Origin of the sequence: Marinobacterium aestuariivivens (assembly GCF_042661465.1) — a bacterium.
GTDB lineage: Bacteria > Pseudomonadota > Gammaproteobacteria > Pseudomonadales > Balneatricaceae > Marinobacterium_A > Marinobacterium_A aestuariivivens.
On sequence record NZ_JBHSWE010000002.1, the window covers coordinates 229,760 to 341,312 of the forward strand.

Genomic DNA, 111,553 nt, shown 5'->3' on the forward strand with positions numbered 1-111,553 from the left:
TTGCGCTGGGGGTGGATGCGGGATCGCGCAAAAGTGAGGGAGCAGGTGATCAGGGGCTGATGTTCGGCTATGCCTGCGACGAAACATCGGAGTACATGCCGGCGCCGATCCATTACGCCCATCGGATCCTGGAGTCCCTGGCCGTTCAGCGAAAGGCTGGGGAGCTGCCCGGATTGAGGCCGGATTCGAAAAGCCAGGTTACGTTGCGCTACGAGAACGGCAAGCCGGTGAGCGCGAAGTCGATCGTCGTTTCTACACATCATGAAGAATCGGTCACCACTGCAGACCTTAGGGATATGATCATTCCAAGTGTCGAACAGGTGTTGCCGGCAGGGTGGATACGCAATGACACCGAATTCCTGATTAACCCGACGGGGCGCTTCGTTATTGGTGGTCCGGAAAGCGATACCGGCCTGACTGGTCGCAAGATCATCGTTGACACTTACGGCGGTGCCGCCTTCCATGGTGGTGGTGCCTTTTCCGGCAAAGATCCCACTAAAGTGGACCGCTCGGCAGCTTATGTCGCCCGTTACTTGGCAAAGAACGTTGTTGCAGCGGGGCTGGCACGAAAATGTACTATCCAGCTTGCATATGCCATTGGCGTCCCGGAGCCAGTTTCGCTCTATCTGGACATGGCAGGTACCGCCGAAATCGATAGCGCAGAGCTGACGAGGGTGTTGACGCAACTGGTTGATTTGACCCCGCGAGGCATCATCCGGCACCTCGGTCTCGATCGCCCAATATACGGAAAAACGGCCAGTTACGGCCACTTTGGACGTCGGGCCGGGAAGGATGGCACCTTCTCCTGGGAGCGACTGGATCTCGTCGAACAACTGCGCGAGACCTTTGCCTGACGATCACTCGCCGGCAGGAGGCCGGCGATATTAACCCGGCGGGTTAATACATGAAGCAGGGATGCTTCATCATTGGCCGCAGGCCATTGCGAGCGACACGGAAACCAGCATGTCCGCGCACCTGCGCCCGTTTCCGTGGCGTGATGTGCAAATAGGTAGGGAACCTATTTGCACGCCAGGTTAATATCAACCCGGGCTAAAAAATTATGAAGCAGCGACGCTTCAACAATGGCCGCAGGCTATTGCGAACGCCACAGACACCTTCATCTCGGCGTACCAGCGCCAGTTTACGCGGCGTGGCCACTCATACGTATCCATTCGTAAGCGGCATACCGTTCCTCCTGTACATAATGTGCAAATAGGTAGGGCGGGAAACCTATTTGCACGCCAGGTTAATAACGGCTAGATCAGGTCTGTGGCCGCTGTTTCCTGTTCCTGTGGCGACGTATCAGGGAAAACAGTGGTGGAGCGCAGACCAGAACGAGAAATATTCTGATCAGATGATGTACCGCCACGTAAGCGACGTTCACCCCCGTTGCCGCCGCGACCAGGCTCATCTCCGCTTGCCCGCCGGGCGCGAACGCGAGCAGGGCGGATACGAAGGATACGCCTGCCACTATTTCAATGGTCCATGCGAAGGCATAGGTCACCGCTACCACCATCACCAGGAAAGCCAAAGTGTGGGAGATGGTTTCGGTGAACTCTTTCAGGGTGATGCCGAGAAAGGCACAGCCGATCGTCACGCCCAGCACCCACTGCGCCGCCTGCAGAAATTCGCCTGGGGGACGGATTGCACGATGCCGCTCAGGTGAGCGGCGGCACTCAGCAGCATCGGGCCGACCAGGCTGGCGCCGCTCATGTGCAGTTTCTTGGCAATCAGCCAGCCGAACATACCCAAGATCAGCAGTATTGCCTGTTCCGTCCAGTCCATGGTCATCAAAGACGGGCCTATCGCGCGGGGCGTACTGAGATCGACTTTGATTAGGGTCTCTACCAGAAAAGGCAGCGTGAACAGCAGTATCAACAGCCGGGTACTGTGTACTAGCGCCAATTTCCGTGTGTCCGCTCCCACATCAGAGCCGAGTACCGTGATCTCGGCCAAGCCACCGGGCATGGCAGCGAAAAAGGCGGTCGGAAAGTTGAAGCGCGGCAGTAACCTGTAGTAGGGCACGCCGATCAATGCCAGGATGGCGATATAGGGAAATACGAAAACCAGACTGATCAGGAACTGGTCGATCTGGTGAAGCAGCTGCGGCGTGAATGCGCTGCCGATCATCAAGCCAAGTACAGCACGCATCGGAGACAGTAAAATCCTAGGCGCCTGAAGGGGCATTTTGATGACCGCGCCTGACAGAACAGCGAACATTGCCCCCAGCATCCAGGGCAGGGGGAGCTGAAGATAGATGAAACCCTGCACGCCGGCAAACCCGATAGTCAAAGTGAGCAGGACACAGAGGAGCGAACCGACGCGGCGCCTTAACATATCCCGCCGGGAACCGGTTTCCTGTGCAGGGTTTGTCATGATGGTTTAAAGGATAATCGTCGAGAGTTTAGGAGGAAGAGGCCAATATCTCGATATGTGGCCCCTCGTGTTTGGAAGCAAGGGGCCACCTTCAAGAATCAGGAGCCCAGCAGCTCCGCCTGGTGAGTATCGATAAAGCCAGTGAATACTCGACCTTCGCGGAAGGATTCGTGAGCCAGGCAGCGCTTCAGGAACTCAATATTGGTTTTTACCCCCTCTACATGAATAAGATCAAGTGCCGTCAGCATCTTGTCAATTGCGTTCTCGCGGTTAGTCGCATGGCAAATGATCTTGGCAATCATGGGGTCGTAATAAAAACTGATCTGATCGCCTTGGCGAAAGCCGCAATCAATTCGGAGGCCGTGGCCCTGTTCCGGCAGCTCGAATACTTCAAGGGTGCCCGGAGACGGCATGAAGTTCTTGTCGGGATTCTCGGCATAAAGACGACACTCGATCGAATGCCCTTGATGACGCACGTCACGCTGGTCAAAGGAGGAGAGGCTGCCGCGGATGAGGTCGACCTGCATGGCCACCAGATCCAGATCCGTATTCATCTCTGTGACGGGATGCTCGACCTGGATGCGCGTGTTCATTTCGAGGAAGTAGAACTCGAAGGTATCGGCATCGACGATAAACTCGACCGTTCCTGCGCCCAGGTAACGCTGATGATGGCACAGGGCGGACGCCGCCGTCACCATCTTCTGCCGTACCGCATCCGGCAATGCGGGAGCGGGGCTTTCCTCTATCACCTTCTGATAGCGCCGTTGCAGTGAACAATCCCGCTCATAAAGGTGAACGGCATGACCTTCGCCGAAGCCGAATACCTGGACCTCGACGTGGCGTGCTCGCGGAATGTAGCGTTCCAGATAAATGGTGCCGTCACCGAAGGATTTTTCGGACATGGACTGGGTTGCTTCCGCCACGGATCGCAGCTTTTCCGCGCTCTCCACGAGGCGCATGCCGATACCGCCGCCACCAGCGGACGCCTTAACCAGCAGGGGGTAGCCGACCTCTTCGGCGGCGCTTTCTAGACCGGCCAGGTCGCCGGGGGTAAACCTCGGGCTGCCCGGCAGCACCGGCAGACCGGAGGCCTTGGCGATGTCGCGGGCCCGTTCTTTGTCCCCCATGTCTTCGATGCTATGAGGGCGGGGACCGATCCAGCTCAAGCCAGCCTTGGCGACAGCCTCGGCAAAGCGACTATTTTCAGCCAGAAAGCCGTAGCCTGGATGGATGGCGTTGGCACTGCATTCGAGCGCAATTTGAAGCACCTTGTCAGCGTTCAGGTAACTCTCTTTGGCCATTGCAGGACCAAGCAGATAGGCTTCGTCAGCCATCTCGACATGCAGCGCGTCTTTATCAGCTTCGGAATAAACGGCGACGGTAGCGAGCCCGAGCTTTTTGCAGCTACTGATTATTCTGCAGGCGATTTCACCTCTATTGGCGATCAGGACTTTTTGCATCATTGTTCTCCCCCGGCAATAAGGCTGGATGACAGCAAGGCTGGATGATAGCGCTATTACTGTCGCTATGGATCAAGCTTCGATAATGGCGACGACACTGTTTTCAGTGACGGTATCGGCCTCTTTTACATTGAGCCCCTTGATGATGCCGTCTTCCGGAGAGAGTACCGGAATCTCCATTTTCATGGATTCGAGAATCATGAGGGTGTCTCCCTCGGATACCGTGTCATTTTCCTTGACCAGAAGCTTCCAGACGTTTCCGGTAATTTCGGTTTTCACATCTATCTGGGCCATGTGGCGTTCTCCCCATCTGCGGCTCGTTATTTTGGGATTTACTCCAGGAACCCGACACCTGGGAACGGATCGAGCAGACTGGATATCTTAAGAATGCAGTATAGTAGCAGCTATTGCAACTACTCTTTAATCAAAATACACTGCGGTCATGGTGGTCAGCTGTATACCGCCTGTAACCTTGGGCAATTTGACGCCCGCAGAAAGCAGAACCGGGTCACATCAACCTTATTGCCTGGCTGTGATGAGGACGAGGTGCACCGATTAGAGCTGCGTAATCGCAGGAAGGGGAGAATGCCGTATGAGCGTAGATCTGGAGCATTTGCAACAATGGATCGGCAAGACGGAAGCAGCCGAAGAGGAGCTGGAGCGATGGCCTGTGGCGGCTTTGCTGGCGGCTCTTGATGTTCAACCGGAAGACTGGCCAAAAAAGGTGATCCAATACCCCCTGGCGCGCACTGGAACTATTTTGTTCCGCGCGTACCGCAGTCGAAGCTAGGGATCGACGGACACCCCCAGCGGGGGACTTTTTGCCACCGGTGTCCCTGCCTCGCCGGATGTGGGCGGGTAGCCGCATCCGTTATCATCAGCCGCTGCGGCTTGGAGAAACTGTACACCGCCTCTCTACGGTAGCAGACGTCAGCGCCAAGGAGGGCAAGAGCGGATCTCTGGTTTTCCTCACGCTTCGGCACGAGTATGAAGGTTCCAACGGCTTGGCGCTTACCGAAGAACAGGATCTGGTGTACCGCGACAATCCACCGCCGGGAGCGCCGGTGCCCGCACCCAAGCAGGCACCGGATAACGCCGACTGGTCGCGCCGTATCCTGCCGGATCCAACCCTGCTATTCCGCTACTCGGCGGTGACCCTCAACGCCCACCGAATACATTATGACTTCCCATACGTCACCGAGACTGAAGGCTATCCTGGGCTGATTGTGCATGGACAGCTGATCGCGACGTTGCTGCTGCACTTGGCGCAGAGCAACCGGCCGAATGGCGAGATAGAAGAATTCGAATTCCGCGCGATGAGCCCGCTGTTCTGCAACCAGCCATTTTTCGTAGAAGGTGTGCCGCAGGCAAGTGGTCGGGAAGGTGACCTCTGGGCTCGTACCGAGGCCGGCGGGCTGGCCATGAAAGCTGATATCCGCTGGCGCTAGAAGGGTGTCGTCGGTACCCCGGCGAGACGGTATATCGCATTATCTCAGGGGATTGGAACGCGCAGCCACAGCGCCCGGCGTCGGTGCCATCAGGCATGAAGCCGTACCCTGTGGAAGGTGTTTCAAGCCCCTGCCTGCTCCCCGCTATGCTTCAGATAGTGGAAAGAGCCTTTCTTTAATTTCTAATCACGGAGAGTCGATGATGACAGTCACCTTGAGGCCCCGCCGCAGCGTGTTATATATGCCGGGTTCAAACGCGAGAGCGCTTGAGAAAGGACGGACGCTGCCGGCTGACGGACTTATTCTGGATTTGGAGGACGCCGTTGCGCCAGATGCCAAGGACAACGCTAGACGTCAAGTGCTGGCGGCCGTTAAGGAAGGGGGCTACGACAAACGCGAAATCGTCGTGCGCGTCAATGGACTAGATACACCCTGGGGCTATCAGGACCTGGTGATGGCCGCGACGTCCGGGGCGGATGCGGTGTTGCTGCCCAAAGTGGAAAGTGCTATCGACGTTCGTCGGGCCGAAGCGATACTCGAGGTGGCGGGGGCGCCGGCATCGCTAGCAATCTGGTGCATGATGGAAACTCCCCGTGGCATCCTGCATGCTGAGGAGATCGCCGACTCCAGTCGCCGACTGGGGGCCTTCGTAATGGGGACCTCGGATCTGGCCAAGGATCTTCACTGTGCCCACACGGCTATGCGCCTGCCTGTGATGGCAAGTCTGTCGCTCTGCATTCTGGCCGCACGGGCGGGGGCTGGCGATCATCGATGGCGTACACCTCGATCTGGCCGATGACGAAGGATTCCAGAATGCCTGCAGGCAGGGCGTCGAGTTGGGTTTCGACGGCAAGTCCCTGATTCATCCGAAAAGCATCGAAACCGCCAACCGGCTGTTTGCGCCCAGTGCGGAGGAACTGGTCTGGTCGCGCAGGATCATAGCTGCCCATGCAGAGGCCGAGCGGGACGGGAAAGGGGTGGTCGTGGTGGACGGCAAGTTGATTGAAAACCTTCATGTCGTCAGTGCTAAGCGCCTGGTCACATTGGCCGATATGATCGCGGACCGCTGATTCCCGCCACCCAGTCATCATGTTCGGCAGCGAATGTTATTATTAACCTGGCGTGCAAATAGGTTCCCCGCCTTACCTATTTGCACTGCACTGCACTGCACGCCACGAAAACGAGCGCAGATACGCGGACATGCCGGTTCCGTGGCGCTCGGATTGGCCTGCGGCCAATGATGAAGCGCTCCTGCTTCATGTATCAACCCGCCGGGTTAATACTAACCGGGATTCACTCATGTCCACGAAATTCAAGTGCCTTTGTGCTCGGTTCAAACCGGATAAGACTTCTCCGGGCTAGGGCCGGGAGTCGTGGTGACTACTTCATTTCTCGTTGTTCGTCTCGCTCCTTTCTTAAAAGTCTTCCGCTTTTTTCGTATCCATCGGTTCGAGCCTTCGATATGACTGGGACTGTCGACAACGACGGCTAGGGGATGCCGGTCAGATGCTTCGGCTGTTACGACATCTACATCGCTGTAACGGCTGAATTCGGGAGGAATCGTCAATTCCATGGGACTCTGTAGAGCCGGCTGATCTTTCCGGCCGGCTCGTCATTGGAGAGCCCATTTCAGGTACGGACATCGCCATGGTAGAGACGGACCACATGTCGTGCCTCGGCAAAGAACAGCCAGCGCTCGACCAGCAGCCCCGCCATGCACAGCAGCGCCGCCAGCAGCACAGCGATGCCCATGCCCTGCCACAGCAGCACCAAGGGTAGCAGAAAGGCCAGTCCCAGCATCGCAAACCGCAGCCGCAGCAGCTTGTTGGCGGCGACGGTATAGCCGAATTCGTCGGTCAGGAAGGTGCCGGCGCTGTGGCCGGCGTCCAGCAGGCGCACACTTGCCTGGGTGAAGCCGGTGGCGGTACGGATGGTGGCGCCGGCCGGCTTGCCGATCCAGAACAGGTAGATCAGCTTGGCGACGGCGCCGAGCACGACCAGCCCCAGGGCGGTGCCCTGCAGAGCCGGCGACAGGCGATCCTGCAGCAGCGCCTGCAGCGCCGACAGCCAGAGCGCGCCGGACATCAGCCCCAGCACCAGGTAGTTGAGCGGCGTCAACGCGGTGCACCACTGACGGATGGTCTTGAGACTGGCGTAGATCATGCTGGTGCTGAACAGCGTCACCATCGCCAGCACCGCCGCCAGTACGGCGCAGAAAACAAAGAAGCCGTTGAGGTCGGCGCCCTGAGTGTAGACGCCGAACAGATAGAGCAGCGCCACCGGATAGAAGAGCACCGCGAATACCGCCTCGCGCGACAGCCAGGAGGTGCGAAAGCGCGCGAAGGCGCGCCAGGCGTTCTTCGGATTGGCCAGGTGCAGCGTCGACGACAGCAGGCCGACGGTGATCATCAATAGCGCCAGGCCGCCACCTGCCAGCAGCAGGGTGCGGTCCTGCAGCGCCGGCAGGCCGGCCAACTGGGCCAGCACCAGCAAAGTGATGAGGCCATAGCCCGCCCCCGAGGTGACGGTAAAGATCAGTACGGAAAATGCCGGATGCATTCGTTTAACTCCTCCACCTCAACGGGCGATAACCTTGTTGACCCATTTCTTCATCGTCTTGCCTAACGACGGTTTGACCTCGTAAGTCTCGACTACCTTCTTGTTGCGCGGCGGCAGGTAGGTGTTGACCGGGTTGTAGCCCAGCTCCGGCATCAGTTGCTGGCCGCCTCGCTCGCGCACCAGCCGGCTGACCTCGGAGTCCGGGTCGTCGAAGTCGCCGAACACCCGCGACTGGGTCGGGCAGGTGATGACGCAGGCCGGCTTGCGCTCCTCCTCCGGTAGCCGTTCGTCATAGATGCGGTCGACGCAAAGCGTGCACTTCTTCATCGTGCCCTGCTGCGGATCCAGTTCGCGGGCGCCGTAGGGGCAGGCCCAGGAACAGAGGTTGCAGCCCATGCACTTGTCCTGGTCCACCAGCACGATGCCGTCCTCCTTGCGCTTGTAGGAGGCGCCGGTCGGGCAGACGGTGACGCAGGCCGCGTCCTCGCAGTGCATGCAGGACATCGGCATGTTGACGGTCTTGCTGTTGGGGGTGTCCCCCACCTCGTAGGTGCGGATGCGGTTGAGCCAGGCGCCCGAGGGATCGCGGCCATAGGGGTCCTTGTCCGACAGCGGGCCGATGGTGCCGGAGGTGTTCCACTGCTTGCAGGCTGTAGCGCAGCCGTGGCAACCGACACAGGTATCCAGATCGACGACGAGTCCGAGTTTTGCCATTTTGCTCTCCTCCTACTTCTCGCCGCGCGTCAGCGAAATGTCGAGCATCGGGCGCTCGTGGTTGACGTTTTTGTAGGCCGTCGCACTGTCAACACTGACGTGACAACCAACGCAGGTATCCAGATCGACGACGAGTCCGAGTTTTGCCATGGTGCTTTCCTCCTACTTCTCGCCGCGCGTCAGCGAAATGTCGAGCATCGGGCGCTCGTGGTTGACGTTTTTGCAGGCCGTCGCACTGTCAACACTGACGTGACAACCGACGCAGGTATCCAGATCGACGACGAGTCCGAGTTTTGCCATTTTGCTCTCCTCCTACTTCTCGCCGCGTGTCAGGACATCTGCCATTGCACGCTTGAGGTTGACGTTCCTGTGAGTCGCATAGCTGAGCATCTGCGGCGATTCCGTGGCGCCCGGCAGCGGCTTGACCGCGCCGAAGGTCGGCCAGGCGCCGGTTTCGCCCGGCGCCGCCCTGGTGATCTTCACCCGCAGGTCGTACCAGGCCGCCTGGCCGGTCACGGGGTCCGAGTTGGTGACGCGATCCAGCACATCGCCCTTGCGCGGAAGCAGTTCGGAGATCAGGTGGTTCATCAGGAAGCCGTCGGTGGCTTCGTTGGCATCCTTCGACAACCCCCAGGCACCGCCCTTCTTGGCGATGGCGTTCCAGGTCCAGACCGTCTGTTCGTTGCAGCCCTCCATCAGCTTGACCTGCACCCGGATACGCCCGTTGTGGGACTCGACCCAGACCCAGGACAGGTCCTCGATGCCGGCCTTCTCGCCCGCCACGCGGTTCATGAACAGATAGTTCTGCGACATGATCTGGCGCAGCCAGGCGTTCTGGCTATCCCAGCTGTGGTACATGAACATCGGCCGCTGGTTCACGGCATGGAACGGATACTCGTCCCGGTCGATGCGCTGTTCCTCCAGCGGCATGTAGTAGAACGGCAACGGATCGAAGTACTTCTGCAGCCGCTCCCTGTGATGCGCTTCGGTCGGCATCGGGCCGTCGTAGAGGCCCTGGCCGGCGAGGCGGAAGGTCTGCAACTTTTCCGAATAGAGCTCGATCACGATCTGGTCGGTCGAGCCGACCCAGCCGGCCTCTTTCGCCAGGGTCAGATAGTCGCGGTTGGCGTGGCGCAGATAGCGCTGGTTCGGCTCCAGCTCGAATTCGAAGAAGCCCTCGTTCTCCTCGTAGGCTTCCCACTGCTCCGGGTTGGGCTCGCCGCGCAGCGACCGGGTACCGTCCTTGCCGCGGTAGCCGGCGAGGAAGCCGATGCCGGGTTCCTTCTCGAAATTGACGATGAAGTCCTTGTAGCCGTCGTATTTGCGGCCGCCGTCCTCGCGGGTGAAGGCCGGGAAGCCGAGTCGGCCCGCCATCTCGATCATCACCTCCTGCCACGACAGCACATCGCGATCCGGCAGGATCACCGGAATGCGTACCGAATCGCAGGCCGCATGGGGCTCGGATATCGGCCGGTCCAGCATCGAGATGGTGTCGTAGCGCTCCAGGTAGGTGGTGTCGGGCAGCACCAGGTCGGAATAGCTGACCATCTCCGAATGGAAGGCGTCGGAGCAGACGATGAACGGAATCTTGTACTCGCCGTCGTCTTCCTGGCGCACAGCATCTCCAGGGTCTGGGCGGTGTTCATGCTGGAGTTCCAGGCCATGTTGGCCATGAACAGCATCAGCGTATCGATCTTGTACGGATCGCCCTTGACGGCGTTGCTGATCACCATGTGCATCAGCCCATGGCAGGAGATCGGCGCATCCCAGCTGTAGGCCTTGTCGATGCGCAGCGGATTGCCGTCGGCATCGATCACCAGGTCCTCCGGGCAGGTCGGGAAGCCCAGCGGCGGCGACTTGAGTGGCGTGTTCGGTGCCGAGGCTTTCGCCGGCTTGATGCCCGGCGTCACATGCTTGGGAAAGGGCGGCTTGGCCAGATGGCCGCCGGGGCAGTCGACCGTGCCAAGCAGCACCTGCAGCAGGTGAATGGCACGGCAGGTCTGGAAGCCGTTCGAGTGAGCCGAGATGCCGCGCATCGCATGCATCGACACCGGCCGGCCGATAAACTGCGTCTGCCTGCGTCCGGCCCAGTCGGTCCACTCGATATCGAGGGTAATGCTCTCCTTGAAGGCGACATGCGCCATCTCCAGCGCCAGCCGCTCGATGGTCTCGGCCGGGACACCGCACTCCTGGCGGCGTTTTCGGGGGCATACTCGTCGTCGAGGTATTTCTCGACCAGGATACTCATCGAGGTACGCAGCGGCGTACCGTCAGGCGCCGTGAAGTCGCCGAACAGCGCCGGCGCGATATCGGCACGGCTGGCATCGGCGAAGGCGCCGGTATTCAGGTCCCAGACCTGTATACGCCCCTCCTCGCTGCGATAAAAAAGGCCGTCGCCCTTCTGCCCCGGCGTGTTCACCACCAGCTGAGGCGCGTTGGTATAGCGAATGAGGAACTCATCGTCGATCAACTGATGCTGCAGCAGCACATGCACCATCGACAGCGCCAGCATACCGTCGGTGCCGGGGCGGATAGCGATCCACTCGTCGGCGATCGCCTGGTAGCCGGTGCGCACCGGGTTCACCGCGACGAACTTGGCGCCGCGCTCCTTGAGCTTTTTCAGCCCCAGCTTGATCGGATTGGAGCTGTGATCCTCGGCCACGCCCCAGAGCATGAAGTATTTGGTGTTGTCCCAGTCCGGGTCGCCGAACTCCCAGAACGCATGCCCCATCGTATAGAGGCCGCCGGCGGCCATATTGACCGAGCAGAAGCCGCCGTGGGCGGCCCAGTTGAGGGTGCCGAACTGGCTCGCCCACATGCCGGTCAGCGCCTGCATCTGGTCGCGACCGGTGAAGTAGGCCAGCTTGTTGGGATCGGTGGCACGGATATGCGCCAGGCGCTGCTCGAGGATATCGAGCGCCCGCTCCCAGGAGATCTCCTCGAATTCGCCGGCGCCGCGTTCGGTGCCGGGCCTGCGCAGCAGCGGGGCACGCAGCTTGGCCGGCGACATCTGCTTCATGATGCCGGAGTTACCCTTGGCGCAGAGCACCCCCTTGTTGATCGGATGGTTCGGGTTGCCCTGGATGAAGCGAACCTGGTTGTCCTCGACCGTGACCTTGATACCGCAGCGGCAGGCGCACATGTAGCAGGTCGTGTACTTGGTCTGCTGGCGGTCGTGGGCCTCGAACTCGGGCAGCAGTGGCTTAATCTGGAGTTCGTCGTTTTCGAACCTGGGCAGCGGGGGGCAATTGTTGTCATTCATGGGTCTCCCGGCAGTGCGCTTTACCTTTGCATCGGTATAAATCCGATCGGTAGGGTTTTCTGGCCGCCTTATCCAGCTAAAAGGCGTTTGAGTTCTATCTGCTGTCACCGGAGAACCCTGACCCGCCTTTTTAGACCGGTCAGGGTTCATACCGCGATTGATTCATGACTCCGGTAATGGTCATCCAATGTCATCGTCTGGCATTGATGACGGATGCCCGGATGATCCATCACCGCATTCGAACTGATTAAAGTCTATTGATTTTTTAGAGTGGTTGCAAACACTACCACTATGAATATATTCTTTGCGACAGATGCTTTGGCGGAGCCGCAATTCGGCCGTTTCTGCCATTGGTGAATGGATTGAAGGAGTCGATACTCTTTACAACATCACCCGGGAGGCTAGGCGGCAACGGCATCGCTCTGGGGCACGGGCTGTCGGAACGCCTTCCTGCCGGCTCTTGGTCGACAAAAGTTGGTGGCTTTGAAACAATGTCTTATCAATGGTGGTGAATCCCAAGCGCCGTGCTCGGCGTTTCGGATTCCCGATACCTTCAAGCGGAGGATGAAACAGTGGCGAATCGACTGCGTTTTGACGCCGATGTTCCGGACGGTCTGTCCAGCGAGATGCAGAAACTTGGCTTTACCGATTACGAGGCCCGAATCTATATTCAGCTCATGCGCAGCAGTCCCGCCACTGCTTACGAACTCAGCAAGGTCACTGGCGTCCCGCGGGCCAACGCCTACAATGCACTTGAAAGCCTGTCTCGCAAGGAAGTTGTGCAGCCTGTGAGTGAGGATCCCGTCCGCTATGTGGCGGTGCCACCGCAGGTGATGTTGGAGCGGATCGCCAGCTCGACACAAAAGCTTTGTGGCCGGCTGGCGACGAGCTTGGCCGACCTTGCCAAGCCGGAAGACAGCCATTACGTCTGGACCCTTTCGGGCGAGGATGCGGTTGATGAGCGGATCAAGCAGATGATCCTCGAAGCCCGCCACAGTGTCTGGATCAAGGCCGAAGCCTCGGTTCTGCGCAAGCACGACGAAGAGCTCAGGCAGGTGGCTGAACGGAATGTCGATATCCTCATCATCCTGTTCGGCGAGGATCCCGCGGAGTTCCGCTATTCGGATCGGTCGCAGGTTTATCTGCATGAGGCGAATGGAATGCGAATCGGCACTGCCGACAACCTTTTTACACTTACGGTCGACCATGAGCAGATGCTGACCGCCAATGTTGAGGGGGAGGTATTCGCGTCCTACACCCGCAATCAGCCTATTGTCACAACCGCCGAGTCCTTGATCCGGCATGACCTGTACTTGGCCGAAATCGTCAGGCGTTTTGGGACCGAGATAGAGGGCGCTTTCGGCCCCCATCTCAAGTGGCTGCGCGAATCCTGTTTTACCGCCCAGCAACTGGAAGCCTTCAAGGCCAAGATCGGTGCGAATTGATGCCGACCTTCGTGGCCGTCGCCGCGATGGTTTTCCGGGGCACGAACCAAGTGGGCTGGTATTCGTACTTGAACTCCATCGTGCGCACACTCAGCCAGGACTGAATAGCGGCCGCTACCGGCAGTGCCCAGCCCCCAGCATCAGCCCGTGTCTGGCTTTGGGCACGACAAAATACTCGGCGCCATAAAACTCCGAAAATTTCGGACCGAAACGGTTACGGTCCAGCTCTGCATCTACGGCCAGAACGGGCGCGATGATCCGCGATGCCCGGATCGACACCTTGCCGCGTCCTGTCCGGTTCATCACGCCTGGTGATTCCGGCACCAGACGATCGTAAATATCGCGATAGACCTCCTCGGTAATGTCCCCAAACATATGGATGCGGAATTGATCGTAGTGCGGCTGGTGCGGACTGTTTTCCGGCACGTCCCTGGGGCGGCTGGCGCCCAGACCTTGAGGGGGACCGGAGGCGAGCAGCACCAACGCTGCCAAGGCGCGAAGTCGTTCGGCTGCTTTCTGTGCGACAACCCCACCCATGCTGTGGCCAACCAGCACCACCCGCCTGCCGATCCAACGGGTGACTTTCAGCACGTCTTCGACATAGTCTTCGGGCCTTAGCTGAACGAATTCCCGATCACTGAGTTGTATCGAGCCAGGGTGATTGCGCAATGACATTGCATAAGTGCGCCAGCCGGAAAGCGCGAAGAATTCCTGCCAGCGCTCGTACACCCAGCTGCCCATATAGGCTCCATGTACAAACAGAATCGACGGGGCGCTCTGGGATGCGAAATGTCCCGAGACCTCATTGACTAGAATCCCGTCAACCAGGGTCTGGCGGTCGATGAGTACCTCACTATGATTAGATTTCATCCGAAAAGGCCCTTAATTGAATATCGCCCTATATCCAGTCGGTGAGTCCGGCACCAGCGGCTGGAATGCTCATTCAGACCGAGTGCCGCGGTTCCGTATATCCGGAACCGCGGCTTGCCATTAGCTGGCCCCGGTGGTTGCGTCGGCGAAGCGCTCTTCCATCTGCCGTACGACGGACAACGCCTGGGCGACGTTGGTCAGTTCGTCATATACCGGAATTCCGACGGCGAGCGCCCGCGTACGGTATTTACGCTTGACCTCGTCCAGCTCCGGCGAGCCGTCCGATCGCAATGCCAGCAGGAAGTGGGCGCGACCGGCGTGCTTGGCCTGTACCTTTTCGGCGACCTGGATCAGGTTGTCGATCGGGTCGACTTCGCCACGCCCAACAAAGGAGGCGAGGTTGAGATGCATCACGATGGCATCTGGTTGAGAGGTTTCATATACCCGGTCCAGAATCTTGCCGGCGATCCAGCCATCCTCTTCTTGCAGAGTGCGGACCGGCGCGTCGATCGGGTTGGCCACACTGGTACCGGGCGGCAGTTGCAATGCTTCTAGCGACTGGCGTGTGCCCTCGGCGAACGGCGATATATCAAGTCCCATGCTGGCAAAGAAGTCGGTCGCCAGCACGCTGGTGCCGCCACCATTGCCGAAGAGCACCACCTGGCGTGTCGGACGTTGCGGTCGGAGTTCCAGATTCTGGAAGGCCAGCAGGGCGTCGATGAACTCGTCGATCGACGATACCAGGGTGCAAGGCGTCTGCCGCGTAAGCGCCTCCCATGCGCGCTGGTCGCCGGCGAGGGCACCGGTATGGGAGGCGGCAGCGGCACGACCCTGCTGAGAGCGGCCGCCTTTCAGAATAATCACGGGCTTGGTGGCCTTCTCAGAGTTCAGTAGTTCGAAGAACCGCCGCCCGTCCTTGACGTCTTCCAGATAGAGTCCCACGACTTTCGTCTGCGGGTCCTCGAAGTAGAACTCGAGCAAGTCGGACGGGCCCAGGTCGGCGCTGTTGCCTGCCGTCACCAGGCCGCTGAATCGCAGACCACGCCACTGGCCGCGCTTGATGATATCGGTGCCGAGGCCACCGCTTTGGGAAATCACGCCCACGGTGCCCGGCTCCCGGGGAGCCCCGACGGGGAAGGTTATGCCGCCGCGTGGCGAATACAATCCCAGGCAGTTGGGCCCCAGAATCCGGCAGCCGCCCTGCCAGGCACTTTCGACCAGTTGCTGTTGCAGTTGCTTGCCTTCCTCCGTTTCGCCGAAACCGCTGGAAAGGACTTGGGCGAAGCGTACCCGGTTGTTCGCGCCCGCCAGCGCTTCTGGGATTCGGTTCGCGCCGATGGCGACATAGGCATAATCGATCACCTCGGGTGCTTCCGCCAAGCTGGGGTAGGCACGCAACCCCTCAACCTCCGACGCCTTGGGGTGTATCGGATAGATATTGCCCTTGTAGCCGAAGTCCTTGAGGCGTCGGATAAACGTATTGGCCATGGTGACGTTGTTGTTCGATGCGCCCAGAACGGCTACCGAATTGGGCGCAAACAGCGGTGCGAAACGCTCGAGTACCGGCAGATGTGCCTGTGGCAGGTCCACAGTGCCAGGTTTCGGAGCGTCGCTGTCGTCGGTGCCCAGGATAAAGCGTGCATCGGCGGCGACTGCACGGGTATCGGATACGATCAGCGGATTGATGTCCACCTCTGACCACTGGGTCCCCAGACTCAACAGCAGGCCGTCGGTACCGCCTATCCGCATCAGGACGTCGACGATCGCCTCAGGGTCGGCCGGCTTTTCCCCACGGGCACCCGCCAGAACAGCTGCGCCACGCAGCTCTCCCAGCATCTGTCGGGCATCGGATTCGGTGATCGGGCACAGGCGGAAGGATACGTCCTTGAGCACCTCGACGAAGATGCCGCCCAGACCGACCATGATCATCGGACCGAACTGCGGATCGCGAACCGCACCGACGACGATCTCGCGTCCGGGCGGCAGCATCTCCTCTATCAGGTAACCTTCTACCCGGGCTTCCCGGATCCGAGGTTGCCGAGTCATGGTGGTGATGGCATCACGCACGGCATCGGCATCCGCCAGATTTAGCTTGACGCCCCCAGCATCGCTCTTGTGTAAGATGTCGGGGGAGACCACTTTGACGACAAAGGGAGCCTGCAGGTCCCTGATAACATTGGAGACGTCGTCGGGTCCGGCAACGACAACCGAGCGGGGCACCGAAACGCCGAAGTGAGCCAGTAGCTGCTTGCCGGCGTCCTCGCTCAGTGAACCCCGGCCCGCTCGTCGGGCCTCGGCGATAATGGCAGTCACATTGTTCATCTCGGGCTCCTCAGTAGCTGGTAGGCCAGTTCTTCATCAGGTGCTGTCCGATACCGTTGGTTTTACGGCGACGGTGCACATCCAGCATCCGGATCAGGTAGTCACGCGTCTCCTGGGGCTTGATGACATCATGTGCCGAGAATGACGAGGCCATGTCCCAGACCTCGATATCCTTCTGGATATGGGCCAGGGCTTCCTCGAAGCCTTCGTCGCCGGGCGAAAGGCCGTGGACAATCTTGGTCGCGAACACCGGATCCATGAAGCTGACTTCGGCCATCGGCCAGGCCACCATCTCGTCGTTGTGCTCGCCACCGCCCATGGCGACGTAGGCCCGGCCGTAGGCTTTGCGGACCAGCACCGTGATCGAGGGCACCGTTACCAGACAGGTGGCATTCATGAAGTTCATGATATGGCCCGGTGCACCTTTGCGCTCGGCCTCGGTACCCACCACGAATCCGGGCGTGTCCATGAAGCGCACGATCGGAATGTTGAAGGAGTCGCACATCACCGTGAAGTCCACCAGCTTTCGGATGGCGTCTGCTGAGAGCGCGCCGCCGCCCACCAGGGGTTATTGGCGATGATGCCAACGGACTTGCCGTCCAGTCGCGCCAGGGCAGCAATGGCCGGTTTGCCGAAGCGAGGCTTGAGCTCAAACAGGCTGTCCTGATCGACGATCAGCTCGAGGATTTTACGCATATCGTAAACCTGAGTGCGCTTCTCCGGCAGGATTTTCAGGATGTCTTCCTGGCCCGCACCTGAACCGGGCGGCACCGGGTATTCTGGTGGCAGCTCCTGGTTGTGACTCGGCATATAACTCAAGAAGCGGCGGATTTCCTGCATCGCCTCCTCGTCGGTATTGACGAAACGGTCGACCAGACCTGTCAGGTCGGCATGGACCCGCCAGCCGCCAAGGTCTTCGGGATCTACTTTCTCTCCGATCGCCATGGATACGAGACCCGGGCTGGAGACGGACAAGACCGATCCTTTGCGCATCACTGAAAAGTCGGAACAGCACACCAGCCAGGCCGAAGACCCGAAGGAGAAGTCGAGCGCCGCGGCTGCCCAGGGATTCTCCCGCGTACGGCGGAACTGAGTGGTATCGTTGCCCAGCATTGCGCCCATGCCCTTGGAGCCCATGGCGTCCGGCAATCGGGCGCCGGTGGACTCCCCGATGTGCACAAAGGGCATGCCTCTTTCGGTCGTGGTACGCCGGATATGTCCCAGCTTCTTGGAGTTTGTGGCGCTGGTCGAGGCGCCCTTGACCGTAAAATCGTTGACGCAGACGCCGACATCGCGGCCCTCGATCTTGGCGAAGCCGGTTATCTTTCCGTCACGCGGTGTTTGCTCGCGATCCTCGGAAAAAACGCTCGATGCGCCCAGCAAACCTGTTTCGATAAAGCTGCCGTCGTCCACCAGACACTGCAAGCGCTCTTCTGCATTAAGATTTCCGCGCTCCCTGCGTTTTGCGAGCTTTTCCGGTCCCCCCATGGTGCGGGCTTCTTTACGTCGTTTTTCCAAGTTTTCCAGCAATGTTTCATGTGGCATATTATTTTTCCTCCGGTTATATCAGTGCACGGAAATCCTGATCTTTTCGATAGTGCAGGATTCCAGAATCGAACGGTCCAGTGTGGGCTTATATCCGCGATGCAACGCAATCGCCCCCTTGTCAAATCGTAAGGGCTCATTGAATAATCGAATTTTGGGTTTTAAAAAGCCGTTGAATTCGCCGGCATTACGAATCGTACGCAAGGCCACGCACGCCTCCATCCAGCTGGAAACCTCACTGCCCAGGCCGTCGCCGAGAACGGGCTCCATGCCGTATTGCCGCACCTGATCGAGCCCCTGTTTCAGGCCCTCGAGGCTTCCGAACCGTTTCAGTTTCAATTTGCAGTACTGAACGCCGTCTATCTGTGCTGCTCGCTCGATGTCGGCCAAGCTGCAGATGGGCTCATCCAGCATCAATGGAACAGATGAAACGCTGGCAACGGCCGCGTTGGCGTCCCAGTCGGCAGCGTTGCAGGGCTGCTCGAATAGCTCAATGCCGGTCGGGTCGAGAGCCGCGGCGAATTGGCTGCCCTGTTCCCTGTCATAGGCGCGATTGGCGTCGATTCGGAAAGTCGCGCGACCGCCGGCGGCCTTTTGAATAGCGGCGACCCGTCGCAGGTCGGCATCGACGTTCTTGCCAACCTTAATCTTGAAAGTACAAAAGCCTTGCTCGAGCAGTTGCTCGACTTCTTTTGGAATTTCAGCGAGGTCTGTGCTGTTTATCGGTACCAGCAACGGAAGTCTTGCATCCTCCGTAACTGTAAAAAGTGGGTTGTCATCAACCATTTCGATTGCGGTTGCCAGCGCGCTCGCCGCCACTTTGCTTTCCTGGCTGCGGCTGGCGATCAGGATCTTTGCCTGCTCAATCGTTTGACCAAGAAGCGATCTTGCGACCTCCTGGCAGAAGTTCCATCCTCCTTCACGCGTTTCGGCACTGGAGCCCGGTGAAATATGTCCATCGCCAAAGCCGGTGTTGCCGGTCTCCGTTTCCAGTTCGACGAAAATCGGCTCGAATTCGTTGAAGGTGCGGTAGGAAAGCCTATAGGGGACGACAAGGGGCAAGCAAAGCCGACGCAATGTTATTGAAGTTATGGGCATCTGTTATCTCCCTGAACTAGCGGGCCCATAAAGCGCCCGCAGATTTTTGTAGGCCGTACCGGGGAACCTGAAGCGGCGCTCGACCTGTGCGGCTGTATTTAAGTTGCCATAATTGGTGTTGCATTTCAAATATAGCAATCCTAATATGGGGGCACAACCGTTTTTGAAGAAAGCAAGAAGCGCCCGGCGAACACTGGCTGCCAGGGCTTCGAATCATCGGAAAGGGCGGTTGGAGGGCCTTGCAACGGACGGGGTCGATGAATACCGGTCTCGATCTGGGCGGGAAGGTAGAAGGTCCAGGTGCAATGCATCACAGCTGCGGCGCACCGCCTATCAATGAGTAGAAAAATAAACCAGGCAAGAGGAAAAGTTCGATGCAAAATCGCAACAACAATAAGCTGCTATCGACAAGGTTGTTCTTGGCACTCCTTCTCAGCATGGTCATGGCTTGGCCGGCTGCCGCGGAATATCCTGACGAGGACATCCGCTATGTGTTGCATGTATCGCCGGGAGGCTCCACGGACGTATTGGCCCGTAAGCTGGCTGCGGGACTGCAGGAGAGGCTCGGTGTCAACGTGATCGTGGAAAACCGTCCAGGCGGTAAGAGCGCCATGCAGATGGCGGCGCTGACCAAGTCCGAGCCAGATGGTTATACAATCGGGTCGGTCACGGCCTCCCATATCAGTGACTTCAAGCAATCATCCGGTCGCTACGATATCGACAGCGTGGATTGGATAGCACGTATTGTTGTCGACCCCTACGTGATCGCCATCAATTCCGACAGCCCGATCGGCAGCCTTAAAGAATTGGTAGCCTATACCAAGCAGAACCCGGGACAGCTGAAAGTGGCCGGCTTCTCGAACGGTTCCGGTGGCCACGTGGCTTGGGAAATCTTCGCCCGCGAAGCAGGCATCGAAGCCGGGGACATCAAGTGGATTCCATACGACAGTGTTAAGGGAGCAGTTACCGCTGTGCTCGGCGCCCATGCCGACGTGACGGTTTCTAACATCGGCCTGGTGCGGGCGCATGTTCTTTCGAACGATATCCGGGTGCTTGGTATTATGGCCGATGAGCGTGCCGAACTGCTTCCCGATGTGCCCACATTCGCAGAAGCGGGATATGACGTCGATACCTCTTGGCAACAGTTCCGTGGTCTTATTGCGCCAAAAGGCATGCCGCAGGAACTGCAGCAGAAGCTGGCGGCCGATGTCAAGCAGGTTATGGAGACGCCAGAGTTCAAGAGTTACCTCACCAGCGCCCAGATGAACTACGGCTTCATGACGCCCGATCAGTTTACTCTTTTCGCTCAGAAGCAAGGAAAGGCGACAAACCAGTGGCTTGAAGAGCTCGGCCTGAAAAAGTAAGTCCGGTCGTCACCGGGTCGGGTGCCGGCATTTAGCGTTGCAAGCAGATCCATTTGAGGATCTGCTTGCAACGCTGACCTCGGCCTGGTGGTACTCGATGCCGGATATGCTCGAAGATTAACAATAATTAGATCGAGGAGCCGACAATATGTACCTGCAATATCAGACAGAAACAGAAGACTGTGAATCCGTTGAGTCTCCATCAGCCTGCCGCTTGATGCAGTTCTCTTCCTCTTGGGGTGAGATTGTAAGTGCCCTGGCCTTGATGGCACTGGCGATCTGGTTCCTGGTCGGCGCGCAATCGCTCAGCGGCAGTATTGGCGCGATCGGTCCAGCTACCTTTCCGACGGGGATCGGCGCACTGCTGCTGCTGGCAGCGCTGGCGTGGTTCGGCACTGTGCTGAGACAGCTGCTGGGCCGGCGCCCGACCGAACGCATCGAAGTGCGCCGGCCGGTTGCCATCGTCGCCGCCATTGTTCTGATCGGTGTCTTCCCGTTCGCCATGCCCGCGTTTGGCTATTACCCGACGATGGCCGTCTGGCTCGTGCCCTTTGCCTGGGCCGCCAACGTGCGCCGGCCGTTGCCGCTGATCGGGGTGGTCGGTGGCTTCCTGCTGTTTTCGAAGCTGGTCTTCGAGATGCTGCTCGGCACACCGCTTCCCCATTAACCTCCCACACAGGCGGATATAGCTATGATTGAAGGCCTTCTCGCTGCTTTCGCGGCGGTGTCATCCCTGGATGTGCTCTGGGCGTTGGCCGTCGGGGTGCTGCTCGGGTATTTCGTCGGTGCGCTGCCGGGGCTGACCTCGAGTATCGGCATGGCGCTGCTGATTCCCTTTACCTTCGGCATGGATCCGATTCCGGCCATCGTCATGCTGGTGGCCATCTATATGGCGGCGGACTATGCCGGCGGCATTCCCGCGATCCTGGTCAATGCCCCGGGGCAGCCGGCTGCGGCGGTCACCGCCTTCGACGGCCACCCGATGCGACAGCGGGGCGAGGCCGGCAAGGCTCTGGCACTGTCGATCCTGAGTTCCGGTGCGGGGGCCCTGATCAGCGTGCTGCTGCTGATCCTGACGGCTCAACTGATGGCCGATGTGGCGCTGGCTTTTGGCCCGGCCGAATATTTCGCGCTGGCCGTGCTGGGGTTGAGCCTGGTGAGCGTCCTGAGTTCCGGACCGGTGCTCAAGGCGCTGGTGGGGCTGCTGTTCGGCCTGCTGGTGGTGACCATCGGCATCGATCCGGTCAGCGGTGAAGGGCGCTTCGTGTTCCACGAGGGGTTGCTGGAAGGGATTCCGTTTCTGGCGGCGCTGATCGGACTGTTCGCGTTGTCGGAAGTGTTTTATATGCTGGAAGAGAGCGAGGACCGGCCGGTCCCGATCAAGTCGGTGCCGCGGCTGGAAGGTGCACTCAGAACGCTGGGGGGCTATGGTCGCACGCTGCTGCGCAGCTCCTGCATCGGCTATGTCGTGGGGGTGATACCAGGGGCCGGCTCCTCGGTGGCCTCGCTGGTGAGCTATGGCATGGCGAAACGTTCGTCCCGGACGCCGGAGAGCTTCGGTCAGGGTAACCCCGAAGGTGTGGTGGCCTCGGAAGCGGCAAACAACGCCTCGGTATCGGGCGCACTGGCGCCGCTGCTGGCGCTGGGGATTCCGGGGTCGGCGAGTGCCGCGGTGCTGATCGGCGGTCTCTCGATCCAGGGGCTGGAACCGGGGCCGTTGCTGTTCCAGAACCATCCGGAAATTCCCTATTCGATCTTCGTCTCGCTGCTGCTGGGGCTGCCGATCATGCTGGCACTGGGACTGATGGGGGTGCGGGTCTGGGTGCGGGTGACGCTGGTGCCCAAGGGCATCGTGGCCTCGGTGGTGGCGGGCATCTGTCTGCTGGGGGCCTATGCTTCGACCAACGATGTGTTCACGGTGGCGGTCACGGCGTTCTTCGGCGTGGCAGGGTATTTGCTGCGCAAGGTCGGGGTACATCCGGCGCCGGTGGTGCTGGCGCTGGTGCTGGGTTACCTGATGGAGTCGAACTTTCGCCGGGCGATGCTGATGTCGGGGGACGACTGGAGCTTTTTGTCAGCAAGCCGATTGCTGCGGGTCTGCTGGGTTGCGCGCTGCTGGTGCTGGTCGCGCCGCTGATTAAACGGTGGCGCAGCAGCCGGTCACTTCAGCTGTCCAGCTAATGGACGCCTCCGGAGTCTAGTTGCTCCTCCAGTGGGTGAAAACTTCGAGCCCCATACTGCCGGTACAGGAGTGTGCTGGCAGGTTAGTGGCCCGTGATTTGGTGTTACAGGGGCTATGTCACGACTAGCTATAAACTATCTGGGGCTGCCCGCCTTGATCTTCCCCTGTGGCTTTTGGGCACTTCAGTATCTGGGCCCATTTGTGGAGCGCACGTGCGGAGTGATGTTAAGTACCGGATTCATGTCGAGCTCCATGGCCACAACCACCTCTCTCGGTGGACCGCCGAGAAGGTGACATGGATGCTCACTTGCCTCGTCAGTCCGTCGTAGTTGTGCCCTGGCGTAGCTCGTCCTGGGAGGTATCGCCGGCTTTGTCAGCGTAGTGAGAGGCCCGCAGTACTTCCTTGCCGCTGTATGAGCCTAGGCATCTACAGGTTTCCCGGTGTCAATGCCAGGCAAACGCGAAACAACCAAATAGCCGCGCGAACACTATCGAAGCTCGGTGGCGATTGGATCGGTATGGGAGTAATACTTGATGACAGAACATTGCGGCAGTCTTGATGGTGCGGTGGCCATCGTTACCGGCAGCGCTCGGAACATCGGTCGGAGCATCGCCATCCGTCTCGCTTGCGCTGGCGTCGCTGTCGTCATTAACGCACGCCGATCGCAGGCTCAAGCGGAGGCGGTGGCCGCCGCGATCCGAGATAGCGGCGGGAGGGCACTGGCCTACCTTGCCGATGTTACCAGAGAGGATGAGGTGGAGGAGATGGTGGCTTTTACGCTCGAGAACTTCGGGCGGCTTGACATTCTGGTCAACAACGCTGCGGTACGTGGCGACGCACCCATCGGGGAGATCAGTTTCGACGCCTGGCGGAAGGTAACGGCCAGCATTCTCGACGGTGCGTTCTTGTGCTCGCGAGCCTGCGAGCCTCACCTGGACCGTCACGGCCAGGGGACGATCGTCAACATCACGGGCGTGGCAGCCTATGCAGGCATCGCGCAACGCGCGCACGTGGCTGCAGCCAAGGCTGGCCTGGGCGGCCTGACGCGCAGCTTGGCCGCAGAACTGGCGCCGCGGGGCATAACCGTCAACAGCGTTTCGCCGGGAAATATCGGGACCGAACGGGACTATATCCCGTCCCATTTCCTGGCGCGCCCAACCCCATTGGGCAGGGCCGGCACGCCGGAAGAGGTGGCTGAGGCTGTGGCCCTTCTTTGCGGCCCCCAGGGCCGCTATACGACCGGGCAGACGATTCACGTCAACGGGGGCTGGTGGATGGGATAGCGGAAATCATCAAGCAAAGGTTGGTCGCCCGGCATTCGCTGCTACGCGGAGCGGGCAATCGGCGCCGGCCAGACCTACCACTCGACGCCGCTGTAAATGTTGCGGTATTGGTCGACCCGGAGGTCGCGAAAGGCCGGGAGACGCTTGCCGGCTTCCGTGGTCTCCGAGAGATCAAGTCGCTCGATCAGCAATTCGCCTCCGCCATGGTCTCCTGTTTTCGCTAAGATCTCACCCTCCAGAGGGCTCGCGATATAGCTTCACTCAAAATAATCATGACCGTACTTAAGGCTTACCTTGTTGACGCTGACGACGTAAATGCCGTACTCAAAGGTTCGGGCCCTGAACAGCAGTTCCCAGGAGTCGGACCGCCACAGCTTGTCATATGCGCCTGCGGCCGTCACGTTGAACATCGCCGCGTCGAAGAACGCGAGGCAACGGCAGGCCTAGGGAAATTGCCGGTCGTAGGGGATCTGGACGCCTACCTCGCCTCGCTTGATCGTAAAGGTTGGGAAGCCAAGATTGCCGGGAGAGAAGTAGAGCTTCTCGAAGTTCTTTATTTCTTCCTTCACGAAGGCGCCGGAGATGTGTGTTTGGCGGCAATTGCCAAGGACCTCGCACACAGTGGCCTGTACAGCAGTTTATCCCGCTTCCTAAATTGCGGCACGCCATTGATGTGTCGTTCCGGCGGCCGCTCAGTGCTTTCCGTAGGGGCTCGGAAGCCAAAGTCCGGATGTCCTGTGGAATGTATTTCGCTTGTACTTGTGGGGCAGGTGAGCATTTGGAGGTTCAGATACGACAGCAACCGAACGGCCATTTGCGGTCATCCGTCCGAATGGCCAACTTGCTGTTTCGGTCGCCAAAATCCACGGTAAAGTGACGAAGGCTGACAGAAAGGCGGTCCTTCGGGCGCGCGCGACCGCTTACCAGCCGGCTTAGCATCGATGGACATCTACCACACGCTCAATACTCAGGCAAAGCCAGTGGCACGAGAGTTGCTGCCTCGGCTTAGGCCACAACTCTTCAGATGCAGAAAGTGAGCCCCCTCATAGTCACCAGCGCCGACCTGATCGTGCCATGGCCATGCCGCCGGGACGACAGCTGACAGCTGTCGTCCCGGCGGTACCTTTCACAACAGTTTCGGGCTGCCCAGCAGGCTTCGCCGGCCGAATATCCTGATACAGAGCGCGATCAGGATCAGCAGACCGGTCGCGCGCGCGCCCAGCACCAGCGGCGAGGTATTCGATACCGTTTCCGGCCAGGCGATCAGGACTGCGGCGATCACGAACAGCAACCGGGTGACGGCGGAGAGGTTGTCCCGCAGCCAACCGGCGAAGCCGATACTCATCGATATGGTTGCCAGCGTCGCCAGCACGATCGCCAGGACGATGTTCAGGGCGCTACCGATCAACAGGATGCCGGGCATGGTGACGAACAGGAAGGGCACCAGCAGCTTCACGAAACCGAGCCGCATCGACTCTACGGCCGTTTCGTTCGGCCGTGCGCCGGATATCGTCGCCGCCGCATAGGCGGCCAGCGCGACCGGCGGCGTGATCGCCGACACCAGGCCGAAGTAGAATATGAACATGTGGGCGGAGATCGGCGCCATGCCCAGCTGTGTCATCGCCGGTGCCACCAGGACGGCCAGCAGCAGGTAAGCGGCGGAGGTCGGCAGTCCCATGCCCAGGATGAAGGAGGCCAGGGCGGTGAGCAGCAGTATCGCCCAGAGGTTGCCGCCCCCGACTTCGATGATCAGGCCGGAGACCATCAGCCCCATGCCGGTCAGGTTCAGGACGCCGATGATCACGCCGGCGGATGCCACGGCCGCGACGATGGGCATCGTCGCCGTAAGGGTGTCCTTGCACGCCGCGACGAGGTCGACGAGATTGATCCGGGTCGCCGCCTTCCAGGGACTGATCAGCAGGCCGGCGACGAGCCCGACCACTGCGGCCTGGGTCGGCGAGTGACCGGCCATCATCAGGCCGATCAGCACGACCAGGGGCAGCAGCAGATAGCCCCGCGTGCGCAAGGTCGCGGCCAGCAGCTTCAGGCCGGCCTCGCTATCCCGCTCGAGTCCCAGCCGGCCGGCTTCGAGCCGCACCGAGATCATCAGTGCCAGCACGTACAGCAGCGCCGGCACCAGCGCGGCGAGTGCGACCTCAGCATAGGGAATGCCGATGATCTCCGCCATCAGGAAGGCGGCGGCGCCCATCACCGGTGGCATGATCTGGCCCGCGGACGAGGCCGCGGCTTCGATCGCGCCGGCGAGTTTGGCGCTGTAGCCGACTTTTTTCATCAGCGGGATGGTGAAGGTGCCGGTGGTCACCACATTGGCTACGGCGCTGCCGTTCAGCGACCCGAGCAGGGCGCTGGAAAGTGCGGCTGAGAGGCCGGGCCCGCCCTGGACGCGGCCGGTGAGACCCCGTGCTATGTCGACGAACACCTCGCCGGTGCCGATTCGGGTCAGCAGCGCGCCGAAAAGTCCGAACAGAAAGATGTACGATACCGCAACGCCCATCGGCGTGCCGTAGACGCCCTCCGTCGAGAGCAGCAGTGTCGAGGTCAGGCGGGAGAAGTCATAGCCGCCGTGGCCATACTCGCCGGGGATAAGGTAGCCGTAGTAGGCGTACAGCAGCGCAAGCGACATCATCACGATGAGTGCCCTGCCGACTGCGAGCCAGACGAAGACGAAGGCGATCACCATCAGGGCGGCAAAGACCCAGATATCCGTCGGAACGGACATCGCTCCGCGCATCAGGATATCGAGATAGGAGTGCCAGAGATAGGGACCCGGAACGAGCGCGATAATCGACAGGCAGTAGAGGACGGTCCTTGTCACGATGCTTTTCCGGGCGATCGCGAAGTAGGCCAGGGCGGCGCCAGACACCAGCGAAAAGAACAGCGATCTGAGTATCAGCGCCGTTATTCCACCGTAGTAAGCGCCATAGAGTACCAGTGCCGCAATAGCGACAGCGGCACAGGCATAGATGCCCGATACGATTATCTGCTCCTTAGGTCCCGTCTGGGGGACGTAAGAAGCAGACTTTTCAAGGTCGTCTGCTTCATGCTGGCTCCTACTGACCTTTCGCTTCAGCGAAGTACTTGTCAGCACCGGGGTGCAGCGGGACGGGCGTCGACGGTGCGGCTTCGAGCGAGATCTTGGCGGCCTGGGGTGTACCGCGCCCAGCTCGTCGAGGTGCTCGAAGATGGACTTGGTGATGTTGTAGATTTTGGTCTGATCTTCTTTGCCACTGGTGAACAGGATCGCCGGGTCGTTGACGACCAGTACGGGTTCGGTCACGTCCGGGTAGGTGCCCGCCGGCAGCGAATAGGATTGATAGAACGGGTATTTTTCGGTGAGTGCCTCCAGCTTCCCGGGATCGGCCGACAGCAGCTTCATGTCCTTCTGGGAATCCAGATCGATCAGTGCGGCGGTGGGGGCCCCAGCCAGTACCACAGTGGCGTCGACCTGCCCGCTCACCAGTGCCTGTACGCCCTCGGTATAGGAGAGGAAACGCGGCGTGATGTCGGCGAAGACGCCGTGCTCCTCGAACAGGCGGGTCGCCAGAACCGCGGCGTTGCTCCCCGGAGGCCCCATGCTGACGCGCTTGCCCTTGAGGTCGTCGAAGGAATCGATGCCTTCGCCGTCGATGGTCGCGACCTGCAGCACGGCCGGGTAGAGATAGGCGATCGCGGCCACATCCAGGACGCCGCTGACGTTGAACGGCCCCTCGCCATGCTTGGCTTCGTACAGCGTCGACGACGAGGACAGGCCGAGGGTCATCTGTCCCGAGGCGACACGGTGGTTGTTTTCCACCGATGCCCCCGTCACTTCGGCCCGGGCGGTGGTGTCGGGCATGTGCTTGTTGAGGACCTCGGAAATGCCGGCGCCGATGACATAGAAGAGGCCACCGGTGCCGCCGGTCCCGATCGACACGCGCTCGGCGGCCAGGGCCGAGCCGGCCAGCATCGAGGTGGTCAGTGCGGTGATACAGAGTAGACGCTTATACATCTTGTTCTCCTGGATATCGCTTTTGGCTTTTATGGTTGTATTTGACTCGGGGGCCAGTATAGGGCGCCAACCTTTCATGAACCTGTCATGGGTCTGCGATATCGGAGGGGGCGGGGTTTACTTTGCCAGATGGGGCATGGCGCTGCGCCACTCGTCGAACAGCAGCTGCCGTTTGGCGGCATCGGTTTGCAGCAACAGTTCGAGGCCCAGGGGGATCGGCTTCAACAGGCTGTGGGCCGATTGCAGAATAGTGTCCTCGCCGTCGAGGCCGGTGCCGATGGGGATCAGGCTGGAGCGCTCGGCAAGGGCCTGCTGCCCCGCCTCGGACAGCAGGAAATCGAGAAACGCCTGGGCGGCGGCAGGGTTGCGGGTCGATTTGGGAATGAAGGCCGTGCGGACGACGACGGTGGTGTAATCCATTGGCAGTACCGGCACGATCCAGGGATGCCGTTGCGACCATGCCCGGGTATAGGAGCCCAGCGCATTGTAGGCGATGAAAATCTCGCCTTTGGTCAGTGCTCTCAGCATCGACGCGGTGTTCGGGTAGAGCCTCGAATGGTGAATGCCGAAGGCTTCGAGCAGTCGTTCGTAGGTGCGCGACAGCTGGCTGTCGTACGACCAGGCCAGATACCCGAGCCCGGTGGATTCGATATCCGACAGGCCGATCTTCTCGTCCAGCAGATGATCTTTCCTGCGGATGAGCTCCAGCAGCTGATCCCGGCTCTGCGGCAGAGGATCGCCCGCCAGCAGATCCGTATTGATGGCGATGACGATGGGGTCGAGCGCATAACCGAACAGCTCGTCCCGCCACTTGGCCCTTTTCGATAGGCGATCGGTTTGCGCCGAGCGGTAGCGCAGCGCGTAGCCATCGTTGACGAGTTTGAGCTGCAGGTGCATCGCCGGGCTCAGCATCAGATCCGGGCGGTCATCGGGCTGCTCGAGAAAATGGCGATACAGCGCCAGGCTGTTGAACTCCCGGTAGCGGACGGCAATCCGGGGGCGGTGATGCCCGAACGCCTCAAGCAACGGCCGGATCGCGCTTTCGTCGACGGCGCCATGAATGATGATGTCGGACCGGTTTTCGGGGTCATCATCGGCCAAAAGGACTGCAGGCCCGACAACGGCAATGGCCAGACTCAGAACCAGACCGGCTGGCAGCCACCTCATGACCGCTTTCCTCTGTCGCACGGAAATACAACCTCCACGATCAGACCCCGGGGTTCGTTGTCCTTCAACCTGAAGATGGCATGATGGTGTTCTGCGACCTCTTTCGCAATCGCCAGTCCCATCCCCGTGCCGGGGTGAACATTGTCGGAGCTTCGGTAAAAGCGCTCGAAGATATGCTTCTTCTCTTCGTCGCTGACGCCGACACCCTGGTCGCGGACCTGCAGGACGATTTCAGCCGCCGGCTTGCTGCGCTCGACGTCGAGCGATACCTCCACGACCGAGTGCGGGCGGCTGTACTTGACGGCATTTTCGATGATGTTCCGGATCATCTGTTTGAGGGCGAAGTCGTCGCCTTTGGTCTCGAACTCGGCCTTGCCCAGGTACTCGATTTCCACACCCTTTTGCAGAGCCGGTACCACGACCTCACGGCATACCTCCTTCGTCAGGCGGTCCAGCGATACGGTTTTCGGCGGCTGGCTCTGGAAACGGTGCGTCAGCGTCGCCTGGCTCAGGATATGGTTGACCGTTTCCGTCAGCAGACGACTGCTCGCCACTATGTGCCCGAGCTGTTGCCGTCTCAGGGCTTCGTCGTTCTCCTCGAGTGCGTTTTGCGCCTGGGAGCTCAAGCCGGCCAGGGGGTACGGATCTGATGCGCCGCTTCGGCGCTGAACCGTTTCAGGCGCTCAAGGGTATCGCTCTGCCGGGCCATCGACTGGTTGATGGTGGCGACCAACGGGGTGATCTCTTTCGGCACGGGAAGGGTCAGGGGCTTCAGGTCCAGCGGCGAGCGCTCGTCGAGCGCCTGCTTCAGCCACTGCAGCGGCCGCAGGACCCGCCAGATGCCGAATATCATCAGCAGCAGCGTGACGGCGAAAAACAACATCAGGAACTGAAGCACGAACCAGTTCGTCTCCCTCGCCAGCTCATTGCGGGCCAGCAGGGTCTGGCCCACGACGATATAAACATCGACAGACCGCTCGGCGTCGATCAGCTGCTTTTTCATGCCCAGGAAACGAACCGCTTCGCCGCCATAGCGTTCGTCATAGAAAAAGGGCATGAACTGGCCCTCCTGGTCCCGCGTCTGGTCCAGTTCGCCGAACGGGATTGCCGGTAAATCCGCATAGCCCGTCAATACATCCTGGCTCGGCCCCAGGATCGCATAGAAGGCCCGGTCGAGTGGTGCCATTGCGAGGGTTTCGAAGGCGGATCGCGGCAGGTCGATGACGACCTCGCCGTCGAGGATATTGATGTTTTCCGCGATCTGCAGCGCCGATCCCAGCAACAGCCGGTCGTAGGAGAGACGGGCGGCGCGGTTGGCGTAAAGATTGGCCGTCCAGACCACGATACCGTTGATGACGATCAGCACCAAGAGCGTCATCAGCAGCAACTGGCGGCGGATGGAGGAGCTGGCCTTAGCCATTTTCCTTGTCCAGCAGATAGCCGAGGCCCCTGATCGTTCGAATCTTCAGATCGCTGCCCTCCAGGGATTTGCGCAACCGGGCGACGTATATCTCGATCACGTTCGGGCTGGGGAACTCGTCGACACTGTAAAGGTGCTCCATCAGCGCCTCCTTGCTCAGCACCTGCCCGGTATGTCCCATGAAGACTTCGAGCAGCCGGTATTCCCGCTGCTTCAGGTCGATGGCCCGACCCTCGACGGTCAGGGTGCAGGCCTTCCTGTCGAGGCAGGCATTGCCGTACTCTATCAGGTCCTGCGCCTGCCCCTGGCTGCGCCGCAGCAGCGCCCGGCAGCGGGCCAACAACTCGCCGAAGTCGAACGGCTTGGTCATGTAGTCGTCGGCGCCGAGATCCAGCAGCGCTATCCGGTCTTCCACCTGGTCGCGTGCGGTCAGGATCATTACGGGTGTATTGATCTGCCGCTTGCGCAGACTGTCGAGAACTGTATCTCCGGTCGTGTCCGGCAGGTTCAGGTCGAGAATCATCAGGTCGTAGTCGTACATGCCGATGAATTGCTGTGCGGCCGCCCCCGTCTGGGCGAGGTCCACCCCATGACCGATGCGGCGAATACGCTGGGTAATGGCTTCGCCAAGCACCTTATCGTCTTCAACTACCAGTATGCGCATGTGGCGGGATCCAGATTCTCGTTATTGGCCGTCCAGAGCGGGTCAGCTCAATGGTATCACCATATTTGCTCGCTGCAGCTGCACTGGTCGAAGAGGTCCGCGTATTCAGCCCCTTCCTGGGATAGCCGAGTGCTTCGACGACGAACTCGGTTTCGAGTGTGTCGTTGCGGCCGCGAGATCGATGGCTGTTTCGTCCAAGCGGCCCGAGGGTTGACCGGGATTAATCGCAGCGACAAGAACAGCTTCAGCACTGGACCTCGGAAGTCGTCACTTGATTCCATACGGGAGAGAGGTTCAAAGGAAATGGACACCCGGCTACTGTTAACGGCCATCTGCGGTCACCTGGCCCATTGGTCAACTTGCCATTTATGGCGTTGACATCTGCCGCACCAAGTCATGCCGCTCCAACTGGTGACGGAGGTTGATGATCATTGGTGCACAGCCGTTCTTGCAGACCTTAGCCCTGATGAGCCTGACGCCTTGAAGGCGATGATCCACAGAGGCTAAGCCGTTCTGAGGACGGCGGCGTAGAGGCGACTTGTCGATTCGGTCGTAACTGAGTCCATCAAAGCCCTGCAAGAAATGCGTTAGTCTGTGTTCAAGGGGCCGGGAGTCCCGACAATCGAACAAGAGGGCATAACGATGTCGCAAGTGATTGGTTTTGATGTCTACGGAACCCTGGTAGACCCTGTAGATATGGGCAGGCATCTCGAGGCCCTGGCGGGGGACCGGGCCAAACAGTTCGGCCAGCTGTGGCACGAGAAGAAAGTCGAGTATGCGTTTCGTCGGGGGCTGATGGAACAGTACCAGGACTTCGGCGTCTGCACCCGCCAGGCGCTGCGCTATTGTTTGCAGCAGTTCGGGATCGAGCTCTCCGAGGAGGATCAGCAAAAATTGTTGGCGGAGTTCAACAACCTGGATGCGTTCGAGGATGCGGTCCCCGGGCTGAAGGCGTTGAAAGCGCAGGGGCACAGGCTGGCCGCCTTTTCCAACGGCCCCGAAGCGGCTGTGCGCACGTTGCTGGGCCGCAACGGCGTCCTCCCGCAGCTCGATGACGTGATCAGCGTCGATGATGTGCGTACCTTCAAACCCAGTCCCCGGGTCTACCGGTATCTGCTGGAGCGAACCGGCTCTGCGCCGTCGTACTGCTGGATGGTTTCCGGAAACCCTGGGATGTTATCGGGGCGAAGTGCGCGGGCTTGAAAGCTGTATGGGTTCAGCGGGAGCCGGCCAGGATCTTCGATCCCTGGGAGGTGGAACCCGATCTGATAGTTCGCGACCTGGTCGAGTTGAGTCAGCAAGTCCTCTGAGGCCTCATTAGCACCGCCGTTCTTGCGCTGAAGATTATAAGTACAGCGCCAAGCGACATGGATTACGGCTTCGAAAAATACCAGCGGGTGATCTGGCGATACCGCTGTCCCGGTTCCAGCGGGATCGACGGAAAGCCTGGGTATTGCATGGCATCCGACACTTTTGAGCTTCCAGCGCGATGTCGGCAAAGCCGCCATAGGCGAAGCCACTGTTCGTGAGTTTCGCGGGGACGCAAATATGAAACCGGCATCCGAGTACTCCCAGATCGTCTATCCCAAGCCGGATGGTACGCTCAGCTTCATGCGGGGCTTCGCAGGAACTTTATGAGGTAGCCGGAGAGGCTTGTGCATGAGGACAGCAACCGCCGTTCGACTAATCTTCAGGTACCGGCCCGGAGGATTGAACGATGACGACGGCAAGCAGCTACGGTGCCTACCAGATCTGTTTCGAACCCTGTGACGCACGCATCAGCGTCGAATTCAATGGTCGGCTCGTCGCCGACAGCAGCCGGGTGATGGTGCTGCGGGAAACCGGCCTGCCTGCGACCTACTATTTCCCGCGCGAAGATGTCCGTATGGACTGGCTGCGGCCGTCGGAGCACCATACTCACTGCCCGTTCAAGGGCAACGCCAGTTACTGGACCCTCGAGGTCGCCGGAAAGTGCGCCGAAAACGCTGTATGGAGCTATGAGGACCCTTATGACGAAGCGGCGCAGGTCAGGAACTACGTCGCCTTTTACTGGGGACGCATGGATGCCTGGTACCGGAATGGCCAGCGCCAGGCCGAACCGGCCGTTTCGGACCGTACGGCCAATCCCTACCTGGGCTGGCTGCTGCGCGATGCCTGGCAGGCGTACGAAGCGGGCCAGCTCGTCGAGTCCTTCGCCGGCCGGCTGGTCGACGGGAAGTTGCCGCTGCAGCGGTTCGGCCTGCTGATCAGGACACTGCATCCGCAGCTGTTCGCGGTCAGCTACCAGTGGCAGCGGGATCGGGCAGGCGTCCGCGAGATCCAGCAGTCCCACGATCTGCTGCTGCGGTCGGAGTATCTGGATAGCCCCTACGCCCCGATACTGCAGGGCGTGGGCGGCGTGAGGCGCCGGCTCGAGGGCGAGGATTGTCAGCTCGACTTTCCAGTGCTGCGGGAATTGCGCGACTCCGGTGCCACGGATTATGTGGCAATGCCGCTGCTGTTCTCCGACGGTCAGATCAATATCATTACCCTGGTGTCGGACCGTCGTGGCGGTTTCACCACCAGCGAACTCGGCCATATCCATGAGATCCTGCCGCTGCTGTCGAGGCTGTTCGAGGTTCAGGCGCTCAAGCGCACCGCCCAGGTGTTGCTGGAGACCTACCTCGGCGGCTACACCGGTCCGCGCGTGCTCGGGGGCTGATCAGGCGTGGCGACAGCGAAGACATCCATGCCGTGGTCTGGTTTTCCGATCTGCGGGACTCGACCTCGATCAGCGAATCGATGCCCCGGGTACGTTATCTGGAGCTGTTGAACGCCTTCTTCGACTGCATGGCCGGCGCGGTCATGGAGCAGGGGGCGAAGTACTGAAATTCGTCGGGGACGCGGTGGTTGCGATATTCCCGATCGAAGACCCGAACGAGCCTTGCCCCGCCGCCGCCGAGCGGGCGCTGACCGCGGTCAGTGATGCCCGAACCCGGATGGCGGCGCTCAATCGGCAGCGGCGGGCCATGGGCGACCCCGCGGTTGGCTACGGCATCGCGCTGCACCGGGGCGAATTCACCTACGGCAATATCGGCACCGCGCGACGCCTGGACTTCACCGTTATCGGCGCGGCGGCCAACGAGGCTTCGCGCCTGGAGGGGATGTGCCGGCAACTGGGGCAGCGCATCCTGCTGTCGCAGGCGTTCGCGGGTAGCTGCCGGCAGCCGCTGCGGTCGCTGGGGCGTCACAGGCTTCGCGGTGTGGAGGGCTCACAGGAGCTTTTCACCCTCGCGGACGCCGGGCCGGGATGAGGCGGGCCATCCGAACACGCCTTCGGGGCCTAACTGCCCGGCGTCCCGGGTTCGTCCTCAGCGAGGCGGTTCAGGACTCGGGATACCATTGCGTCGCAGCGCCGGCCGGCGAACTCGTGCAGATGCAGGCCGGCCCCCTCTATATGGACGTCGACCAGGGTCCGCAGCAGGCGTTTTCCCCTGAGGTATCGGGTCTTGACCAGCTGTTCGTCTATGCCGAGCATGCGGGCCGTATCCCGGGTATCCAACTGCTGGACAGCCCGCATCATGAACACTTCCCTGTAGATCAACGGCAGCTGATCGACGGCCCGTTCGAGCAGAGCGCGCAGTTGCAGCTGCGAAGCCTGGTCGAGGGGCTGCAAAAAACCTGGTAGTGGTTGGGCTGCTCGCCCATGTCGATATACTCCTGTGTCGCGACGGGCTGGGTCTTGCGCAGACGCGCCAGCGCTTCGTTCCTGGCGATACTGCAGAGCCAGGCACCGAGGCCGTCGGGCCCCTTGAATTGATCCAGCCGGCGAAAGCCCTTGATGTAGGCGTCCTGCATCGTGTCCAGCACGTCCTGTTCCTGGCGCAGAATGCTGCGTACCAGGCGGTAGATGCGCTGGTTGTAGCGGCGCATGATCCCTTCGAACGCGCCGCGCTCGCCATCGAGCACGCGCGCTACCAGTACCCAATCCGGGACGGGTGGTGCGATATTCGCGTCGGTCGGTGTCGTTCCGTTCATTTTGACTCCTGTCCGGCTCACTGATTCGGGCACAGGGTTGCCGAGGTCGAGGCCCATTCGAGATATCCGATCAGCAAGGTCCGTTGCGAAGGCTCGGCGATGCCGGCGTATCCCATGGTCGTGCCGGGAATCATCTCGAGCGGGCCAGCGAGAAAGCGGTCCAGCGTCTGGCGGCTCCAGACGATGTTCGCATCGCGCATGGCCAGCGAGTACCCGTACCCCTCGAGGCTGCCGGCGCGTCTACCGAACAGCCCGCAGTGCCGAGGGCCTGTGCGATCGTAAGCGAGGGCGTGGCAGCCCTGACAGCGCTGATACAGCTTGGCGCCCGCCTGCCGTTCGGACGGCGTCAGCCCGCCGGCCCAGAGCGGGCCGGCGAATATGACCAGAGGCAGCACGGCCTGCCGAAGCAAAAGCATCATGGCCGCCCCTCAGGAAAAGAAGGCGCCGGGCACCGGGTCCAGTCCGAGGCTATGTCGCAGCACCGCCCAGTGCATGGCCTCATCCGCCAGGATGCTGGCCGCGGCGCCCGCCAGGTCCGAATTCGCAAACAGCGGGATGGCCCCGGCATAGGCGCTCACGGCGCCGCGTTCGAGTCCGGCGGCGAAGGTCAGCACGTCTTGCTCGCTATCGAGCGTTTCGACCGGGAATCGGTACTGCGCCTGCGGTTCGGCCGCCTCGCCGCCGAGTGTGCGGATGGTCTGGCTCAGCAGTTCGGCATGTTCACGGTGGTGGCCCTGGAACTGCACCGCGACCGGCAGCATGGCCCGGGTCAGCAAGCCACTGTCGGCCCCGAGCTGGTAGGCGGCCACCGCCTCGAATTCGGCCCTGAGAGCGGTATTCAGGATGTTGAGGTCCTGCGTCCTGCTGCCATCACTATAGTCGCCGGTACCGGCGCGGGCCCGGCTCGGGCTGCACCCGGCCAACATGGCGACGGCTGCCGCCGACAAAGTCAGGCCGGCGCCCCGGACAAGAAGGCCGCGACGTTGCGTGTTGAGGTTGGTCTCGACTGTTTTCATGGTTCCTCTCCTGCTGGGTGTAACGCTTCGTTCAACCCCTAGATGCAGGCAGGCGGCAAAAGGTGACAAGCGCCAAGAAGATTTTCGACGGTGGCGAGATCGGCTTTGCTGTCGGCCCCTGACTGTTTCGCATGCTTGTGCGCGAAATAGTCATTTGCCAGCCGTCTGCGGTTGCGCTCTGATAAGCCGGAGTTCTTGGGCGTATCCAGCGCGATGCCGGCAAAGGCGCCATAGGCGAGGCCACTGTTCCTGCGTTTCGAGGGGACGCAAATATGCTGCCCGTCGTATAAGTGCAGTCCCGGCTCGGTCGTATACACCTGCATACGGATCCCCGTGCGGGGACCGTCCAGCGTAGCAGCCGGGTCGGATAGACCGGCCACAGGTGCCATTGTGGCCCGTGTTGTAGAGAGGATTAGACTTGCTACTGCGGAGCCGTTGTGTGCCGTCCGCTGCCGCTGAAGGCTACGCTATAAGGACACGACTTACCCTGTTTCTGATACTTCCATACGTGTCCGCAATACTCTGCTCGGTACCGATTTTCGTCTGGCTTCTGGGCGATGCTGGTCAGTAGGGGCCGACCAGAATGCCGGGTAGTCACTGAGCCAGTCGAGAATGTTCCGATCGAGTAGCTGGTGGTAGAGCAGGCCGGTGGTTGCATTGTGCAGGCGGTATATCCGGTCATCGCGCTAGCGGAATCGATAGGGTTGTTGCAGCAGACCGTGCCAGGGGGCCAGCGGGTAACGTCGGCATATTCGACGTGCAGGTCGACAGCGAGCTTGCCCATATCGTGTAGCAAGGCGGCGTAGGCGGTGGCGGCCTTCCAAGCTTTGGCCTGCGCCGCCTGATCCTCGGGCGTGGCGGTTTCCTGATAGGCGCGGATGATGTCCTACAGGTCTTCGGGGTCGAGCAGAGTCGAGAGTTCGGTTGAGCCGACCAAGTCGCAGATGCAGAACATTACTGTCAAGTGGAGTCGCTAGGCGTCGGATAGTGGGCCGGTTTGCAACTTGAGCTGCCCCCCGGAGCGGCCTGTTCGGCCGCCGCCGCATTGACCGCTCGACCACCGGCACCGAGGCGGCGTCGGGTCCACCTATCCGCAGCAGTGCCTGGCCAAGTACCGGCGGGCGGCTCTCGGTCATAGCGACTGTCGTCGAGCCGTCATCCGACAAGGCCAGAAAGTGGCCATCCAAATCGGCTGCTAGCCGTTCTACTTCTATGAGTTCTATCCGCAGCGCTTCGAGCCCAGCCTCATCGAGGCCGTACGCCTGTCGTAGCGTCTCATAGGAGACGACTTTCCTGTGTCGAAGCAGCCAACTGACCTCCGCCAGCATTCTGAAGAATTTCGTTCCGCCGTTCACAACGCATTCAACTTTGATTTTAGACGGCAATACCGGAGGCGGTTCGATGAAATCAGTGGCGCAATGACAGAACGAAAACAGGCACCGTACCCCTTCACCATGCTCACGCCAGGCTGGTCGGCAGAGGGGTTCGATCGACGTGCTCGATTTCGGCCCGTGCCAGGCGCTCGATCAGGCGGTGTTTCTCCTTCACTGCGGCTGGGTCGTTCCAACGGTTGACGAACTCGCCCGGATCCGCTTCCAGATCGTACAGTTCGCCCCACTCGACGCCATGGAACAGGCTGAGGCGCCAGCGGCCATCGAAGATCGAATGCACGCGCGGTGGGCCGGACAGCCCCGGGTGGGTACGCTGGTGATCGTACTGTATGAAGACGATATCACGTTCGTTGGTGTTGTCGTCGGCTATCACCGGCAGCATCGAGCGGCCCTGCATACCGGCGAAGGGGCTGATGCGGGCGCGGTCGAGGATGGTGGCCGGAATGTCGAGGGTCGAGCCCAGCGTCCTGAGACGCTGGCCGCGCGCGCTGCTGGCCGGGTCGCACCAGATGAAGGGCACCCGGGTGATGTCGCGGTACTGTTCGGCACCCTTGAGTAGTAGCCGGTGATCGCCGAGGTGGTCGCCGTGGTCCGAGGTGAACAGCAACACCGTGTTGTCACGCTCGCCGGAGGCGTCGAGCGCGGCTAGGACCCGGCCGACGGCGTCATCGATCAGGCTGATCATGCCGCAGGTCAGTGCCCGGGCTTCGAGCGCTTCGTCGAGACTGATGCCGATGCTGTTCATGCCGTGCAGCGCCGCGCGACCGTTCTGACGTGCCTCGTAGAGTGCCTGAACGTGGGGCGGGACCTCCCAGTCGTCACGTCGGAAGGCCTCCGGTACCGGCATTTCCTCGGGGCTGTACATATCCCAGTACTTGCCCGGCGGGTTGAACGGATGATGCGGATCCGGGAAGGACACCATCAGGAAGAAGGGGTCTTCACTGTCCTTCCGGTTCTGTAGCCAAGCCTCGGCCCGCTCCGCGATAAAGGTCGTGGAATAGAGCTCCTCCGGCAATGCAGTTCGCACCGCTTGGGGGCACTGGTAGTCGTGCGGCAACTGATTGTCCGCGCCGAGCAGGCGGGCGGCGTCAGGCTCGCGCTGCAGCAGCCAGCGCTTGAAATCGCCGCCGAGGGCGTCGCCGTGCCCGGTAACCAGGTCCACATGCTCGAAACCATAGAAGGGCGTCTGCACGCGGGCATCGGCGCGGGACCAGAAATCCGGCTCCTCATTGCGGTAGCAGGGTGCTTTCAGGTGGTCCCGCACCGCCTGGGACAGCGGTTCCGGAGGCTGGTGATAATCGGCAGGCGGCGCCTGTTGCTCGAGTACCGACGGGGTACCCATAAAGTTTTGCAGGTGACTCTTGCCGACCAGCGCCGTCGCGTAGCCGGCTTCGCGCAGCAGCTCGACGAAGGTGACGTTGTCGGTCGGCAGCGGCGTGCCGTTGGCACGAACGCCGTGCACCGACGGCATGCGACCGGTCATCAGGCTGGCACGGTTCGGCATGCACACAGGGCTGGCGACGTGGAACTCCTCGAACAGGGTACCGGCCGCCGCCAGGCTGTCGATATGCGGCGTACGCAACACCGGATGGCCGTAGCAGCCCAGGTAGTCGGCGCGGTGCTGGTCGGTCATGAAGAGGATGAAGTTGGTGCGTTTCTCGGTCATCACAGCGCTACCTGTTTTTTATTCAGTACTAAGTGTTCGGCGGCCAGTACAGCGGCACCCAGCGCCAGCGTGAACAGCGCGCTGGTGAGCGCAATCGACTCGGGATAGGCGGCCTTGGGCAGCAGCAGCAGGGCGCCGAGCAGCAGATAGGCGAGACGGCGTGTCAGGCCAAGCGGCTTGCCGAGGTAACCGACGATGCACGCCGTGACCAGCCAGACGCCGATGGTGGCCCGCACCACGGCAAGGGCGATATCGGCGGCACTGCCGTTGAATATCAGCGCCGGGTTGACGACGAAGACGAACGGGATCACGTAGGCGGACCAGGCCAGCCGGGTCGCCTCGAAACCGGTGCGCATCGCCGGCGTCTGGGCCAGGCTCGCGGCGGCGAAGGAGGCGATGGCCACCGGTGGCGTAATCAGCGACATCATGCCGAAGTAGAGCACGAACAGGTGCGCGGCCATCTTGTCGATGCCCAGTTCGACCAGCGGCGCCGCGACCAGCGTCGATAGCAGCGCGTATACGCCGACGGTTGGCATGCCCATGCCCAGCACGATGCAGATCATGGCGGCCAGCAACAGCAGCAGGATCAGGTTGCCGTCGCCGATATCGATGATGGCCTCGGTGATCTTGAACAGAATGCCGGAGGTATTGAGGGCGCCGATGACGATGCCGGCACCGGCGGCAATCAGGATGATGCCGACGGCGGCAGCGCCGGTATCGCGGATGGCCTCGAACCAGGTTTTCAACCCGGGGCGCTTGCCTTTGACGCCGAACACATAGAGCGCGACGATCAGCGCGCCGGTCGAGACCAGGGCGGCGTATTCCGGACGCCAGGCAAAGACGAACAGGCCGGCAATCAGGACCACGAACGGCATGATGAAGAGCCAACCGTAGCGCAGTTCCTCGCGGCCGTTGGGACGCTCCTCCGGGGGCAGGCCGCGGATACCGTCGCGGCCGGCGATCAGGTCAATCTGCAGGAACAGCGCCAGGTAGTACAGGAAGGCCGGGACCAGGGCCGCGATCACCACCGCCGAGTATTCGACCTGGACGGTCACGGCCATCAGGAAGGCCGCCGCACCCATAACCGGCGGCACCAGCTGGCCACCGGTGGAGGCCACGGCTTCGAGCCCGGCGGCCGTCTCGCCCTTGTAGCCGGCCTTGCGCATCATCGGGATAGTAATCATGCCGGTGGAGATGACGTTCGCCACCGCCGAACCGGAGATCGAACCGAACAGCCCCGAAGCGGTGACGGCGATCTTGGCCGAACCGCCGCGAGCGCCGCCGAACAGCGCGGCAGAGATATTGGAGAAGAACTGGCCGCCGCCGGTCGCCAACAGCACCGACCCCATCAACACGAAGGTAATGACGACGCTGCCGACGGTCGCCAGCGGCGCACCGAGAATGTTGCCGTCCAGATAGGCCATCTTGTAGAGGAAGGAGTCCAGCCGGAAGGAGCGTCCGGCCAGCGCTTCCGGCAGTTCGGCGGAGAACACCGCCAGCGCGATGGACACGGCAATGATGATGGCCAGCGACAGGCCGGCGGCGCGCCTCACGCCTTCGATCAGCGCACCGATGACGATCACCGACAACACCTGGCCGGAGAGGTGGAAGTCGTAGAGATTGGCCTGGTCGAGCAGGGTCTCGAAATCAAAGGCGATATAGAGCGCGGCCAGGCAGCCCAGGGCCGCCAGGGGCAGGTCGACTAGGAGTGACAACCGTGGCTGGCTGCGTATCAGCGGTTGGCTGATGAAGACCATCAGCGTGGCCAGGGCGATCAGCACATATAGATACTGGCCCTTGTAGAGGTTGAATCCAAATAGGCGCTGGACGTTGAACGCCCAGAGGATGGCGAGCACGACGAGTATCAACCCGAGTGCGTTGATAGTGATCTTTTTCATAGGGATGACTCCGACGCGGGCGGATCGGGGAGGCCGTCTTCAGACGAAGACCGGACTCCCGGAGAACGGCGAGGACCGCCTTATTGCCAGACGCCCTGTTCCTGGTAGTAGCGGATGGCGCCGGGATGGTAGGGCACCGGCAGGCTGCTCTGGCCCATGGTCTTGGGGTCGAGCGCTTCGAAATCGCTGGCGGAGGCTGCCAGCTTGTCCTTGTTCTCGGCTAACGCCTTGACGACCTGGTAGACGGTGTCCTCATCGACCGAGCTGTCGGTCAGGACGACGAAGGGCGCTTCGATCACCCGGGTGGGGGCCGCGACGCCCGGCACGGAACCGGCCGCAACCTCGGCGACAACGGCGCCCGGCGAGCGCTCGGCCAGTGTCGCGCGGGCCGCATCCGAATCCGGCACTGACAGGATGCGAATGCCGACCACGGCGTCGGCCTTCTGCACCACGCCCGACTTGGTGCTGAAAATGGTCGCGTCCAGGCCATCCTCGATCAGTTCGTCGATCGCCTGAACCCCGTTTTGCACCGGGACCTCGGTGAGGTCTTCATAGCTCATCCCGGCCATCGCCAACGCCGAGGTCATGAAGCCCGCCAGGTTGGCCTGCGATTTGAACGCCGAGGCGACCCGCTTGCCACGTAGGTCGTCGAACGACTGGATGGGGGCGTCCTTCTTGACGTACACGCCCAGATGCAGCGGATAGACCACCGCCGCGACCCGCAGCGATTCGAACTTGCGTCCCTTGAAGGGACCGTCGCCTTTCATGGCGGTCGCGGCGGCGACGATATTGGCGAAGGCGAAATCGAACTCGCCGGCGCTCATGGCTGGAATGATCGCGGTGGGGCCGCCCTGGGGGACGACGGTGAAAGAGGTATCCAGGGCGTCACCGACGACGTCGGCGATGGCGGAACCAGAGGCGTAGGCCTGGGAGCCTTGAGGGTTGGTGCCGATACTGAGGGTACGGGCCTGGGCGGCGAACGGCGAGAGCAGCAGGGCCGAGGCCAGCAGAGTGGTCATCGTCAGTCGAGCGAAATGCATTTTCATTGACTCCTCCAGATTATTGTTTTTACAGAACCTGACCGGAACAAATGTTCTCGTATCTTGATGAAGATCATTGTTTCATGGAGTTTAATGCATGCTAAAGCGAAACTTTGGGTGTTTATATGACTTTTATTCCTGCTAGGTTGGGCGGGGAAGTGACTTGCTCGCCCGGCGTACCTCTTCCATGAGCTTTTCGCTGAGGCGTGTCAGTCCGGCTTCGGCGCGGGTGGAAATGCCGACGGCGCTTTCGGTCGCGGTCAGATCGACGGCCACTTCCTGCAGCAGGCCCGTATCGAGATCCGGCTTGAGGATGCCGGCCGGAGATATCCAGAGCGCATCCGTTTGCAGCGTGTAATGGCGGCCAAACTCCACCGACAGGGTCTCAATGATATTCGGCAGCTCGATCAGGCCGCGACTGAGAAAGAAGCGGTCGATCTCCGGGCGGATAACGGTGCCGGGTGGCGGTAGGATCAGCGGGTAGCGGGTGATTTCCTTCAGCGCCAGCGGTTGCGTCGACAGGATGGGGTGACCGACACGGGAAGCGAGTGCCAGGGATTCGTAGTAGAGGCGTTCGAAATGCAGTCCCATCATATCGGCAGGCTCCGCGAAGCGACCGACGACGAAGTCCACTTCGGCAGTTCGTAGCAGTGTCAGCAGATGCCGGTTGGTGCCGGTAAGAATCTTGACCGGCACATCGGGGTGCTTGTCTTTGAACACCGCCACCGCCGCCGGCAGTATTTCGCTGGCGGCATTCGGCAGGGCTCCGAGCAGCACCGCATGCCGCGCATCCTTGCGGCTCTGGGCGATCAGCTCCATACCCTGGCGCACAGCGGTAAGGCTGGCGCTGGCATAGCGGTGGAAGATCTCGCCGGCAGGGGTAAGCAGAATCCCCGCACGGTTGCGTTCGAGCAGCCGTTCACCGACCACCTGCTCGAGCTGGCCCAGGCTCTTGGAGGCGGCAGACTGGGTGATCGACAGCGCATTCGCCGCCTTGGCGACGCTGCCCTGCCGGACGATTTCTACAAACAGCAGCAACTGCCGCTGGGTGATTCGCTCGTACATCGATTCCTCTGCAATGTAGGCCTCTATTGAAAGCCTAGTGTACTGTTTCGATCTAATAGGTATTTATAGAGCTCGCCTCATGTCCGGCACGGCGCAGTTATTGGCAATAGTGGCGCTCTTGCCAAGATTGGCAATGCGGCCAATGGGGATCGTTTTTCGATCCGTGAGCGCTCCCCATGTCTCTGTCCGATATCTTCACTGATTTCACCCGTTACCTTCATTTCGATGAGTTCCGCCATTTGTCACGACATCCTGCGCATCCCAACGCCTTCACCCGCCAGCGTAAGCTGCCGCTGCCGTCCACTGATCGCCGTCATGCTTACCGGCCTGTGCAAGAGCGTACATCCAGCGCATGTGACAGATGGTGATAAGGCTCGGCCTTGAGATATTTGACTTGCCTGTGCACGGTCTTCGGCGGACATTTTCACGACCTCGTCAACTCGGTGATGGCGACACTATAGGCTGGGACCTTATCGGCATTGGTCACGGTCGGCTTCTCCCAATCCTTGAATCCGCTCAGTGCCTTGCCTGGAAACCGCTCGACGGCCTTATCGTCGCCGGGGGCCGTTTCTCCGGCTAGCCGGGGCCGCCTGGACAACACAGCCAAGTTGAGGCGGAGAGAGTTATGTGTTCTCGCCGGTGTTCCTGCTTTCCAGCCTTCCGTCCCGCAGGTGGAAGATGTGATCGAAGCGGTCGAAGATCTTCTCGTCATGGGTGACAGCGAGGATAGCGGCCTGTTGCTCTGTTGCGACCTTGCGCAACAAATCCATGACGATTCCCGCCCGTTGTGAATCGAGCGCCGCCGTGGGTTCGTCGGCGAGGATGATCCGCGGTTGGTTGGCGAGCGCGCGGGCAATCGCGACCCGCTGGGCCTCGCCGCCCGACAGCTTGGCGGGCATGGCGTTCTTGCGGTGTCCGACTTCCAGATAGTCCAGTAGCTCGACAGCGCGGCGTTTCCCTTCCGTTGTATCGTATCCTGCCAGGTTGAGCACAAGGGCGACGTTGTCGGTGCTGTTGAGGAAGGGCAGAAGGTTGTGGAACTGGAAGATGAAGCCGATCTTTTCCAGCCGCAGCTTGCGCAGATCGGAGCGCAGCCACCGCCCGTCATAGACAACTTCGTTGTCCAGCTTAACCCAGCCGCTACTCGGTTCCAGAATGCAGCCGATGACGTTCAGAAGCGTGGTCTTGCCCGATCCGCTGGGGCCGAGCAGCGCTACGACCTGACCCGGATAGACCTCCAGGTTCACATCGCCCAGGGCATCGACGCGGGTTTCGCCTTCGCCGAAATACTTCGAGACGTTGCGCACTTGAACAAGAGGGGCTTGCCGGTCGGAATCGTTCATGCTCAGCCTCCCAGCGCCGTTGCCGGATCGATCTTGAGGGCAAGTCTCACCCCGAGGCCGCTGGAGATGACGCAGACGAGGATCACCGCTGCTGCGAGCGCCAGCCCGTCTTCCGGCTGAAGGACGACCCGGCGCGGGAAATAGTTCTTGATCGTGGTTATCAGGAGCGCGCCAAAACCGAAACCGATCACGCCCATGGCAAGCGCCTGTTGCAGGATCAGGCCGATGATCGTGCGATCCGGCGCACCAATGAGCTTGAGGGTCGCGATCTCGCGAATTTTGTCCATGGTCATGGTGTAGAGGATCAGCGCGATGATCACGGCGGAAACCACCAACAGAATGGCCGTGAACAGGCCGATCTGCTTGCGCGCCCGCTCAACGACAGAGCGGGTCAGGATGGTTTCCTGCCCCGCTTGTGTCATGGCCGCGAGATGCTTCCACCGGCGCGCCGCGTCCGCCACGTTCTCGGGCGCGCTATTCGGCGAGACGCGGGCGACGACAGCATTGATCGTATCGGTAGTGCCGGGGCCATTGCCCCGCGCGATCTCCCGCCGCGCGGCGGGTGGCGCGAGCTCGAATTGCAGCGCCGGGAGTCCTTCAAGGTGAGGTAAACGACAGGATCGCCCCCGGAAGAAACCTGTCCGTCGGTCAGCCCGACGACGGTGAAGGTGTTTCGTCCCAGCTCCACGCGATCGCCCAGGGCCAGCCCCGTGCGCGTGTCGGCGACCATTTCATAGTGGCTCCGGCCAATGGTCCGGCCGGAAATGACCCGGTCAGGACCGCCCGGACGGCCCGGCTCGTAACCGACCACGTAGAGCCGCAGCTTTTCGCCGCCGTAGTGGGTCTCCACGGATTGATAGGTCACGCTGCCCGCCGAGCTCACGCCCTGGAGGCGGGCAATCGCTTCCCGCATATCGCCCGGAATCCGTGAGGATTCGGCGAACGGTCCCCGCGTGCCGGATTCCACCACCCAGACATCGACTGCGGGGGTGCGGACCAGCGTCAGGGCGTCCTCGACCAGCCCCCGGTAAATGCCGATCATCGACAGGACCACGCCCAGCAGCAGGCTGAGGCCGAAACAGGTCAGCAGGAAACGCCCGAGATTTTGCCTGATATCGCGATAGGCCAGGTTCATGACGCGCCATCCTCCGCAACCTTTGCCGCACGGCCTACCCGCAGCCCCGGCCGCAGCGCGCTCACAACCCGCGCCCCATTCGGCAGGCTCCCGACGATTTCAAGGCGGGAATCGAGCGTTCGTTGACCGAACGTGACCGCACGCCGGTGCAGCGCGCCGTTCTCGACGGTCCAGACCGTGCCGTGTGTCCCGTCGAATCCCTCGACCGCCGTTTCGGGCACCAGCAGCGCCTCATCGAGCACCGCTGTCGTGATGAAGACCTCTGCCTGTTCGCCAAGATGGAAACGTTCCGGGCACTGGTCGCAGGCGATATAGACCCGGCGTTCCTCGCTCACCCGGTCGCTTTCGATGTCGATGCGGGTCACATGGCCTCGGAACATCTGCCGGGGCAGAGAGCGCAGGCGGACTTCGGCGCGCTGGCCGAGTCGAATGCCGCCCGCGCGCGCCTCATCGACATAGGCGAGCGCCCAGACGGTTTCCGGGGCCACCAGCGTGAACAGCGGCTCGCCGGGGACGAGCACCGCGCCCAGTTCCTTGTGACGCGCCACGACAATGGCGTCATAGGGCGCGTTCAGGACGTGATGATCGAGAAGAACCTGCTCCAGTTCATACTGCGCCCTGGCGTCTTCGAGAGCGGCCCTGGCGATCTCGACATCGCTGATCGCCACGGCCAGCTCGGCGGCGGCGACATCTTCTTCCATCTGCGATTCCTCGGCGACCTCGACGGACACCGTTTGCCGTTGCAAAAGCGCCTGTTTGCGCTTGTTCGTTTGCTGCTTCTGCGCGAGGACCACACGGGCCTTGCCGATGGCAGCCTCCTCCATTTTCACTGCCGCTTCCGCGTTGAGGACCCCGGCCTTTGCCTTGGCGACACGCGCCTCCTGTTCGGCGCTGTGCAGGCGTGCGAGCACGTCGCCTTTTTTCACCAAGGCGCCATGATCCGCATTCATCTCGACAAGCGCCGCACCGACCTCGAAGCCGATCTTCGAGAGGATACGGGCCTCGACTGTACCGAGGCCGAAGACCTTTACCGGCACATTTTCGGCAAGCTGGGCAACCTCGACCGACAGGGGGCGCATGAATATGAACAGCAACACCACAACCCCGGCGGCGCCAAACCCCAGCAGTGCCAAGAGATACCGGACAGTCCGCTTTTTCATGACATCGCCCCCTCATGTCCGGCTCCACCGCCGGAGGCAAAACCACTCAATTGAAGCTCCAAAAGCCGTTTTCCTTCCGATGGTAATTCGAAGTTCCGGCCACTGACCGACCATCTCACGGCAAGGCCCTGAACCAGCCCAATGATGAGATATGCCGCATCGTCGGCATCGAGATCGCCATGCAGTTCGCCGCTTTCGCAGGCGCGCGTCACCTGATCGGCAATCAGCCGGTGGAAGCGGCTCATGAGGCCGAAAAAGGCCGTGCGTAACGCCTTGTTTTGGGTGTGCAACTCGCGTGAAAACAGGATTGCCGGGATCGCCGGTGTGGACTGAATCAGTCGCAATTGCACGACGATTAGTGCACGGATCTGGTCAGTCGGCGCGGCGTCCGGGCTCTGCGCCGTCGTCCAGCCCGCCTCCATCATCGCACCGACACGCGCCGCGACGGCCTCCCACAAATCCTGCTTCTTCGGGAAATGCCGGAATATGCCCGGCTGGGTCAGGCCCACGGCGCTGGCTACAGCCTCGGTCGTCAGCCGCTCAGGGCCGAGCTTGTCGGCAAGGCGCAGCGTGGCGTCGATGATTTCGGCCTTGCGGGCTTCGGCGGTTTTGCGGACACGCATCGGAATTCTCTAGTTAGTGATTAATAACAAACTAGATGCAGATACACCTGTTTGTCAACTGATGCGTGATCGATGCCCGCTTACTTTCCGGCCTTGAGGCGTGTCAGAGAGGCTGCCAGGAGCGGTATTCCAGTTCCATGTTCGGTTACAGGCCGTTACGTGGACGCCTTGTCGCCGGCAATGGTGGAGCCGGGTTGGCGGCGCAGACGTTCCAGACCGGCAACCTCGAGTGTTGTGTCCAGCAGCTGTCGAACAAATTCCGGCTTCTCCAGCTTCAGGGCTTCCGTGGCAAGCGATTTCAAGTGCTGGGAGTCGACACTGCGTACCGCCCATTTGACGCGCGGAAGGGCGGCCGCATTGACACTCAGACTGTCGATACCCAGCCCCACCAACAGCAAGGCGCAAGCCGGGTTACTGGCCATTTCCCCGCACACCGAGACCGGTTTTCCGGTGCGACCAGCGGCTTCCACCACCTGGCGCAGCGCACGAAGCACGGCGGGGTGGAGCGGGTCCAGTCGATTCGAGACCTGGGGGTTGCCGCGATCGATCGCCAGCAGATATTGGCTAAGGTCGTTGGTGCCAATGGAGAGGAAGTCCACCCGCCTTGCCAGCTCTTCCGCCTGGTATACGGCAGAAGGGACCTCTATCATGAGCCCGGTCGGAGGTCGGGAAGAGGCGATGCCCTCCTCCAGCAGTTGCCGGTGGGCGCGAGCGATCAAATCCAGTGCCTGTTCCAATTCGGTGACGCCATTGACCATGGGCAGGAGCAGCCGCAGATTCTCCAAGCCAACGTTCGCCCGCAGTGCTGCCCTGAGCTGAGTGAGAAAGATTTCGGGACGGTCCAGCATGAGACGGATGCCACGCCAGCCCAGCATCGGGTTCGATTCTGCGATGGGCAGGTAAGGCAGGGGTTTGTCGCCGCCCACGTCCAGGGTTCGCAGATTGACCGGCAGGGGCGCGACCGCCTCCAGCACCTGTCGATAGATCTTCACCTGCTCCTGCTCACTGGGAAATCGATCAAGAAGCATGAACGGCAGCTCGGTGCGAAACAAGCCGATGCCACCTGAACCTGAGGATGCGACCAAAGCCACCTCCTCGATGAGACCGACGTTGGTGTAAAGGGGCACGTTCACACCGTCTTGGGTCCGCGACGGAAGGTCCTGCAGTCGTTCCAGCTCTTGCTCGAGAGTTCGCTCCTCGCGATTGATACGCTCGATCTCTGCGCGCAGCCGCGGCGAAGGTCGCAAATAGACCCGTCCCTGGTTGCCGTCAGCGACCACCTCCTGACCGTCCAGATGTTCCAGCGGGACCTGTTCAATACCCACCACTGCGGGAATGCCGAGCGCACGGGCAAGAATAATGACATGGGACAGAGGTGAGCCTTCGGTGGAAATAATGCCTCGCACGCGCTCGCGCGGTACGAGTCCCAGGTCGATAGCGCCGAGCTGACGCCCAATCAGGATGGTATTTGCGGGATAGTCATGTTTGGTCAGCAACGTGCCCTGCAGATGCACCAGGATGCGGTTGCCCAGATCTCGAATGTCCGCACTTCGTTCACGCAGATAAGGATCGTCCATTTCACTGAAAGCCTGGCTGTATGCCTCAATGGTCTTACGTAGTGCACCCGGTGCCCAGTTTCCCCGGCGGATGTGCTGCACCGCGGTGTCCAAGATTTCCGGGCTATTCAGCATCAACGCATAGGCATCGAACAGCGCTCGGTCCGCTGGAGAGAGCGGCCCCGCCAGATCTTCACCCAGGCGGCTGAGCTCATCCTGGACATGCGCTATGGCTGCACGCAGGTTCCGCTCTTCCAGATCGGGATCTTGCGCCCGGCGGTGGGGTACCGTATAAAGGTCAGACGCCGGAAAGATCACCAGGCCAACCCCTGAGGCGATCCCGGGAGCGCCAGCTACGCCATCAAGCTGATTCAGCTCGATCTCATCCGGAGCACAGAAGCTGCAGAGCTCACCGCTCACCCGGGCATAGGCGATAGTGCCGCCCAACTGGGCAGCCAGAGTGGTCAGTAACGCGATATCGGCGTCGTTAAAGCGGCGCGCCACCCGCTGCCGCACAACCAGGACGCCCAGCACCCGGCTGCGGTGGGTGATCGGCGCGCCGAGAAAACCCTGATACCGTCCTGCGTCGGACTGCGCAACGAAGTCCTGATTCAAGGATGTGGGGACAGAGTCCAGATTGATGGGCTTGGCGCTTTCCGCTACCCTGCCGATGAGGCCTTTACCGAAGCCAAATTGAACCTTTCCGATCACGCTAGGCGCCAGGCCACTGGTGGCCACCATCACATGCCGTCGTTTCTCCTGCTCGGTGAAATAAACGCTGCAGACATCCGCTGACATCAGCTCACGCGTGCGCTCCACTAGGATGCGTAGCGCCGTCTCCATGTCCGGCGCCCCGTCCATCTGTTGAATCACCCGGCTGAGAGACGCCAGCTTGGAGCGATCGTTGCCTTTTGTCTGCTTTTTCATATCATCACTTAGAGCCGCTCCCCGCTGGAAGACCCTTGCTGTCACGAGACGACGGGGCTGGACAAGCCGTATCTCGGAAGGGCGACAAGTGAAGGTAGTATAGGGAACTGAAGACAACCCGTGACCTGATACTGCTGAATGGCCTGAAACTTGCCATTCGCCAGAACCGGCCGCTGAAGCACGCTCGTGAAGGCCGCCTTTTATGTGTCATCATCTATTTGTCCAACCGAAAGCTGATGCCGCAGAAGAACCGCTCGATCGTAGACGTTGTCGTCGAGCCGTTGCGCATCCAACGGCTGTCCGAACCGCTGTCGGCCGTCTGGAATATTGCGCCCGCTATTGTGAACCCGATAGAACCGGTTTCAGCGTCTCACTGGATACGCAGCGGTACCGCCGAATATCCACCGGTCGGGTAGTGAGCCCGGACCGACTGACGTCCCGGGATCGTTTCCAGGCGCCGACGTCGCAGGAGTTCGGTCATGACGGTGGTCAGTTCCAGCCGCGCCAGCGGCGCACCGGGGCAGACATGGATTCCTGCACCGTACAGCAGATTATCGGCGGGGTCGCGATCCAGCCGAAAGGTGTCAGGGTCTTCGAATACCGCTTCGTCCCGATTGGCCGAAGCCCAGAGTAACGTGAGCCGTTCGCCAGCGGCGAGCTTTCGACCACCGATTTCGACCGGTCGGGTGGTGACCCGGCGGTTCGCGATCAAAGGTGCGTCGATGCGCAGGATCTCGTCGATCGCGGCGGGCAGTAGTTCCGGCTGCTGGCGCAGTTGCTGCTGCAACGCCGGATGTGCCGCGAGGTAACGACAAAGGATGCCCACACTGGCCGCGATGGTCGCCAGTTCCCCGACAGTCCAGTTGCGTATGATACTGACGATTTCCTCATCGGTCAGCGGCCTGCCAGATACTTCCTCGCGCAGCAGGCGGGTGGTGGGGTCGTCGGGCGCGTCGCTGCCGGCTTCGCGCCGCACCGTGAGCAGCTGGCGGATATAGCTGTCGAACTCCAGCGCCACCGCCGCTGTCGCCGCACGATCGCCTGCCAAGGTGGCCTCCTGGTTCCGGGCTGTCCAGCGGCGTAGCGGCTCATGGTATTCGGACGGCCAGCCCATAAAGGCGCACTGGATCCGCAGGGCAAAATCGTGGGCGAAACCGGACATGATGTCGGCTTCGCCGGTGGAGGGGAGGTTTTCGATCAGGTCGACGGCGATCTGCCGGCACACTGGCGTGAACGCCTCGATCCGTTCAGCGCTGAAATAGGGTTCGATAATACGCCGGTAATGCCCGTGCTCGGGGGATCCAGGCCGTTGGGTATCGACAGGTGACTGGAAACCGCATTGCTGAATGTCTGGTCGTCGGCGAGCACCCGCATCAGGTCCCGGTGACGAAACAGCGTCCAGTTCAGGAACTCGCTGTGTGCCATCGGGCAGCGCCGGCGCATCTCATCGTAGGCCTCGATTTGATCATCGAGCACGGTCGGGGACCTTGGATCCCAGTCTGCTGTACGCCTGTCGTTCATGATGCCTCCATCGCGGTAGTATCGGGCTGTAGCCTCTCAGGTTTTCGGCGTTGTGTTCTCCCGTTCGCGGATCAGCCGGTCAAGATCGAGCCGGCGCATCTCGCCGACCGCTGCTTCCCAGCGTCCCTCGTGGCACAGGCCGCTGATACCGGCATTCTCGTATCCCTCCAGGGCAGCACGGATGCAGGCATCGCGAACCACGGCGACCAACCGGTAATCCCGTTCATCCGACATGTCAGTCATTGATATATCCCTTGGATGGACCCTCAGTGTCATGGTGATTATATTTCAACATGTGTAAAAATTACATGTTATTAAAAGCGTTCTATGCTGTATAGGTTCTTTGTGCAGCGGATGGCGCTGCCTTCGTTGCACAATCTTCCATACTGTCGTTGGAGACAAACGCAGCGTCTGGCAGCCATCCAGCAGGGTGAGGAGGTGGACAATGACTGTGTCGGATATTTCCCGGATGTTCGTTTCGCCGCACGGCGGTTGGGACGAGCTCGCCCGTATTCATCCCTCGGTGATCAAGCTGTTTATGTTTCTGGTGTTGCCGTTCTCGCTGGTGCCGCCGGCGATGATCGAATATGCCGGGCTGCACTATGGTAGCCGTTTGCTGCCCGGTGCCGACGCCGGTAGCTGGGCGGTCAGCGCCGCCGTCTTCTTCGTCGCGGAGTTGTTCACCGTGCCGCTGATGGCTTGGGCGATTCGCAGCAACGCCACGACGCAGAAAATCAATGTCGGCTACCCGGAAGCCTTTCTGGTGGCAGCCGTCGCCGCCATTCAGATGTGGCTCTCGGCGTTCGGGCTCTTCGTGCCGAATCCTGGATTTATCATCCTGGTGGCCCTGGCCGGGCTGATCGGTTCCATCGCGCTGGTCTATCACGGGATAGAGGCCATGCTGAAACTGCGCGAGGAGGTCGAGATCGCCAGTCTGACCTTTACCACACTGGCGATGGGCGTGCTGGGCTGGACGCTGTTGCTGGTACTGGTATTCATGGTGCTGCTGCTTTGAAGGTCGCCAGAAGATGGCGCTTCTGAAGCTGAAAAGGGTCTACGATCCGGTCGAAAGCGACGACGGCAGCCGGGTACTGGTCGACAGGCTCTGGCCGCGGGGCATCGCCAGGAAGGATCTGTCGCTGGATCTGTGGCTCAAGGACATTGCGCCCAGCGACGAGCTGCGTCGCTGGTACGGTCACGAAAGCGACAAATGGCCCGAGTTCAAGCGCCGTTATCTGGCCGAACTCGCGTGTAGCGAGGAGGCGTTGGATCGCCTCCGTGCGTTGCTCCAGAAGGGGGCCGTCACGCTCCTCTATGCGGCCAGGGACACCGAGCATAACCAGGCGGTAGTGCTGAAGGAACTGCTGGAATCGTCCTGACAAATGGCTCTCGTTTCCGGAACCGGTGCGGTTGGCAATCCATAGGGCTCAAGGAGTGCTGTCATGTTCGAAGTTCAGATCTACCGCTATCACCCTGAGTTGGACACGCAGCCCCAGATGCAGAGTTTCCAGCTGGAAGAAAAATACCTGCAGGTCATGGTGCTCGATGTGCTGGAACATCTCAAAACGATTGACTCCAGCCTGGCATATCGTCGCTCCTGCCGAGAGGGTGTATGTGGCTCTGACGGCATGAATATCAACGGCAAGAACCGCCTGGCCTGCATTACGCGAGTGCGGGATGTAATGGATCACGGCAAGCCCTTGATACTTCGTCCATTGCCCGGTATGCCGGTTATTCGCGACCTGGTGGTGGATATGACGCTATTTTTTCAACAATATCACAAGATCAAACCCTACCTGATCAACGATGAGCCACCTACGACAATAGAGCGGCTTCAATCTCCGGAAGAACGCCAAAAGCTTGATGGGTTGTACGAATGTATTCTCTGCGCCTGTTGTACTTCCGCATGTCCTTCCTGGTGGTGGAACCCCGATCGGTACATTGGACCTGCTGGTCTGTTGCAGGCCTACCGCTTCTTGTCTGATAGCCGCGACACGGCGACAGAAGAGCGATTGAGTGAGCTCCAGGATCCCTACAGCGTATTTCGATGCCGGAACATTCAGAACTGCGCCGACGTATGTCCGAAGGGACTGAATCCGATGAAGGCTATCGATCATATACGACAGTTGCTGTTCAAGCGGGGGATATAGGCATGCTGAGAGACCGCCTGCATCACCGCCGATGTCCCGCGCGTTGCGCTGCATTAAGGTTTCGGGCGCCGATATCCTGGCCGGCCGCCGAGCGAGGTCGGCAGTTCCCTGGTGTCGGCAGTCGCCCGGCGGATACGTTACGGATATGCTCCAGGCTGGGGGTGTAGAAGAACAGCGGGTGCGTGTCCTGGTATTCTCTGCCGACCAGACTCTCTTTATAGAGCCCCTGCAGCTCGCAATTGGCGTTTCAGGCGGGCTTGGCGTTCGACCACTGGCTCAGAGGACAGGGGGCAGATATCAAGCCTGCTGTTCTCAGGTTGCAAAGGGCGCAAAGATTTGGGATATGCGTGCTGTTCGTCGGTCTAGGCTGGCGAGGGATCTACTCTTGAAAAATGCCAATACTTTACCTATTAAATAAGCGAAGGAGATCGATCTTATCGACAGGATCGATGTTAACGGACTGCGAATTCTATTGGCTCAGTACAACCGGATAACCGGTTGGGAGGTGTATCATGAATCTTGCGCAGTTCAGCGAACATTGGCGTGACTGGCTGATGCTGGTGCTGGGTGCCTGGCTCCTGATCTCGCCCTTCGTGCTGGGATTTACCGGTGCTGAAGGCACGATGGTGCTGTGGAACTCGGTAATCGTCGGTGTTGCGGTCGTGGTATTCGCCATCGCCGTACTGAGGAAGACATACATCTGGGAGGAATGGGTACTGCTGGCACTGGGGGCCTGGCTGATCATCTCCCCTTCCTGCTGGGATACGGCGGCATGACGACGGCGATGTGGAACAGCGTCATTGTCGGATTACTGGTGGGAGCCGATTCGATATGGTCACTCATCGTAATGCTGGGTCACCGCGGTCACAAGGCCGCTTGACAACAGCTGATATTTCCACGTATTGCAAAGAGGGGAGGTCGCCTAGGCCTTCCCTCTTTTGTTTTGGCCGCGGAAATGGCGGCGCCATCTGGGCCGGATCTTTACCGGTATTCGCAATGGCACCGCAGAAGGCTTCGTGGCTGTCCCTGCATCGGGGACGATAGATCAGAATGGGCTTACGAGGATTGGGGACATACACTTCGAATAGTCTGAATTTAATAACGGTGCCGGACCTTTAAGCGCCATGATACGTTCCAATTTCGCCATTACACGACTGGTCCTGTTGCCCTATGGCACGCTGTTAACGCTCTATCTGCTGGTGATCGGCGGCGGTGGAGCTTGGCTCTATTTCCAGGTTCGTGAGGTCGAGACGAGCCTGGTCGTCGATGAAGTCCTGATGGAGATCGAGCCCCTTGCCGAGAAGCTTCGCCAGGTCGACGCAATGGCCTTCGTGCGGCGACAGGAACCTTGGTTGATTAGTGAAGCGCAGAGGCTATTCGCTCGCCTGCCCGCCCTGCGCAATATTGCGGTAAGGGGGCCTGACGGTGGCGTTCAATTGAACAATGGAGGCGGCAGGATTTCCACAGGGACAACTTCGCCGCTGCCAGTTGATGCCCGGCGTGTTCACAGCTTCGCCCCCTCCGGGCAACGCCTGCATGCCGAGTCGGGGACGCTGTTTCTTATCCATTTCGACTTGACCCCCAGACCGACCACCCTGGTCCGGCTGGAGTTCGGCTTCGACCGCGAGATGATGCTCGCAAAGGTCAACGAAGGCCTGATAAAGATTCGTCAGGCATACTGGGCTTTGGTCTCGTGGGGACCCTGAGCATCCTGCTTGCACTGGGGATCACTCTGGCGGCCATGCGGACTACCCGCCGACTGGAGGGACATTTCCAGGAGCTGTACCAGCGTGAGGCCCTGACCGAGATGGCAGCCCAACTGGTCCACAGCCTGCGCAATCCGCTGGCGGCGTTGCGTGCCAACGTCAAGGGACTGCTGGTTTCGCCGGCCGAGACCCGAGAGATCGTCGATGAACTGGATCGCGATATCCTCAGCCTGAATGACAAGCTCAGCGCCTTTCTACAGCTGACAAGGCACCGCGACGAGGCTTTCGAGCCGGTCGACATTGGCGAGCTGGTGCGGGACGCGGTGCGCCTCGCGACGCCAGCGCTGGCGGAGCAGGGGCTGAGCGTGGAAGTCAGTATCCCGCCGGACATGCCGCGGCCGGTCTTGCAGAAAGCCGCCATGTGCGATGCTCTGCTCAATGTCCTGATCAATGCCGCCCAGAGCGGACAGGCACAAGGGGCTGTGCAGGTCAGTGTGCTGTGCCAGGACAGCGTCTTTGTGACGATTCGGGTCGAGGACAGGGGGCGGGGCATCCGCGAGCAGGACCTGCCCCGTCTGTTCGACGCCTTCTATACAACCCGAGCGGATGGCAATGGCCTGGGACTGGCCATCGTGCAGCGGGTCCTGGCCGCTCACAAGGGCTGGGTACGGGCCGAGAACCGCCCGCAGGGCGGTGCCAGCATCCTGCTGACCCTGCCGTTGCAGCAGAAGGAGCCTCCTCATTGGTGGAACAAGCTGAAAAAGACCTTCCCGACCTGAGTGGCTTGTCGCTGCTGGTGGTGGATGATGACCCCCGTATCGTGCGTGGATTCTTACGGGTGCTGCGTGGGCTGGGGGCCGAGGTGACCGGTGTCGGCAGTGTCCGGGAGGCCCGGCTGTCACTGGCCGAGACGTTGCCGGACGCGGTGCTGGCGGACCTGCAGCTCAAGGACGGGAAGGGAAGCGAACTACTGCCCGACTTCCTTGGCCGCCATCCGGACGGATATTTCTACATGATCACCGGGCACGGCAGCATCGACAATGCGGTGGCGGCGCTGCGCCAGGGCGCCCGGCACTATTTCGAAAAGCCGGTGGATCCGATCGCGCTGGCGCGGCAACTGGCGGCCGATCTTGCCGGGACCTGTGCCGGCGCCAGTCTGGCCCGGCAGCTCGAGCCCTACCTGAGCATTGCCGACCCGACGATGGTCGAGGCGCTGGCCGAGCTACCCCGCTTCGCCCAGAGCGGCGAGCCGGTGCTGATACAGGGTGAGACCGGAACCGGCAAAGAACTGGTGGCACGTGCCCTTCATGGCTTGGGCCTGCGCGCCCAGGGACCCTTCGTGGCGGTGAATTGCGGTGCCATTCCCGAAACGCTGCTGGAAGCGGAGCTGTTCGGCTTCGAAAAAGGCGCCTTCACCGGCGCCGCCCGCCCGCATCGCGGGCGTTTCGAGCAGGCCCATCGGGGCACACTGCTATTGGACGAGATCGGCGAAATGCCGCTGGCCGCCCAGGTCAGCCTGCTGCGGGTGCTGGAAGACGCCGGCATTTGTCGTATCGGCGGGGAGCGTGGCGTCCCGGTCGATGTCCGCATCATCGCCGCCACCCATCAGCCGCTGGAGGAGCGAGTCGAGGCCGGGCTGTTCCGCCAGGACCTGCTCTATCGTTTGAATGTGCTGCTGATCCAGGTCCCGCCACTGCGCCAGCGTCCCCGCGATATCGAGCTGCTGGCGCGCCACTTTCTCAGCCGCAGCCTGCGTGACATGGGCTGGTCCTCGGCCCCGCCGAGTCTGACACCCGAAGCGCTGTCCCGGCTGGTGGATTACCACTGGCCCGGCAACGTGCGCGAGTTGCGCAACCTGATGGCACGGCTGGCCGTGCGCCTGCCCGCCGGTGTCCGCGAGATCAGAGCCAGTTTGCTGGCGTCGATACTGCCGCCGGAAAAAGCGGGCCGCAGCGTGCAGGACGAAGGGGTATTCATTCCCAAGGGTACAAGCTTGGCCGATGCCGAGTGGCTGCTGATCGATGCCGCGCTCAAGAACAGCGGCTACAACCGCGTCCGGGCTGCCCGGCTGCTGGGGATCGGGGAGCGTACCCTGAGGCGCAAGCTCAACGAATCCTGATCCTTGAAAGCGCCCTTCGCGCGGTCGATCGACCGGCCATTCTGGCCGGGTTCGGACGCCCCGATCCGGCCACATCGACCGATGCCCCTCGGGCCCCGGGCCCCGAACCGCCGTAAAACCGGCAGCTGCCAGCCGGTACGAAGATTGCTGCTCTCCAGTTGAACAGGTCAAGGACGGACGTTTCCGTCCGCAATCAAAGTCCAGAGGAGGTGTGACATGTTCGGTAATTGGATCGGATTCGATGCTGACCTCTTCGGTCAGTTGGAGCGCATGCGCCGCGAAATGGATCAGCTGTTCGGCGACGGGAACGGCGCGAGCGGCATCCGCTCGGTGGCGGCCGGAACCTTCCCGGCCATCAATGTCGGCGGCTCGCCGGAGCAGGTCGATGTCTACGTCTTTGCCCCCGGCATCGACCCCAAGCAAGTGGATATCTCGCTGCAGCAGAACCTGCTGACCGTTTCGGGCGAGCGCTCGGTCAGTCACCCCGAGTCGGCTCAGTTCTATCGCCGGGAACGTTTCAACGGCAAGTTCCGCCGCGTGCTCTCGCTGCCCGAAGACGTGGACCCGGATCGGGTGACGGCCAGGTATCGCGACGGTGTGTTGCATATCCAGGTACAGCGGCGCGAAGAGCTCAAACCACGCAGGATCGAGGTGCAATAAGTCAGTCAGACAGCTACGTCGAGGAGGCTAAAAATGAATACCCGCAAAGACATTCAGAGCCGGGACAAGGGCGAGCTGCAGACGCAGCGCGAGCGGGAGGTGTTCCTGCGTCCTGCGGTGGATATCTACGAAAACGACAAAGGCATAACCCTGCTTGCGGACCTGCCCGGGGTATCCCGTGATCGGCTGACCCTGCAACTGGAGGGGGACAACCTGTTGCTCGAAGGCGAGATGGTGGTCGATATCCCCGAAGGGATGGAGGCACTGTACGCCGACGTCAAGACCACCCGCTTTCGCCGCAGTTTCACCCTGAGCCGTGAGCTGGAGGGCGACAAAATCAGCGCCAAAATGCAGGACGGCGTCCTGACGCTGGAATTGCCCAAGCGAGCAGAACTGCAACCGCGCAGAATCGAGATCAGTTCGGCCTAAGTGCCGGCATGCTGCCAGGCTGCGCTGCGCAGGCGCCGCAGCCTGGGCTTGTCGTCTGATCCCGTGCCGGGTTCGGTACCGCCGCCATGGAACCGATACTGACCGTCCAGCTGGTCGTCGTACTGGCGCTGGCCACCGTTGCGGTGGCCCTGTTTCAGCAACTGGGGCTCTCGTCCATCCTCGGCTACCTGGCCACCGGCGTGGTGGTGGGACCGGCGGTACTGGACTGGCTGCCGGACGCCGCCGGCTACCATCGGCTGGCCGAGCTGGGCGTCGTGCTGCTGATGTTCACCATCGGTCTGGAATTTTCCCTGCCCCGGCTCTGGGCCGCCAAGCGCCTGGTGCTCGGGTTCGGCAGCGCCCAGATGGCACTGACAGCCCTGCTGTTCGGTATCGTCGCCTGGTGGGGATGGCGGCTTGGCGCCGGCGAGGCATTCGTGGTGGGGATGGCGCTGGCGATGTCGTCGACTGCCATCGTGCTCAAGCAGCTCAGCGAACAGCTGGAACTGCCGACACCCCATGGCCGGGTCGCCACCGGCATCCTGCTGTTCCAGGACTTGGCGACCGTGCCAATGCTAGCGGTGTTGCCAGTCCTGGCAGCCGAGCCTGAGCGGCTGGCCGAGCAGCTGGTATTCTCCCTGGGCAAGGCGGCCCTGGTCTTCGCCGGCCTGGTGCTGATCGGTCGCCGGTTGTTGCCGCCGGTGCTGCACTGGGTGGCGGCCAAGCGCTCGCTGGAACTGTTCATGCTGACAGCGCTGCTGCTGGCCCTGGCGGCTGCCGCCCTGTCCGATCTGGCCGGGCTCTCCCCGACCCTGGGTGCCTTCATGGCGGGCATGTTGCTCGGCGAGACACTGTTCCGGCATCAGGTCGAGGCGGATATCAGGCCTTTTCGCGACCTCATGCTGGGGGTGTTCTTCGCCACCATCGGCATGCAGCTCGATCCCGGCGTCTATACGCGAACGCCGGAAACCGTCGCGCTGCTGCTGCTGGCGTTGTTTGTCGCCAAGGCGCTCCTGCTCGTTCCGCTGGTGAGGGTATTTGGTCAGCCGGCGTCGGTGGCGCGACGCGCCGCCATCCTCCTCGCCCATGGAGGCGAATTCGGTCTGTTGCTGCTGTCCAGTGCCCTGGCCGCCGGGCTGCTGGAGCCGCACAGGGCGCAGCCGCTGCTTGCCGCGGTAATTCTGAGCATGGCGGTCGCGCCGTTGCAGGTGCGCTTCAACAATCGTCTGGCGCAGTGGCTCGGCGTCGGCCGGACGGGCGCCAGGTACCAGGATAATGAAGCCCACATTGCCGAGGTCAGCAGCAGCTTCAGCGGTCATGTCATTGTCTGCGGGTATGGCCGCTTCGGGCAAAATCTGCTGCATCTGCTGACCGAGGAGGGGATAGCGGCGCTGGCGCTGGACCTCGACCCGGAACGGGTGCGGCAGGCCGCGGCAGCAGGGGAGCCGGTGCTGTTCGGCAACGTGCTGCAACCGGGCATTCTGCGCGCCGCCGGACTCGAGCGGGCACGGGCACTGGCGGTCACCGTCGACGATGCCACCCTCGCCACGCGCATCGTCGCCCATGTCCGGCACCTGCGCGGTGACCTGCCGCTGCTGGTGCGCAGCCGGCGAGGGCGGGATGACAAAGCCCTCGAAGAGGCGGGGGCCCTGGTGTTTCCGGAAGGCCTGGAGGCCAGTCTCGCCTTCGCCGGCCAACTGCTGATCATGCTGGGCCTGTCTCCGGCCCGGGTGGAGGCGCGGCTGAATGCGGTGCGGGCCAACGACTATGCCCCGTTGCGAACCTTTATTCATGATTCGGCGGATCCGGGCGGGGAGGCGGATGCCAGCGATTTTCCGGTGCAGACGCGCGCCGTCGTGATCGCCGAGGGGCATCATGCCGCCGGTCGTACGCCCGAGGAGCTTGATTTCGCCGGCGACGGGATCGAGCTGGTCGACGTGCGACGCGGCGCCCTGCGAGTGCCGGGCCCACTGCTGGATACCCAACTGCGACCCGGTGATGTGCTGCTGATCAGCGGCGAACGCGAAGCGCTCGAACGGGTGACCGCCCGGCTGATGGAGGGCGCCTGAGCGCCGCAACAATCTGAAATGATTGAAGGAGGTTGCGATGTAAAACCTCTGTCGCTGTATGAAGTGGCTATAGAGCCTGATTGCGCTGCCGCTTCAGGCCCTGTGTAGTAGCCTAGAGCCAGCACACGCTTTCCGTTACGATCGCTTCGTAGCACGACAGGAGGTGCTGTTGCGGGTCATTGAGTGGGAGGGTGGTCTCGAGCACCGCTGGTGGTAGTGCTCACTGATAAGATTGGATTACAAGCCTGTCTGGCAGGTTAATTTTCCCGGCGATCCGGTAGATCGAGTAGATCCAACGATCCGAGCTATTACAGGTTCTGTCCGTCGGCTGCCAGCTTCTGCGTTACCCACTGGTTCAGGCTGGTGTTGTGGATGCGGGCTTCCTCTTCGAGCCGGCGGTGAAGCTCTGGCGAAATGCGCACATTGAAGCGTCCGGAGTAGGGCTTGTCGGGTGTTTTGCCTTTGCTGGCGCAGAAATCCAGGTAGTCATCCACGCTGTCCTGAAAGGCGGCTTTTAGCTCCGCAACGCTGCAACCCTGAAAGGTCACGACGTCGCGGATACCCAGAATCTCGCCGTGGAACAGTTCGGCGTCCTGATCAAACTCGATCTGTGCGCGGTAACCCTTGTACTCCATCATGGCGGTGTCACTCCGGCATTCAGCAGATAGCGGCGCACCGACTTGAGTGCGCCCTTGTCAGTCTCTTTCTGAGGGTGAGGGCGGTGGAATACGGCCAGACAACCGTTCAGGCTGACCCGCACCCGCGAGCCCCGGCCCTCCGTAATCTCAGCACCGAGCGCCAGCAGCAGGTTTTCGATATCGGACCAGACGATGTCTGAACGTACCGGATCGGAAAAAATGCTGTGGAGTGTGCGGCGCTGCTTTGAGTTCATAGTGTAGTACCGTTTTTTGGTATTATCCATCCTGGCTGAGCAGTTGTTTTTGCAGACGTCATCGAACTCGCTCAGCTTCCGCGGGGAGGTGTGGGGCGTCGAACCGTGCCTGGACATCGTGCCGGCTCACCGTATCAGAAAAATACCACGTCCCGCTCAAGCATCAGTGCGTAGCGGGCTTCCCGGCGAAGCTCCAGCTCCTGCTTCAGACCATTCAGGTTGCGCAGCGCTTGGACAGCCTCGGGAATATGCTGCCTCATCAGCCGGATGTCCTTCAGCAGCCGGTCGAGGTTCTGCTGCTGTTTCTTGCGAGTGCCGGCATAGAGCAGGTTGTGGACCCGGATCCGCTGCGTATTGGCGTAGAGGTACTGCAGCTTCTCCATTTCCAGTTGTTCCAGTTGCGACTCTATCGAGTCGCAGAGCGCTGCGAAGGTGCTTTCCGGCACCTGCAGACGGGCATCGCTGACGTGTTGCTGGTAGAGCTGCAGCAGGCTCAGGATGTCGTTGTCATCGCGCGCCTGCAACAGCGCGGTCATCTGCTTTTCCTTGTCTGCCCGGCGTCCGGGGTCCTGCTCCCGGTCCGGATGCAGGACTTGGGCGGCGCGGCGAAATAGCTGCTTGAGCCATTTGTCATCGACCGCCGACTCGGGAGCCGTCGGGCCCTCGAAACAGCCGCCATCGTGCAGCTCTTCGTCTTCCGGGATATCGTCGAAACCGAAAAATCCTGCTGCGCTTCGCTGTCCGTGGCGCGTGATTTCGGCTCGGGGGCGTCGTCAGCTTCGTCGTCGGGGAACAGCTCGAACGGGTCCGGATCGGATATCTGGCTGCGTTTGCCGAAATGATGCTGCTGCAGGTCGCTGTACAGCTCCGCGGCCGCCCGGGCGTCAAAATGGTCGAACTGACCGAGCTGGTCCAGCAGTTCGTGGATCCAGTCTTCCAGCTCTTCCCGGTGCCACTGGTTCAGGCTCTTGCGCGTCGACAAGTCGATCAGACGCGACAGCAGGATCTTTAGCATCCCGTGATTGTTTTTCATCTCCGGCAGGACTTGGTCGGCATAGGCCTGGCACAGCCGGTCCATGTCGGTGAAGAACTTGCGCAACTGCTTCTGCTCGCGCTCCAGGGTCTTGCGCAGCCGGTCGAACTCGAGCTGCAAGCTTGAGACGGCTTTCGAGTCGGCGGCGGGCTGGTCTGGCAGGATTTCAATATTCATGAAAGGTCCGGCGGCTTTTGGAGGAATCGAGTCGGGGCATATTACCGGCAGACGGACGGGATTTGAATGGCGGTACTTCTGAAGCGGGTAAGCAGTCGGCTCCTGCTGGCGGCTGCCAGAACGACCTGCACAATCAGAACGCTCAGGAGACCCTGTTACGAAGCAGACCGGTTTACCAGACGATCAACACCACTCTGTCCATTATCTATGAAGCAGTCGTTGGCAGCCGTTTCGCCGAACGGCCAATCTTTGTTCGATAGCAGCGGAGGACGCTGGTAGGCAAAGGACTGTTTTCGCACTGGGTCAGGTTTCGGCCAAAAAAGGCCGCCTGTCCAAGTAGTCAACTTGCGGCCTCAGTAGCCGCCGCCTGCTGGCACCAACTGGACGAGTCAGGTGAGGCTTCCTGACTCAGACAAAAACCTTCTCCGAAGAACCCGGGGCCATTCACCTCTGCGCGGAGAAAAGGTTTGAAATTAAGCAGCCGACCCATTTCCCTAGCGTCTCACGCCTTACTCAGACATGCATCGAGCCAGGCCAGAAAGTCGGCCTGCATCGGCGCGCTTATGGTGTGATCGATGGGATAGAGCCGCAGCTGATGCGGCATGCCCAGCTCGTCAAGCCAATGATGCGCTTTTTGCGCCCAGCTCACCGGCAGCTTGCTATCGAATTCACCGTGGCCGATAAAGGCCTGCAGTCGGACCAGTTGTGACTTCGGCGCCAGCCGGGGCTCGAGTTCGGGGAGGATGCGTCCGGACAGTATCGCAAAGCCAGCTACCAGCTGCGGCGCGCTCAGCGCCACGCTGGCGCTCATGATGCCGCCCTGGCTGAAGCCGGCGATGACGGTGCTTTGTGGCGCGATATCGAAACGTGCCTGGACCTGCTCGACAAAGTGAATCAGCCGCTGGCGGCTGGACTCCGCTTCCTCGGCGACGATGCGCGGGCCTTCGGTGGTAAAGGCGACACGGAACCAGCCGAACTGGTTCGGGCTGAAAACCAGCGGGGCCTGAGCCAGTACCACCAGAACATCGGGGGCGATGGCGTAGGCCAGCGTGGTCAGGCTCGTTTCCGAGCTGCCGACGCCATGCAGCAAAATGACGCAGCCTTTGGGGCTGGCCGGTTGCGGCTGACGCGTCCGGAACGCGCATTCGAAGGCTGCATCCTGCTGCAGCGGACCGATACTGTGATGACCGTTGTTCATAGGACTCCTCAAGCGGTTATTGTGGCGGGCAGACCCCAAGCGTAGGAGTCCATCGACAACACCCCATAGGTGATATCCCCCTCGATAAACCGGGCAGGCTCCTGTTCCGATCGGGCGCCCAGTGCCACCAGCAGCGGCAGGTAGTGCTCATCGGTCGGGTGGGCCCGCTCGGCGTGGGGCGCCAGGGTCCGGTAGGCCAGCAGCTGATCGATCTCGTTCGCCATGATTGCCCGATGGTTCCACTGGGCGAATTCGCGGGCATAGGCGGCCTCCCGGCCACTCGACTGGCGAAATTCGTAGAGGTTGTGGGTCATGCTGCCGGAGCCCAGGATCATCACGCCCTCTTCGCGCAGGGGCGCCAGGGTGCGACCGAGCTGCAGTGCGCTGGCCGTATCGAGGCTGTAAGGCATCGACACCTGGAACACCGGCACGCGGGCGTCCGGCAACATATGCAACAGCGGCACCCAGGCGCCATGGTCGAGCCCGCGCTGCGGCTCCACACCCACAGCCCATCCGGACCTTGAGAGCAGCTGGGCGGTCGCGGTGGCCAGTTGCGGCGCGCCGGGCGCCGGGTATTGCAGCGCGTAAAGCGCCCGGGGAAAACCGCCGAAATCATGAATCGTTTCCGGCGCGGCGGTGGTCATGACGCGGATATCGCGGGTTTGCCAGTGCGGCGACACGACCAGGATGGCCTTGACGTCGGTCAGCTGCTGGCCGGCCGCCCTGAGTTTCGGGCCGAGTTGACCGGGCTCGAGGGCGAAGGTCGGGGCGCCATGGGAGATAAAGAAGACCGGGGCGATGCTCATGCTGTCTCCAGTGGATGCAATCGAAAGGTGTCGAGGCCTCCGTCCCTGGCGGCCCCGAAATCGCTCACTTTAGACAGGCGTCATCCTGGGATAAATAGCGTAATATCAGATATATTGTCTCTCTGGTTGAAACAATGGATCGATTTCTCGAAATGCAAACCTTCACTGCCGTCGTGGAGGCCGGCAGCTTCGTCAAGGCCGCCGAGGCTCTTGGCCTGTCGAAGGCCGCGGTCTCACGCTACGTCGCCGACCTGGAGAGGCGACTGGGGGTACGGCTGTTGCACCGCACGACGCGTCGACTGTCGCTCACCGGCGAGGGCGAACTGTTCTATACGCGCAGCAAGGAACTACTGGCCGGTGTCGAAGAGGCCGAGATCGAACTCAGCTCGCGCAGTGCCGTCGCCAGCGGATTGCTGCGAATCAATGCCCCGGTGACCTTCGGCATCCGCCATCTCGGCCCGCTCTGGGGGAGTTCTGCCGTCTTTATCCGAAGGTAAAGCTTGATGTGACCCTGGCCGATCGCATCGTCGACCTGGTCGAGGAAGGCTATGATCTGGCGATACGCATCGCGATCCTGCCGAGTTCGACGCTGGTCAGTAAGCGGTTGGCCACCACGCGCATGGTGCTCTGCGCCTCACCGCAATACCTGCAGCAACAGGGCGTGCCGGGCCATCCGACCGAACTGGCCCAGCACGCGGTGATCGCTTACCGCTACTGGTCCGGCGGCGATGAGTGGACCTTCGACGGACCCGAGGGCCGGGTGAGCGTCAGGACGGCGCCCTGTATCCACAGCAACAACGGCGATACCTGCCGCGCGGCGGCGCTTTCGCACCTGGGCATCATTCTGCAGCCGGACTTTCTGGTCGGGGACGATCTGGCCTCGGGCGCGCTGGTGGAGTTGATGCCGCAATACCGCTCGATCGAGCTGGGCATCTATGTGCTTTATCCCAGTCGCCAGCATGTCTCGCCCAAGGTGCGCGCGCTGATCGATTTTCTGGCGGAGCGGCTGGCGTTTACTAGCAATCCCTCATTACAGGCAATGGCACCGCATCCGTAACCCGGTCCCTGCCGCAGCGAGATTCGCTGTGGTAGTGTCATTTAGCGCAAGCCGCCAACATGCCCCCTTGTGATAGAACGAGCCAAAAAATGCCCCGTCGGAGCGGGGCATAAAAAACTATTGAATCAGGCAGGGGAAAACCTGCTAGAAGGAAACATTGACCCCCAGCGCCAGGTTGTCATCGGCTTCTTCATACTGGCCGGCTTCAGCCCACAGTTCGACTTTCTCGTGAAACTGCTTTTTCAGGTTTAGCACGATCAGGTTGTCATCGGTACCGGTGCTGTCGTCGTCATAATCCTTGTCGAAATATCCCAGCGAGGTGGACCAGCCCTGACCGAACTTGACCCGGGCGGCAAGCCCCAATACGTCCGAGTCGTCACCGAGAAAGCGGTCTCTATTTTTCTCGTAAACGCCACCGAGCTCGACATTGGCGATGTTGTAGGCAAAGCCAATGGAGTCACGGTTGTAGTCTTCGGTCGCGAAGGGCGGTCCGGCAGCCTGGTCGACATTGACACGGCCAATACCAATATTCCAGTTATCGCCCCAGTAAACTGCGCGAACAGCGACAACGTCATGATCCTCGCCATTGTCTTCGTCGACCTGCAGCGAGGCGCCGATTAGCTGGAGCCCGCTCCAGTTCGGCGAGACGTAGGCCAACACGTTTTGGCCTTCGTCGGGCTGTTCGAAAATCTTACCGCCGGATGCTGGAGTGTCGGCGTGGGGCTCGTTGTATTCAAACTTGCGCAGACCGCCATAGATGTTCCGGAACTGGCCGCTCACCGCACGCGGTGCGATGATAAAGCTGCCATATCGGGTCGGAAAGGCGACCGAGGCCTGGCGGACATGGATTTCATCCTCGCCATCGGTATCTTCTTCGGCGTTGACGGCATCGCTCACATCGACCAGCAGCTCGTAAACGGCTTTGGCGCCTTCGAGTTCATAAGCGCCTTTGACGCCGAGTTCGACTTCGAACGCTTCAGACTCGAAGTCTTTCTCATCCTCGACCGCGCCGGCACTCAGTAAACCAAACACCTTGGGGGTGGCATTGGCGGTACCGGCGAGGGGAAGGGTTAAAAGCGCAGCGGCGCTCATTACGAGCAGATGTTTTTCTATATTCACTAAACTATCCTTATTATTCGCGTGGTTAGATTTATTGTCGTGTTTTTGAGGCAGGGGGCTCGCTGGCAATACACGACATATTGCCAGCTAAGCTTTTATGAAAAACTAATTAGAATTTATCTAATGCCTATTAGATAAAGTATCAAGGCCTATTGTTTATTTTGTGTAGACTTTTGTTTTATCGATTCGGTGAGCAATTACTTCCCTGGACTCTCCGACGCTCGGCTCACTTCAACCAGCCCTTGGGCGCTGAGATCGAATGGTAGCCTTGAAACTGGATAACGCCTTCATAACCGAAGTTGCGCCCGATGCCCGACAGCTTGAAGCCTCCGAACGGGCCTCGTCCATCCTGGGCGGAGGGGCCGTGGGCATTAATATAGGTGTAACCCGCTTCGAGCTGTCGCGCCAGGTGAGTGGCCCGGTCCCGATCTTCCGTCCAGATCGAGGAGCAGAGGCCGAATTCGCTGTCGTTGGCCATGGCGATGGCCTGCTCGTCGGTGTCGAACGGAATGATCGGTAAAATCGGGCCGAACTGTTCCTGGGCCACGACGCTCAGGGCTGGGTCCGGGTTGAAGACCAGCACCGGCTTCTGGAAATAGCCGTTGGCGTAGAGCTCGGGATCGGGAACCTGGCCAAATTCCTGCAGATCGGCCCCCGCCGCCCGGGCTTCGGCGATCATGTCGGTCACGACCTTGAGCTGCTTGGGGTTATTCATCGGTCCCATGGTGGTCTCGGGTAGCAGGCCATCGCCAATCACCTGGCGGTCGCAGGCGGTCTTGAGGCCTTCGACCACCTCCTCGTAGCGGGAACGGTGCACATAGAGCCGTTTCAGCGCCATGCAGATCTGTCCCGACGACATGAAGGCGCCCAGGTAGAGGCGATTGAAGGCGGCTTCATCGAGCCGGCATCGTCCAGCACGAGACCGGCATCGTTGCCGCCCAGCTCCAGCGTGACCGGCGTAATGTTGTCGGCGGCGACCTTCATCACGTGGCGACCGATATCGACCGAACCGGTGAAGTTCACCTTGCGGACCCGTGGATGGCCGACCAGCGGGTCGCCGATCAGACCGGAGCTGCCGGTGAGCACATTGACCACGCCGGGCGGGAGCAGCGCCGCGATTTTATGCAGGGTCAGCGCCGGCGCCAGCGCAGAATTGTTGGACGGCTTTACGACAACGGTGTTGCCGGCCATCAGTGCCTGCGGCAGCTTGGCGCCGAGGATCGCCAGCGGCCAGTTCCAGGGCACGATAAGCGCCGCGACCCCGCGTGGCTGACGGGTGATGATGGTATCGAAGGGAGGCCCCTCGATGTATTCGTCGCGTGCCAGGCGCTCGGCATAGTCGGCGCTCTGGCGAAAGCGTTCACCCAGTCGTGAAATCTCGAGCAGGGTCTCGCACAGGATCTTGCCATGCTCGCGACAAAACAGCTGCGATCGGTACTCCACATCGGCCTGATCTTCGGTGAGGACATCGGCGACCTGGCGCAGGATCTCGGCTCGTTCCTGGTAGCTTTTGGCGGCCCAGGCCGGAAAGGCGGCGTGGGCCGCCTGCACGGCGCTTTTCACATCCTCGACCGTGGCGGCGGCGGCGTGGCCTACCAGCTCGTCGGGCCGGGCCGGGTTGTGAATGGCATAGGTGCCGCCATCACTGGCTTTGCAGGACTGGCCATTGATAAAGAGTTCTGTCTCGATCGGTGGGTGCTGAGTGGGCATCAGGGTGTCCTTTATTGTCGTTTGTCATGGGTAAAGGGCGCGCGCAGGCCGCCGCCACCTGCAGGGGGCAGCGGTCCGGGGAGTCTGTTTGCCAGTCCTTGGGCCTTGCCGAGAGCGCCGCGCTACGGGGACGCGGCCGACAGCCGGTTAAAAACGTTCGTAGTCAGCGCATCGCTGCCGGCAACCAGGTGGCAATGGCAGGGAAGGTAACCAGCAGTACGAGACCCAGGAGCATCGCCAGAATGTAAGGGGTGACGCCGGCAAATATATGCGTCAGTTGGATATCATTGGCAACGGCCTTGACCGCGAAGACGTTCATGCCAATCGGCGGTGTAATCAGCCCCAGTTCGATGACCAGAATGGCAATCACGCCGAACCATATCAGGTCGATGCCCATGGCGCTGAGCGACGGCAGGAACACCGGAATGATCAGCAGCAGGATGCCGAGACTTTCGAACACCGTGCCCATCAGGACGCAGATAAGGCAGATCATCAGCACCAGTCCCATGGGCCCGAAGCCCCAAGCCTCGACGAAATCCACCAGTTGATAGGGCAGGCCGGTCAGGTTGATAAACTGCACCAGAATCAGCGCCGAGAAGACGATAGCGAAAATCATCGCGGTGGTTTTGACGGTTTCGGTAAAGACCGGCGCCAGCTCCTTCAGGTTGAGAAACTGACCGCGTGCGGCACCAAACAGCCAGGCGCCAAAGGCACCGACGCCCGCTGCTTCCGTCGGTGTGAACAGGCCGGTATAGATGCCACCCAGGACCACGCCGAACAGCAGGATCACCGGCCAGGTGGAGTAGGACGCACGCAGGGTCTGCAACAAGGACAGCGCTTTACCGTTCGGGCCCAGCTGCGGGCGTGCGCTGGTGACAAGGATAATGGCGGCCAAAAATAGCATTATCAGCATCACGCCCGGCAAAATGCCGGCAATGAACAGCTGGCCGATATCCTGTCCGGCCACGATACCGTAGATCGCCATCGGCACGCTGGGCGGAATCATGATACCGAGCGTCCCCCGGCAGCGATGGTACCGGCCGAGAGCCCGTCGTTGTAGCGAAACTCCCGCATCGACGGAATGGCGACCCGGGACATGGTGGCGGCGGTCGCCAGCGACGAGCCGCAGACGGCGGAAAAGCCGGCGCAGGAGACGATGCCTGACATGGCCAGGCCGCCGCGATAACGGCCGAGCCAAGCGTAGGAGGCGCTGAACAGCTCGCGCGAAATGCCGGCGCGATGGATAAAAGCCCCCATCAGCACGAATAGCGGAATCACGCTGAGGCCATAATTCGTGGTTGAGTCGACGATCCACTGGCCGGACATGGCCAAGGCCGCCTCGAAACCGCGCAGGTAAGCAAAACCGAAAAATCCGACCGCCAGGGTGGCAAAGGCCAGCGGTATACCGATAAAGGCCAGTAGAAGCACAGCGGCAAAGCCCAGCAGTGCAATTTCCATAACAGGCTACCTTAATCCGAAAAGGTTTCTGGAGAGGTGTCGTCGCCGGGCAAGTCGCGGCGATAGATGGCATGCAGCGCAGCTAGGACCGATAGCGCGCTAAGTGTCGCCAGCACACTGACGATCAGGCCAAGCGACCAACCCAGCACGATCGAGCTTTCGGGATAGCGGATCAGGTCGACCGCACGCCAAATCAGAATAGCGGTGACGCCGATCACGCCCAGCAGGCTGAACAGGTCGAACACCCAGCGATAGAGATTCGGTACATGTTGCTTGAAAAATGGCTCGAACAGGGAAACATGGACGTGGCCGCGCTCCTGGTTGACCACGAACATGCCGGCGAAGACACAGACGGCCAGCAGGTACTGGATCATCTCACCGCTACCGAAGATCGGCCGGGTAAAGAGGTAACGCATGGCTACATCGGCCACGGTCACCAGTGTCATGATCGACAGGCACAGGGCCCCGATAATCAGGGTGATGTTTCTCAATAGAGTCATAACGTATCCATGGCGTTGGAGCGGAGTTTGTCTGGCGCGCTTAAGGGAAACCCGGTAGCCGGCGGGTGCGGCCACCGGGTGGCCGTCATTTCTGTGCCGCTTTCGCCGTTGCGGCATCGAGCTGCTGCAGCATCGCCTTGCCGTCGATACCGGCTTTGGCGACTTTTTCGACCCAGGCGGCTTCGACGGCTTTGGCCGCACCTTCCAGTGCCTGCTGAATCTCGGCACTGGTGGGCTTGAACTCGACGCCCTGTTCGATCAGCTGCTGGCGCGCGGCCGAATCGGCTGCGTTTACCGCCCGCCCCATAGCGGCCGCGAACTTGGCGCCGGAGTGCGCCATAATGGCCTCGCGGTGCTCGGCCGGCAGCCGATCCCAGGTGCGCTTGTTGAAAAAAACCGAGAAGTTGGCCGACTGCAGGGACCGCTCCATTTCATAGCAGGCCTTGGTGTAGGGCGCGGCCTTGAAGTTGACAGTGGTCTCCATGGTCAGACCTTGGTAAGCGTCAACGGTATTGCGCGACACGAGCTCATGAATCTGTACCGCGGGGCCGGCCACGATGGCCATATCCAGGCCCGAATAGATGTCGGCGATGGTACCGGGCAGTGCCCAGATGCGCAGCTGGCGCAGGTCTTCCAGCGTATTCAGCGGCTTGTCAACAACGGTGCACAGCCAAGTCGGGCCGAGGTGGAACATGCTGACCAGTTCGACGCCCCGCAGCTCGTTCTTGCCGGCATAAAAATCCTGGTAGGTGTTCCACAGAGCAACCGAGATCGCCTCGCTGTCGCCCCGGTGCATCCAGGGCATCTGGCTCACCATGGTGCCGGGCGCCTTGTCGGCGAGAAAGCCATTGTAGATGAAGCCGGCGTCGACCATGCTGGTGCGGACCGACTCGAGCACTCGGTCGGGCGGGGCCACCGACTGGGCTGGAAACTCGATCAGAATGTCGCCACCCGTGGCGTCGTGAATGTCCTTGGCCCAGTCCTTGAACACCGGCCAGGCCGGGTGCGAAGCGGGGAAAAAGACATTGAACATCAGTTTGGTTTCCGCTAATGCGGGCTGTGCAGCAGTGGCCAGGCCCAGCAGGGCGGCAAAGGCAATTGACTTGATATTCATCTTGTTATGTCTCCTGGAGCGGGTTGGGTATGGTTATGGTTTTGGCAGCTCCGGTTTGAACAGAGATTAAAGTGCGGGTTATTTAGCTGCAATCCATTGATTATGTATCGCGATTACTATTAGTTATCGCGCATCGGTGCTGGCCAGCCGGCTGCCCCACCAGCGTATACAATTCGCCATCTCCTCGGCGGCCGGCGTCAGCGGCAGTCCGGCACGGGTCAATAGCGAGACTTCCATCGGTGCTATGGTTTCCTCGAGGGCGATGCGGTGCACTTTGAACTGGTCTTTCAGCTTCAGATAAAGTTTTTCCGGAAAGGTGCAGAGCAGGCCCATCTCCGCGACGGCAGCCAGGGCGGTCAGGTAGGATTCCGCGCTGGTGCGGGAGACCGGCGGAATCAGGCCGTTATCGCGAAAGGACTTTTCGATAATGTCGCCGGGACCCTCCCGGCCACCGAGCATGACCCAGTCACCGGACTGCAGTTCCCGCAACGAACGGGCGTTGGCGTATTCCGACTCGTGGCTGGTAATCACGATGATGTCGGTCATGAAAAGCGGCTCGACCCTGAAATCCTTGCTCCAGTGCAGCGGCGGTGTCGGGCCGATCAGTAGGTCGACTTGGCCGTCGCGCAGTGGCTGCAGAGAAGCAGGATAGAGACCGTCCACTACCGAAATGTCTACGGCCGGATAACGCTTGCGAAAGCTGGCGAGCGCCCGGGGCATCACCAGAAGGGCGCCAGCAGGGGACACGCAGATCTTCACCGCGCCGAACTGACCGCCGCGCAACTGCTCCACCTCGTTCTGCAGGCGCTGCATTTCCAGTGCCACGGAGCGTGCGCGGGCCAGCACCATCTGGCCGATTTCTGTGGTGACGACACCGCGTGGGGTACGATGGAACAGCGCAACCCCCAGCTCGTCTTCCATCTGCCGCAAATTTTTGGTCAGTGCGGGTTGGGTGCGTCCCAAGCGTTTTGCGGCGCCGCGGATGCTGCCTTCTTCCGATACGGCGATCATGGTGTGTATGTGTTGCAGGCGCATGGTATTCCTTAGGGTTATCGTGCATTCCAATTATAGGCTATCGCTACCCCCGTTCGTCCGTCTAGGATTTAGCCACGAACATCAGTGAAGATCGTGATGCAGGGCCAATATGAATAATTCGAATATTGTGGTGACAGGTGCCGCCAACGGTGTAGGCGCCGAACTGTGCAAACTGCTGCGTAGCCGCGGCCATCGTGTAACCGGGCTCGATATCGCCGAGCCGAAGTACGACCTCGACGCCTTTATCCGTGTCGATCTCAGCAGCGAGTCCAGTATTGCGGCAGCATTGGAACAGCTCGACGGACCTATCGACGGGCTCTGTAATGTGGCGGGGGTACCGCCGCGTCAGGGGCTGGAAACCACGATCTTGCAAGTCAACTTCCTGGGGCTGCGCCGTTTTACCTATGGTCTGATGGACAAGCTGAAAGAGGGTGCAAGCATCGTCAATCTGGCGTCCCGTGCAGGCTATGGCTGGCGCGAGGCGGTTGACCAGGTCAAGCGCCTGGCCGCTGTGCGTACGGCACAGGAGCTTGAAACCTTTATCCGCGATGAAAACATCGATCCAGCCCGGGCCTACAATCTGTCAAAGGAGGCCGTCATCCTGTGGACCCAGGCGGAAACCGAAGCTTTGCTGGCGCGCGGGCTTCGCATGAACTCGGTCAGTCCAGGCGCCGTGGCCACCGACATTCTCGATGATTTCAGTCGTGCTTTTGGCGACAAGATGGCGCGCAATGTCGAGCGGGCCGGTCGTCCCGGCACACCGGAAGAGGTGGCTGAAGTCGCGGCCTTTCTGCTGTCGCCGGCCAGCGGCTGGATGAAAGGTGTCGATATTCCGCTCGATGGCGGCATGGGGGCGTTCAACCTGTCCGACGCCCTCGAACTGTCTGCGCTGCGTCTATCCTGAGTTCTGGAGGAAACTGCCGTGAACGTACCCGTTTATGATGTCGATTTTTACGATGATGCGGTTATCCAGGATCCATATCCGCACTATGCCCGGATGCGCGAACTCGGTCCGGTTGTCTGGTTGCCCAAGAACAATGTCTATGCGTTGACGCGCTATGCCGAAGTGACCGAAGCACTGCGCAAGCCCAAGTTGTTCATTTCCAGCAAAGGCCTTTCGCTGAACCCCAAAGTTAACGAGCTATTGACCGGCAGCACGCTTAACTCCGACCCGCCAGAACATGACAAGACAAGGGCCGTTACCGGTGCCCCGTTGCTGCCAGGTGCCCTGAGCAAGATAGAAGGCCGGATCCGGGCCGCGGCCAACGGCCTGATCGAGCACCTCGCCGAGCGGGGCGAGTTCGATGCCATTTCCGATCTGGCCCAGTTCCTGCCGGTCACCATCGTCGCCGAATTGGTGGGGCTGCCGGACGCCGGCCGGGAAAACATGTTGCGTTGGGCCTCGGCGACCTTCAACCTGTTTGGCTCCGAGAACGCCCGGGCAAAGGCCGCGTTCAAGGATCTGCAGGAGTTGAAGGCATTTCTGGATGAATATGGGACACCGGAAATGCTCAAGCCGGGGGCTGGGCGGCACGTATCTTTGAAGTCGGGGCGGAGCATGGGCTGTCGCCGAAAGCCTGCTCCGAGCTGATGCGCGACTATATCAATCCGAGCCTGGACACCACCATTTCGGCCACCGGCCAGGCGATCAAGTTTTTCGCCGATGACCCTGAACAGTGGGATCTGGTACGTCAGTACCCGTCGCTGATTCCCAATGCTGTCGAGGAAGTGGTGCGTCTGGCCTCGCCTGCTCGCGCCTTTTCCCGATATGTGGCCGAAGACACGGAGATTGGCGGCGTTGCCCTGCCACAGGGCGCGCGCGTGCTGGTGGTCTACGCCTCGGCGAACCGGGACGAGCGGAAGTTTCCGAATCCGGACAAGTTTGATGTGCATCGCGATACCCATGACCATGTCGGTTTTGGCCATGGAGTCCATATGTGCATGGGCATGCATCTAGCTCGGCTGGAAATCATCAGTCTGTTGGAGGCCCTGACACGCCGGGTGGCGCGCTTTGAATTGGCGGGCGAACCGGTGGTGGCGATGAACAATACCATTCGCGCCTACGCATCGCTGCCGGTCCGTATCGAAGTGGTCGAGGCGAATAACGAGGCCATGGTAGAATCCGCAGCCGATAAACAGGACGACTGGCTCGATGTGGTGGTGCATCAACGGGCAATGGAAGCCGCCGACATCGTCTCGCTGGACCTGCGAGCACTGGACGGACAACCGTTGCCGGCTTTCGAGGCGGGCGCCCACGTCGATGTGCAGGTCAAAGATGGCCTGGTGCGCCAGTACTCGCTGTCGAACGACCCTGCAGAAACCCATCGCTATCGCCTCGGGGTTCTGAGAGATCCGGCCTCGCGCGGTGGTTCTGAGGGGATCCATGCCGATTTCGCTGTCGGCAGCAATGTCCGCGTTGGCCGCCCCCGCAACCATTTCCCGCTGCACCTCGAGGCCGCGCAAAGTGTGCTGTTTGCCGGCGGCATCGGCATCACGCCAATGCTGGCGATGGCGCACAAGTTGCGCGCCGAAGGGCGGGCGTTCGAGTTGCACTACTGCGTGCGTTCGGCTGACAAGGTGGCCTTTGCCGCGGAACTGGCCGAATTCGCTGACGCGGTGCAGGTTCATCTCGATGACGGTCCGGCCGAACAGCGTCTGGATATCCAGGCAGTGCTGGCGTCGCCACAGGCTGACCGTCACCTCTATGTTTGCGGCCCCAATGGTTTCATGGATTTCGTGATCGATTCGGCCGAAAAAATGAACTGGACCCAGGAGTGTATTCACCTGGAGCGCTTCGGCGCCGAGGTCGATACCGATGGCGAGCCCTTTACCGTGGTGGCGGCGCGCAGCGGCAAGTCATTTGAGGTGTTGCCGGGCGAAACCATTGCCGAGAAGCTTGAGGAGGCCGGTATCGAGGTCAAGATGTCCTGTCAGTCCGGTGTCTGCGGCACCTGTCTGACGTCAGTGCTGGAAGGCACGCCGGATCACCGCGACCTGGTGTTGACCGACACCGAAAAGGCCAGTAATAAGCGCGTGACGGTCTGCTGTTCGCGTTCCAAGACCCGTAAGCTGGTGCTGGACATTTAAATCTGGGGAGGCACCGATGGTCAAGAATATCCTGTTCATCATGATCGACCAGCTGCGCTGGGACTGCTTGTCCTGTTACGGGCACCCGATCGTGGAAACACCCAATATCGACCGCCTGGCTGCAAAAGGGGTGCGCTTTGACAACACCTATGCCCAGGGTGCAAGTTGTGGCAACTCCCGGGCTTCGTTCTACACCGGCCGCCATGTCCGTTCCCACGGGGCGACCTGGAACGACTGGCCCTTTCATCTGGATGAATGGACGCTGGCCGACTATTTGCGCCCGAGCGGTACGAACCTGGTGCTGCTTGGCAAGACCCATATGAAGCCCGATCTAGAAGGGATGCGGCGGCTGGGCATCGACCCGGCTTCCGAACTGGGCCGGTATCTGTCGAATGCGGGCTTTGTCGCCGGCGAGCATGATGATGGTCTGCACCCGGAAGGTCCGGCGGGCAGGTACTCGAAGAGCGATCCTGCGTACAACCACTATCTGCGCGGGGCTGGCTTTGCCGGCAGCAACCCTGGCTGCAGTGGGCCAATGCCGCCGCGGATGAAGACGGCAGGGTCCGGTCGGGCTTTTACATGGAGAATGCCCATCGGCCGGCACGGGTGCCGGCCGAACATTCGGAGACGGCCTACCTGACCAATCGTGCCATCGAGACTATCGATGCGATCGGCGACAAGCCCTGGTGCCTGCACCTCTCCTATATCAAGCCGCACTGGCCCTATCTGGCCCCCGCGCCCTATCATGCGCTGTACCGCGGCGCCGATGTGCCGCCGGCGCTCAAGTCCGAGGCAGAACGCGCGGATCCGCATCCCATTTATGCCGCCTTCATGAAACTCGGGGTCGCGCAATGCCTGTCCGACGATGCCAAGCGGGCGCACATCCTGCCGGCCTATCTCGGGCTGATCAAGCAGGTTGATGATGAGCTGGGGCGGCTGTTCGCGCACCTGGAAGCCAAAGGCCTGAGTGACAATACCCTGATCGCGCTGACCGCCGATCATGGCGATTATTTCGGCGATCACTGGTTGGGTGAAAAAGATCTGTTTCACGATCCCTCAGTCAAGATACCGCTGATCATCTATGACCCTTCAACGGAGGCAGACCCGACCCGCGGCAAGGTCTGTACCGATCTGACAGCGGCCATCGACCTGATACCGACCTTCCTCGAGAGTCTCGGTAGCGAAATTCCGGACCATCGGCTCGAGGGGCAGTCGCTGCTGCGCTTTATCCGCCAGCAACGGGCGATCGAGCGCCCTGTGGTGTTCACCGAAAGCGACTACGCCCGCCTGCCGGTGTCGACGATGCTGGATCAGGATCCTTACCGGGCACGCATGACCATGGCCTTCGATGGACGCTACAAGTTCGTGCACTGTCCAGGCTATCGGCCGATACTGTTCGATCTGGCTAACGACCCATCGGAGTTCGTCGATCTGGGCGCCGATCCTGGCTATGCATCGATACGGGAACAACTGAAGGACCAGATGCTCGACTGGAGCGCCACTTTGAAGAACCGGGCGGCGGTGAGCTCGGCGATGCAGACCGAATACAAGGGTAAGAGCGCCCGGCAAGGCATTTTGATCGGCTTCTGGAGTCCGGACGAGGTGCCGGAAAACCGGCGGCTGCCGGCCCAGCTGGGGTTGTCCTGACCGTTTCCAGCATCACCAAAGGCGGGAGGCACCACCAATCGGCGACAGTTTCCTGGGATGGGCGTTCGATGTTTTTCGAACCGAAATCAGCAGACGAGGCATTTGAAAACGTTTCAACTCGGCCTGGCCCTGGGAGCGCTGCTGGCGGTCGCGCCGGGGGCAGGCCAGCAGCTACCCCGCCCAGGGGCAGCAGATCGTGATGCTTACTGCCGGGACCGACCCGTACTGAGGGTGCCCTGGCGATGATGGCCGAGCTGGCCACCGAGCACGGCGTCTCGACCGAGGAAATGGAAACCCTGTTCCTGGCTGAAAACCGCCCCTCGACGCTACTGCAACGCTTTGCCGATCCGGAAGAGGTGGCCAACCTCTGTGTCTATGCTGCCTCGCTCCAGGCCAGCGCTACCACCGGTGCGGCGCTGCGCGTGGAAGGTGGTATCGTCGAAAGTATTGCCTGATAACTGATTGCGTGTGCCCGGCGGCGACAGTTGAGAGTCGCTAGCTACGCGGTCCGAGCTTGATAGGGAGATGTGTGCATCATGACCGATCAACCCAGCTATACCCCACCGCGCGTCTGGACTTGGAAGGTGCCCAGCGGCGGCGAGTTTGCCAGTATCAACCGCCCGGTCGCGGGCGCGACCCATGAAAAGGAGCTGCCGGTCGGCACGCATCCGCTGCAGCTGTACTCGCTCGCCACGCCGAACGGCGTCAAGATCACGACGATGCTGGAGGAACTGTTGACGCTGGGGTACGAGGGGCGGAATACGACGCCTGGCTGATTCGTATCACCGAAGGTGACCAGTTCTCCAGCGGCTTCGTCAACATCAATCCCAACTCCAAGATCCCGGCCCTGGTCGACACTAGCGGTGATGCGCCAATACAAGTGTTCGAATCCGGCTCGATTCTGCTTTACCTGGCGGAAAAATTCGGCGCTTTTCTGCCCGAGGCATCGGCGGCCCGCACCGAAACGTTGAATTGGTTGTTTTGGCAAATGGGCTCGGCCCCTATCTCGGTGGCGGTTTTGGCCACTTCTACGCCTACGTGCCGGAGAAACAGGAGTACCCGATCGACCGCTTCGCCATGGAGGCCAAGCGCCAGCTGGACGTACTGGATCGCACCCTGGCCGAGAGGCCCTATATCGCCGGCGACGCATACAGTATCGCCGACATCGCCATCTATCCTTGGTACGGCGTGCTGGCGCGGGGGCATCTCTACGATGCAGCCGAATTCCTCGCGGTGCAGGACTACGAGCATGTCCAACGCTGGGCGGCCGAGATCGCGCAGCGTCCCGCCGTGGAGCGCGGGCACCGGGTCAACCGGATCTGGGGCGAGGAAGAGGAGCAGGTGCCGGAGCGGCATGACGCCAGGGACCTGGAGCCGGCTGATAGCTAACGGCTTTCCGGCCGCACGTCTCGAGCAAGACGAGTCTTGGGGCGAGCCCTCTGCCAGCGTCGTAGCGCTGCTCTCGGGCGCCCTGGCCGACCTGGCCGACCTGCCCTCGGCCGATCGGCTGAAGGTGCAGGCCGGCTCGCGGGGCCTGGTGGCCGTCCCGGTGACCCTGGTGGCAGTGGCCGTCCGCAACCTGGTCGAAAACGCGCTACGTCACACCCAGGCCGGGAGCCCGGTCGAGCTGAGCATGGCCGGCGACGGCACAAACGTTATCTTTGCCGTTAAGGACCAGGGGGCCGACCACCAGCCGCAGCACGCCGGGGCTGTCGCCACGGCGCAAAGCGATCGCCCGCCCAGCCGCGGGCACGGGCTGGGGCTGACCATTGTCGAGGCAATTGTCAATCGCTTCGATGGACAGCTGCAATTCCAGCGCCGGGCGTCCGGCGGACTCGAGGCGCAGTTGATGTTTCCAGCGTCGCCCGCCGAGCCTACCGGCTCCGGATAAGGTGGCGCCTCCCCTCAACAGGCTTTTTTCCGCATGCCGGTTATTCGGAGATGCCGACGTTTCGTGGCGCCCAGGTGGTTAGGCATCGGTCGTGGAATTGGCCTGCCCCTGAAATCGGATTCTGTGACTTTCGGGAGCCCTGCGGCGCATGCCATACCTAGCTCGCTTTTTACTCCCAAGCTGGCCGGGAGAATCAGAACTGATAGCTCAACGTCGGCATCCAGTGTTTCCAGATCGCCTCGAGATCGCCGTTTTGCTTGATCTGCAGCAGCGCCTGGTCGATCCTGGCATGCCAGTCCGATTGTCCTTTTTTGACGGCAATCCCACAGGCATTCTGGCTCGGATGGGTGAAGGCGATCGCCAGGTCCGCTTCTTCGGCCAGCGGCACGAGCGCGACATCGTCATCGGCGAAGGCGTCGATCAGGCCTGCGACGAACGATTCGGTATAAATGAAGAGGGGGACGGTCAGCCATGGCCCGTCCCGCAACTTGTGCAGCGCACTGTACTCGGGTCGCCACTGTCCCTGATGTTCGCGGCCGCCCAGCAGGCGCTGCAGCTCGGGGCGCTAGAACTGCTTTTCGGCGGTTCGCGCAAGTGCGTTCTGCAGGCTGTTGCGTGCCGCCGGCATCTGGTCGCAGCCCATCTGGGCTTCGGCCAGCAGCGCGATATGATAGGTCTCGAACAGACGTGAACCAATGCCCGCCGCCTCGTCCATACCCTTGCGGATCTTGTCGAGACCCTGTTTCGGCGCGCCCCGGACTTTCAGGGCCCAACCCTGTATCGGCTTGCTGCGGTGGGCGAGCAGGGGAAAGTGGTGTTCCCGCGCGACCTCGCCACCGCGTTTGGCGTGTTGCACGGCCGCCTCGGGTTTCCCACGGAACTGATGCAGCGTCACTTTACATAGTCAGGCGAACGCCAGGCTGAACGGGTGTCGCTCGGCCAGGGTCAACGCTGCGGCGGCTGACCGTCTTCGCTGTAGTGACGGGCGGCGACTTCGGGGTGCGCTGCGATGATGTCGGAAAAGCGCTGTTCCAGCAACCGGGCCGCCTGCTGGTGGTATTTTTGCCGCGACCGTTTGAGACGCGACTCGTAGGCGGCCTCCTAGATCAGCATGTGCTTGAACAGGTAGTACGCACGCCAACAGATCTCTCCGACAAGTTGCGTCGGGCCCTGATGCAGCAATGGCTCCTCGTGGCGGTCTGTTCGGGTGTAGGCGACAGAAGATGCAGGGCATTCTTTTCTTCTATCTGCATGTGATGCAACGTCCCCTGAAAGATTTGGCGCTGGAGTATCCGAAAGTACAGCAACGCATTCTGGGGCTGCTCAGCACGGAGGAGGCCGCCCAGATAATCCTAAAAACCGAATAGCTTTTCCAAAGAACAGGATAGTTAAAGGTGGCAGAACAAGGATATTGTTACTCGGACAGATAACTTAAAAAAGGAGCTGTATATGAGCATCAAAGATCAGCCTGTTTCTTGCTTCCAGATCGATGAAGAGAAAGCATGGAATGTGTTGGGCCACAAGTATCAGCCTGTAATCGATTCCGACAATAGTTATGCGTGGATTTCATTTGATCCTCCAGGTACTTTTGTCCCGCCTCATAGTCATGGAGAAAATGATGAACATATTTTTGTTTTGGAAGGGGAGTATGAACTTTATCTCGATGGAAGGTGGCAGACGGCTCGAGCGGGAGACACAGTTCGTTGGCCGAAAGGTTCGTTACATGCTTATAAAATACTAACCGATAAGCCGGCAAAAGGCATATTTTGGGTGAGCCCGGCGGGGCAGCTTTCGAAACTTTTCGCTGAGCTTCACAATGTGGAAAACCCAGAAGAGGTTGTAGAGCTTTCGAGAAAGCGCGAGATATTCTTTGCCAAGCCTGGTGAAGCTCCTGGGTATAAATAAGAATAAGGTTGGCCGAATTTTACATCGGTATAACGCCGAATAAACTTGAACATGATTACCCATTGGAATGAACTAAAAAGCCATGAATCAAAATAAATTTAAAGGCATGAAGGCTGTTGCCTTGGGCACAGGTGGTGGACCGATTGTTTCAGGTACAAGAGCTGGTACTTCGACAGCGATCTGTGTAGACGATGCCGTTTATCTTGTCGACTGCGGAATGGGAAGTATCCGCAACTACAGAAACCACCTCGGGTGGGGATCGCTGAGAAGTATCTTTATCACCCATCATCACTCAGATCATATCTACGACCTGGGCTCATATCTGTTGACTGGCTGGCAAGTGCCCGGGGAATCTTTCTCCCGTCAAATCCAGGTGTTCGGTCCCGACAAGCCGCCCAGGGCGCCAGCGCTCGACGAACAACACTACGTCGAGGTTGCCTGCTGCACGGCTGGACATGCGATGGTAGGAACCAAGGAGATGGTCGATGCTCTTCTAAGTAAAGTGTTTGCCTCGGATATCGTCATTCGGATGATCGATGAGCGCCGAAGCAGCCCATTTGAGTGGGTGCAGGGCCATGATATCAAGGTGCCTGAAGAAGCAGGGGCTGACCCGGTAAACAATCGGCACCCTGAAATGGAGCCGTTCTTGATTTACGAGGATGAAAAAGTCAAGGTAAGCACAATCCTGGTAGATCACCGCCTGTGTTATCCTGCCTTTGGATACCGCTTCGAATCCGAATATGGTGTCATAGTGGTGTCGGGCGACACGGCCTACTCGGAAAACTGCATTAAGCTCGCCAAGGATGCAGATATTCTGTTCCATGAAGTGATTGATCTTGAGGCGATTTTAAAGACCTTCCCGGAAGGTCCCACACGAGACGGAATTGCGGTTCATCTGGAGGAGTCGCATACATCTTACGAAAATGTGGGTAAGGTTGCCAGCGAAGCCAGCGTAGGTGTGTTGGTGCTTCACCATATAGTGCCCAATACGCCTGGATCAGCGGATGTAGAGAAAATGGTGCGTTATGCCAAGAAGGACTTCGCCGGTCCTGTTACGGCAGCAGAAGACAATGACTGCTTTTTTATTGCGGAAGGTGCTAATAAAATCAAAGAATTTCCTGTAAATGGCTGACATTTTCTGTCGATATAATAAGAGAGGTGAGTGATGTCAATGAAATCGCTATTTATCGTTCCATTGGTAACTGCTCTATCCCTAGTAGCACTAGTTGAAAGTACTGAGGTAGTGGCAAGTGAAATAACATTGAATTACGCATTCTTTGCACCCAATGGAACATTTCCAGCCCAACAAATGAACTACTGGGCAAAGGAGCTGGAGTCCAGGACAGAGGGGGCTGTTGAGGTCAATACTTTTCCTGGAGGAACCCTGCTGGGTGCTCGGGATATGTATAACGGTGTGACTCAGGGCATCGTGGATATCGGCTTGGGATCACCTTCAGGCGACCCCGGCCGCTTTCCAGTCAGTTCTGTCATGACCTTGCCGTTGGGGATACCTAACGCAAAAGTTGCCAGCTTGGCCTACGACGAGCTGATGCGTGATCTTCAGCCTGAAGAAATGAGTAAGTTCAAGGTCCTGGCATTTTTTACCAGTGAACCTGTATATATTCAAACCCGCCAAGCTGCTGGCAATCTGGATGACTTCAAGTCCATCAAGTTAGGTGGTGCTGGAAGTTTTATGCCAGCGGTTTCTAGCCTGGGTGCATCGCCGGTGGCGATGCTGATGCCTTCAGTAACAGAAGCCCTGCCAACCGGTGTTATCGATGGTGTGGTTACGTCGAGAGAAGTCCTAAAAGATTTCAAGCTTGCAGAGTATATAGACTACGTGGTCGATTATCCGCTGGGTGTTGTGACTTTTGCCGCTGTTATGACAAAAGAGAAATGGGAAAGCTTGCCTCGTGAAGTTCAGGAGGTCATGGAAGAGCTAGCAGCGGAAATGCCTCTTTGGATCGGACGCTATCATGATGGTGCAGTGAAAAGTGCCCTCGAGTGGAGCCAAGAAAAGCATGGTCTTGCCATTGCCGAACTGGAAGAAAAAGAACGTGTTGTCTGGGGTGAAAGACTGAAACATTTGGTCGAAAACTGGCGGTCGGAAATGATGTCTAAAGGGCTTCCCGCGTCCGATATACTGTCAAAGGTTGAGAGCATAATAGAAAAGCACTTAGAGTCTGATTTAAATTAGGATTGACCCGAGGTGAGGATTGACAATGAAAATAATTAATCAAAAATTACAATGTGTGTTAGCTATTGTAGGAGGATCAAGCCTGGTTGCAATGCTGCTAGTAGCTGTGTCTGATATTATATCAAGGCTTATAGGCTACTCCTTCTCTGGTGCATACGAGGTAATTGGCTGGCTTTCAGCTACTGCGATTGGCTGCTCATTAGGCTATACCCAAATGCATAAGGGGCATGTCAAAATTGACTTTATCTCTGGAATTAGGAACGAGGTGGTGAAGTCTTTAGTATCTTTTGTTGTCCTCCTTGCCTCCTTTTATCTTGCGTCACTGGTTGGCTTCCAGTTGATCAAATATGCCTTTCTAATATATAAGGTTGGCTCTCTTTCAGAGACTTTGATGTGGCCTGTTTATCCTTGGGTATTTCTGCTCGCTTTCGCATTTTTCACCTTTGCATTTTCCTTTCTGACTGAACTTTTCTATGAGGTTTTAAATATGGTTAGGTTGGTAAAGGTAAAGTTTTCGAGGAAAGCTGAGCTCAACATAATTCCCAATGAGGAGTGTGGGTTATGAGTACTGCAATGATAGGAGCACTGGGGTTCGTATCCATGTTCCTCATGATGTTTATGGGGTTGCCTGTAGCGCTGGCCATGCTGCTGGTTGGGGTGCTCGGAATGGGCTTGATATTGACCGGCGATGCTGCGATGCATCTACTCTCGAGCGCAGTTTGGGAGCAGCTGTCGGCTTACAGCCTCACGGTGATTCCCCTTTTTGTTCTCATGGGCCAGGTGGCCTACCGCAGTGGCGTAACCGAGAGAATCTACCAGTCAGCCTATACCTGGTTTGGCCGTACACCCGGAGGTATCGCAAGCACTACTGTACTGGCTTCAATGGGTTTTTCCTGTATATCCGGCTCCAACTCCGCAACTGCAGCCACGATGGGAGCCATGGCCATACCGGAAATGCGCAAGTATAAGTACAACGACACTCTCAGTACCGGTAGCGTGGCAATTGGTGGTACTCTCGGCGCTATTATACCCCCCAGCGTTGTTTTGATAGTGATTGCAGTTCAGACAGAACAATCCATTATAAAGCTTTTTCTGGGTAGCTTGATTCCGGGCCTGATGCTGACAGCGTTACTCGTAGCTACTATCTTTTTTATATGCTTCAGAAACCGGGATCTTGGGCCTGCAGGGCCGGCTTTTACTCTAAAGGAAAAACTGGTCGGATTGAAAGGAATTGTTGAACCTATTGCTATCTTTACGGTTGTAATGTCTGGATTGTTTCTTGGGATATTTACACCGACAGAAGCAGGGGCGGCGGGTGCATTCTGCATGGTGCTGGTAGCAGTTGTCAGAAAACAAATTGCCATCAATGGTCTTATACAGTGCATCGCAGAAACCCTCAGAATATCTTCAATGGTCCTCCTGCTCCTTGCTGCCGCGGTGATATTTGGGAAGTTTTTGGCGGTCACCCGAATTCCTTTCGAGCTCGCGGAATGGGTTGCTGATTTGCCTGTATCTTCGGTTTTAATTCTGCTGGTGATTCTGGCTGTTTATACCCTGGGTGGGATGTTGATGGACTCCTTGGGCTTTTTGGTTGCCACGCTGCCCATATTTTTTCCTCTGGCAAGCAGCTTGGGATTTGATCCAATTTGGTTCACAGTGATGCTGACGTTAGTCACGAGCCTGGGCGCTGTTACGCCTCCAGTAGGCGTCAATGTCTTCATAGTCAGTAGCTTCGTTCCGGAAGTGCCTGTTCAAAGAATTTTTAAAGGGGTTGGTGTTTTTATTCTGGCTTACATTGTTTGCTTGGGCTTGATCGCAGCTTTTCCAAGTACGGTTCTAATGTTACCTGGTATTATGTAGATTATTTTTCGTCGTTATTATTTGATTTTTATAAGGAGATTGGGGATGAATGATCTCAGTCCAAAGGATCCGTTTTCGGAATCAGAATATCAATACGTTTCAGGTCAGAATCGTGCAAGTTTTCCTGAGCTTTTTGAAAGTTTTGAGCAGGCCAATGCTAAGGCCCTAGAAAGTAATAAGTGGGATATTGATATAATTTATGGTAGGCACTCAAGACAGTCGTTTGATATTTGTTACTCTTCGGAAACGGCGAAGGCATTAGTAGTGTATTTTCATGCAGGTTACTGGCAATCGCGTGACAAGACCCAATTTAGATTTTTAGCATCGAATCTGGCGAAAGTCGGGTATCATGTTGCTTTGGTAAACTATCCACTGTGTCCAGAAGTCAGTATTGGTGAAATTAGAGAATCGGCACTAAAAGCGTTATCAGCCGTATGTGAAGCATTCAAGGAATTTAGTGATTTGCCTTTGATCGTTGCCGGTCATTCAGCAGGAGGTCATTTGGCGGTGGAGTGTGCGCTTGCGAACTTTGGCAGCGGTGTTGAGACTTTGAAAGAGGTTGATGCAGTCCTGTCGATCAGTGGCGTATTTGACCTTGAACCACTGCTGGAAACAAGTCTGAATGAGAACCTTAAACTTGACAGGATGTCTGCACAGAACTATTCACCCACTAGACGTGTTAGGAAAGGCTTGCCGCCTGCTGTTTTTTTAGTAGGAGGCGGGGAGACCGAGCAATTTTATCAGCAGAGTAAATGCATGGCTGATCTTTGGTCCAGTAGTAATAATTCATCGAAGCTTTTCGTGGCTGAACAGAAAGATCATTTCAGTGTTCTGGAAGTTTTTTCAAATTCGGAGGGTAAGCTGTTGGGAGAAATTGAACGTTACTTATTGGTCTAGTGTAAGATTTCGGCGCATTAATCCTAGGTGGCTAATGCGCAATTTCTCTAAATTCTGAAAACCTTCGTTGAAAGTAATAAATCTAATTTTTTTTCCATGCGTTGTTTAATGTTTTTGAAGGTAGTTCACCAAAACGCACCCTGTATTCCTGTGAAAAGCGTCCTAGCTGTTGAAACCCACAGTCCATCGCTATACTGGAGACACTTTCCGATGGCCTTGCTTTTGTCAGTCTTTGGTGAGCATGATCCAGTCTCAATTGACGAAAGTAGGCAATTGGAGACATGTTAAAATAGGTGTTGAAGTCCTTGTAAAGACGGTCACGAGAAACCCCGGAGGACCGTTCGAGGTCATCCAGTCGGAGCGGCTGATTGATAGAGTCTCGCATCATTGACTCCAGGTGGCGCAAATATGCGGGGCGTCCTACCTGTTTATCCAGAAGCTCGTTGTAGTAGTTATGATCTTGAGAGTATACAAGTCCAGTTATCAAAGTCTCTTCCATGGTCGACCATATTTCAGGAATATCATACAAAGATACATTGTTCTGCGTTATTTCTTGAATGTTTTGAATAAGACTCCACCATTGTTTCATGGAGCCATCAAGCATAAAGCCAGGCTTGAAAATGACCGGTTTTGATAAATTGCGGCCTAAAAGTTTAGATATTTTGCTTTCAATTTTCTGCCGTGAAATACTGACCATCTGTTTTCGGCAGTCTTCAGTCATAGCCATTTTCATTGACTGACTAGGGGAAATTATTACACCTGATTCAGGGGTGGACAGGAAACTTTTTCCCTTTAATTCTATGCTCTGTTCACCACGCAATGGAATGTTAACGATAAAGTTTTGCTTTAAATCATCGATATCAATTTCAGCCGCTGTTGAATACTCAATAACCCCGGAAGCTATGTTACCGAGTTTGGAGCCATGGTGTTTAAATTTTAGCTTATTGGGGTTGACGAGCTTCAAGCCGTGCGGGCCGTTGATGCTATGCATCCAGCGAATAGTTTCTTCAGGGGTGTTAAACAAGACACTGAATTTTTTTCGATTGTGACTGTGGCTGATTTGATTCATTTTTCTTACCCATTTGAAATTGTTGTTTTTGATTATGATCGCCGATGGGTTACTTTAATTTTTCTATGTTGTTTTATTGATCCGCTGCAGGGTTTCAGATGGCATTTTGTTGAATTGCTTTTTATAATCGGATGAGAAACGCCCTAAATGGTTGAAGCCCCAATCGAGCGCTATGCCTGATATGTTTTCGAATCCCCGATCTTCCAGGATGTCTTGGCGTACGTCCTCGAGCCGTACCCGTTTTAGGTAGGCGGTCGGGGGAACACCGAAGTACTTGTTGAAGTCGCTGTACAGTTTGTTGCGCGAGACGCCGGCAGACCGCTCGATATCGCGTATGCTGATGTTTTCCTTGGCGTTTTGCTGGATAAAGTCTCTGGTTTTCGCCAAGTATTCAGGCAGCGAATGGTTCATGGTCGATTCGATAGCCGACGAATAGTTGCTGGGCTGCGAGATCAGTATGCCCTGGATCAGAGCTTGTTCCATTTCACGAATAAAATGGCCACTGATATAGAGGCTGCCGGGGTTTCTCAATTCGCTCTCGATATGCCGAATCGTCCGCCACCAAGCACTCACAGGCCCCAGGGTCGCGTCCATATGGGGGTTGAATACCAGCGGCTCAGCGACCGGGCGGCGGATTAGCTGCTCGAGTCCGGATTCCATGGCCTGGCGTGAGATGCGTACCAAAGTCTTGCGGCAATTCCCGCTGATGTGCAAAGCGCAGGGGCTGGAAGGGGAGATAATAATGCCGTTGGCCAGATCCGAGTGTATCGGGCGCTGCCGTCCCTGCAGTTTCTGAAAACCGCTCAGGGGCAAGCTGATACTGTAACTGTTTTGCAGGTCGTCTATTTCGACACTGACGTCGGTGCCGTACTCGATATGACCGATGGTTGTTGTAGTCGCCGACAATACGTTGCCAATGTGACGGAATCGAACCGATTTCGGCTTGCTGACCCTGAGTTGATGGGGGCCGCAAATAGATGCCATCCAGGACCGAGCACCTTCCGTATCGCGGATGTCGGTCATGATCTCCTTGTCGTTTTGACTGAGCATTAGGTTTTGGATACCCAGCATAGATCGATACCACTATTTATTTTCGAGTTAACGGCTAATGGTTCATAGACGGGCTGTCATGCTTCCGAGGCCGAGACTAGCACCGCTTGACGACGGCGGTCAACGTGGAGCGGTTGGGCCTTCATACGGGCCCTAACCGAAAGTACACAGGTGGCCGATACGAAAAACAGGATAAAGCTTGCGGGAAAATGGGATAGAGTGAGGAGGGACGCTCTGGTTTCATGTCGGTAACGCTTCGATGTGCCGGCATCGGGCCTCAGAGACATTGAGTGGAGACCGAAACCATGAGCAACAATGACAAGAAGACACTGAGCGACTGGCAGGACAAGGTCGCCGGTTGGGTGGAGTTTCGCCCCGAGGAGAACCACTACAAGGTCGCCCGCGAAATGTTTACCGATCGCGAGCTGTTCGACCTCGAGATGGAGTTGATCTTCGAGAACAATTGGATCTACGCCTGCCACGAAAGCCAGATTCCGAACCCAACGATACTGCCGTTCGCTGCCCAGTCCCACACTCTCTGTATCGGCACCAACCCTCAAGGTTTCCTGGCATCCGCTTCTGGTTCCGCCATCGCCATGATCGAGACGGGGTTGACCCGGATGGAAAGCAACGCCTAATCCCGGCTTCTTCCACCGCCAGCACACTTCAATCGTTAAAAACGATGGAAGCCGCCCTTTGCCCCACGCTAAGCCGTCAGCTGCAGCGTTCTGGGATAAGCATCTTTCGCTTGATGTACAACCCAATAACATTAATAAGGAAACATTTTGAGAATCACAACGCCAACCCGTCTGCTGAGTTCCGCTGTACTTTTGTCCCTTTCCATGACCGCCGCCGCGGACACCGGCCCCAAGGTATTCGGCCTCCTGAGTGTCGGCGCACTTAATGACGAGAAAGATTTCGAAACCGAAGCCTATGAGCTGGAACTCGGCATCAAGGGCGTCTATGACATCGAAGGCATCAAGGCCGCGTACGAATTGCTGGCCGACTTCGCCGATGCCGCCAATGCCGAGGAGGATATCGACGGCGAGGACGAGATCCATGTGCGCCAGGCCTCGGTCGCTTTCCGGACCCAATATGGCGCCTTTGTGATAGCGCCCCGCGCCGTCAGCGGCCAGTTCCGGAATATCTACGGCGGCCTGCGCAAGTTCGAATACAACGAACCCCACGCCAGTACCCCCGCTGCCGGTGGTAAGGTCTTCGAGCAACCGGACGAGGGTCAGAACGTGTTGGCCTACGTTTCGCCAAACTGGAACGGCTTTCAGCTGATCGGTGCCTCGCTGCAGATCAACGAGGACAATGACGAGGACCACGACGTTATCGCCGTGCGTGCGGTTTACTGGGGCAATAACTGGAATATCGGCATCGGCCGGGTGAACGTCGATAAGGAAGCAGGCCCGCCCAGCGCCAACGACGACTATAACCGCGACTCTATCGGTTTCGCTTACAACTTCAGCAAATTCGAACTGGGCGGCGTCTACGAGCGCAACAGCGACCGTTTCGGCGGCGATGATTCCGACGTTTTCGGTGTCGCTGCCAAATATCACTTTGGTCAGGGCTGGTCCTCTTCGCTGGGCTACTTCGATAAAGACTACGATAACGACGACACCGGCGTCGACAACAGTCTGGTGGTGCTGAATCTGAAAAAGCAGCTGAAAGACAACGTCAACCTCTGGGCCGAAGCCGGCGAATACGACGAAGGCTCAGACAATATCGCGCTGGGCGTCAACGTCGAATTCTAAGTCCTGCCCTTTTCTTCGATTCAACATTCGCCCCGCCTCTGCGGGGCTTTTTTGTTTGCCCTGCGAAGCAGGCAAACCCGGCCCTCTGAAAGAAGAGGGCGTCACCCCGACCGAGGGGTAGGCAAGGGCGTCGCTGGCAACGGTGAGGTCTGAAGGAAGCCATAGGAAGTAAGCGGCACATAACGCTAGTGAACCTGGGCCGGCACCACAGAGGCGACAAACGTGCGAAATAGAGCGAAGTCCAATACTCGGTCAGATCTGTGGTGTGTTGCAGGATGGGGCTGCTTACAGGGAGCCTGTAGTAACGGGGGAAGCTTGGTACCACATCTTGGCAGGGAACCAAGACCGGCTATTCAAGAGGCATCTTGAGAGTGGCGGGGGGCGAGGTGGCAGATGAGCCCGTAGTAGTGATGAAGTCCCGGCCGGTGAAAGCGGGTAACCGACTGGAGGGTAAAACCGGGACGACCGCTGGCGGAGGTCCAGCGGGGCCTGGGGCGGCCAAAAGCCGCTTCAGGATGCGAAGGGGTGAAGTAAACAGTAAAGCGTCATCGGCCCGACTGGCCGACCCAGGTGGGATGCACAAACCATTCGACGGGATGGGGTCTTCCCGTCCGGGGCCTTGGGAACGAGGTCGCTGGACGACGAAACCGCACCATGGGAGTAGGACGGCACCGTGCAGCAGATTGCCAATGAGCTAGCACCCTGCGCGGGACGTTTGAACTATACTGCCACCGGTGTTGAGTCAATCAGACGGGTGAACACAGAAACGAGCAGGTCATGAGGAAGTATTACAGTCTCTACGGACGACTGCTGGACAAACGAGCGTTGTTCGAAGCGTTCAAACAAGTCAAACGCAACAAGGGCGCGGCCGGAATCGATGGGCAGAGCCTGAGTGCGTTTGAGGCGGATTTGGACAGAGAGCTGTCATGGCTGCTACTCGAACTGAAGGAGAAGCGCTATCGGGCGCGTCCGGTCAGGCGTGTGACCATTCCGAAGGATGGCGGAGGAGGTATAAGTGCGGACTATGCTGCCTGACGTGGAGGCTTCTCATCAATCGCCCTCGATCGAGCGCTACGCCTCGTCCCAAGCCCTCGACTTCCATTGAACCCGCGCTGAAGATAGACGTCGATGACGTACTCATGGAATCTTTTGGCGACCAGATGTTGATGTACAACACAGAGAATGACTGACAGTCTGGTAATTATTCATGCATGATTACTAAGTTGGCTATTGAGCGGATCTTGCGGGTTCAGGCGACTTCATCCCAGAGGATAACGGCTACGGTGAGCTGCTCGTTCTGGTTGGAGGGCTTGGCCACCTGCTTGAAGTAGTCAGGCAGGGTGAATGTTTCGTCATCATCGGTGCGAGCTTCGGATTCTGCCGAGGTGGGGTGGCGCCAGTGATGTTGTTAATTCTTGCGTATCCGGTCACGGAGCAGTCGGTTGCGATGGTAGTGACTCTGGGAAATCGTCATCTCGTTGCTCGCTTTGCTGGCTGCCGTCTGGGCTCTTCGGGTACTGCTGCGGATCCCGACTGTAGTGCTCCCATAAACTTTGATGCCCACACTTGAATCAGGGTGCAATCGATTCTGGAACGGTCGTCGGATAGCAGTTCGCGCTCCCGCGCCAAGTTGACCACTTCCTAATAATAATTAATTTTAGTCACGACATCGTGCTCCAGTAGCTGCGCCCGGCTGGTACTGAAGCTCGAGTGATGCCCCACCGGGTCATCACTGATCAGCCAGACGAAGCAGTGGTATAGCAGATTGTAACTGATCTGTTCGACCAGTTGCCGTTCGCTGCTGCTGGAATCTTGCAGCAGTTGAGTCTTAATAAATCGCTCGGGCGCAATCGCCGCGGCCTGTAGGACGACGATACCAGTGTGAACGAAAAAAGTCCCACCTTGTCAGCAGGGTTGGGGTGGCTGGGCGGGACGTAAAAAATGCTTATTCAGAACAAAGCATAGACCTGCAACGAGTAGCTGGCATGCCGGATCGATAGTCACACTTGCCTGCTCGGTCCCTACGTGCTGGAGGATGTCTGCGTAACTATCGATTCAGGAGGGTGCCAGAGGTCAGTCACATTGAGCTGGAATACGATCTAGCACGTTGCTGATTCATGTCTCGAAGGCCGCTCTGTGCCGGGTGCTGCCGCTGGGCGAGAGGACCGTACCTGCGAAGAACCTGCAAGCCAGCAGTTCGTAAGGCATAAGTTCAATCCAAGTATCGCGACTCCATAGACCACCCTGGACAGAAGAAAAATTGTAGTACTTTCACGATTGGTGGATCGCAGGCTGCAGCTTTCCGGTGTCTCTTGGCTACCGACCATCATGGCGGCGGTCTGTCGGACATTTCGCTATTGGCCCATGTTGTAGTAAAATGGCTATTGTGTACGGAGTTCTTCCGTACATCTGGTGGCTTGAAGGAGGTTGTCATGGCAGCTGCAGCACGCGAACGCATTGATATGCGTGTCGATGAAGAGACCAAGCAGATGGCGGAACGTGCCGCTGCGGCACTTGGTTGCGCCTCCCTGACGGAGTTCATCACCCGCCTAATCCGTGAAAATGCACCAGCGATACTCGAGCGCCAGGCCTCGATCCAGCTGACCAACGAGCAGTTCGACCATTTCATGGCGGTCTGTCAGGACGAAACCCGCAAACCCAGCGCTCGAATTCTGGCAGCAGCCAAACGTTTGGACGACGAGGGATTCTAATTGTCGGTACTACAAGGATTCGTATTCGTCGACCAACAGCAACACGACCTGAAAGCGTTTGATTGTGGCGAGCCAGGCATGAACCAGTTCCTCGCTCGTTTTGCATGCCGGGATATGAAACTCGGTATCAGTGCGACCTGGGGGCTTCCCACTGATGAGGCTGCTGCAGAAGAGAAAACTCGGTTGGCCGCGTACTATACGCTGGCTTCGGCCACCGTGACCCGGGACCAGATTCCGGAGAAAAAGCTTCCGCCCTATGCGATCCCTGTGACCTTGCTGGCTAAACTGGCCGTCGACGTCCGGTACCAGAATCAGGGCTTGGGCGAGAAGTCCCTCATCTCAGCTCTGCGGCATGCAGTTAGGCTTAGCGATACGGGCTTACCCGCCGTCGGCGTTACGCTGGATGTGCTCAATGACGCTGCTTTGCGCTTCTATCAGCAGTTTGAGATCTTTGAGCCCTTTACGCGTGATCCCATGCGCCTGTTCGTGCCGATGCGGGTGCTGCGAGAGATCTGACTCTCTTCCGCATTCGCAACCTCTTCGAACCAGCCATCGACGCATCTGCCGCCGTCCCAACAGTCATGAACGAGTTTTCCGAGACAGTGGGGTAATAAGTACTTTTCTGATCAGCATGCTCATGGTGCTGATTCCAATAGAATTTATGGCAAGGGACTACCGCTTTGTAATGGTATCCCACATAGCGGTCCAGGATCAGAATATGAACTGTCAGACGCTCTCTCGGCCGAGTTCGAGAAGCGGTAACCGAATGTATCTACCGAATACATAGGGGGCTGACGCCCGGCATCGAGGAGCTAGAGCGCAATCTGGAAGAGGCCATCGCGTCCCGTCCCGATGGAATTGCGGTGCCGATTCTCGATGCAAGGGCCCTTAAGGGATTCATTCGAGAAGCGTTGGCGATGGGGTTTCCGGTGGTGGGATTCAATATTCCGGACAACCGTCCCCCGGACCAGCTGTCAACGCCGACTGAATACTGACCCCCTTTGGGCGTAACACGCCGAAGTTGTTATGACCCGCTGGGCCCAGTCTATTCCCCGTTGCCGTTGCCGTTGCCGTTGCCGTTGCCGTTGCCGTTGCCGTTGCCGTGGTCGGTGAGCGGGTCGCGCGGGCTATGCGTTTATCCTTGAGGCGATAGCTCTCGCGATTGATCCGCACGATGTGCGCGTGGTGCAAAAGATGCTCGAGCAATCAAAGCCAGAGGCACAAGTGTTGCTTCAACAACAGGCCGGATATATGGCAGCAACCTGTCCCTGAAATCGAAATCTGGCGCCGTGCAAACGGCGAGGAGTCATAAATCGGTGGAATGGTGCGGGCCGGATGCACTGCAGCTCGCCGAACAGAGGCACAACAGCGCCAGCCCCGGCCCGGCCACTGGGCGGTGCAGCCGCTGGCGAAACCATACCCGGGCGGCTTGGCCGACTGGCTAGAGTTCAACCGCCAGCAGTTGACGAACGCGTTGCGGCAATCCTGAACGCTTGGATACGCTGCTGAAACCTATACATTTTCCGGCTGCCGCGGTTACCATTCCAGCTCTGTAATGTGACCGCTGAGAAACGAGGTAAACTTGACCTCCGCTATGCAAAGCCAACTGCTGGATTTCGCCGATACGGACAATCGTGCCGGCTTTCGTCTGCACCGCTTCGAGGTGCTCAACTGGGGCACCTTCGACCGCCATATCTGGTCGCTGAATTCGGAGGGTGACAACGCTCTGCTGACCGGCGATATCGGCTCCGGCAAGTCCACCCTGGTGGATGCCCTGACCACCCTGATGGTGCCGGCGCAGAAGATCACCTTCAACAAGGCGGCGGGCGCCGAGGGCAAGGAGCGCAGCCTGCGCTCCTACGTGCTGGGTTACTACAAGAGCGAGAAGGACGACAGCAGCTACAAGGCTAAGCCGGTGGGGCTGCGCAAGCCCGGCAGCTACAGCGTGCTGCTGGCGCAGTTCTACAACCAGGGGTTCGACCAGTGGCTGACGCTGGCGCAGGTGTTCTGGCTCAAGCCCGGCGAAAGCAGCCCGGAGCGCTTTTATCTAGTGGCCAACCGGCCGCTCAGCGTCAAGGCGGATTTCTCCGAAGGGGCGGGCGGCAAGGGGGCGATCTACAGAGCCTGCAGCGACGGCTGCGCAAGACCGACGGGGTGCAACTGTTCCCAAGCTTCAACCAGTACAGCGCCGAATTCCGCCGCCATATGGGGATTGAGAGCGAACAGGCGCTGAACCTGTTCTACCAGACCGTGTCGATGAAGGCGGTGGGCAACCTGACCGACTTCGTGCGCTCCCATATGCTGGAGCTGTCCACCATCGGCGAGCGGATCGAACAGGCGATCCGCTCCTTCAATGACCTGGACCGCGCCCACCAGGCGGTACTCAAGGCGCAGCGTCAGATCAGCCACCTCGAGCCGCTCACCGACGAGTGGCGCGCCTGCCTGAAGCTGCAACAGGAAATCGACCTCTACAACGGTGCACTCACTCATCTGGAGGCGTTCTTCAACCGGCTCAAGTCGGAGTTGCTGGAGCAGCGTATCGAACGGCATACCGAGCAACTGGACAGCCTGAATCGGTTACTGGAAACCATGACCGACGAGATCGACGAAGGGCAACGTCAGGCGAACCGGTTGCGCATGGATATCGTCGAAGCGGGGGCGGCCGTATCCAGCAGCTTGAAGAGGATATCCAACGTCTGGAGAAGGAGAAGGCACGCCTGAAGCGGCTGGCGGAACGCTACCAGGCACTGTGCAGACGGCTGGAACTGGATGAGCGCCTAGACGCCGAGCAGTTCGACACCAACCGGCGCCGGAGCCGGGTGCAGCTGCAGCAAATGGAAGGGCAACTCCAGGTGTTGCACGACGAGGAGGTCGGACAGCAGGTCGAGGTGGCCCGGCTGAAGGATGAGGGCAACCGCCTCGGCGAAGAGTTGGCATCGCTCAAAGCCCGCAAGACCAGTATTCCAAGCCAGGTGCTGGCGATTCGACAGCGGATCTGTGACGCACTGGAACTGGACGAGACCGCCTTGCCCTTTGCCGGTGAACTGATCCAGGTACGTGAGGAGGAGATGGAGTGGGAGGGTGCTATCGAGCGGGTGCTGCACAACTTCGGCCTCAGCCTGCTGGTGCCGGAAGCGCTCTACGCGCAGGTAGCCGGTTTCGTCGACCAGACCCATCTGCGGGGGCGTCTGGTCTACTTCCGCGTTCCTGAGCAGGTCAACCAGCCGCACAGTCAACCGGCGCCCGATCACCTGTTCCGCAAGGTGGAGCTGAAAACCGATAGCGAATTCTACCCCTGGCTGGAGAAGGAACTGCTGGAGCGGTTCGACTACAGCTGCTGCGAGCGGCTGGAGGAGTTCCGCCGCCTGCCCAAGGCGATCACCCGCAACGGCCAGATCAAAAGCGGCAAGGGGCGCCACGAAAAAGACGACCGCCACAACATCAACGATCGCACCCGCTACATACTCGGTTGGTCCAACGCCGGCAAGATCGAGGCTCTGGAAGCGCGACTGGAAGGCCTGCGCCAACGGATGCTGAACCTGGCAGAACGGATCGACAACCTGCAGAAACAGCACAAGGCGTTGGATGCCGGCCGCAGCGATCGCCAGGAGCTGGAGAGGATCGAGCGTTTTGCCGACCTGGATTGGCCCTCGGTGGCCCACGCCATCGACGGCAAGCATCATGAGAAGCGGCAACTGGAGCAGAGCTCCGAACAGCTGCAGCTGTTGCGCGGGCGGCTGGCCGAGCTGGAGCAGCGGCTAAAGGAGCTTGGCGAGCGCAAGGATCTCAAGATCCGCGAACAGGGCCAGGTGGAGAACAGTCTGGAATCGGACAAGCAACTGCTCGACAACGCCCGCGCCTCGTTCGAAGCGCTGGAAACGGCCGAGCGTGAGCACTGGTTCGGACAGATCGAAGCCCTGCGCAGCAGCGCCACCGCGGCCGGGGTGTTCAGCGCCGAGCGCCCCAGCATCCAGGGCTGTGACCAGCGCCGTCAGGAGATGACCCGCTGGCTAAGGGACAACAAACTGAAATCCGCCATCGACAAGGAAGCACGCCGGCGCGACACCCTGATCGACCGCATGCGCACCTTCAAGGACGCCTATGCTCAGGACACCGAGGAGCTGGATGTCAGTCTGGCGGCTGCCCACGAGTACCAGGCGATCCTCGAACGGCTACGCGACGACGACCTGCCACGCCACCAACAGCGTTTTCAGCGCATGCTGCGCGAGAATACCATCAACGAAATGGCACTGCTCAACGGCGAACTGGAGCGCGAACGGGAAGCGATCGTCGACAAGATCGAACGAATCAACCATTCCCTGTCGGCACTGGACTACAACGAAGGCACCTATATCCGTCTGGAGCAGGAGTTCAATCCGGACCCGGATATCCGTGGCTTCCGCGAGTCGTTGCGCAACTGCCTGGGCGACACTCTGGGCGGCAGCGCCGACCAGGTCTACTCGGAACAGAAGTTCCAGATGGTGAAGGCGCTGATCGACCGCTTTAAGGGGCGCGAAGGGCTCAGCGCAGAAGACCAGCGCTGGACCCGCAAGGTCACCGACGTGCGCAACTGGTATCTGTTCTCCGCCAGCGAACGCTGGCAGGAGGACCAGACCGAGAAGGAGCGCTACTCGGACTCCTCCGGCAAGTCCGGCGGCCAGAAAGAGAAGCTGGCGTATACCATCCTCGCCTCGGCGTTGGCCTACCAATTCGGCCTGGAGTGGGGCGAGACCCGCTCCCGCTCCTTCCGCTTCGTGATGATTGACGAGGCGTTCGGGCGCGGCTCCGACGAATCGGCCCGTTACGCGCTGGAACTGTTCCGGGGCTCAACCTGCAGTTGTTGATCGTCACCCCGCTGCAAAAGATCCATGTGATCGAAGACTATGTGCGCAGCGTCAATTTCGTATACAACCCACTGGGCAGCCACTCCATGGTGCGCAACCTCAGCATCGAAGAGTACCGACAGGAGAAGCAACAGTACCATGCCGACGAACCGCTGGAGCAGGCCTGAAGAACTGCGCGCCCGCTTGCGCAAGCGGTGGCAAAGCCAGCGGCTGCTGAAAGGCTGGCTGCTGGGTGAGTTGACTCTCCCCGTCCGCCTGCCGATCAAGGGGCCGACCCCGCGCGAACTGCGCGAGTGTTTCGCCGAGGTGAGCGCCTGGGCCGATGACTGGCAACGGGCCGAGCAAGAGGAACCGTTCCAACTCGAGATGCAGACGGTCAACAACCAGCGCATGGGACGCCAGTCCCTGCCGCGCCAACTGCTGCTGGCCGACGAGACAGCTCTGTTCGGCTGGATCGGCGAGGCCGAAGCGTTCTCCCGCTTCCTGCATCTGGTCGAACGGCTGACCGAGCGCTGGCCGCAATGCCGATCCACGCTGGCTGGCCAGCCGTTCCGGCTGCTGGCACTGGCGCCGCATATCGATGCCCTCTGTGCCGTACTGGCCTGGTTCGAGGCCCACCCCTGGCCTGACCGCTACCTGCGCGAACTGGAGATCCCCGGCGTAGACACCAAGTTCATCGAAAACAACCGGCAGTTGATTCATGACCTGCTGGTGGCGACGATCCCGCCGGAGTGCTATGACGCCACTGTCACCGGGCTCGCGCAGCACGGTTTCGAGCGCAAGTTCGGCCTGCGCTACGACCCGTCCACGATCCGCTTCCGGTTGCTGGATCAGCGCCTGGCGTTGGGTGGCCTGACCGACCTGAGCGTGCCCTGGCCCAGTTCGCGCAGCTGCGCCTGCCGGTGGCGCGGGTGTTCATCACCGAGAACAAGATCAACGGCCTGGCGTTCCCGCCGCTGTTCAATGCCTTGGTGATCTTCGGTCTGGGCTACGGCGTGGAACAATTGGGCCGGATCGATTGGCTGAAAGAGAAAGAGATCCACTATTGGGGCGATATCGACAGCCACGGCTTCAACATCCTGGCACAGCTGCGCAAACAGCTGCCGCAGACCCGCTCCCTGCTGATGGACGAGGCCACCCTGCTGGAGCTGCGCGAGCTCTGGGTCGAGGAACCGCAGCCGCAACGCAACTTCGATACCGGCTCGCTGACGGCGGACGAAGCAACACTGCTCGATGCCCTGTGGCACAACCGCTGGGGACATAATCTTCGCCTCGAGCAGGAGCGCATCCCCTTTTCCCGGCTGCAGCGGCACTTGCAGCAGCTGGATCAACTGGAGCAGGAGGCGATCTGATGGAGTTCCGGCAACTGCGCGAACTGCGCGCCACTCATCCCGCCTGGCGCCTGCTGGCTGCCGACCACGCGCCGCTGATTCTCAGCTTTCTGGCCCGGGTGTTCGTGCGCCAGAACCGGCGCTCCATGGGGCAATCCGAACTGGCATCCAAGCTGGACGACTATCTGTTCCGACTGCGCGAAGCCGAAGGTCAGGAGCTGTTTCCCAAATCCGGCAAAGCCTATCTGGAAGACTGGGCACGGCCCGACACCGCCTACCTGCGAAAATACTACCCCCGCGCCGGAGACGAGGCTGAGTTCGACCTGTCGCCGGCGGCGGAAAAGGCGGTGGACTGGATCGGCAAGCTGGAGCAGCGCCAGTTCGTCGGCACCGAGTCCCGCCTGCAGAACCTGTTGGAACAACTGCAGCAACTGATCCAGCTAACCGAGACCGATCCCCAGGTGCGCATACAGGAGTTGCATGAGCAACGGGCGGCGCTGGAGCGACAGATCGCCGAACTGGAACGGCAGCCGGTGCTCAGTGTAGACGCCACCCAGGTCAAAGAGCGTTTTTTCCAGGTGGAAGACTGCGCCCGCCAGCTGGTGGGCGACTTCCGGCAGGTCGAGCAGAACTTCCGCGATCTGGACGCCCGCGTGCGGGAGAAGATCACCCTCAGTGACCAACGCAAGGGGAGTTGCTGGCGGAGATCTTCGGCGACCAGGACGCCATCGCCGACTCCGACCAAGGCAAGAGCTTCCGTGCCTTCTGGGCGCTGATCATGTCGCCGCAGCGACAGCAACAGATGGCCGACTGGTTGCAGACCATCTTCGCCCTGGATCCGGTGCGGGAGCTGGAGCCAGACGACTTTCTGCGTCGCCTGCACCACCGTCTGCTGGAAGCGGGCGAGAAGGCACAGCGCACCTCCGCCTCGCTGGCAGAACAACTGCGCCGCTACCTGGACGACCAGGCCTGGAAAGAGAACAAACGGATACTGCAACTGATCGGCCAGATCGAGCGCCGCGCCGTGAAGTGCAAGCAGAACCCGCCGAACGCCCCCGATTTCGGCCGTCTGGACGATACCCGCGCCGCCATCGACCTGCCGATGAGCCGGGGGCTGCTCCGTCCGGACCGCATAGCGCCGGTCAATCTGCAGGCCGCTACCGAAGGGAGCAACGACTTCTCCACCGATGCGCTCTACGACCAGGAATACGTGGATATCAGCCGCTTGCAGGCCAATATCCGTCAAGCTCTGCAGCAGCGCAACCAGGTCGGCCTCGGCGAACTGTGCGAACAGTTCCCGCTGCAGCAGGGACTGGCCGAGTTGCTCGCCTACATGAATCTCGCCAGCCAACAGGACAACGCGTTGATCGACGACGCGCAACATATCCAGATCCGCTGGCAAACCGAGGACAAACGATGGAAACAGGCTACCCTGCCGACGATTCTGTTCAGCCGCTGAGCGGCGGACAGCGTCTGACCCCGCTACTGGTACATCTGCTCAAGGGAATACTGTATCGCGATACCCACACCCAATTGTGGCAGCTGCTCTATGATCTGGAAGCGCCGTTGCGCGACCAGTTGGCGATCCTAGGGCTGGAACTCTACCTCGACGAAGAGGAGGGCTTCGCTTTCCTCCAGCAACGCGTGGCCAACGAGGACGAACCCGAGATCCCGCGCCTGGTGGCTCGCCGATCCCTGAGCTACCCGGTCAGCCTGCTCTGCGTGCTGCTGCGCAAGCGCCTGGCGGAAGCGGACCACCAGGGCGGCGACCTCAAGCTGGTGGTCAGTCGCAGCGAGATCCACAACGATATGAAGGTATTCTTCGCCGAACTCAACAATGAAGCCCGCCTGGCCGATCAGCTCGACAGCCATATCGAAAAGGTGGTCAAGCTGGGCTTCCTGAAACGGATGAAGGAGGCAGACCACTTCGAGGTTCGGCGCATCCTCAAGGCGCTGGTGGACGGCGACTGGCTGGCGGATCTGGACGAAAAGCTGGTGCTCTATCTAGAGCATGGGCAGTCGCTGGCGTAGCCGTCTGCAGCTGTTCTTTGTGGCTATGTGATCATCTGCCACAGCGAAACCCGTCGCTCGGATGTACCTGGCTCAGGCTTCGCTCCGCCCGTTCTGCAGCAGTAGATGCTCGCCGCTTCTGCGATCAGGCGGAGTAACTGGGGCCCTGAACCTGAAAATGGCCGTTTTTTAACAGCTCACGCACCTCCTTGAGTCGGGCGTTCTCTCGCCGAAGCTGTTTCAAATCCTCATACAGGTGCTGATCATCAGGGGTAGCCTACTTGCCGTGATACTTGCTTCCAGGTATGCAGTGTATTGACATTGACACCTAGCTATCTGGTGGTCCAGGTGACCGGCTGATCAGGCTCCACGACCAGTTTGACGGCGGCCTCTTTGAACCCAACTGTATAGGAGTTGGTTTTCTTCTGACTCATGACACACACCTTAATGGGCAGGTGATTCTACCTGCTCCTGCGTGTCCGGGAAACTATAGCCACTTCACCCATAACTACCTGACTCGTAGGCATAGGTAGCAGCCTACTTTTTACCATAATGGGCAACTAGGCGTGGGTGGGTTCATCAATATCCCCGGTAACATAGGACACATTCCTGAATGTATCTTTCTTGGGGTCTCGATGAGAACCGCACCTTGCTTGATCAGGGCGATTGCCTGCTTGCTGGCTGTAACTATCACTTTGTTGCCCTTCCACGGGTACGCAGCGGATGTGAATGCCCAGGACCTTCTGCGGCAGATAGGCCGCGAAGGGCAGGTGTTTGGAAACGAACTCGCTAGCGAACTGAACGGTACCTCGGCACAGGTACAAAATGGCCAGATCACAATTCCCACTTGGGGGATGCTGGAGTCCTCCAGTATCAAGGTGGGAGTCAGTTCAATGTTAACGAACTGTACCCTGGTACCAATCCTTCGAACTCCAGCCTAAAGAACCAATATTTCCCAGACGGGGCCGAGCCGGACATTGGTGCGCTTCAGGGAATCCATGACTCAAATGACCTCATGGATGATGCTGGAACAGAGGCCAAGGGATCGCTGTGGACAGATGCCTCCAGTGATTCGCCATCCATTTCCGGTGCTGCATATCAGGTGCTACTTGATATGGCCAATCGATCTCGACCTGATTTTACCAATGATCCGGTGCTGAACCTTACCAAAGACACCTACGAGAATATAGATCTGATAGCCGAGGGGTTCGGTGACTGTTCCGCAGAAACGATCATAAATGAGGCCAGCATTACCGCACATGTACCAGATTATTACACCTGTAGCACGGTTAATAAACCCACTGGCGGTTGTGTAATTAGCCATATAATAGAGATTGATACTGAGCCAGCAGACGTTGTATTCCTGATTGATAACTCAGCTTCGATGGGTTCAGTGATTTCTGATTTGAGGAACAATGTAAGAACTTTTGCTGAGATTCTTTCACAGGGCAACAGTGAGAATCTTCGCCTTGGCGGAGCAACAATCCGTGTAGACGACTATCTAACCAGGAATGTTGACCTAACTTACAGCATTGATGAGTTTAGTGCGTGGATTGATGCTATTCGAACGGATGGAGCACCGACGTATCCATTTGATGCTATAGCATGGGCCGCCGATCACTTTGAGTGGAGAGATGACGCGCATAGGATTATTATCCTAGTAGGTAATGATGATGTTGGTGGGGACAAAGAGAATGCTATTGAAAGAGTAGCCGCTAACAGCGTTGAACTTTACGTTTTTCATGACAATAACGAAACCAATTCTATTGGAACACACTTGGCTGACTATTTCTCTGGTACCAAACTTCTAAAATTCGCGCAGTTTCTAACTGTTGTGAAAGATAGCTGGTCACCAAAGGAGTGTGTTGATGCTGCCGTAGCGACATTAGAAGAGTTTTGTGAAGGAAGTTACACCCCAACTCCTACTACCGATGATGATTGTGTCAATATCAGTGGTTTTGAGGTATGTAGAGGCGACCCAATATACGAGAGGTTAGATGAGCCTCCAGTTCCTAATGTTCCAAAGCTGGCGAGTACAGTTGATGTTTCCGCGCTCCAATGTGATTTCAATAGGGGGCAGGGCACTTGTTGGACAGACCCCCAGGGAAACGAGCAATGTCTTGAAAACTATCAGGACGTTGATCAATGTCAGGAATACGAAGATAACCCACAGTGCGGATATATTAGTTCCGAGTGTGTCGATGGTGCGACCGGCAGCGAAGGAACCTGTTACGTATATAAAAACAAGTACGACTGCGGTGAAGATGTTGAGGTTCCAACCTTAGAAAAGGAAACACAGTATCAGTGTGGAGGCCCCATAAGCTGTATGGGTGATGAGTGCTTGGATGTCACCACGACACAAAGCACGGACTTTGCGCGTGCTAGCGCGCTACTGAATGCTGCCCAGTTCATGACACAGGATATGTCCTGTGAGGACGTAACAGGAGAGACCAATGTTTATTGCCGAGCCTTTAGCGGCGAGGCCGGTGAGTGCAAGATCGCGGTAGGTGGTGTTCAGGATTGTTGCGAGCAGCCATCCAACGTTAGCTTGGCTGACTACCTAACGATGATTACTTCGGTACCGAAGCTTGATGGCGCGGTGTTGGCACTGGAGGACACCAATGTCATCAAGAGCTCGTATCAGACCTTGCGCCAGCCAGTAATGAATGCCTGGACCGAGGTTTCAAAACCATTCACCAGCCATATGGATAATATCTCTGGAGCTGTCGAAGAAATCTGGTCACCCATCGAGGAACTAAAACAACAGCTCATCGAAAAGCTCAAAGAGCAGGCAAAGAAAATGTTGCAGGATGTCATGGGAAGCCTGGCTCAAGACAGTGCAACGGAAGCTGCTGCTACTGCCGCAGCTGATCAGGCAGCCGAAGAAATGGTGAATGAAATGGCGACACAAGCTGCGTCGATGCTTGGGGCCGCTATGACGATCTACACGATATATGTTGTGGCAGTGGCTATCATTCAAATTGTGTGGGCCTGTGAGCAGGCGGAGCTGGAGATGAACACAAAGCGAGCCCTGAAGAGCTGCACCTACGTAGGTTCATATTGCAAGACAGAAGTGCTTGGCGCATGCATCGAGGAGCGCGAGGCGTATTGTTGCTTCAACTCTCCTCTTTCACGGATCGTTCAAGAGCAGGTGCGTTCGCAGCTGGGAACTGATTTTGGTGATGCAGAGAGCCCTCAATGCGAAGGTATACCGCTAGATGAAATTTCGAGCATTGATTGGAGCCAAATAGATTTAACAGAGTGGCTTGGGATTCTGGAGCAAAATGGGCAATTGCCATCGGTTGATAATGTCTCTATGGATGCTCTGACTGGTTCAGGAAGCGTGTTCAACATTGACGGTGATCGTCAACCGGCTGATCAGCGAGCCATGGACCGAGTCGATGATATCGACGTGGATGCAAAACGCAGAGAGGCTATGGAAATGATCCAAATAGACCCTGGGGATGGCACTTGAAATCTAAGAGCATACGTAATTGCGCAAAAAAGCCCGGATCTTTGGTTCCGGGCTTTTTTATAGGCACTGTTCAATCATGCTTTGGGAATAACAAACAGCTTGGCTTCGCCTTCGTTCAGTATATAGGGAAAGCCGATAACCTCACCGTCTTCCATAGCAACTTTGCCCGGAGCGAGATACAAGTACGTCCACTCAGGCAGGTGCTTGCTGATAGTGGCATAGAGCTTGTCCTGCGGTACGGTGCTGTCGTCGCTGATCAGTAGATTCAGCCGCTGATACTTGCGGCCATGGCCGGAAGAGAAGATGTAGCGATGTTCTTCGGTGCCTGTGATGAAGGCCGGGGAGGCCGCGGTATGGGGTTCGAAGATTTTGGCTCGGACGCGGCAAAGGTCCTCGGCCTTGGTCACACCAGCCTGGTAAGCGGGGCATTGCCAGTCACTCTTGATGAACTGAATGACCAGTGTGCCGTTCTTGTCGTATATGATCTCGTGCTCAGCTCCAACCTCATCCATCGCTGCCCCCACAGAATCTTTCACATGTGAAAGAAATTTGAGTTGTGCCTCTTTGGCGGTGGCGGCATCTGTCATCGGCATCCAAGCCATAAGGCTGTTGCGAGCGCCATGGGAGTCAGGCTCCACCAGTTCACTCAAAAAGTTGACCCCTGCGGTTTGCCATTTAGTCATGCCAAGCTGGGGGAGAGATAACCGGCACCAACGAAGCCGACTTTGAGCATGGATTCTGTGATCGAGCCTATGCTGTCTGCGGGCACCTCAGTGTCCCTGATGTCCGTAACGAGACCACCGGCCTGGGCGATGTTGTATGCTTCGCTGCGGTTGTCATTGTAGGTGGTTGTAGATGTGCTGGTGGCACAACCAAAGAGGGTGGCTGTGGACAGTAGAGTAGCGACAGTGAGCAGTTTCTTCATTGGGTCGTTTCCATCTGAGTAATGTGATTCCGCTTCTGATTCCATATTACCACGGCATCAGAATATGCAACCGTGAGAGAAAAACAGATAAAAAAATCCCCTCCGTAGAGGGGAAATAGCCTTGGAAGCTACGCGGTCTACGCTGCTTCGGCCCCGCTGGAAGACTCCTTGCTGCCTTTTTTGGAACTCTTGGCCCCATCTTCATTGTCCTGCACATCAGCTTCGCTGGACAGCTCAGGGTCGGTCGTCTCCTGCTCGGGAGCAGCCTCCGCTACTTCCTTGTCCTTGCCCTTCGAGTGCGCAGAGATTCGAGCACGTTTCTCCATGCCGATGATTCGGCCTGCCAGCTTAATCAGGCGTTGCTGCCACTCGTATGTTGCATCAGAGCGCTGCTGGCTGCTCAGGATGCTGTTGAGCCAAAGGGTATCGACAAGGCTCATGAGTTCGTCCAGGTTGCGAATGAGGCGGGCAATCTGGGCGATCTGCGGTGAAGTGATCTCAATGGAGTATTCCGTGGGGGCACTGTATCCAGGGACAGCTTCGATGCCGTTATCAGACATGACCTTCTTGAGCTGCTCCATGGCTTTGGCCATGTCCTCAGCTACCCGCTCGATATGGCCTTGGACGATCTCCTCCACCTGATTAATTTCTGTCTGGTCACCGATAATTCGCAAGATCACGTCCAAGGAGAAGAGGGCGTTGGAAACACGGTCGAAACTGCGCTCCATAACACGCTGCGCCTGAAGGCTGTTCACGGTAAGCTTCTGGCGAAAGACCGGACGAGAATAGGGCTGACGATTCGCTTGAGGCTGCTGAGGCTGTTCGCTCTGTGCGGTTGCTGCTTCTGCCATGGTGTATCTCCGTCATTTGGGCGATAAGTAAACGCACCTTGAAGCGTACTGACTAAGTTGTTGGGAGCAGAAACGTCTTTCCGCCCAAAAAGGACAGATAGAGCGTTCTACCCAAAAAAATTTTGGGGTATAGTGAAGTCTCTAAGTCGCTCGGCGACTAGATGAGATAGCTGGTCTCTAGAAACAAACAGCAGTTTGAATGAACGCCGTATGGCGCAGGTCTTCATAACCTTCCCATTCCGGGGGTATCCCCGGTATCGGGTGGTACTCCCGATCAAGTCAGGAGTAATCACCATGCAATTTCTTCTATTTGTAGTCGCTCTCGCTGTCGTTGTTGGCATCGTTGGGTTCGGAGCTTGGGCTTTTGCTCGGGCATTCGTCTACCTCAGTCACCAATCGCATCGAGGTATCGTGTTCGCGCTGGATCGGATGCTTGTCCCGACCGTACACCTCGCCAAGAGGACCTTCGCGTTTGCACGATCTGCTACACGGTCTGTAGAGGCCGTCATCGTTCAACGAGCTTCTGCCGAACAGACTGAAAAGTCTGTTGAGGCTGAACCGGCTCCGGTTCAGATGCCGAAAAGATCTGAATCTGAGGTGGACTGGGATGTTTATGACATTCCAACTTATCTGCGCCGGGGTAAGTCCCTTGTGTGGTAAACAATTGGATCGCCCTTGACGATTCTTCTTTTCTAATCAAAACCCATTGGGGGCAACGTTCCCCGATGGGGGTGTTGCCCCCTCAATATGAGGAACAACACCATGGAACTTGTAATCGCAGCTTGCGTGATCTCTGGCTGGTATGTTGCCAAGCCGTTCCGTAAGATCGCCCGCGATCTGGGGTACTGATAACCAGAGGAGGGGGACATCCCCCTCCTTCTCGCCATCGGGCCTTTTGGCCCATCCTCCAAACAGCATTCCGGCAGTGTTGTTTGGTGGGTGGGCCAAGAGGAAACGGAAATGCATGGCGATATTCATGTGTACGATGATGATGCTGGAATACTGTATTTGGCTGACGGGCGGGAAATTAGCGTGAACCCGAGATGCTTCTCCAGTGTGGATCAGGCGATCCGCGAACTAGCGAAGTGGGCGAAAGGTAGGAACCTGATCGGAGCCGACGACGATGTTGCAGCATTTGTCATCTGAGGAGGGGCGGTCCCAGCCGGGGCCGTCCATCCGCACACTCAGTAAGTCTGCTTCCCAATGAAGTGAGTCATTGGAAAGCAGATTTTGCTCTCGCTGAGAGCGAAAAGTAGGTAGCTGGCCTCTGAAAACAAACAGTAGTCGAACTTACCCCACCGTGGGCGTACTGGCCCGGTGGGGGACTGGTGCGCCCTGATTGCGAATATTAGGAGTGCTCCAATGACTGAGATTGTTAAATATTCAATCCGCAAGGCGTTTGCTATGGATGGTGTCCCCGAGGCGGTAACGACTCTTGGATATGCTCCCAGCGCAGACCCCTTTATCCCGTCAAAAGACGACAACTATGTTTTCCGGAAAGAGCTTATTCGTGAGGTTTCCGCCTTTCTGAAGAGTCCTTTCGGAGATGCGTTGTATGTCACCGGACCTACCGGCTCCGGTAAAACTTCCGGTATCACCGAGGTCGCGGCTCGCCTGTGCTGGCCGGTTCAGCAAATTACGGCAAACGGCCGTATGGAGCTGACCGACCTGATCGGGCATCATGCTTTGGTCTCGCCGAAGCCGGGTGAATCTCCCGTCATGCAATTCATGTATGGCCCCTTGGCTGTCGCCATGAAGAAAGGACATATCCTTCTCATCAACGAGGTGGATTTGGCTGATCCAGCCGAACTTGCAGGCCTCAATGATGTCCTGGAAGGTCGTCCCCTGGTTATCGCTCAAAATGGTGGTGAAATCATCAAGCCGCACCCGATGTTTCGTGTGGTCGTCACTGGCAACTCAACGGGTTCCGGTGATGCCTCTGGTCTGTACCAGGGGTGATGATGCAAAATCTCGCCGCCATGGATCGTTATCGCTTTATTGAGGTCGGCTATGCCGACGAGACTACCGAGCTGGGTATTCTTGGCAGAGTAGTCCCCACGCTCAATGAAGGCATCCGGAAAGGGATGGTGAAGACTGCCAATGAGATTCGGAAGCTCTTCATGGGCGAGAACGGCGATGATGGACAGATTGGCGTCACGATGTCTACGCGAACTCTGGTTCGCTGGGCAAAGCTCACTCTCCAGTTCCGGGGGCTCCGAATACGCTCAGATATGCGTTGGAGCAAGCACTGCTGATCCGCTCTGCTAAAGAGGAAGGTGAGGCAATCCTGCGTATTGCGAAGGATGTGTTTGGTGACCAATGGCGTTAAGGAGAGCGATATGGCCGATAACTTTGCAGTGTCAGAACAGCTCGATCCAAAACTTCAGCCAGACCGTCTGGACGAGGCGATGGTAAACGCAGTCGAGTCTGACTCTGATGCGGAAGAACGTACCCTGGGTACGGCAAATTGGCTCATCTCGCCGCCCAAGGCAATGCAGCAGGAGGATGCCAAGCGGCTCCTCCTGGGGTTCATCACGGGAGTCTTCGTGAAGAGCAGCAAGGCCCTGGGATTCGAGGTTGAGATGAAGAAAGATTCAGACTCACCCGTACCAGATGTCTTAATGGCATCGGTTGGTGGATTTGAATTAAAGGTTTGCTCGACGTTCGGAGAAAACACCTTGCACCCAAGCACGTTGGAGGGTGCAGGGGAGATCACTTCGGCGCACGGGCACCGGCCATTGCTCATGATGATCTGCTTGCAAGAGCGGTTCCAGCTTGAGTGGCCGGATGTAACTGAGCCGCTGGTCACGCTTTGTGATGAGCAAGGCAACACCATCAGCTATTCCAACTTCAACTCATTGGAAAACGCCATCGAGCGGATGGGATTCGACTATGAAACTGTTCGGAGTGATGCCGTGAAACTCGGCCTGGCTACTGAGCAAGTTAATTGGTCTGAGATCCAGTCCGATATCGAAAACTGCTTCTTTTGATCAGTGTCAGGGGACGCCTCGGCGTCTCCTGACATCCCTTCTATCTAACCCCAGTCGGGGGCGCCTGCCCCTTAGGGGCCATGGTGTCCCCTCCTTACCAATGTTCCGTTGGAACAGGAGAAATACCATGGCAGATAGCAAATCCCTTGTTACGCGAATCGCCTCGCGATATGGCGTGGACAGCAACAAGTTCTTCGAAACGCTGAAGGCAACGGCGTTCAAGCAACGGGACGGTTCGGCCCCTTCTAATGAGCAGATGATGGCTCTGTTGGTTGTTGCTGAGCAGTACAACCTGAATCCATTTACTCGGGAAATCTACGCGTTTCCCGACAAGCAAAACGGAATCATCCCTGTGGTGGGTGTTGACGGTTGGAGTCGCATCATCAATGAGCATTCTCAGTACGATGGCGTCGAGTTCGTGTACTCGGACAGCATGGTCAAGATGAAGAGTGCCAAGGTGGAGTGCCCCGAGTGGATAGAGACCGTGATGTACCGTAAGGATCGGTCGCGTCCAATCAAAATCAGGGAGTTCCTTGATGAAGTGTACCGAGAACCGTTCAAGGGCCATGGTAGCAACGGTCCCTACACCGTTGATGGCCCCTGGCAGACTCACACCAAGCGTCAGCTTCGTCACAAATCACTGATCCAGTGCGCCCGCGTAGCCTTTGGGTTCTGTGGGATCTACGATCAGGATGAAGCGGAGCGCATCCGTGAGATGGAGCAGGCCGCAGCCATTAACCCGGCTGTTGCCAGTCTGACTCATGTGAAGGAGGAAGCTTCTCGGCAGCCGCTTCAGATCGATCACCAGAAAATGGATCCGATCTTGCAGAAACTGGCAACCCGTGCAGTCCAGGCAAACGCTTGGAGTGCCGCACACCAGTATGCTGAAGAACGTTTCAAGGGTGCAGAGCTGGAATACGCCACTCAGTTCCTGCGTGACAGAGAACTGGATGCGATGGAGCCACCTGAGCCGAACTACGGCAACCAAGACGCCGAGGGGCAAGGTAACGCTACTTTTATCCCGGCAGAAGGCCACCGAAATGCCGCTGAAGAGCCGCCCTTACCCGGAGAAAATGACTTCTTTGGTGACGAAGGGGAGGGCGAACAGCTGTGAATCATCCCCCTGATGGGAGGGAGTCTCCCCCCTGTTAGGGGGATCTCCCCTGAACCAAAGGAGAGATCCATGAAAATTATCAACTTGTCTCAACGAGACGATGATTGGTTGGAATGGCGCCGAGGTGGCATCACTGCTACCGACGCGACCATTCTACTTAACCGGTCACCGTACAAAACTCGGTGGCGACTCTGGGCAGAGAAAACGGGCTATGCTCGTGAGGTCGATCTAAGTTTGAATCCCCTGGTTCGCCGTGGGGTACAGAACGAAGACAAGGCCCGTCAGGCATTTGAAGCGAAGCACAATGATTTGCTTCTTCCTGCCTGCGTTGAATCTGCACAGAACCCTCTCATGCGAGCCTCTTTGGATGGTTTAACTGGAGATGGGGAGCCTGCCGAGCTGAAGTGTCCGAGCGAGAGCGTCTGGAAGGACGTTTGTGCGAACGGCGTCAACAGCAAGCCTTATCAGCTCTACTACGCACAGGTTCAGCATCAATTGCTGGTTACTGACGCGGCAAAGGGTTGGTTGGTGTTCTGGTACGAAGGTGAAATCCGGGAGTTTGTGATTACTCGTGATGAAGCCATGCTCAATGAACTGCTGGTGCAAGCCAAGGAGTTCTGGCAACAAGTGCTGGAACGTAAGGAACCCGAGAAAGATCCTGAGCGCGATCTGTATATCCCCCACGGGAAGCAGGCAGAGAGATGGATCAGTGCAGCAGAGGAATACCGAATCTATGATGCTGAGATTCAGGAGCTAAAACAGCGACTGAGCGAGCTTCAGGATAAGCAAAAGCCTTTACTGGACGACATGAAGTCACTGATGGGTGAATACTTTCACGCTGACTACGGCGGCGTGATGGTGACTCGCTACAAGGTGGCTGGTCGGGTGAACTATAAAAAGCTGCTTGAAGAGAAGGCGTCCGGTGTTAAGCCTGACGATATCGACAAGTACAGAGACGAAGCTGGCGAACGGTGCCGTGTCACGGTGACCGATTCGGTCAAGCCACGGTACATAGTAGACGAGGAGGTGCTTGCACCGCTCGACTACATGTCGGAAGAAGTCGAATCCTCTTATTTTTAGAGGTGACTGGTCTGGGGGCGTAATGCCCCCTTTTCCGCGTAGATTCATCAGTGAGTCTATGATGGAAAGGCGGTTTACTC

The 111,553-nt window shown here is 59.0% G+C and carries 118 protein-coding genes and 4 pseudogenes (1 of these 122 only partly in view); 61 read left to right on the forward strand and 61 right to left on the reverse strand.

The annotated features are described in order from the left end of the window. Positions 1-854, forward strand: partial view of a methionine adenosyltransferase gene (metK, locus tag ACFQDL_RS31865; RefSeq protein ID WP_379913916.1) — the 3' portion only. Its footprint begins 310 nt before the window's first position; only the last 854 of its 1,164 coding nucleotides appear in the window; its start codon lies beyond the left edge, outside the window; the stop codon is at positions 852-854. 407 nt (positions 855-1,261) lie between these two features. Here metK and ACFQDL_RS31870 read toward each other — a convergent pair whose 3' ends face one another. The 4 genes from ACFQDL_RS31870 to ACFQDL_RS31885 form a co-directional block, all read right to left on the reverse strand. After that, positions 1,262-1,606 (reverse strand): AbrB family transcriptional regulator, encoded by a 345-nt coding sequence (locus ACFQDL_RS31870; RefSeq protein WP_379913918.1) that lies wholly within the window; start codon positions 1,604-1,606, stop codon positions 1,262-1,264. Further along, a complete protein-coding gene (locus tag ACFQDL_RS31875; RefSeq protein ID WP_379913920.1) occupies positions 1,594-2,376 on the reverse strand; it encodes an AbrB family transcriptional regulator in 783 nt (260 codons plus the stop codon). Before ACFQDL_RS31875 ends, ACFQDL_RS31870 begins: the two co-directional genes overlap by 13 nt. A gap of 98 nt (positions 2,377-2,474) precedes the next feature. Continuing rightward, positions 2,475-3,836: an acetyl-CoA carboxylase biotin carboxylase subunit gene (locus ACFQDL_RS31880; protein WP_379913923.1), complete on the reverse strand. Its 1,362-nt coding sequence runs from the start codon at positions 3,834-3,836 to the stop codon at positions 2,475-2,477. 72 nt (positions 3,837-3,908) lie between these two features. Next, positions 3,909-4,130: a biotin/lipoyl-binding carrier protein gene (locus ACFQDL_RS31885; RefSeq protein WP_379913925.1), complete on the reverse strand. Its 222-nt coding sequence runs from the start codon at positions 4,128-4,130 to the stop codon at positions 3,909-3,911. Positions 4,131-4,428: 298 nt separating this feature from the next. Here ACFQDL_RS31885 and ACFQDL_RS31890 point away from each other — a divergent pair, with 298 nt between their 5' ends. The 4 genes from ACFQDL_RS31890 (at position 4,429) to ACFQDL_RS31905 (ending at position 6,354) form a co-directional block, all read left to right on the forward strand. Further along, positions 4,429-4,626: a hypothetical protein gene (locus tag ACFQDL_RS31890; protein ID WP_379913927.1), complete on the forward strand. Its 198-nt coding sequence runs from the start codon at positions 4,429-4,431 to the stop codon at positions 4,624-4,626. A gap of 40 nt (positions 4,627-4,666) precedes the next feature. Then, complete coding sequence (locus ACFQDL_RS31895; RefSeq protein WP_379913929.1) at positions 4,667-5,284, forward strand: HTD2 family dehydratase; 618 nt, start codon at positions 4,667-4,669, stop codon at positions 5,282-5,284. Positions 5,285-5,525: 241 nt separating this feature from the next. Further along, on the forward strand, positions 5,526-6,083 hold the full coding sequence (locus tag ACFQDL_RS31900) for an HpcH/HpaI aldolase/citrate lyase family protein (RefSeq protein ID WP_379914202.1): 558 nt from the start codon (positions 5,526-5,528) through the stop codon (positions 6,081-6,083). Positions 6,084-6,120: 37 nt separating this feature from the next. Then, entirely contained in the window at positions 6,121-6,354 is a 234-nt protein-coding gene (locus ACFQDL_RS31905) for a hypothetical protein (protein ID WP_379913931.1), read from the forward strand. A 559-nt stretch (positions 6,355-6,913) separates the two neighbouring features. On the opposite strand, the gene ACFQDL_RS31910 is transcribed toward ACFQDL_RS31905, so the two are convergent. The 6 genes from ACFQDL_RS31910 to ACFQDL_RS31935 all read right to left on the reverse strand — a co-directional run bounded on the left by ACFQDL_RS31910 (position 6,914) and on the right by ACFQDL_RS31935 (position 11,819). Beyond that, positions 6,914-7,843 carry a dimethyl sulfoxide reductase anchor subunit family protein gene (locus tag ACFQDL_RS31910; RefSeq protein ID WP_379913933.1) on the reverse strand — a complete coding sequence of 310 codons (930 nt, stop codon included), beginning with the start codon at positions 7,841-7,843 and terminating at the stop codon, positions 6,914-6,916. Between the two features lie 18 nt (positions 7,844-7,861). Continuing rightward, positions 7,862-8,557, reverse strand: coding sequence for a 4Fe-4S dicluster domain-containing protein (locus tag ACFQDL_RS31915; protein ID WP_379913935.1), 696 nt, complete (start codon positions 8,555-8,557; stop codon positions 7,862-7,864). Positions 8,558-8,569: 12 nt separating this feature from the next. Next, positions 8,570-8,707 carry a hypothetical protein gene (locus ACFQDL_RS31920; RefSeq protein WP_379913937.1) on the reverse strand — a complete coding sequence of 46 codons (138 nt, stop codon included), beginning with the start codon at positions 8,705-8,707 and terminating at the stop codon, positions 8,570-8,572. 12 nt (positions 8,708-8,719) lie between these two features. After that, entirely contained in the window at positions 8,720-8,857 is a 138-nt protein-coding gene (locus tag ACFQDL_RS31925; protein WP_379913939.1) for a hypothetical protein, read from the reverse strand. Between the two features lie 12 nt (positions 8,858-8,869). Then, positions 8,870-10,174 (reverse strand): molybdopterin oxidoreductase family protein, encoded by a 1,305-nt coding sequence (locus ACFQDL_RS31930; RefSeq protein WP_379913941.1) that lies wholly within the window; start codon positions 10,172-10,174, stop codon positions 8,870-8,872. Positions 10,175-10,463: 289 nt separating this feature from the next. Continuing rightward, a complete protein-coding gene (locus tag ACFQDL_RS31935; protein ID WP_379913943.1) occupies positions 10,464-11,819 on the reverse strand; it encodes a molybdopterin-dependent oxidoreductase in 1,356 nt (451 codons plus the stop codon). 572 nt (positions 11,820-12,391) lie between these two features. On the opposite strand from ACFQDL_RS31935, the gene ACFQDL_RS31940 reads away from it, so the two are divergent. Further along, complete coding sequence (locus tag ACFQDL_RS31940; protein WP_379913945.1) at positions 12,392-13,264, forward strand: TrmB family transcriptional regulator; 873 nt, start codon at positions 12,392-12,394, stop codon at positions 13,262-13,264. 114 nt (positions 13,265-13,378) lie between these two features. Here the strand turns inward: ACFQDL_RS31940 and ACFQDL_RS31945 are convergent, their stop codons facing one another. The 5 genes from ACFQDL_RS31945 to ACFQDL_RS31965 form a co-directional block, all read right to left on the reverse strand. Continuing rightward, entirely contained in the window at positions 13,379-14,134 is a 756-nt protein-coding gene (locus ACFQDL_RS31945) for an alpha/beta hydrolase (protein ID WP_379913947.1), read from the reverse strand. 120 nt (positions 14,135-14,254) lie between these two features. Next, on the reverse strand, positions 14,255-16,456 hold the full coding sequence (locus ACFQDL_RS31950; protein ID WP_379913949.1) for an acetate--CoA ligase family protein: 2,202 nt from the start codon (positions 16,454-16,456) through the stop codon (positions 14,255-14,257). Positions 16,457-16,466: 10 nt separating this feature from the next. After that, the gene (locus ACFQDL_RS31955; RefSeq protein ID WP_379913951.1) at positions 16,467-16,961 is read right to left on the reverse strand and encodes a carboxyl transferase domain-containing protein; all 495 of its coding nucleotides are present in this window, start codon (positions 16,959-16,961) and stop codon (positions 16,467-16,469) included. Continuing rightward, positions 16,961-18,001 carry a carboxyl transferase domain-containing protein gene (locus tag ACFQDL_RS31960; RefSeq protein ID WP_379913953.1) on the reverse strand — a complete coding sequence of 347 codons (1,041 nt, stop codon included), beginning with the start codon at positions 17,999-18,001 and terminating at the stop codon, positions 16,961-16,963. Before ACFQDL_RS31960 ends, ACFQDL_RS31955 begins: the two co-directional genes overlap by 1 nt. A 21-nt stretch (positions 18,002-18,022) precedes the next feature. Next, positions 18,023-19,099 (reverse strand): mandelate racemase/muconate lactonizing enzyme family protein, encoded by a 1,077-nt coding sequence (locus ACFQDL_RS31965; protein ID WP_379913955.1) that lies wholly within the window; start codon positions 19,097-19,099, stop codon positions 18,023-18,025. A 374-nt stretch (positions 19,100-19,473) separates the two neighbouring features. Between ACFQDL_RS31965 and ACFQDL_RS31970 the strand changes: the two genes are divergently transcribed. The 4 genes from ACFQDL_RS31970 to ACFQDL_RS31985 all read left to right on the forward strand — a co-directional run bounded on the left by ACFQDL_RS31970 (position 19,474) and on the right by ACFQDL_RS31985 (position 23,929). Then, positions 19,474-20,463: a Bug family tripartite tricarboxylate transporter substrate binding protein gene (locus ACFQDL_RS31970; protein ID WP_379913957.1), complete on the forward strand. Its 990-nt coding sequence runs from the start codon at positions 19,474-19,476 to the stop codon at positions 20,461-20,463. A 148-nt stretch (positions 20,464-20,611) separates the two neighbouring features. Then, positions 20,612-21,130 (forward strand): tripartite tricarboxylate transporter TctB family protein, encoded by a 519-nt coding sequence (locus tag ACFQDL_RS31975; RefSeq protein ID WP_379913959.1) that lies wholly within the window; start codon positions 20,612-20,614, stop codon positions 21,128-21,130. Between the two features lie 24 nt (positions 21,131-21,154). Then, positions 21,155-22,600, forward strand: a complete 1,446-nt coding sequence (locus ACFQDL_RS31980) for a tripartite tricarboxylate transporter permease (RefSeq protein WP_379913961.1) — start codon at positions 21,155-21,157, stop codon at positions 22,598-22,600. A gap of 579 nt (positions 22,601-23,179) precedes the next feature. Then, the gene (locus ACFQDL_RS31985; RefSeq protein WP_379914204.1) at positions 23,180-23,929 is read left to right on the forward strand and encodes an SDR family NAD(P)-dependent oxidoreductase; all 750 of its coding nucleotides are present in this window, start codon (positions 23,180-23,182) and stop codon (positions 23,927-23,929) included. Between the two features lie 1,126 nt (positions 23,930-25,055). Here ACFQDL_RS31985 and ACFQDL_RS31990 read toward each other — a convergent pair. The 5 genes from ACFQDL_RS31990 to ACFQDL_RS32010 all read right to left on the reverse strand — a co-directional run bounded on the left by ACFQDL_RS31990 (position 25,056) and on the right by ACFQDL_RS32010 (position 31,189). Beyond that, positions 25,056-27,938, reverse strand: coding sequence for a TRAP transporter fused permease subunit (locus ACFQDL_RS31990; RefSeq protein WP_379913963.1), 2,883 nt, complete (start codon positions 27,936-27,938; stop codon positions 25,056-25,058). Between the two features lie 117 nt (positions 27,939-28,055). Next, on the reverse strand, positions 28,056-29,105 hold the full coding sequence (locus tag ACFQDL_RS31995) for an ABC transporter substrate-binding protein (RefSeq protein ID WP_379913965.1): 1,050 nt from the start codon (positions 29,103-29,105) through the stop codon (positions 28,056-28,058). After that, the gene (locus ACFQDL_RS32000) at positions 29,102-29,731 is read right to left on the reverse strand and encodes a sensor histidine kinase (protein ID WP_379913967.1); all 630 of its coding nucleotides are present in this window, start codon (positions 29,729-29,731) and stop codon (positions 29,102-29,104) included. The genes ACFQDL_RS31995 and ACFQDL_RS32000 overlap by 4 nt, the downstream gene beginning before the upstream one ends. After that, positions 29,728-30,525, reverse strand: coding sequence for a sensor histidine kinase (locus ACFQDL_RS32005; RefSeq protein WP_379913969.1), 798 nt, complete (start codon positions 30,523-30,525; stop codon positions 29,728-29,730). Before ACFQDL_RS32005 ends, ACFQDL_RS32000 begins: the two co-directional genes overlap by 4 nt. After that, positions 30,518-31,189 (reverse strand): response regulator transcription factor, encoded by a 672-nt coding sequence (locus tag ACFQDL_RS32010; RefSeq protein ID WP_379913971.1) that lies wholly within the window; start codon positions 31,187-31,189, stop codon positions 30,518-30,520. The genes ACFQDL_RS32005 and ACFQDL_RS32010 overlap by 8 nt, the downstream gene beginning before the upstream one ends. 594 nt (positions 31,190-31,783) lie before the next feature. On the opposite strand from ACFQDL_RS32010, the gene ACFQDL_RS32015 reads away from it, so the two are divergent. The 4 genes from ACFQDL_RS32015 to ACFQDL_RS32030 all read left to right on the forward strand — a co-directional run bounded on the left by ACFQDL_RS32015 (position 31,784) and on the right by ACFQDL_RS32030 (position 34,482). Beyond that, the gene (locus tag ACFQDL_RS32015) at positions 31,784-32,392 is read left to right on the forward strand and encodes a haloacid dehalogenase type II (RefSeq protein WP_379913973.1); all 609 of its coding nucleotides are present in this window, start codon (positions 31,784-31,786) and stop codon (positions 32,390-32,392) included. Between the two features lie 514 nt (positions 32,393-32,906). Then, positions 32,907-33,890 (forward strand): DUF427 domain-containing protein, encoded by a 984-nt coding sequence (locus ACFQDL_RS32020; RefSeq protein ID WP_379913975.1) that lies wholly within the window; start codon positions 32,907-32,909, stop codon positions 33,888-33,890. A gap of 32 nt (positions 33,891-33,922) precedes the next feature. After that, positions 33,923-34,057 carry a hypothetical protein gene (locus ACFQDL_RS32025; protein WP_379913977.1) on the forward strand — a complete coding sequence of 45 codons (135 nt, stop codon included), beginning with the start codon at positions 33,923-33,925 and terminating at the stop codon, positions 34,055-34,057. 17 nt (positions 34,058-34,074) lie between these two features. Beyond that, the gene (locus ACFQDL_RS32030; protein ID WP_379913979.1) at positions 34,075-34,482 is read left to right on the forward strand and encodes an adenylate/guanylate cyclase domain-containing protein; all 408 of its coding nucleotides are present in this window, start codon (positions 34,075-34,077) and stop codon (positions 34,480-34,482) included. A 29-nt stretch (positions 34,483-34,511) separates the two neighbouring features. Here ACFQDL_RS32030 and ACFQDL_RS32035 read toward each other — a convergent pair whose 3' ends face one another. From ACFQDL_RS32035 to ACFQDL_RS32125, 19 genes are all read right to left on the reverse strand, one after another. Beyond that, the gene (locus ACFQDL_RS32035) at positions 34,512-34,751 is read right to left on the reverse strand and encodes a hypothetical protein (protein ID WP_379913981.1); all 240 of its coding nucleotides are present in this window, start codon (positions 34,749-34,751) and stop codon (positions 34,512-34,514) included. Between the two features lie 17 nt (positions 34,752-34,768). After that, complete coding sequence (locus tag ACFQDL_RS32040) at positions 34,769-35,206, reverse strand: sigma-70 family RNA polymerase sigma factor (RefSeq protein WP_379913983.1); 438 nt, start codon at positions 35,204-35,206, stop codon at positions 34,769-34,771. 17 nt (positions 35,207-35,223) lie between these two features. Further along, positions 35,224-35,625 (reverse strand): c-type cytochrome, encoded by a 402-nt coding sequence (locus ACFQDL_RS32045; protein ID WP_379913985.1) that lies wholly within the window; start codon positions 35,623-35,625, stop codon positions 35,224-35,226. Between the two features lie 9 nt (positions 35,626-35,634). Beyond that, complete coding sequence (locus ACFQDL_RS32050; protein WP_379913987.1) at positions 35,635-36,222, reverse strand: ferritin-like domain-containing protein; 588 nt, start codon at positions 36,220-36,222, stop codon at positions 35,635-35,637. Between the two features lie 38 nt (positions 36,223-36,260). After that, entirely contained in the window at positions 36,261-36,539 is a 279-nt protein-coding gene (locus ACFQDL_RS32055) for a hypothetical protein (protein ID WP_379913989.1), read from the reverse strand. Positions 36,540-36,643: 104 nt separating this feature from the next. After that, on the reverse strand, positions 36,644-37,105 hold the full coding sequence (locus ACFQDL_RS33155; protein ID WP_465264030.1) for a TraI domain-containing protein: 462 nt from the start codon (positions 37,103-37,105) through the stop codon (positions 36,644-36,646). Positions 37,106-37,680: 575 nt separating this feature from the next. Further along, positions 37,681-39,279, reverse strand: coding sequence for a sulfatase family protein (locus ACFQDL_RS32065; protein ID WP_379913991.1), 1,599 nt, complete (start codon positions 39,277-39,279; stop codon positions 37,681-37,683). Next, positions 39,279-41,177, reverse strand: coding sequence for a TRAP transporter permease (locus ACFQDL_RS32070; RefSeq protein ID WP_379913993.1), 1,899 nt, complete (start codon positions 41,175-41,177; stop codon positions 39,279-39,281). The genes ACFQDL_RS32065 and ACFQDL_RS32070 overlap by 1 nt, the downstream gene beginning before the upstream one ends. Positions 41,178-41,257: 80 nt before the next feature. Then, positions 41,258-42,223 (reverse strand): TAXI family TRAP transporter solute-binding subunit, encoded by a 966-nt coding sequence (locus ACFQDL_RS32075; RefSeq protein WP_379913995.1) that lies wholly within the window; start codon positions 42,221-42,223, stop codon positions 41,258-41,260. Between the two features lie 135 nt (positions 42,224-42,358). After that, entirely contained in the window at positions 42,359-43,282 is a 924-nt protein-coding gene (pcaQ, locus tag ACFQDL_RS32080) for a pca operon transcription factor PcaQ (protein ID WP_379913997.1), read from the reverse strand. A gap of 623 nt (positions 43,283-43,905) precedes the next feature. Next, complete coding sequence (locus ACFQDL_RS32085) at positions 43,906-44,625, reverse strand: ABC transporter ATP-binding protein (RefSeq protein ID WP_379913999.1); 720 nt, start codon at positions 44,623-44,625, stop codon at positions 43,906-43,908. A 2-nt stretch (positions 44,626-44,627) separates the two neighbouring features. Beyond that, complete coding sequence (locus ACFQDL_RS32090; protein WP_379914001.1) at positions 44,628-45,047, reverse strand: ABC transporter permease; 420 nt, start codon at positions 45,045-45,047, stop codon at positions 44,628-44,630. Beyond that, positions 45,044-45,760 (reverse strand): ABC transporter permease, encoded by a 717-nt coding sequence (locus tag ACFQDL_RS32095; protein WP_379914003.1) that lies wholly within the window; start codon positions 45,758-45,760, stop codon positions 45,044-45,046. Before ACFQDL_RS32095 ends, ACFQDL_RS32090 begins: the two co-directional genes overlap by 4 nt. Beyond that, complete coding sequence (locus tag ACFQDL_RS32100) at positions 45,757-46,920, reverse strand: efflux RND transporter periplasmic adaptor subunit (RefSeq protein WP_379914005.1); 1,164 nt, start codon at positions 46,918-46,920, stop codon at positions 45,757-45,759. Before ACFQDL_RS32100 ends, ACFQDL_RS32095 begins: the two co-directional genes overlap by 4 nt. Then, the gene (locus tag ACFQDL_RS32105; RefSeq protein WP_379914007.1) at positions 46,917-47,543 is read right to left on the reverse strand and encodes a TetR/AcrR family transcriptional regulator; all 627 of its coding nucleotides are present in this window, start codon (positions 47,541-47,543) and stop codon (positions 46,917-46,919) included. The genes ACFQDL_RS32100 and ACFQDL_RS32105 overlap by 4 nt, the downstream gene beginning before the upstream one ends. Before the next feature lie 155 nt (positions 47,544-47,698). Next, entirely contained in the window at positions 47,699-50,026 is a 2,328-nt protein-coding gene (ptsP, locus tag ACFQDL_RS32110) for a phosphoenolpyruvate--protein phosphotransferase (protein ID WP_379914009.1), read from the reverse strand. 370 nt (positions 50,027-50,396) lie between these two features. Next, the gene (locus ACFQDL_RS32115; protein ID WP_379914011.1) at positions 50,397-51,251 is read right to left on the reverse strand and encodes a cytochrome P450; all 855 of its coding nucleotides are present in this window, start codon (positions 51,249-51,251) and stop codon (positions 50,397-50,399) included. Next, positions 51,224-51,547: a hypothetical protein gene (locus ACFQDL_RS32120; RefSeq protein WP_379914013.1), complete on the reverse strand. Its 324-nt coding sequence runs from the start codon at positions 51,545-51,547 to the stop codon at positions 51,224-51,226. Before ACFQDL_RS32120 ends, ACFQDL_RS32115 begins: the two co-directional genes overlap by 28 nt. 36 nt (positions 51,548-51,583) lie before the next feature. Further along, positions 51,584-51,790 (reverse strand): hypothetical protein, encoded by a 207-nt coding sequence (locus ACFQDL_RS32125; RefSeq protein ID WP_379914015.1) that lies wholly within the window; start codon positions 51,788-51,790, stop codon positions 51,584-51,586. A gap of 202 nt (positions 51,791-51,992) precedes the next feature. Here ACFQDL_RS32125 and ACFQDL_RS32130 point away from each other — a divergent pair, with 202 nt between their 5' ends. The 10 genes from ACFQDL_RS32130 to ACFQDL_RS32180 all read left to right on the forward strand — a co-directional run bounded on the left by ACFQDL_RS32130 (position 51,993) and on the right by ACFQDL_RS32180 (position 60,680). Then, positions 51,993-52,562, forward strand: coding sequence for a YIP1 family protein (locus ACFQDL_RS32130; protein WP_379914017.1), 570 nt, complete (start codon positions 51,993-51,995; stop codon positions 52,560-52,562). Positions 52,563-52,575: 13 nt separating this feature from the next. Further along, positions 52,576-52,926 carry a DUF488 domain-containing protein gene (locus tag ACFQDL_RS32135; protein WP_379914019.1) on the forward strand — a complete coding sequence of 117 codons (351 nt, stop codon included), beginning with the start codon at positions 52,576-52,578 and terminating at the stop codon, positions 52,924-52,926. Positions 52,927-52,989: 63 nt separating this feature from the next. After that, positions 52,990-53,697 (forward strand): succinate dehydrogenase iron-sulfur subunit, encoded by a 708-nt coding sequence (locus ACFQDL_RS32140; protein ID WP_379914023.1) that lies wholly within the window; start codon positions 52,990-52,992, stop codon positions 53,695-53,697. Between the two features lie 512 nt (positions 53,698-54,209). After that, a complete protein-coding gene (locus ACFQDL_RS32145; protein ID WP_379914025.1) occupies positions 54,210-54,473 on the forward strand; it encodes an SPW repeat protein in 264 nt (87 codons plus the stop codon). A 348-nt stretch (positions 54,474-54,821) separates the two neighbouring features. Further along, positions 54,822-55,403 (forward strand): hypothetical protein, encoded by a 582-nt coding sequence (locus ACFQDL_RS32155; protein ID WP_379914027.1) that lies wholly within the window; start codon positions 54,822-54,824, stop codon positions 55,401-55,403. Next, on the forward strand, positions 55,391-56,182 hold the full coding sequence (locus tag ACFQDL_RS32160; RefSeq protein WP_379914029.1) for a sensor histidine kinase: 792 nt from the start codon (positions 55,391-55,393) through the stop codon (positions 56,180-56,182). Before ACFQDL_RS32155 ends, ACFQDL_RS32160 begins: the two co-directional genes overlap by 13 nt. Next, positions 56,149-57,522: a sigma-54-dependent transcriptional regulator gene (locus ACFQDL_RS32165; protein ID WP_379914031.1), complete on the forward strand. Its 1,374-nt coding sequence runs from the start codon at positions 56,149-56,151 to the stop codon at positions 57,520-57,522. The genes ACFQDL_RS32160 and ACFQDL_RS32165 overlap by 34 nt, the downstream gene beginning before the upstream one ends. Before the next feature lie 216 nt (positions 57,523-57,738). Next, positions 57,739-58,182, forward strand: coding sequence for an Hsp20/alpha crystallin family protein (locus ACFQDL_RS32170; protein WP_379914033.1), 444 nt, complete (start codon positions 57,739-57,741; stop codon positions 58,180-58,182). A 33-nt stretch (positions 58,183-58,215) separates the two neighbouring features. Further along, a complete protein-coding gene (locus ACFQDL_RS32175; protein ID WP_379914035.1) occupies positions 58,216-58,611 on the forward strand; it encodes an Hsp20/alpha crystallin family protein in 396 nt (131 codons plus the stop codon). An 86-nt stretch (positions 58,612-58,697) separates the two neighbouring features. Further along, on the forward strand, positions 58,698-60,680 hold the full coding sequence (locus tag ACFQDL_RS32180; RefSeq protein ID WP_379914037.1) for a monovalent cation:proton antiporter family protein: 1,983 nt from the start codon (positions 58,698-58,700) through the stop codon (positions 60,678-60,680). Between the two features lie 308 nt (positions 60,681-60,988). Here the strand turns inward: ACFQDL_RS32180 and ACFQDL_RS32185 are convergent, their stop codons facing one another. From ACFQDL_RS32185 to ACFQDL_RS32210, 6 genes are all read right to left on the reverse strand, one after another. Continuing rightward, positions 60,989-61,318, reverse strand: coding sequence for a type II toxin-antitoxin system HicB family antitoxin (locus tag ACFQDL_RS32185; RefSeq protein ID WP_379914039.1), 330 nt, complete (start codon positions 61,316-61,318; stop codon positions 60,989-60,991). Continuing rightward, on the reverse strand, positions 61,315-61,572 hold the full coding sequence (locus tag ACFQDL_RS32190; protein ID WP_379914041.1) for a type II toxin-antitoxin system HicA family toxin: 258 nt from the start codon (positions 61,570-61,572) through the stop codon (positions 61,315-61,317). Before ACFQDL_RS32190 ends, ACFQDL_RS32185 begins: the two co-directional genes overlap by 4 nt. A gap of 134 nt (positions 61,573-61,706) precedes the next feature. Next, on the reverse strand, positions 61,707-62,108 hold the full coding sequence (locus ACFQDL_RS32195; protein ID WP_379914043.1) for a hypothetical protein: 402 nt from the start codon (positions 62,106-62,108) through the stop codon (positions 61,707-61,709). After that, entirely contained in the window at positions 62,105-62,782 is a 678-nt protein-coding gene (locus ACFQDL_RS32200) for a hypothetical protein (RefSeq protein ID WP_379914044.1), read from the reverse strand. Before ACFQDL_RS32200 ends, ACFQDL_RS32195 begins: the two co-directional genes overlap by 4 nt. Before the next feature lie 502 nt (positions 62,783-63,284). After that, on the reverse strand, positions 63,285-63,980 hold the full coding sequence (locus ACFQDL_RS32205; RefSeq protein ID WP_379914046.1) for an alpha/beta hydrolase: 696 nt from the start codon (positions 63,978-63,980) through the stop codon (positions 63,285-63,287). Between the two features lie 8 nt (positions 63,981-63,988). Next, positions 63,989-64,786, reverse strand: a complete 798-nt coding sequence (locus ACFQDL_RS32210; RefSeq protein WP_379914048.1) for a DODA-type extradiol aromatic ring-opening family dioxygenase — start codon at positions 64,784-64,786, stop codon at positions 63,989-63,991. A 152-nt stretch (positions 64,787-64,938) separates the two neighbouring features. Between ACFQDL_RS32210 and ACFQDL_RS32215 the strand changes: the two genes are divergently transcribed. Further along, on the forward strand, positions 64,939-65,283 hold the full coding sequence (locus ACFQDL_RS32215) for a LysR family transcriptional regulator (RefSeq protein ID WP_379914050.1): 345 nt from the start codon (positions 64,939-64,941) through the stop codon (positions 65,281-65,283). 8 nt (positions 65,284-65,291) lie between these two features. Then, a complete protein-coding gene (locus ACFQDL_RS32220; protein WP_379914052.1) occupies positions 65,292-65,843 on the forward strand; it encodes a substrate binding domain-containing protein in 552 nt (183 codons plus the stop codon). 144 nt (positions 65,844-65,987) lie between these two features. On the opposite strand, the gene ACFQDL_RS32225 is transcribed toward ACFQDL_RS32220, so the two are convergent. The 7 genes and pseudogenes from ACFQDL_RS32225 to ACFQDL_RS32255 all read right to left on the reverse strand — a co-directional run bounded on the left by ACFQDL_RS32225 (position 65,988) and on the right by ACFQDL_RS32255 (position 72,779). Then, positions 65,988-66,962 (reverse strand): porin, encoded by a 975-nt coding sequence (locus ACFQDL_RS32225; protein ID WP_379914054.1) that lies wholly within the window; start codon positions 66,960-66,962, stop codon positions 65,988-65,990. A 226-nt stretch (positions 66,963-67,188) separates the two neighbouring features. After that, positions 67,189-67,800 carry an aldehyde dehydrogenase family protein gene (locus ACFQDL_RS32230; protein ID WP_379914056.1) on the reverse strand — a complete coding sequence of 204 codons (612 nt, stop codon included), beginning with the start codon at positions 67,798-67,800 and terminating at the stop codon, positions 67,189-67,191. Next, positions 67,791-68,672 carry an aldehyde dehydrogenase family protein gene (locus tag ACFQDL_RS32235; protein WP_379914058.1) on the reverse strand — a complete coding sequence of 294 codons (882 nt, stop codon included), beginning with the start codon at positions 68,670-68,672 and terminating at the stop codon, positions 67,791-67,793. The genes ACFQDL_RS32230 and ACFQDL_RS32235 overlap by 10 nt, the downstream gene beginning before the upstream one ends. Before the next feature lie 163 nt (positions 68,673-68,835). Further along, positions 68,836-70,130: pseudogene (locus ACFQDL_RS32240) on the reverse strand (TRAP transporter large permease). An 11-nt stretch (positions 70,131-70,141) separates the two neighbouring features. Further along, the gene (locus ACFQDL_RS32245; protein WP_379914060.1) at positions 70,142-70,630 is read right to left on the reverse strand and encodes a TRAP transporter small permease; all 489 of its coding nucleotides are present in this window, start codon (positions 70,628-70,630) and stop codon (positions 70,142-70,144) included. Between the two features lie 85 nt (positions 70,631-70,715). After that, entirely contained in the window at positions 70,716-71,744 is a 1,029-nt protein-coding gene (gene dctP / locus ACFQDL_RS32250) for a TRAP transporter substrate-binding protein DctP (protein ID WP_379914062.1), read from the reverse strand. A 123-nt stretch (positions 71,745-71,867) separates the two neighbouring features. After that, positions 71,868-72,779, reverse strand: coding sequence for a LysR family transcriptional regulator (locus ACFQDL_RS32255; RefSeq protein ID WP_379914064.1), 912 nt, complete (start codon positions 72,777-72,779; stop codon positions 71,868-71,870). Positions 72,780-72,888: 109 nt separating this feature from the next. Here ACFQDL_RS32255 and ACFQDL_RS32260 point away from each other — a divergent pair, with 109 nt between their 5' ends. From ACFQDL_RS32260 to ACFQDL_RS32295, 8 genes and pseudogenes are all read left to right on the forward strand, one after another. Beyond that, a complete protein-coding gene (locus tag ACFQDL_RS32260; protein WP_379914066.1) occupies positions 72,889-73,683 on the forward strand; it encodes a coniferyl-alcohol dehydrogenase in 795 nt (264 codons plus the stop codon). 93 nt (positions 73,684-73,776) lie between these two features. Next, positions 73,777-74,370, forward strand: coding sequence for a cytochrome P450 family protein (locus tag ACFQDL_RS32265; RefSeq protein ID WP_379914068.1), 594 nt, complete (start codon positions 73,777-73,779; stop codon positions 74,368-74,370). After that, positions 74,370-75,866 (forward strand): cytochrome P450/oxidoreductase, encoded by a 1,497-nt coding sequence (locus ACFQDL_RS32270; protein ID WP_379914070.1) that lies wholly within the window; start codon positions 74,370-74,372, stop codon positions 75,864-75,866. Before ACFQDL_RS32265 ends, ACFQDL_RS32270 begins: the two co-directional genes overlap by 1 nt. Before the next feature lie 16 nt (positions 75,867-75,882). Next, on the forward strand, positions 75,883-76,506 hold the full coding sequence (locus ACFQDL_RS32275; protein WP_379914072.1) for a sulfatase-like hydrolase/transferase: 624 nt from the start codon (positions 75,883-75,885) through the stop codon (positions 76,504-76,506). After that, the gene (locus tag ACFQDL_RS32280) at positions 76,389-77,513 is read left to right on the forward strand and encodes a sulfatase-like hydrolase/transferase (protein ID WP_379914208.1); all 1,125 of its coding nucleotides are present in this window, start codon (positions 76,389-76,391) and stop codon (positions 77,511-77,513) included. Before ACFQDL_RS32275 ends, ACFQDL_RS32280 begins: the two co-directional genes overlap by 118 nt. Before the next feature lie 242 nt (positions 77,514-77,755). Next, positions 77,756-77,968 (forward strand): SDR family oxidoreductase, encoded by a 213-nt coding sequence (locus ACFQDL_RS32285; RefSeq protein WP_379914074.1) that lies wholly within the window; start codon positions 77,756-77,758, stop codon positions 77,966-77,968. Positions 77,969-78,049: 81 nt separating this feature from the next. Next, positions 78,050-78,902: pseudogene (gene yghU / locus ACFQDL_RS32290) on the forward strand (glutathione-dependent disulfide-bond oxidoreductase). After that, the gene (locus ACFQDL_RS32295) at positions 78,868-79,404 is read left to right on the forward strand and encodes a sensor histidine kinase (protein WP_379914076.1); all 537 of its coding nucleotides are present in this window, start codon (positions 78,868-78,870) and stop codon (positions 79,402-79,404) included. Before yghU ends, ACFQDL_RS32295 begins: the two are co-directional and overlap by 35 nt. A gap of 193 nt (positions 79,405-79,597) precedes the next feature. Here the strand turns inward: ACFQDL_RS32295 and ACFQDL_RS32300 are convergent, their stop codons facing one another. Beyond that, entirely contained in the window at positions 79,598-79,891 is a 294-nt protein-coding gene (locus tag ACFQDL_RS32300) for a hypothetical protein (RefSeq protein WP_379914078.1), read from the reverse strand. 78 nt (positions 79,892-79,969) lie between these two features. Then, a complete protein-coding gene (locus tag ACFQDL_RS32305) occupies positions 79,970-80,260 on the reverse strand; it encodes a hypothetical protein (RefSeq protein WP_379914079.1) in 291 nt (96 codons plus the stop codon). A gap of 367 nt (positions 80,261-80,627) precedes the next feature. Between ACFQDL_RS32305 and ACFQDL_RS32310 the strand changes: the two genes are divergently transcribed. From ACFQDL_RS32310 to ACFQDL_RS32340, 7 genes are all read left to right on the forward strand, one after another. After that, the gene (locus ACFQDL_RS32310; RefSeq protein WP_379914080.1) at positions 80,628-80,771 is read left to right on the forward strand and encodes a hypothetical protein; all 144 of its coding nucleotides are present in this window, start codon (positions 80,628-80,630) and stop codon (positions 80,769-80,771) included. Between the two features lie 82 nt (positions 80,772-80,853). Next, positions 80,854-81,309 carry a cupin domain-containing protein gene (locus ACFQDL_RS32315; protein WP_379914082.1) on the forward strand — a complete coding sequence of 152 codons (456 nt, stop codon included), beginning with the start codon at positions 80,854-80,856 and terminating at the stop codon, positions 81,307-81,309. Between the two features lie 82 nt (positions 81,310-81,391). Beyond that, on the forward strand, positions 81,392-82,441 hold the full coding sequence (locus ACFQDL_RS32320) for an MBL fold metallo-hydrolase (RefSeq protein WP_379914084.1): 1,050 nt from the start codon (positions 81,392-81,394) through the stop codon (positions 82,439-82,441). Positions 82,442-82,480: 39 nt separating this feature from the next. Continuing rightward, positions 82,481-83,506, forward strand: coding sequence for a TRAP transporter substrate-binding protein (locus ACFQDL_RS32325; RefSeq protein WP_379914086.1), 1,026 nt, complete (start codon positions 82,481-82,483; stop codon positions 83,504-83,506). Between the two features lie 25 nt (positions 83,507-83,531). Continuing rightward, positions 83,532-84,071 (forward strand): TRAP transporter small permease, encoded by a 540-nt coding sequence (locus ACFQDL_RS32330; RefSeq protein ID WP_379914088.1) that lies wholly within the window; start codon positions 83,532-83,534, stop codon positions 84,069-84,071. Then, positions 84,068-85,366, forward strand: coding sequence for a TRAP transporter large permease (locus tag ACFQDL_RS32335; protein ID WP_379914090.1), 1,299 nt, complete (start codon positions 84,068-84,070; stop codon positions 85,364-85,366). Before ACFQDL_RS32330 ends, ACFQDL_RS32335 begins: the two co-directional genes overlap by 4 nt. A gap of 45 nt (positions 85,367-85,411) precedes the next feature. Continuing rightward, positions 85,412-86,263 (forward strand): alpha/beta hydrolase, encoded by an 852-nt coding sequence (locus ACFQDL_RS32340; protein WP_379914092.1) that lies wholly within the window; start codon positions 85,412-85,414, stop codon positions 86,261-86,263. Positions 86,264-86,345: 82 nt separating this feature from the next. Here the strand turns inward: ACFQDL_RS32340 and ACFQDL_RS32345 are convergent, their stop codons facing one another. Both ACFQDL_RS32345 and ACFQDL_RS32350 read right to left on the reverse strand, forming a co-directional pair. Beyond that, positions 86,346-87,332 carry an AraC family transcriptional regulator gene (locus ACFQDL_RS32345; protein ID WP_379914094.1) on the reverse strand — a complete coding sequence of 329 codons (987 nt, stop codon included), beginning with the start codon at positions 87,330-87,332 and terminating at the stop codon, positions 86,346-86,348. A gap of 63 nt (positions 87,333-87,395) precedes the next feature. Beyond that, positions 87,396-88,403, reverse strand: a complete 1,008-nt coding sequence (locus tag ACFQDL_RS32350; RefSeq protein ID WP_379914096.1) for an AraC family transcriptional regulator — start codon at positions 88,401-88,403, stop codon at positions 87,396-87,398. A gap of 284 nt (positions 88,404-88,687) precedes the next feature. On the opposite strand from ACFQDL_RS32350, the gene ACFQDL_RS32355 reads away from it, so the two are divergent. From ACFQDL_RS32355 to ACFQDL_RS32365, 3 genes are all read left to right on the forward strand, one after another. Beyond that, the gene (locus ACFQDL_RS32355; RefSeq protein ID WP_379914098.1) at positions 88,688-89,020 is read left to right on the forward strand and encodes a hypothetical protein; all 333 of its coding nucleotides are present in this window, start codon (positions 88,688-88,690) and stop codon (positions 89,018-89,020) included. 147 nt (positions 89,021-89,167) lie between these two features. Further along, a complete protein-coding gene (locus ACFQDL_RS32360) occupies positions 89,168-90,142 on the forward strand; it encodes a porin (RefSeq protein WP_379914100.1) in 975 nt (324 codons plus the stop codon). A gap of 777 nt (positions 90,143-90,919) precedes the next feature. Further along, positions 90,920-91,177: a hypothetical protein gene (locus tag ACFQDL_RS32365; protein ID WP_379914102.1), complete on the forward strand. Its 258-nt coding sequence runs from the start codon at positions 90,920-90,922 to the stop codon at positions 91,175-91,177. Between the two features lie 606 nt (positions 91,178-91,783). On the opposite strand, the gene ACFQDL_RS32370 is transcribed toward ACFQDL_RS32365, so the two are convergent. After that, positions 91,784-92,017: a transposase gene (locus ACFQDL_RS32370; RefSeq protein WP_379914210.1), complete on the reverse strand. Its 234-nt coding sequence runs from the start codon at positions 92,015-92,017 to the stop codon at positions 91,784-91,786. Between the two features lie 557 nt (positions 92,018-92,574). Here ACFQDL_RS32370 and ACFQDL_RS32375 point away from each other — a divergent pair. Further along, positions 92,575-92,853, forward strand: a complete 279-nt coding sequence (locus ACFQDL_RS32375; protein WP_020681604.1) for a type II toxin-antitoxin system TacA family antitoxin — start codon at positions 92,575-92,577, stop codon at positions 92,851-92,853. Further along, a complete protein-coding gene (locus tag ACFQDL_RS32380; protein ID WP_379914104.1) occupies positions 92,854-93,369 on the forward strand; it encodes a GNAT family N-acetyltransferase in 516 nt (171 codons plus the stop codon). Positions 93,370-93,969: 600 nt separating this feature from the next. On the opposite strand, the pseudogene ACFQDL_RS32385 reads toward ACFQDL_RS32380, so the two are convergent. Then, positions 93,970-94,059, reverse strand: a pseudogene (locus ACFQDL_RS32385) (ATP-binding protein); the annotation flags it as partial. 388 nt (positions 94,060-94,447) lie between these two features. Between ACFQDL_RS32385 and ACFQDL_RS32390 the strand changes: the two are divergent. The 9 genes and pseudogenes from ACFQDL_RS32390 (at position 94,448) to traN (ending at position 104,513) form a co-directional block, all read left to right on the forward strand. Continuing rightward, the gene (locus ACFQDL_RS32390) at positions 94,448-95,086 is read left to right on the forward strand and encodes an ATP-binding protein (protein ID WP_379914106.1); all 639 of its coding nucleotides are present in this window, start codon (positions 94,448-94,450) and stop codon (positions 95,084-95,086) included. Beyond that, the gene (locus ACFQDL_RS32395; protein ID WP_379914108.1) at positions 95,059-95,574 is read left to right on the forward strand and encodes a hypothetical protein; all 516 of its coding nucleotides are present in this window, start codon (positions 95,059-95,061) and stop codon (positions 95,572-95,574) included. The genes ACFQDL_RS32390 and ACFQDL_RS32395 overlap by 28 nt, the downstream gene beginning before the upstream one ends. Before the next feature lie 98 nt (positions 95,575-95,672). After that, the gene (locus ACFQDL_RS32400) at positions 95,673-97,697 is read left to right on the forward strand and encodes an ATP-binding protein (RefSeq protein WP_379914110.1); all 2,025 of its coding nucleotides are present in this window, start codon (positions 95,673-95,675) and stop codon (positions 97,695-97,697) included. Continuing rightward, entirely contained in the window at positions 97,691-97,864 is a 174-nt protein-coding gene (locus ACFQDL_RS32405) for a hypothetical protein (RefSeq protein ID WP_379914112.1), read from the forward strand. Before ACFQDL_RS32400 ends, ACFQDL_RS32405 begins: the two co-directional genes overlap by 7 nt. Next, positions 97,836-98,672 carry a DUF3322 domain-containing protein gene (locus tag ACFQDL_RS32410; protein ID WP_379914114.1) on the forward strand — a complete coding sequence of 279 codons (837 nt, stop codon included), beginning with the start codon at positions 97,836-97,838 and terminating at the stop codon, positions 98,670-98,672. Before ACFQDL_RS32405 ends, ACFQDL_RS32410 begins: the two co-directional genes overlap by 29 nt. Then, positions 98,609-99,049 (forward strand): Wadjet anti-phage system protein JetD domain-containing protein, encoded by a 441-nt coding sequence (locus ACFQDL_RS32415; protein ID WP_379914116.1) that lies wholly within the window; start codon positions 98,609-98,611, stop codon positions 99,047-99,049. Before ACFQDL_RS32410 ends, ACFQDL_RS32415 begins: the two co-directional genes overlap by 64 nt. Then, positions 99,049-100,487: pseudogene (locus tag ACFQDL_RS32420) on the forward strand (DUF3375 domain-containing protein). Before ACFQDL_RS32415 ends, ACFQDL_RS32420 begins: the two are co-directional and overlap by 1 nt. Next, the gene (locus tag ACFQDL_RS32425; protein WP_379914118.1) at positions 100,445-101,059 is read left to right on the forward strand and encodes a DUF4194 domain-containing protein; all 615 of its coding nucleotides are present in this window, start codon (positions 100,445-100,447) and stop codon (positions 101,057-101,059) included. Before ACFQDL_RS32420 ends, ACFQDL_RS32425 begins: the two are co-directional and overlap by 43 nt. An 826-nt stretch (positions 101,060-101,885) precedes the next feature. Further along, the gene (traN, locus tag ACFQDL_RS32430; RefSeq protein ID WP_379914120.1) at positions 101,886-104,513 is read left to right on the forward strand and encodes a conjugal transfer mating pair stabilization protein TraN; all 2,628 of its coding nucleotides are present in this window, start codon (positions 101,886-101,888) and stop codon (positions 104,511-104,513) included. A gap of 74 nt (positions 104,514-104,587) precedes the next feature. Here the strand turns inward: traN and ACFQDL_RS32435 are convergent, their stop codons facing one another. The 3 genes from ACFQDL_RS32435 to ACFQDL_RS32445 all read right to left on the reverse strand — a co-directional run bounded on the left by ACFQDL_RS32435 (position 104,588) and on the right by ACFQDL_RS32445 (position 106,289). Beyond that, complete coding sequence (locus tag ACFQDL_RS32435; protein WP_379914122.1) at positions 104,588-105,163, reverse strand: hypothetical protein; 576 nt, start codon at positions 105,161-105,163, stop codon at positions 104,588-104,590. Between the two features lie 29 nt (positions 105,164-105,192). Beyond that, positions 105,193-105,438 carry a hypothetical protein gene (locus ACFQDL_RS32440; RefSeq protein ID WP_379914124.1) on the reverse strand — a complete coding sequence of 82 codons (246 nt, stop codon included), beginning with the start codon at positions 105,436-105,438 and terminating at the stop codon, positions 105,193-105,195. A 137-nt stretch (positions 105,439-105,575) separates the two neighbouring features. Beyond that, on the reverse strand, positions 105,576-106,289 hold the full coding sequence (locus tag ACFQDL_RS32445; RefSeq protein ID WP_379914126.1) for a hypothetical protein: 714 nt from the start codon (positions 106,287-106,289) through the stop codon (positions 105,576-105,578). Positions 106,290-107,249: 960 nt separating this feature from the next. Here ACFQDL_RS32445 and ACFQDL_RS32450 point away from each other — a divergent pair. The 6 genes from ACFQDL_RS32450 (at position 107,250) to ACFQDL_RS32470 (ending at position 111,473) form a co-directional block, all read left to right on the forward strand. Then, on the forward strand, positions 107,250-107,435 hold the full coding sequence (locus ACFQDL_RS32450) for a hypothetical protein (RefSeq protein ID WP_379914128.1): 186 nt from the start codon (positions 107,250-107,252) through the stop codon (positions 107,433-107,435). A 216-nt stretch (positions 107,436-107,651) separates the two neighbouring features. After that, the gene (locus ACFQDL_RS33160; protein WP_465264027.1) at positions 107,652-108,248 is read left to right on the forward strand and encodes an AAA family ATPase; all 597 of its coding nucleotides are present in this window, start codon (positions 107,652-107,654) and stop codon (positions 108,246-108,248) included. A gap of 2 nt (positions 108,249-108,250) precedes the next feature. Beyond that, positions 108,251-108,544, forward strand: a complete 294-nt coding sequence (locus tag ACFQDL_RS33165) for a CbbQ/NirQ/NorQ domain-containing protein (protein WP_465264028.1) — start codon at positions 108,251-108,253, stop codon at positions 108,542-108,544. An 84-nt stretch (positions 108,545-108,628) separates the two neighbouring features. Then, positions 108,629-109,279: a hypothetical protein gene (locus ACFQDL_RS32460; RefSeq protein WP_379914129.1), complete on the forward strand. Its 651-nt coding sequence runs from the start codon at positions 108,629-108,631 to the stop codon at positions 109,277-109,279. 127 nt (positions 109,280-109,406) lie between these two features. Beyond that, complete coding sequence (bet, locus tag ACFQDL_RS32465; protein ID WP_379914131.1) at positions 109,407-110,393, forward strand: phage recombination protein Bet; 987 nt, start codon at positions 109,407-109,409, stop codon at positions 110,391-110,393. 69 nt (positions 110,394-110,462) lie between these two features. Next, positions 110,463-111,473 carry a YqaJ viral recombinase family nuclease gene (locus ACFQDL_RS32470; protein ID WP_379914133.1) on the forward strand — a complete coding sequence of 337 codons (1,011 nt, stop codon included), beginning with the start codon at positions 110,463-110,465 and terminating at the stop codon, positions 111,471-111,473. Positions 111,474-111,553 lie beyond the last annotated feature (80 nt).

What these genes read in the sequence shown, in the direction of transcription:
- ACFQDL_RS31875 (WP_379913920.1), bottom strand. Translation starts at nt 2,376, where the DNA reads ATGACAAACCCTGCACAGGAAACCGGTTCCCGGCGGGATATGTTAAGG.
- ACFQDL_RS31880 (WP_379913923.1), bottom strand. Translation starts at nt 3,836, where the DNA reads ATGCAAAAAGTCCTGATCGCCAATAGAGGTGAAATCGCCTGCAGAATA.
- ACFQDL_RS31885 (WP_379913925.1), bottom strand. Translation starts at nt 4,130, where the DNA reads ATGGCCCAGATAGATGTGAAAACCGAAATTACCGGAAACGTCTGGAAG.
- ACFQDL_RS31890 (WP_379913927.1), top strand. Translation starts at nt 4,429, where the DNA reads ATGAGCGTAGATCTGGAGCATTTGCAACAATGGATCGGCAAGACGGAA.
- ACFQDL_RS31900 (WP_379914202.1), top strand. Translation starts at nt 5,526, where the DNA reads ATGCCGGGTTCAAACGCGAGAGCGCTTGAGAAAGGACGGACGCTGCCG.
- ACFQDL_RS31910 (WP_379913933.1), bottom strand. Translation starts at nt 7,843, where the DNA reads ATGCATCCGGCATTTTCCGTACTGATCTTTACCGTCACCTCGGGGGCG.
- ACFQDL_RS31915 (WP_379913935.1), bottom strand. Translation starts at nt 8,557, where the DNA reads ATGGCAAAACTCGGACTCGTCGTCGATCTGGATACCTGTGTCGGTTGC.
- ACFQDL_RS31920 (WP_379913937.1), bottom strand. Translation starts at nt 8,707, where the DNA reads ATGGCAAAACTCGGACTCGTCGTCGATCTGGATACCTGCGTTGGTTGT.
- ACFQDL_RS31925 (WP_379913939.1), bottom strand. Translation starts at nt 8,857, where the DNA reads ATGGCAAAACTCGGACTCGTCGTCGATCTGGATACCTGCGTCGGTTGT.
- ACFQDL_RS31935 (WP_379913943.1), bottom strand. Translation starts at nt 11,819, where the DNA reads ATGAATGACAACAATTGCCCCCCGCTGCCCAGGTTCGAAAACGACGAA.
- ACFQDL_RS31945 (WP_379913947.1), bottom strand. Translation starts at nt 14,134, where the DNA reads ATGAAATCTAATCATAGTGAGGTACTCATCGACCGCCAGACCCTGGTT.
- ACFQDL_RS31950 (WP_379913949.1), bottom strand. Translation starts at nt 16,456, where the DNA reads ATGAACAATGTGACTGCCATTATCGCCGAGGCCCGACGAGCGGGCCGG.
- ACFQDL_RS31955 (WP_379913951.1), bottom strand. Translation starts at nt 16,961, where the DNA reads ATGTGCGACTCCTTCAACATTCCGATCGTGCGCTTCATGGACACGCCC.
- ACFQDL_RS31960 (WP_379913953.1), bottom strand. Translation starts at nt 18,001, where the DNA reads ATGCCACATGAAACATTGCTGGAAAACTTGGAAAAACGACGTAAAGAA.
- ACFQDL_RS31965 (WP_379913955.1), bottom strand. Translation starts at nt 19,099, where the DNA reads ATGCCCATAACTTCAATAACATTGCGTCGGCTTTGCTTGCCCCTTGTC.
- ACFQDL_RS31970 (WP_379913957.1), top strand. Translation starts at nt 19,474, where the DNA reads ATGCAAAATCGCAACAACAATAAGCTGCTATCGACAAGGTTGTTCTTG.
- ACFQDL_RS31975 (WP_379913959.1), top strand. Translation starts at nt 20,612, where the DNA reads ATGTACCTGCAATATCAGACAGAAACAGAAGACTGTGAATCCGTTGAG.
- ACFQDL_RS31980 (WP_379913961.1), top strand. Translation starts at nt 21,155, where the DNA reads ATGATTGAAGGCCTTCTCGCTGCTTTCGCGGCGGTGTCATCCCTGGAT.
- ACFQDL_RS31985 (WP_379914204.1), top strand. Translation starts at nt 23,180, where the DNA reads ATGACAGAACATTGCGGCAGTCTTGATGGTGCGGTGGCCATCGTTACC.
- ACFQDL_RS31990 (WP_379913963.1), bottom strand. Translation starts at nt 27,938, where the DNA reads ATGTATAAGCGTCTACTCTGTATCACCGCACTGACCACCTCGATGCTG.
- ACFQDL_RS31995 (WP_379913965.1), bottom strand. Translation starts at nt 29,105, where the DNA reads ATGAGGTGGCTGCCAGCCGGTCTGGTTCTGAGTCTGGCCATTGCCGTT.
- ACFQDL_RS32005 (WP_379913969.1), bottom strand. Translation starts at nt 30,525, where the DNA reads ATGGCTAAGGCCAGCTCCTCCATCCGCCGCCAGTTGCTGCTGATGACG.
- ACFQDL_RS32010 (WP_379913971.1), bottom strand. Translation starts at nt 31,189, where the DNA reads ATGCGCATACTGGTAGTTGAAGACGATAAGGTGCTTGGCGAAGCCATT.
- ACFQDL_RS32020 (WP_379913975.1), top strand. Translation starts at nt 32,907, where the DNA reads ATGACGACGGCAAGCAGCTACGGTGCCTACCAGATCTGTTTCGAACCC.
- ACFQDL_RS32035 (WP_379913981.1), bottom strand. Translation starts at nt 34,751, where the DNA reads ATGATGCGGGCTGTCCAGCAGTTGGATACCCGGGATACGGCCCGCATG.
- ACFQDL_RS32040 (WP_379913983.1), bottom strand. Translation starts at nt 35,206, where the DNA reads ATGAACGGAACGACACCGACCGACGCGAATATCGCACCACCCGTCCCG.
- ACFQDL_RS32045 (WP_379913985.1), bottom strand. Translation starts at nt 35,625, where the DNA reads ATGATGCTTTTGCTTCGGCAGGCCGTGCTGCCTCTGGTCATATTCGCC.
- ACFQDL_RS32050 (WP_379913987.1), bottom strand. Translation starts at nt 36,222, where the DNA reads ATGAAAACAGTCGAGACCAACCTCAACACGCAACGTCGCGGCCTTCTT.
- ACFQDL_RS32065 (WP_379913991.1), bottom strand. Translation starts at nt 39,279, where the DNA reads ATGACCGAGAAACGCACCAACTTCATCCTCTTCATGACCGACCAGCAC.
- ACFQDL_RS32070 (WP_379913993.1), bottom strand. Translation starts at nt 41,177, where the DNA reads ATGAAAAAGATCACTATCAACGCACTCGGGTTGATACTCGTCGTGCTC.
- ACFQDL_RS32075 (WP_379913995.1), bottom strand. Translation starts at nt 42,223, where the DNA reads ATGAAAATGCATTTCGCTCGACTGACGATGACCACTCTGCTGGCCTCG.
- pcaQ (WP_379913997.1), bottom strand. Translation starts at nt 43,282, where the DNA reads ATGTACGAGCGAATCACCCAGCGGCAGTTGCTGCTGTTTGTAGAAATC.
- ACFQDL_RS32085 (WP_379913999.1), bottom strand. Translation starts at nt 44,625, where the DNA reads ATGAACGATTCCGACCGGCAAGCCCCTCTTGTTCAAGTGCGCAACGTC.
- ACFQDL_RS32090 (WP_379914001.1), bottom strand. Translation starts at nt 45,047, where the DNA reads ATGACACAAGCGGGGCAGGAAACCATCCTGACCCGCTCTGTCGTTGAG.
- ACFQDL_RS32095 (WP_379914003.1), bottom strand. Translation starts at nt 45,760, where the DNA reads ATGAACCTGGCCTATCGCGATATCAGGCAAAATCTCGGGCGTTTCCTG.
- ACFQDL_RS32100 (WP_379914005.1), bottom strand. Translation starts at nt 46,920, where the DNA reads ATGAAAAAGCGGACTGTCCGGTATCTCTTGGCACTGCTGGGGTTTGGC.
- ACFQDL_RS32105 (WP_379914007.1), bottom strand. Translation starts at nt 47,543, where the DNA reads ATGCGTGTCCGCAAAACCGCCGAAGCCCGCAAGGCCGAAATCATCGAC.
- ptsP (WP_379914009.1), bottom strand. Translation starts at nt 50,026, where the DNA reads ATGAAAAAGCAGACAAAAGGCAACGATCGCTCCAAGCTGGCGTCTCTC.
- ACFQDL_RS32120 (WP_379914013.1), bottom strand. Translation starts at nt 51,547, where the DNA reads ATGAACGACAGGCGTACAGCAGACTGGGATCCAAGGTCCCCGACCGTG.
- ACFQDL_RS32125 (WP_379914015.1), bottom strand. Translation starts at nt 51,790, where the DNA reads ATGACTGACATGTCGGATGAACGGGATTACCGGTTGGTCGCCGTGGTT.
- ACFQDL_RS32130 (WP_379914017.1), top strand. Translation starts at nt 51,993, where the DNA reads ATGACTGTGTCGGATATTTCCCGGATGTTCGTTTCGCCGCACGGCGGT.
- ACFQDL_RS32135 (WP_379914019.1), top strand. Translation starts at nt 52,576, where the DNA reads ATGGCGCTTCTGAAGCTGAAAAGGGTCTACGATCCGGTCGAAAGCGAC.
- ACFQDL_RS32140 (WP_379914023.1), top strand. Translation starts at nt 52,990, where the DNA reads ATGTTCGAAGTTCAGATCTACCGCTATCACCCTGAGTTGGACACGCAG.
- ACFQDL_RS32145 (WP_379914025.1), top strand. Translation starts at nt 54,210, where the DNA reads ATGAATCTTGCGCAGTTCAGCGAACATTGGCGTGACTGGCTGATGCTG.
- ACFQDL_RS32155 (WP_379914027.1), top strand. Translation starts at nt 54,822, where the DNA reads ATGATACGTTCCAATTTCGCCATTACACGACTGGTCCTGTTGCCCTAT.
- ACFQDL_RS32170 (WP_379914033.1), top strand. Translation starts at nt 57,739, where the DNA reads ATGTTCGGTAATTGGATCGGATTCGATGCTGACCTCTTCGGTCAGTTG.
- ACFQDL_RS32175 (WP_379914035.1), top strand. Translation starts at nt 58,216, where the DNA reads ATGAATACCCGCAAAGACATTCAGAGCCGGGACAAGGGCGAGCTGCAG.
- ACFQDL_RS32180 (WP_379914037.1), top strand. Translation starts at nt 58,698, where the DNA reads ATGGAACCGATACTGACCGTCCAGCTGGTCGTCGTACTGGCGCTGGCC.
- ACFQDL_RS32185 (WP_379914039.1), bottom strand. Translation starts at nt 61,318, where the DNA reads ATGATGGAGTACAAGGGTTACCGCGCACAGATCGAGTTTGATCAGGAC.
- ACFQDL_RS32190 (WP_379914041.1), bottom strand. Translation starts at nt 61,572, where the DNA reads ATGAACTCAAAGCAGCGCCGCACACTCCACAGCATTTTTTCCGATCCG.
- ACFQDL_RS32195 (WP_379914043.1), bottom strand. Translation starts at nt 62,108, where the DNA reads ATGACCGCGCTGTTGCAGGCGCGCGATGACAACGACATCCTGAGCCTG.
- ACFQDL_RS32200 (WP_379914044.1), bottom strand. Translation starts at nt 62,782, where the DNA reads ATGAATATTGAAATCCTGCCAGACCAGCCCGCCGCCGACTCGAAAGCC.
- ACFQDL_RS32205 (WP_379914046.1), bottom strand. Translation starts at nt 63,980, where the DNA reads ATGAACAACGGTCATCACAGTATCGGTCCGCTGCAGCAGGATGCAGCC.
- ACFQDL_RS32210 (WP_379914048.1), bottom strand. Translation starts at nt 64,786, where the DNA reads ATGAGCATCGCCCCGGTCTTCTTTATCTCCCATGGCGCCCCGACCTTC.
- ACFQDL_RS32215 (WP_379914050.1), top strand. Translation starts at nt 64,939, where the DNA reads ATGCAAACCTTCACTGCCGTCGTGGAGGCCGGCAGCTTCGTCAAGGCC.
- ACFQDL_RS32230 (WP_379914056.1), bottom strand. Translation starts at nt 67,800, where the DNA reads ATGGCGCTGAAACGGCTCTATGTGCACCGTTCCCGCTACGAGGAGGTG.
- ACFQDL_RS32235 (WP_379914058.1), bottom strand. Translation starts at nt 68,672, where the DNA reads ATGCCCACTCAGCACCCACCGATCGAGACAGAACTCTTTATCAATGGC.
- ACFQDL_RS32245 (WP_379914060.1), bottom strand. Translation starts at nt 70,630, where the DNA reads ATGACTCTATTGAGAAACATCACCCTGATTATCGGGGCCCTGTGCCTG.
- dctP (WP_379914062.1), bottom strand. Translation starts at nt 71,744, where the DNA reads ATGAATATCAAGTCAATTGCCTTTGCCGCCCTGCTGGGCCTGGCCACT.
- ACFQDL_RS32255 (WP_379914064.1), bottom strand. Translation starts at nt 72,779, where the DNA reads ATGCGCCTGCAACACATACACACCATGATCGCCGTATCGGAAGAAGGC.
- ACFQDL_RS32260 (WP_379914066.1), top strand. Translation starts at nt 72,889, where the DNA reads ATGAATAATTCGAATATTGTGGTGACAGGTGCCGCCAACGGTGTAGGC.
- ACFQDL_RS32265 (WP_379914068.1), top strand. Translation starts at nt 73,777, where the DNA reads ATGCGCGAACTCGGTCCGGTTGTCTGGTTGCCCAAGAACAATGTCTAT.
- ACFQDL_RS32270 (WP_379914070.1), top strand. Translation starts at nt 74,370, where the DNA reads ATGCGCGACTATATCAATCCGAGCCTGGACACCACCATTTCGGCCACC.
- ACFQDL_RS32275 (WP_379914072.1), top strand. Translation starts at nt 75,883, where the DNA reads ATGGTCAAGAATATCCTGTTCATCATGATCGACCAGCTGCGCTGGGAC.
- ACFQDL_RS32285 (WP_379914074.1), top strand. Translation starts at nt 77,756, where the DNA reads ATGATGGCCGAGCTGGCCACCGAGCACGGCGTCTCGACCGAGGAAATG.
- ACFQDL_RS32295 (WP_379914076.1), top strand. Translation starts at nt 78,868, where the DNA reads ATGACGCCAGGGACCTGGAGCCGGCTGATAGCTAACGGCTTTCCGGCC.
- ACFQDL_RS32310 (WP_379914080.1), top strand. Translation starts at nt 80,628, where the DNA reads ATGCAGGGCATTCTTTTCTTCTATCTGCATGTGATGCAACGTCCCCTG.
- ACFQDL_RS32315 (WP_379914082.1), top strand. Translation starts at nt 80,854, where the DNA reads ATGAGCATCAAAGATCAGCCTGTTTCTTGCTTCCAGATCGATGAAGAG.
- ACFQDL_RS32320 (WP_379914084.1), top strand. Translation starts at nt 81,392, where the DNA reads ATGAATCAAAATAAATTTAAAGGCATGAAGGCTGTTGCCTTGGGCACA.
- ACFQDL_RS32325 (WP_379914086.1), top strand. Translation starts at nt 82,481, where the DNA reads ATGAAATCGCTATTTATCGTTCCATTGGTAACTGCTCTATCCCTAGTA.
- ACFQDL_RS32330 (WP_379914088.1), top strand. Translation starts at nt 83,532, where the DNA reads ATGAAAATAATTAATCAAAAATTACAATGTGTGTTAGCTATTGTAGGA.
- ACFQDL_RS32335 (WP_379914090.1), top strand. Translation starts at nt 84,068, where the DNA reads ATGAGTACTGCAATGATAGGAGCACTGGGGTTCGTATCCATGTTCCTC.
- ACFQDL_RS32340 (WP_379914092.1), top strand. Translation starts at nt 85,412, where the DNA reads ATGAATGATCTCAGTCCAAAGGATCCGTTTTCGGAATCAGAATATCAA.
- ACFQDL_RS32345 (WP_379914094.1), bottom strand. Translation starts at nt 87,332, where the DNA reads ATGAATCAAATCAGCCACAGTCACAATCGAAAAAAATTCAGTGTCTTG.
- ACFQDL_RS32350 (WP_379914096.1), bottom strand. Translation starts at nt 88,403, where the DNA reads ATGCTGGGTATCCAAAACCTAATGCTCAGTCAAAACGACAAGGAGATC.
- ACFQDL_RS32355 (WP_379914098.1), top strand. Translation starts at nt 88,688, where the DNA reads ATGAGCAACAATGACAAGAAGACACTGAGCGACTGGCAGGACAAGGTC.
- ACFQDL_RS32365 (WP_379914102.1), top strand. Translation starts at nt 90,920, where the DNA reads ATGAGGAAGTATTACAGTCTCTACGGACGACTGCTGGACAAACGAGCG.
- ACFQDL_RS32375 (WP_020681604.1), top strand. Translation starts at nt 92,575, where the DNA reads ATGGCAGCTGCAGCACGCGAACGCATTGATATGCGTGTCGATGAAGAG.
- ACFQDL_RS32390 (WP_379914106.1), top strand. Translation starts at nt 94,448, where the DNA reads ATGCAAAGCCAACTGCTGGATTTCGCCGATACGGACAATCGTGCCGGC.
- ACFQDL_RS32395 (WP_379914108.1), top strand. Translation starts at nt 95,059, where the DNA reads ATGGGGATTGAGAGCGAACAGGCGCTGAACCTGTTCTACCAGACCGTG.
- ACFQDL_RS32410 (WP_379914114.1), top strand. Translation starts at nt 97,836, where the DNA reads ATGCCGACGAACCGCTGGAGCAGGCCTGAAGAACTGCGCGCCCGCTTG.
- ACFQDL_RS32425 (WP_379914118.1), top strand. Translation starts at nt 100,445, where the DNA reads ATGGAAACAGGCTACCCTGCCGACGATTCTGTTCAGCCGCTGAGCGGC.
- ACFQDL_RS32440 (WP_379914124.1), bottom strand. Translation starts at nt 105,438, where the DNA reads ATGAAGAAACTGCTCACTGTCGCTACTCTACTGTCCACAGCCACCCTC.
- ACFQDL_RS32445 (WP_379914126.1), bottom strand. Translation starts at nt 106,289, where the DNA reads ATGGCAGAAGCAGCAACCGCACAGAGCGAACAGCCTCAGCAGCCTCAA.
- ACFQDL_RS32450 (WP_379914128.1), top strand. Translation starts at nt 107,250, where the DNA reads ATGCATGGCGATATTCATGTGTACGATGATGATGCTGGAATACTGTAT.
- ACFQDL_RS33160 (WP_465264027.1), top strand. Translation starts at nt 107,652, where the DNA reads ATGACTGAGATTGTTAAATATTCAATCCGCAAGGCGTTTGCTATGGAT.
- ACFQDL_RS33165 (WP_465264028.1), top strand. Translation starts at nt 108,251, where the DNA reads ATGCAAAATCTCGCCGCCATGGATCGTTATCGCTTTATTGAGGTCGGC.
- ACFQDL_RS32460 (WP_379914129.1), top strand. Translation starts at nt 108,629, where the DNA reads ATGGCCGATAACTTTGCAGTGTCAGAACAGCTCGATCCAAAACTTCAG.
- bet (WP_379914131.1), top strand. Translation starts at nt 109,407, where the DNA reads ATGGCAGATAGCAAATCCCTTGTTACGCGAATCGCCTCGCGATATGGC.
- ACFQDL_RS32470 (WP_379914133.1), top strand. Translation starts at nt 110,463, where the DNA reads ATGAAAATTATCAACTTGTCTCAACGAGACGATGATTGGTTGGAATGG.